At 66.4% G+C, this 110,624-nt stretch carries 111 protein-coding genes (2 of these 111 cut by a window edge); 57 read left to right on the top strand and 54 right to left on the bottom strand.

The annotated features are described in order from the left end of the window. A protein-coding gene (locus AC3A6B_RS17470) for a polysaccharide biosynthesis tyrosine autokinase (RefSeq protein ID WP_487837928.1) crosses the window boundary here: on the top strand, positions 1-2,176 show its 3' portion. Its footprint begins 92 nt before the window's first position; 2,176 of the gene's 2,268 nt are visible here — the last part of the coding sequence; its start codon lies off the left edge, out of view; it ends in the stop codon at positions 2,174-2,176. 39 nt (positions 2,177-2,215) lie between these two features. On the opposite strand, the gene AC3A6B_RS17465 is transcribed toward AC3A6B_RS17470, so the two are convergent. The 8 genes from AC3A6B_RS17465 to AC3A6B_RS17430 form a co-directional block, all read right to left on the bottom strand. Beyond that, complete coding sequence (locus tag AC3A6B_RS17465; RefSeq protein WP_487837927.1) at positions 2,216-3,460, bottom strand: WcaI family glycosyltransferase; 1,245 nt, start codon at positions 3,458-3,460, stop codon at positions 2,216-2,218. 3 nt (positions 3,461-3,463) lie between these two features. Then, positions 3,464-4,516, bottom strand: a complete 1,053-nt coding sequence (locus AC3A6B_RS17460; RefSeq protein ID WP_487837926.1) for a glycosyltransferase — start codon at positions 4,514-4,516, stop codon at positions 3,464-3,466. Between the two features lie 107 nt (positions 4,517-4,623). Beyond that, positions 4,624-5,970, bottom strand: coding sequence for a hypothetical protein (locus AC3A6B_RS17455; protein WP_487837925.1), 1,347 nt, complete (start codon positions 5,968-5,970; stop codon positions 4,624-4,626). Between the two features lie 37 nt (positions 5,971-6,007). Continuing rightward, the gene (locus tag AC3A6B_RS17450) at positions 6,008-6,982 is read right to left on the bottom strand and encodes a hypothetical protein (protein WP_487837924.1); all 975 of its coding nucleotides are present in this window, start codon (positions 6,980-6,982) and stop codon (positions 6,008-6,010) included. Positions 6,983-7,012: 30 nt separating this feature from the next. Continuing rightward, positions 7,013-7,981 carry a GDP-L-fucose synthase gene (fcl, locus tag AC3A6B_RS17445; protein ID WP_487837923.1) on the bottom strand — a complete coding sequence of 323 codons (969 nt, stop codon included), beginning with the start codon at positions 7,979-7,981 and terminating at the stop codon, positions 7,013-7,015. A 58-nt stretch (positions 7,982-8,039) separates the two neighbouring features. After that, positions 8,040-9,476: a mannose-1-phosphate guanylyltransferase/mannose-6-phosphate isomerase gene (locus tag AC3A6B_RS17440; protein ID WP_487837958.1), complete on the bottom strand. Its 1,437-nt coding sequence runs from the start codon at positions 9,474-9,476 to the stop codon at positions 8,040-8,042. After that, positions 9,473-10,195, bottom strand: a complete 723-nt coding sequence (locus tag AC3A6B_RS17435) for a sugar transferase (protein ID WP_487837567.1) — start codon at positions 10,193-10,195, stop codon at positions 9,473-9,475. The genes AC3A6B_RS17440 and AC3A6B_RS17435 overlap by 4 nt, the downstream gene beginning before the upstream one ends. Positions 10,196-10,758: 563 nt before the next feature. After that, the gene (locus AC3A6B_RS17430; protein ID WP_487837922.1) at positions 10,759-13,782 is read right to left on the bottom strand and encodes an Rne/Rng family ribonuclease; all 3,024 of its coding nucleotides are present in this window, start codon (positions 13,780-13,782) and stop codon (positions 10,759-10,761) included. A 541-nt stretch (positions 13,783-14,323) separates the two neighbouring features. On the opposite strand from AC3A6B_RS17430, the gene AC3A6B_RS17425 reads away from it, so the two are divergent. The 4 genes from AC3A6B_RS17425 to AC3A6B_RS17410 are packed head-to-tail and all read left to right on the top strand — an operon-like array spanning position 14,324 to position 17,441. Continuing rightward, positions 14,324-15,376 (top strand): RluA family pseudouridine synthase, encoded by a 1,053-nt coding sequence (locus tag AC3A6B_RS17425; protein WP_487837921.1) that lies wholly within the window; start codon positions 14,324-14,326, stop codon positions 15,374-15,376. Further along, positions 15,373-16,041, top strand: a complete 669-nt coding sequence (locus tag AC3A6B_RS17420; protein WP_487837920.1) for an HAD-IIIA family hydrolase — start codon at positions 15,373-15,375, stop codon at positions 16,039-16,041. The genes AC3A6B_RS17425 and AC3A6B_RS17420 overlap by 4 nt, the downstream gene beginning before the upstream one ends. Before the next feature lie 10 nt (positions 16,042-16,051). After that, positions 16,052-16,417, top strand: a complete 366-nt coding sequence (locus AC3A6B_RS17415) for a Rieske (2Fe-2S) protein (protein WP_487837919.1) — start codon at positions 16,052-16,054, stop codon at positions 16,415-16,417. A 1-nt stretch (position 16,418) separates the two neighbouring features. Then, the gene (locus AC3A6B_RS17410; RefSeq protein ID WP_487837918.1) at positions 16,419-17,441 is read left to right on the top strand and encodes a S49 family peptidase; all 1,023 of its coding nucleotides are present in this window, start codon (positions 16,419-16,421) and stop codon (positions 17,439-17,441) included. 1 nt (position 17,442) lies between these two features. Here the strand turns inward: AC3A6B_RS17410 and AC3A6B_RS17405 are convergent, their stop codons facing one another. The 3 genes from AC3A6B_RS17405 to AC3A6B_RS17395 are packed head-to-tail and all read right to left on the bottom strand — an operon-like array spanning position 17,443 to position 19,933. Continuing rightward, positions 17,443-18,582 (bottom strand): MFS transporter, encoded by a 1,140-nt coding sequence (locus AC3A6B_RS17405; RefSeq protein ID WP_487837917.1) that lies wholly within the window; start codon positions 18,580-18,582, stop codon positions 17,443-17,445. Positions 18,583-18,596: 14 nt separating this feature from the next. Continuing rightward, a complete protein-coding gene (locus tag AC3A6B_RS17400) occupies positions 18,597-19,355 on the bottom strand; it encodes an SAM-dependent methyltransferase (RefSeq protein ID WP_487837916.1) in 759 nt (252 codons plus the stop codon). After that, positions 19,352-19,933, bottom strand: a complete 582-nt coding sequence (locus AC3A6B_RS17395; protein WP_487837915.1) for a Maf family protein — start codon at positions 19,931-19,933, stop codon at positions 19,352-19,354. The genes AC3A6B_RS17400 and AC3A6B_RS17395 overlap by 4 nt, the downstream gene beginning before the upstream one ends. Positions 19,934-19,971: 38 nt before the next feature. Between AC3A6B_RS17395 and AC3A6B_RS17390 the strand changes: the two genes are divergently transcribed. From AC3A6B_RS17390 to nagZ, 22 genes are all read left to right on the top strand, one after another. Continuing rightward, positions 19,972-20,520, top strand: coding sequence for a YceD family protein (locus AC3A6B_RS17390; RefSeq protein WP_487837957.1), 549 nt, complete (start codon positions 19,972-19,974; stop codon positions 20,518-20,520). Positions 20,521-20,669: 149 nt separating this feature from the next. Beyond that, positions 20,670-20,852, top strand: coding sequence for a 50S ribosomal protein L32 (gene rpmF, locus AC3A6B_RS17385; protein WP_028248601.1), 183 nt, complete (start codon positions 20,670-20,672; stop codon positions 20,850-20,852). A 61-nt stretch (positions 20,853-20,913) separates the two neighbouring features. After that, complete coding sequence (plsX, locus tag AC3A6B_RS17380) at positions 20,914-22,002, top strand: phosphate acyltransferase PlsX (RefSeq protein ID WP_487837914.1); 1,089 nt, start codon at positions 20,914-20,916, stop codon at positions 22,000-22,002. Then, a complete protein-coding gene (locus AC3A6B_RS17375) occupies positions 22,002-22,979 on the top strand; it encodes a beta-ketoacyl-ACP synthase III (RefSeq protein ID WP_487837913.1) in 978 nt (325 codons plus the stop codon). The genes plsX and AC3A6B_RS17375 overlap by 1 nt, the downstream gene beginning before the upstream one ends. 37 nt (positions 22,980-23,016) lie before the next feature. Continuing rightward, positions 23,017-23,970: an ACP S-malonyltransferase gene (gene fabD / locus AC3A6B_RS17370; RefSeq protein WP_487837912.1), complete on the top strand. Its 954-nt coding sequence runs from the start codon at positions 23,017-23,019 to the stop codon at positions 23,968-23,970. 26 nt (positions 23,971-23,996) lie between these two features. Continuing rightward, on the top strand, positions 23,997-24,740 hold the full coding sequence (fabG, locus tag AC3A6B_RS17365) for a 3-oxoacyl-ACP reductase FabG (RefSeq protein WP_487837911.1): 744 nt from the start codon (positions 23,997-23,999) through the stop codon (positions 24,738-24,740). Positions 24,741-24,838: 98 nt separating this feature from the next. Continuing rightward, positions 24,839-25,078 carry an acyl carrier protein gene (acpP, locus tag AC3A6B_RS17360; RefSeq protein WP_007830471.1) on the top strand — a complete coding sequence of 80 codons (240 nt, stop codon included), beginning with the start codon at positions 24,839-24,841 and terminating at the stop codon, positions 25,076-25,078. Between the two features lie 93 nt (positions 25,079-25,171). Then, positions 25,172-26,416 carry a beta-ketoacyl-ACP synthase II gene (gene fabF / locus AC3A6B_RS17355; RefSeq protein WP_487837910.1) on the top strand — a complete coding sequence of 415 codons (1,245 nt, stop codon included), beginning with the start codon at positions 25,172-25,174 and terminating at the stop codon, positions 26,414-26,416. Between the two features lie 13 nt (positions 26,417-26,429). Beyond that, a complete protein-coding gene (locus AC3A6B_RS17350) occupies positions 26,430-26,915 on the top strand; it encodes a hypothetical protein (protein WP_487837909.1) in 486 nt (161 codons plus the stop codon). After that, positions 26,912-27,586 carry an RNA polymerase sigma factor RpoE gene (gene rpoE / locus AC3A6B_RS17345; protein ID WP_436312731.1) on the top strand — a complete coding sequence of 225 codons (675 nt, stop codon included), beginning with the start codon at positions 26,912-26,914 and terminating at the stop codon, positions 27,584-27,586. The genes AC3A6B_RS17350 and rpoE overlap by 4 nt, the downstream gene beginning before the upstream one ends. 13 nt (positions 27,587-27,599) lie before the next feature. Next, positions 27,600-28,235, top strand: coding sequence for a sigma-E factor negative regulatory protein (locus AC3A6B_RS17340; protein ID WP_487837908.1), 636 nt, complete (start codon positions 27,600-27,602; stop codon positions 28,233-28,235). Between the two features lie 22 nt (positions 28,236-28,257). After that, positions 28,258-29,325 carry a MucB/RseB C-terminal domain-containing protein gene (locus AC3A6B_RS17335; RefSeq protein ID WP_487837907.1) on the top strand — a complete coding sequence of 356 codons (1,068 nt, stop codon included), beginning with the start codon at positions 28,258-28,260 and terminating at the stop codon, positions 29,323-29,325. A 48-nt stretch (positions 29,326-29,373) separates the two neighbouring features. Next, positions 29,374-30,858: a DegQ family serine endoprotease gene (locus tag AC3A6B_RS17330; protein WP_487837906.1), complete on the top strand. Its 1,485-nt coding sequence runs from the start codon at positions 29,374-29,376 to the stop codon at positions 30,856-30,858. 522 nt (positions 30,859-31,380) lie between these two features. After that, positions 31,381-33,192: a translation elongation factor 4 gene (gene lepA / locus AC3A6B_RS17325; protein ID WP_487837905.1), complete on the top strand. Its 1,812-nt coding sequence runs from the start codon at positions 31,381-31,383 to the stop codon at positions 33,190-33,192. Between the two features lie 5 nt (positions 33,193-33,197). Further along, positions 33,198-34,169 (top strand): signal peptidase I, encoded by a 972-nt coding sequence (lepB, locus tag AC3A6B_RS17320; RefSeq protein WP_487837904.1) that lies wholly within the window; start codon positions 33,198-33,200, stop codon positions 34,167-34,169. Between the two features lie 29 nt (positions 34,170-34,198). Beyond that, a complete protein-coding gene (locus AC3A6B_RS17315) occupies positions 34,199-34,558 on the top strand; it encodes a DUF4845 domain-containing protein (RefSeq protein ID WP_093106579.1) in 360 nt (119 codons plus the stop codon). A 45-nt stretch (positions 34,559-34,603) separates the two neighbouring features. Further along, positions 34,604-35,305 carry a ribonuclease III gene (gene rnc, locus AC3A6B_RS17310; RefSeq protein ID WP_487837903.1) on the top strand — a complete coding sequence of 234 codons (702 nt, stop codon included), beginning with the start codon at positions 34,604-34,606 and terminating at the stop codon, positions 35,303-35,305. Beyond that, a complete protein-coding gene (gene era / locus AC3A6B_RS17305; RefSeq protein ID WP_487837902.1) occupies positions 35,302-36,270 on the top strand; it encodes a GTPase Era in 969 nt (322 codons plus the stop codon). The genes rnc and era overlap by 4 nt, the downstream gene beginning before the upstream one ends. 30 nt (positions 36,271-36,300) lie before the next feature. Continuing rightward, entirely contained in the window at positions 36,301-37,071 is a 771-nt protein-coding gene (recO, locus tag AC3A6B_RS17300) for a DNA repair protein RecO (RefSeq protein WP_487837901.1), read from the top strand. Continuing rightward, the gene (locus AC3A6B_RS17295; protein ID WP_487837900.1) at positions 37,068-37,811 is read left to right on the top strand and encodes a pyridoxine 5'-phosphate synthase; all 744 of its coding nucleotides are present in this window, start codon (positions 37,068-37,070) and stop codon (positions 37,809-37,811) included. The genes recO and AC3A6B_RS17295 overlap by 4 nt, the downstream gene beginning before the upstream one ends. After that, positions 37,808-38,203: a holo-ACP synthase gene (gene acpS, locus AC3A6B_RS17290; protein WP_487837899.1), complete on the top strand. Its 396-nt coding sequence runs from the start codon at positions 37,808-37,810 to the stop codon at positions 38,201-38,203. Before AC3A6B_RS17295 ends, acpS begins: the two co-directional genes overlap by 4 nt. Continuing rightward, complete coding sequence (gene nagZ, locus AC3A6B_RS17285; RefSeq protein WP_487837898.1) at positions 38,200-39,276, top strand: beta-N-acetylhexosaminidase; 1,077 nt, start codon at positions 38,200-38,202, stop codon at positions 39,274-39,276. The genes acpS and nagZ overlap by 4 nt, the downstream gene beginning before the upstream one ends. Here the strand turns inward: nagZ and AC3A6B_RS17280 are convergent. The 4 genes from AC3A6B_RS17280 to AC3A6B_RS17265 form a co-directional block, all read right to left on the bottom strand. After that, positions 39,273-39,782, bottom strand: a complete 510-nt coding sequence (locus AC3A6B_RS17280) for a M48 metallopeptidase family protein (RefSeq protein WP_487837897.1) — start codon at positions 39,780-39,782, stop codon at positions 39,273-39,275. The genes nagZ and AC3A6B_RS17280 overlap by 4 nt on opposite strands. Then, positions 39,779-41,035, bottom strand: coding sequence for an Hsp70 family protein (locus AC3A6B_RS17275; protein ID WP_487837956.1), 1,257 nt, complete (start codon positions 41,033-41,035; stop codon positions 39,779-39,781). The genes AC3A6B_RS17280 and AC3A6B_RS17275 overlap by 4 nt, the downstream gene beginning before the upstream one ends. Further along, the gene (gene lysS, locus AC3A6B_RS17270) at positions 41,029-42,567 is read right to left on the bottom strand and encodes a lysine--tRNA ligase (protein ID WP_487837896.1); all 1,539 of its coding nucleotides are present in this window, start codon (positions 42,565-42,567) and stop codon (positions 41,029-41,031) included. Before lysS ends, AC3A6B_RS17275 begins: the two co-directional genes overlap by 7 nt. A gap of 91 nt (positions 42,568-42,658) precedes the next feature. Further along, positions 42,659-43,306, bottom strand: coding sequence for an LON peptidase substrate-binding domain-containing protein (locus tag AC3A6B_RS17265; protein WP_487837895.1), 648 nt, complete (start codon positions 43,304-43,306; stop codon positions 42,659-42,661). Positions 43,307-43,355: 49 nt separating this feature from the next. On the opposite strand from AC3A6B_RS17265, the gene AC3A6B_RS17260 reads away from it, so the two are divergent. Beyond that, positions 43,356-43,916 carry a YggT family protein gene (locus tag AC3A6B_RS17260; RefSeq protein ID WP_487837955.1) on the top strand — a complete coding sequence of 187 codons (561 nt, stop codon included), beginning with the start codon at positions 43,356-43,358 and terminating at the stop codon, positions 43,914-43,916. A 12-nt stretch (positions 43,917-43,928) separates the two neighbouring features. Here AC3A6B_RS17260 and accD read toward each other — a convergent pair whose 3' ends face one another. From accD to AC3A6B_RS17165, 19 genes are all read right to left on the bottom strand, one after another. After that, entirely contained in the window at positions 43,929-44,801 is an 873-nt protein-coding gene (gene accD / locus AC3A6B_RS17255) for an acetyl-CoA carboxylase, carboxyltransferase subunit beta (RefSeq protein WP_487837894.1), read from the bottom strand. A 23-nt stretch (positions 44,802-44,824) separates the two neighbouring features. After that, positions 44,825-45,670, bottom strand: a complete 846-nt coding sequence (trpA, locus tag AC3A6B_RS17250) for a tryptophan synthase subunit alpha (protein WP_487837893.1) — start codon at positions 45,668-45,670, stop codon at positions 44,825-44,827. Then, complete coding sequence (gene trpB / locus AC3A6B_RS17245) at positions 45,667-46,944, bottom strand: tryptophan synthase subunit beta (RefSeq protein WP_093106540.1); 1,278 nt, start codon at positions 46,942-46,944, stop codon at positions 45,667-45,669. The genes trpA and trpB overlap by 4 nt, the downstream gene beginning before the upstream one ends. Before the next feature lie 51 nt (positions 46,945-46,995). Continuing rightward, positions 46,996-47,682, bottom strand: a complete 687-nt coding sequence (locus AC3A6B_RS17240) for a phosphoribosylanthranilate isomerase (RefSeq protein WP_487837892.1) — start codon at positions 47,680-47,682, stop codon at positions 46,996-46,998. Next, complete coding sequence (gene truA / locus AC3A6B_RS17235) at positions 47,679-48,491, bottom strand: tRNA pseudouridine(38-40) synthase TruA (RefSeq protein ID WP_487837891.1); 813 nt, start codon at positions 48,489-48,491, stop codon at positions 47,679-47,681. Before truA ends, AC3A6B_RS17240 begins: the two co-directional genes overlap by 4 nt. 26 nt (positions 48,492-48,517) lie before the next feature. Beyond that, positions 48,518-51,247, bottom strand: a complete 2,730-nt coding sequence (locus AC3A6B_RS17230) for a motility hub landmark protein FimV (protein ID WP_487837890.1) — start codon at positions 51,245-51,247, stop codon at positions 48,518-48,520. Positions 51,248-51,411: 164 nt separating this feature from the next. Further along, entirely contained in the window at positions 51,412-52,554 is a 1,143-nt protein-coding gene (gene asd / locus AC3A6B_RS17225) for an aspartate-semialdehyde dehydrogenase (RefSeq protein ID WP_487837889.1), read from the bottom strand. A gap of 90 nt (positions 52,555-52,644) precedes the next feature. After that, entirely contained in the window at positions 52,645-53,733 is a 1,089-nt protein-coding gene (leuB, locus tag AC3A6B_RS17220; RefSeq protein ID WP_487837888.1) for a 3-isopropylmalate dehydrogenase, read from the bottom strand. A 27-nt stretch (positions 53,734-53,760) separates the two neighbouring features. Next, complete coding sequence (gene leuD, locus AC3A6B_RS17215; protein ID WP_487837887.1) at positions 53,761-54,411, bottom strand: 3-isopropylmalate dehydratase small subunit; 651 nt, start codon at positions 54,409-54,411, stop codon at positions 53,761-53,763. A gap of 13 nt (positions 54,412-54,424) precedes the next feature. Beyond that, positions 54,425-55,846 carry a 3-isopropylmalate dehydratase large subunit gene (gene leuC, locus AC3A6B_RS17210; RefSeq protein WP_487837954.1) on the bottom strand — a complete coding sequence of 474 codons (1,422 nt, stop codon included), beginning with the start codon at positions 55,844-55,846 and terminating at the stop codon, positions 54,425-54,427. Positions 55,847-55,880: 34 nt separating this feature from the next. Beyond that, positions 55,881-56,825, bottom strand: a complete 945-nt coding sequence (locus AC3A6B_RS17205) for a LysR substrate-binding domain-containing protein (protein ID WP_487837886.1) — start codon at positions 56,823-56,825, stop codon at positions 55,881-55,883. A gap of 116 nt (positions 56,826-56,941) precedes the next feature. Beyond that, positions 56,942-57,082, bottom strand: coding sequence for an entericidin A/B family lipoprotein (locus tag AC3A6B_RS17200; protein ID WP_214697951.1), 141 nt, complete (start codon positions 57,080-57,082; stop codon positions 56,942-56,944). 122 nt (positions 57,083-57,204) lie between these two features. Beyond that, the gene (gene gltA, locus AC3A6B_RS17195; RefSeq protein ID WP_487837885.1) at positions 57,205-58,515 is read right to left on the bottom strand and encodes a citrate synthase; all 1,311 of its coding nucleotides are present in this window, start codon (positions 58,513-58,515) and stop codon (positions 57,205-57,207) included. Between the two features lie 23 nt (positions 58,516-58,538). Beyond that, complete coding sequence (locus tag AC3A6B_RS17190; protein ID WP_487837884.1) at positions 58,539-58,841, bottom strand: FAD assembly factor SdhE; 303 nt, start codon at positions 58,839-58,841, stop codon at positions 58,539-58,541. Between the two features lie 12 nt (positions 58,842-58,853). After that, positions 58,854-59,555 carry a succinate dehydrogenase iron-sulfur subunit gene (locus tag AC3A6B_RS17185; RefSeq protein WP_126838295.1) on the bottom strand — a complete coding sequence of 234 codons (702 nt, stop codon included), beginning with the start codon at positions 59,553-59,555 and terminating at the stop codon, positions 58,854-58,856. Between the two features lie 23 nt (positions 59,556-59,578). Continuing rightward, the gene (gene sdhA / locus AC3A6B_RS17180) at positions 59,579-61,387 is read right to left on the bottom strand and encodes a succinate dehydrogenase flavoprotein subunit (protein ID WP_487837883.1); all 1,809 of its coding nucleotides are present in this window, start codon (positions 61,385-61,387) and stop codon (positions 59,579-59,581) included. Between the two features lie 4 nt (positions 61,388-61,391). Beyond that, a complete protein-coding gene (sdhD, locus tag AC3A6B_RS17175; protein WP_487837882.1) occupies positions 61,392-61,757 on the bottom strand; it encodes a succinate dehydrogenase, hydrophobic membrane anchor protein in 366 nt (121 codons plus the stop codon). A 13-nt stretch (positions 61,758-61,770) separates the two neighbouring features. Next, positions 61,771-62,217, bottom strand: a complete 447-nt coding sequence (sdhC, locus tag AC3A6B_RS17170) for a succinate dehydrogenase, cytochrome b556 subunit (RefSeq protein WP_487837881.1) — start codon at positions 62,215-62,217, stop codon at positions 61,771-61,773. Between the two features lie 160 nt (positions 62,218-62,377). Further along, a complete protein-coding gene (locus tag AC3A6B_RS17165; RefSeq protein WP_487837880.1) occupies positions 62,378-63,136 on the bottom strand; it encodes a GntR family transcriptional regulator in 759 nt (252 codons plus the stop codon). A 161-nt stretch (positions 63,137-63,297) separates the two neighbouring features. On the opposite strand from AC3A6B_RS17165, the gene AC3A6B_RS17160 reads away from it, so the two are divergent. From AC3A6B_RS17160 to AC3A6B_RS17140, 5 genes are all read left to right on the top strand, one after another. Further along, positions 63,298-64,284, top strand: a complete 987-nt coding sequence (locus AC3A6B_RS17160; RefSeq protein WP_487837879.1) for a malate dehydrogenase — start codon at positions 63,298-63,300, stop codon at positions 64,282-64,284. Between the two features lie 15 nt (positions 64,285-64,299). Then, entirely contained in the window at positions 64,300-65,076 is a 777-nt protein-coding gene (tam, locus tag AC3A6B_RS17155; RefSeq protein WP_487837878.1) for a trans-aconitate 2-methyltransferase, read from the top strand. After that, positions 65,073-66,074, top strand: a complete 1,002-nt coding sequence (locus tag AC3A6B_RS17150) for an HpcH/HpaI aldolase/citrate lyase family protein (protein ID WP_487837877.1) — start codon at positions 65,073-65,075, stop codon at positions 66,072-66,074. Before tam ends, AC3A6B_RS17150 begins: the two co-directional genes overlap by 4 nt. Before the next feature lie 29 nt (positions 66,075-66,103). After that, positions 66,104-66,676 (top strand): hypothetical protein, encoded by a 573-nt coding sequence (locus AC3A6B_RS17145; protein WP_487837876.1) that lies wholly within the window; start codon positions 66,104-66,106, stop codon positions 66,674-66,676. 64 nt (positions 66,677-66,740) lie between these two features. Beyond that, on the top strand, positions 66,741-69,326 hold the full coding sequence (locus AC3A6B_RS17140) for a bifunctional aconitate hydratase 2/2-methylisocitrate dehydratase (RefSeq protein ID WP_487837875.1): 2,586 nt from the start codon (positions 66,741-66,743) through the stop codon (positions 69,324-69,326). Positions 69,327-69,381: 55 nt separating this feature from the next. On the opposite strand, the gene AC3A6B_RS17135 is transcribed toward AC3A6B_RS17140, so the two are convergent. Then, positions 69,382-70,206, bottom strand: coding sequence for a helix-turn-helix domain-containing protein (locus AC3A6B_RS17135; RefSeq protein WP_487837874.1), 825 nt, complete (start codon positions 70,204-70,206; stop codon positions 69,382-69,384). 130 nt (positions 70,207-70,336) lie between these two features. Between AC3A6B_RS17135 and AC3A6B_RS17130 the strand changes: the two genes are divergently transcribed. Both AC3A6B_RS17130 and AC3A6B_RS17125 read left to right on the top strand, forming a co-directional pair. Further along, positions 70,337-70,753 (top strand): hypothetical protein, encoded by a 417-nt coding sequence (locus AC3A6B_RS17130; protein ID WP_487837873.1) that lies wholly within the window; start codon positions 70,337-70,339, stop codon positions 70,751-70,753. A gap of 94 nt (positions 70,754-70,847) precedes the next feature. Beyond that, on the top strand, positions 70,848-73,721 hold the full coding sequence (locus tag AC3A6B_RS17125) for an aconitate hydratase (protein ID WP_487837872.1): 2,874 nt from the start codon (positions 70,848-70,850) through the stop codon (positions 73,719-73,721). Between the two features lie 6 nt (positions 73,722-73,727). On the opposite strand, the gene AC3A6B_RS17120 is transcribed toward AC3A6B_RS17125, so the two are convergent. Continuing rightward, positions 73,728-75,131: a C13 family peptidase gene (locus AC3A6B_RS17120; protein ID WP_487837871.1), complete on the bottom strand. Its 1,404-nt coding sequence runs from the start codon at positions 75,129-75,131 to the stop codon at positions 73,728-73,730. A 99-nt stretch (positions 75,132-75,230) separates the two neighbouring features. On the opposite strand from AC3A6B_RS17120, the gene AC3A6B_RS17115 reads away from it, so the two are divergent. The 4 genes from AC3A6B_RS17115 to AC3A6B_RS17100 are packed head-to-tail and all read left to right on the top strand — an operon-like array spanning position 75,231 to position 78,883. After that, on the top strand, positions 75,231-75,521 hold the full coding sequence (locus AC3A6B_RS17115) for a FeoA family protein (RefSeq protein ID WP_487837870.1): 291 nt from the start codon (positions 75,231-75,233) through the stop codon (positions 75,519-75,521). Continuing rightward, positions 75,514-77,412, top strand: a complete 1,899-nt coding sequence (feoB, locus tag AC3A6B_RS17110; protein WP_487837869.1) for a ferrous iron transporter B — start codon at positions 75,514-75,516, stop codon at positions 77,410-77,412. Before AC3A6B_RS17115 ends, feoB begins: the two co-directional genes overlap by 8 nt. 1 nt (position 77,413) lies before the next feature. Continuing rightward, the gene (locus AC3A6B_RS17105) at positions 77,414-77,695 is read left to right on the top strand and encodes a DUF6587 family protein (RefSeq protein ID WP_487837868.1); all 282 of its coding nucleotides are present in this window, start codon (positions 77,414-77,416) and stop codon (positions 77,693-77,695) included. Between the two features lie 6 nt (positions 77,696-77,701). Beyond that, complete coding sequence (locus AC3A6B_RS17100; RefSeq protein WP_487837867.1) at positions 77,702-78,883, top strand: FAD-dependent monooxygenase; 1,182 nt, start codon at positions 77,702-77,704, stop codon at positions 78,881-78,883. Between the two features lie 2 nt (positions 78,884-78,885). Here the strand turns inward: AC3A6B_RS17100 and AC3A6B_RS17095 are convergent, their stop codons facing one another. The 6 genes from AC3A6B_RS17095 to AC3A6B_RS17070 all read right to left on the bottom strand — a co-directional run bounded on the left by AC3A6B_RS17095 (position 78,886) and on the right by AC3A6B_RS17070 (position 85,151). Continuing rightward, entirely contained in the window at positions 78,886-80,133 is a 1,248-nt protein-coding gene (locus AC3A6B_RS17095) for an SMI1/KNR4 family protein (RefSeq protein ID WP_487837866.1), read from the bottom strand. Between the two features lie 35 nt (positions 80,134-80,168). Continuing rightward, positions 80,169-81,005 carry a tryptophan 2,3-dioxygenase gene (kynA, locus tag AC3A6B_RS17090; protein ID WP_487837865.1) on the bottom strand — a complete coding sequence of 279 codons (837 nt, stop codon included), beginning with the start codon at positions 81,003-81,005 and terminating at the stop codon, positions 80,169-80,171. A 12-nt stretch (positions 81,006-81,017) separates the two neighbouring features. Continuing rightward, complete coding sequence (gene kynU / locus AC3A6B_RS17085; RefSeq protein WP_487837864.1) at positions 81,018-82,298, bottom strand: kynureninase; 1,281 nt, start codon at positions 82,296-82,298, stop codon at positions 81,018-81,020. Beyond that, the gene (gene kynB / locus AC3A6B_RS17080) at positions 82,295-82,939 is read right to left on the bottom strand and encodes an arylformamidase (RefSeq protein WP_487837863.1); all 645 of its coding nucleotides are present in this window, start codon (positions 82,937-82,939) and stop codon (positions 82,295-82,297) included. Before kynB ends, kynU begins: the two co-directional genes overlap by 4 nt. A 74-nt stretch (positions 82,940-83,013) precedes the next feature. Then, entirely contained in the window at positions 83,014-83,949 is a 936-nt protein-coding gene (gene argF / locus AC3A6B_RS17075; protein ID WP_487837862.1) for an ornithine carbamoyltransferase, read from the bottom strand. Then, positions 83,946-85,151 (bottom strand): aspartate aminotransferase family protein, encoded by a 1,206-nt coding sequence (locus AC3A6B_RS17070; protein WP_126838316.1) that lies wholly within the window; start codon positions 85,149-85,151, stop codon positions 83,946-83,948. Before AC3A6B_RS17070 ends, argF begins: the two co-directional genes overlap by 4 nt. Before the next feature lie 159 nt (positions 85,152-85,310). On the opposite strand from AC3A6B_RS17070, the gene AC3A6B_RS17065 reads away from it, so the two are divergent. Beyond that, on the top strand, positions 85,311-85,634 hold the full coding sequence (locus tag AC3A6B_RS17065) for a DUF3579 domain-containing protein (protein WP_487837953.1): 324 nt from the start codon (positions 85,311-85,313) through the stop codon (positions 85,632-85,634). 97 nt (positions 85,635-85,731) lie between these two features. On the opposite strand, the gene rpsT is transcribed toward AC3A6B_RS17065, so the two are convergent. After that, positions 85,732-86,046, bottom strand: a complete 315-nt coding sequence (rpsT, locus tag AC3A6B_RS17060; RefSeq protein WP_093106455.1) for a 30S ribosomal protein S20 — start codon at positions 86,044-86,046, stop codon at positions 85,732-85,734. A gap of 117 nt (positions 86,047-86,163) precedes the next feature. Here rpsT and murJ point away from each other — a divergent pair, with 117 nt between their 5' ends. Genes murJ through AC3A6B_RS17045 form a run of 3 tightly spaced genes read left to right on the top strand, consistent with a single transcriptional unit; the run spans position 86,164 to position 89,055 of the window. After that, positions 86,164-87,729 carry a murein biosynthesis integral membrane protein MurJ gene (gene murJ / locus AC3A6B_RS17055; RefSeq protein ID WP_487837861.1) on the top strand — a complete coding sequence of 522 codons (1,566 nt, stop codon included), beginning with the start codon at positions 86,164-86,166 and terminating at the stop codon, positions 87,727-87,729. A gap of 55 nt (positions 87,730-87,784) precedes the next feature. Continuing rightward, the gene (locus AC3A6B_RS17050) at positions 87,785-88,636 is read left to right on the top strand and encodes a SirB1 family protein (protein WP_214697977.1); all 852 of its coding nucleotides are present in this window, start codon (positions 87,785-87,787) and stop codon (positions 88,634-88,636) included. Further along, entirely contained in the window at positions 88,636-89,055 is a 420-nt protein-coding gene (locus AC3A6B_RS17045; protein WP_487837860.1) for a bleomycin resistance protein, read from the top strand. Before AC3A6B_RS17050 ends, AC3A6B_RS17045 begins: the two co-directional genes overlap by 1 nt. Here the strand turns inward: AC3A6B_RS17045 and AC3A6B_RS17040 are convergent. From AC3A6B_RS17040 to purM, 4 genes are all read right to left on the bottom strand, one after another. Beyond that, positions 89,046-90,023 carry a GlxA family transcriptional regulator gene (locus tag AC3A6B_RS17040; RefSeq protein WP_487837859.1) on the bottom strand — a complete coding sequence of 326 codons (978 nt, stop codon included), beginning with the start codon at positions 90,021-90,023 and terminating at the stop codon, positions 89,046-89,048. The two genes, AC3A6B_RS17045 and AC3A6B_RS17040, sit on opposite strands and share 10 nt — an antisense overlap. 15 nt (positions 90,024-90,038) lie before the next feature. Beyond that, complete coding sequence (locus tag AC3A6B_RS17035; RefSeq protein ID WP_487837858.1) at positions 90,039-90,611, bottom strand: isochorismatase family protein; 573 nt, start codon at positions 90,609-90,611, stop codon at positions 90,039-90,041. Between the two features lie 109 nt (positions 90,612-90,720). Next, positions 90,721-91,719 (bottom strand): AI-2E family transporter, encoded by a 999-nt coding sequence (locus tag AC3A6B_RS17030; RefSeq protein ID WP_487837952.1) that lies wholly within the window; start codon positions 91,717-91,719, stop codon positions 90,721-90,723. 75 nt (positions 91,720-91,794) lie between these two features. Next, entirely contained in the window at positions 91,795-92,835 is a 1,041-nt protein-coding gene (gene purM / locus AC3A6B_RS17025) for a phosphoribosylformylglycinamidine cyclo-ligase (protein ID WP_487837857.1), read from the bottom strand. A gap of 174 nt (positions 92,836-93,009) precedes the next feature. Here purM and hda point away from each other — a divergent pair, with 174 nt between their 5' ends. The 5 genes from hda to AC3A6B_RS17000 all read left to right on the top strand — a co-directional run bounded on the left by hda (position 93,010) and on the right by AC3A6B_RS17000 (position 97,510). Beyond that, complete coding sequence (gene hda, locus AC3A6B_RS17020; RefSeq protein WP_487837856.1) at positions 93,010-93,696, top strand: DnaA regulatory inactivator Hda; 687 nt, start codon at positions 93,010-93,012, stop codon at positions 93,694-93,696. A 27-nt stretch (positions 93,697-93,723) separates the two neighbouring features. Next, positions 93,724-95,295 (top strand): polynucleotide adenylyltransferase PcnB, encoded by a 1,572-nt coding sequence (pcnB, locus tag AC3A6B_RS17015; RefSeq protein WP_487837855.1) that lies wholly within the window; start codon positions 93,724-93,726, stop codon positions 95,293-95,295. Further along, a complete protein-coding gene (folK, locus tag AC3A6B_RS17010) occupies positions 95,292-95,753 on the top strand; it encodes a 2-amino-4-hydroxy-6-hydroxymethyldihydropteridine diphosphokinase (RefSeq protein ID WP_487837854.1) in 462 nt (153 codons plus the stop codon). Before pcnB ends, folK begins: the two co-directional genes overlap by 4 nt. Before the next feature lie 88 nt (positions 95,754-95,841). Further along, a complete protein-coding gene (locus AC3A6B_RS17005) occupies positions 95,842-96,486 on the top strand; it encodes a DUF47 domain-containing protein (protein ID WP_487837951.1) in 645 nt (214 codons plus the stop codon). A gap of 13 nt (positions 96,487-96,499) precedes the next feature. Beyond that, entirely contained in the window at positions 96,500-97,510 is a 1,011-nt protein-coding gene (locus AC3A6B_RS17000; RefSeq protein ID WP_487837853.1) for an anion permease, read from the top strand. 10 nt (positions 97,511-97,520) lie between these two features. On the opposite strand, the gene AC3A6B_RS16995 is transcribed toward AC3A6B_RS17000, so the two are convergent. Together AC3A6B_RS16995 and AC3A6B_RS16990 are read right to left on the bottom strand one after the other, a co-directional pair. Then, complete coding sequence (locus AC3A6B_RS16995) at positions 97,521-97,967, bottom strand: TM2 domain-containing protein (RefSeq protein ID WP_487837852.1); 447 nt, start codon at positions 97,965-97,967, stop codon at positions 97,521-97,523. After that, complete coding sequence (locus AC3A6B_RS16990; RefSeq protein ID WP_487837851.1) at positions 97,964-98,485, bottom strand: N-acetyltransferase family protein; 522 nt, start codon at positions 98,483-98,485, stop codon at positions 97,964-97,966. The genes AC3A6B_RS16995 and AC3A6B_RS16990 overlap by 4 nt, the downstream gene beginning before the upstream one ends. A 165-nt stretch (positions 98,486-98,650) precedes the next feature. Between AC3A6B_RS16990 and rpsP the strand changes: the two genes are divergently transcribed. The 7 genes from rpsP to hisC all read left to right on the top strand — a co-directional run bounded on the left by rpsP (position 98,651) and on the right by hisC (position 103,771). Continuing rightward, on the top strand, positions 98,651-98,914 hold the full coding sequence (rpsP, locus tag AC3A6B_RS16985; protein WP_093106418.1) for a 30S ribosomal protein S16: 264 nt from the start codon (positions 98,651-98,653) through the stop codon (positions 98,912-98,914). Between the two features lie 15 nt (positions 98,915-98,929). Next, entirely contained in the window at positions 98,930-99,487 is a 558-nt protein-coding gene (rimM, locus tag AC3A6B_RS16980) for a ribosome maturation factor RimM (protein ID WP_487837850.1), read from the top strand. Between the two features lie 22 nt (positions 99,488-99,509). Beyond that, positions 99,510-100,256: a tRNA (guanosine(37)-N1)-methyltransferase TrmD gene (gene trmD / locus AC3A6B_RS16975; protein WP_487837849.1), complete on the top strand. Its 747-nt coding sequence runs from the start codon at positions 99,510-99,512 to the stop codon at positions 100,254-100,256. A gap of 99 nt (positions 100,257-100,355) precedes the next feature. Further along, positions 100,356-100,736, top strand: a complete 381-nt coding sequence (rplS, locus tag AC3A6B_RS16970) for a 50S ribosomal protein L19 (protein WP_093106411.1) — start codon at positions 100,356-100,358, stop codon at positions 100,734-100,736. Positions 100,737-100,904: 168 nt separating this feature from the next. Then, complete coding sequence (locus AC3A6B_RS16965) at positions 100,905-101,621, top strand: CoA pyrophosphatase (RefSeq protein WP_487837848.1); 717 nt, start codon at positions 100,905-100,907, stop codon at positions 101,619-101,621. Between the two features lie 52 nt (positions 101,622-101,673). Beyond that, positions 101,674-102,675, top strand: a complete 1,002-nt coding sequence (locus AC3A6B_RS16960) for a CobD/CbiB family protein (RefSeq protein ID WP_487837847.1) — start codon at positions 101,674-101,676, stop codon at positions 102,673-102,675. A gap of 16 nt (positions 102,676-102,691) precedes the next feature. Then, positions 102,692-103,771: a histidinol-phosphate transaminase gene (gene hisC, locus AC3A6B_RS16955; protein ID WP_487837846.1), complete on the top strand. Its 1,080-nt coding sequence runs from the start codon at positions 102,692-102,694 to the stop codon at positions 103,769-103,771. Between the two features lie 6 nt (positions 103,772-103,777). Here the strand turns inward: hisC and AC3A6B_RS16950 are convergent, their stop codons facing one another. From AC3A6B_RS16950 to AC3A6B_RS16935, 4 genes are read right to left on the bottom strand one after another with little or no spacing between them, the layout of a single operon-like run. Further along, complete coding sequence (locus AC3A6B_RS16950; RefSeq protein ID WP_487837845.1) at positions 103,778-104,899, bottom strand: glycosyltransferase family 4 protein; 1,122 nt, start codon at positions 104,897-104,899, stop codon at positions 103,778-103,780. After that, the gene (gene rsgA, locus AC3A6B_RS16945) at positions 104,896-105,837 is read right to left on the bottom strand and encodes a ribosome small subunit-dependent GTPase A (protein WP_487837844.1); all 942 of its coding nucleotides are present in this window, start codon (positions 105,835-105,837) and stop codon (positions 104,896-104,898) included. The genes AC3A6B_RS16950 and rsgA overlap by 4 nt, the downstream gene beginning before the upstream one ends. 18 nt (positions 105,838-105,855) lie before the next feature. Next, positions 105,856-106,197 (bottom strand): 4a-hydroxytetrahydrobiopterin dehydratase, encoded by a 342-nt coding sequence (locus AC3A6B_RS16940; RefSeq protein WP_487837843.1) that lies wholly within the window; start codon positions 106,195-106,197, stop codon positions 105,856-105,858. A 17-nt stretch (positions 106,198-106,214) separates the two neighbouring features. Beyond that, complete coding sequence (locus AC3A6B_RS16935) at positions 106,215-107,474, bottom strand: M48 family metallopeptidase (protein ID WP_487837842.1); 1,260 nt, start codon at positions 107,472-107,474, stop codon at positions 106,215-106,217. A 64-nt stretch (positions 107,475-107,538) separates the two neighbouring features. Between AC3A6B_RS16935 and orn the strand changes: the two genes are divergently transcribed. After that, positions 107,539-108,135 (top strand): oligoribonuclease, encoded by a 597-nt coding sequence (gene orn / locus AC3A6B_RS16930; protein ID WP_487837841.1) that lies wholly within the window; start codon positions 107,539-107,541, stop codon positions 108,133-108,135. A 211-nt stretch (positions 108,136-108,346) separates the two neighbouring features. Then, the gene (locus tag AC3A6B_RS16925; protein WP_487837840.1) at positions 108,347-110,188 is read left to right on the top strand and encodes a DEAD/DEAH box helicase; all 1,842 of its coding nucleotides are present in this window, start codon (positions 108,347-108,349) and stop codon (positions 110,186-110,188) included. 75 nt (positions 110,189-110,263) lie between these two features. Here AC3A6B_RS16925 and AC3A6B_RS16920 read toward each other — a convergent pair whose 3' ends face one another. After that, a protein-coding gene (locus tag AC3A6B_RS16920; RefSeq protein WP_487837839.1) for an Lrp/AsnC family transcriptional regulator crosses the window boundary here: on the bottom strand, positions 110,264-110,624 show its 3' portion. Its footprint extends 134 nt past the window's final position; 361 of the gene's 495 nt are visible here — the last part of the coding sequence; its start codon lies off the right edge, out of view; its stop codon occupies positions 110,264-110,266.

The raw sequence follows: 110,624 nt of genomic DNA, 5'->3' as shown, positions 1-110,624 counted from the left end.
TTACATCGACGTGCTGCTCTCGAACAAGTGGCTGATCGCGGCGATCACCCTCGTGGTGTTCCTGATCGGCGCCACTTACGCGTTCCTGGAGCGGCCGATCTACGAATCCAACCTGGTGGTCCAGGTCGAGGACACGGACGGCGGCGGCAAGGGCATTCTCAGCGAGGCCGGCGGCCTGATCGACGTGAAGACGCCGGCCAATGCCGAGATCGAGATCATCCGCTCGCGCATGATCGCCGGCCAGGCGGTGGAAGCGACCAAGCTCTACATTGCGGCGAACCCGCGCTACGTGCCCTACATCGGCGGCTGGCTGGCGCGGCGAGCCAACGGCCTTTCCGACCCCGGATTCCTGGGCCTCGACGGCTACGTGTCGGGAACGGAACGCATCCTGGTGTCGAAGTTCGACGTGCCGGCCCACATGGAAGGCGGGCTGTTCACGGTGACGGCAAAAGCCGGCAACCAGTACACGCTCGACTATCCGGGAATGCAGCAGCTCACCGGCACCGTCGGGACGCCGCTGAAGGCCGACACCGGCAACGGGGGGCCGATCGAGTTGACGGTGACCGAACTCGCCGGCAAGCCGGGTGCGCTGTTCAATCTCTACCGCTACGCGAAACTGCCGACCACCGTCGCGTTGCAGTCCAGCCTGGTCCTGACCGAGCGGGGCAAGACCTCCGGCATCATCAACGTATCGCTGCAGGACACGGACCCCTTCAAACTGACGCGCGTGCTCAATGCGGTGGGCGACCAGTACGTCAAGCAGAACATCGAGCGCAAGGCCGCTGAGGCGCAGAAGACGCTGGCCTTCCTCGATGTCCAACTGCCGCAGTTCAAGAAGCAGCTGGAAGCGTCCGAAGAGGTCTACAACCGCTATCGCAACCAGAAGGGCACGGTAGCCTTCAGCGAGGAAGCGGCGCTGGTCTTGAATCAGGCGGTCGATCGCCAGACCAAGTTGCTGGATGCCCAGCAGCGCCGGCGCGAACTCGAGTCCCGCTTCACGTCCGCGCATCCGGCGGTGCAGACGCTCGACAGCCAGATCGCGGCGCTGAGGACCGACATGGGCGAGATCCAGAGTCGCATCAAGGGTCTCCCGGCCATTCAGCAGGAAGCGGTGCGCATGGAGCGCGACGTCAAGGTCAACACCGAGCTGTATCAGCAGCTGCTCAACAACGCGCTGCAGCTGCGCCTGGTGAAGGAAGGCAAGATCGGCAACGTTCGCGTGCTCGACGAGGCGGTAGTGCCGCAGGTTCCGGTGAAGCCGAACCGCAAGGTCATCGTCGCGGCGGCGCTGGCTCTTGGACTGTTCCTCGGCATCGTCGCCGCGTTCGTGCGCAGCTCGTTCATCGAGCAGCGCCTGCGCGATCCGCACGAGGTGGAGGCCGACACCGGCCTGCCGGTCTTCTCGACCATTCCCCTCAGCAACACGCAAAGCGCGATCGCGAAGCGGCGCTTGAGCGGTGCCACCGGCGTCCGCTTGCTGGCGATCGAGAGTCCGGACGATCCGGCGGTGGAAAGCCTTCGCAGTCTGCGCACGGCCATGCAGTTCGCGATGCTGGAATCGCCGAACAACCGCGTGCTCATCAGCGGCCCCACCCCGGGCGTCGGCAAGAGCTTCGTGACGGCGAACTTCGCCGCCCTCATGGCCGCCGCCGGCAAGCGCACGCTGCTGATCGACGCCGACTTGCGGCGCGGGCACACGCACCAGTACTTCGGATTGCAGCGCCACGGCGGGCTCTCGGAGTTGATTGCGGGCAGCCTGACCGTGCAGCAGACCGTGCACCGCCAGGTGGTCCCCAACCTGGACTTCCTGGCCACGGGCCAACTGCCTCCGAACCCGTCGGAACTGCTGGTGTCGGACTCGTTCAAGACGGCGCTCGAGCGCCTGTCCGAACAGTACGACCTGGTCGTCATCGATACGCCGCCGGTGCTGGTTGCCGCCGACACGTCCACGGTCGCGGCGCACGCGGGCACGGTGTTGCTGGTGGCGCGCGCCGATCAATCGACCATGGGCGAGCTCAAGGAAAGCACGCGCCGTCTGGCGATGGGCGGCAAGGCTGCCACCGGCGTGCTGCTCAATGCAATGGATGTGGGCCGCCGGGCCTACGCGCCGTACAAGTACGGCCGCTACCGCTACACCAACTACAACTACGAGAGCATCCTGCCCGAAGAGCAGTGACGGAAGGCACCGGGCGGCTGCCCGGCGCGGCAGGGGACGTCAGGTGGCCGGGCGATGCGCCATGCGCGCCACGCAGGCCTGCAGATCGCGTTCGAACTGCGCCAGCACGGCATCGCGATCGAATCGCGTTTCGGCGTAGGTGCGGGCATGCCGCCCCAGTTCGCTTCGAAGCTCGGGCTGCGAGGCCAGCGAGACTACTGCTGCAGCAAAAGCCTTCGCGTCATCGGGCGGCACGGCGATGCCGCATTCGGACGCGACCTTGCCGAGCTCGGTCTCGGCACGAGCGCCGGCCACCACCGGCCTGCCGCTGCTCAGCATGCCGGTGAGCTTGGAGGGCATCACCAGGTCCGCCGCATCGGCGCGCTGGGGCAGCAAATGGATGTCCGCCAGCCCCAGCAGGTCGCCGAGGCGATCGACCGGCTGCAGATCGAGGAAGCGGACATTGGCGAGCTGCTCGCAGCGCTTCATCAGTTCGGCACGGCCGGCACCGTTGCCGCAGAACACGAACTGGAGGCCGGGCTGATCCTTCAGCATAAGGGCCATCTCGGCGAGTAGTTCCAGCCCCTGCTTGGCGCCCATGTTCCCCGAGTAGAGGGCGACCACCGCATCGGACGGAATGCCCAGCTCGGCGCGGTAGGGGCTGTCAGCCTGCAGCGGCTGGATGGCCGATACGTCGGCCCAGTTGGGCAGGGAAACCAGTCGCGCGTCCTCGATGCCCTTGCTGCTCGCGCGCTCGATCATGCGCTGTGAAATGGTGGAGATGCGGTCGAAGCGGCGCATCAGGCCGCGCTCGACCGCGGCGACGAATGCGCGCAGCCGTGCGCCCTTGAGCAGCCCGAGCTCGAAGGCGGCGTCGACTTCGTAGTCCTGGATGTGCAGCCAGGTCTTGGCCGAGCGCAGGCGCGCGAAGACCAGCGCCGCCGGGGTGCAAAAGAGCGGCGGCTCCGTCACCCACACCACGTCGGGCTTCCAGCGCCATTGCGCGAACAGGGTCGGCACGCTGGCCAGCGCGAAGCTCGCCAGGTGCAGAAGACGCTTCGCGCCGCTGACCTTGCGCGGCACCCACAGAGGCGTGCGCAGCACGGTGGCGCCGCCCCAGGTCTCCCGCGTGTAGCGCGAGGCGCTGTAGCCCGGCCAGACCGCCCAGTCGGGGTAGTAGGGCGGCGCGGTCACCACGCGCACCTCGTGACCCCGGGCGGCCAGCCATGCGACCATTTCTCCGGTGTACTTGCCGATGCCGGTCAGTTCCGGGGCGAAATTGATTCCGTAGACGAGCAGCTTCATGGATCAGGCGGGTTGCGGCGAGTGTTCGCGAATCGTGCGGACCAGCATTTCCGCCACCTGTTCCATCTGGAACCGGCTGTCGAAGCAGCGCAGCGCGGCGAGGCGCATCGCCGCGAGTTCGGCGGGGGTCGAGTCCAGCCAGCGCCGCAGCAGCGCGATCGTGCCTTCGAGCGTGTCGGACTCGACGAAGCCCGCCTGGTCTGCCGCGATCTCGCGCCAGATGTTGACCTTGTCGCTGATCAGCACCGGCCGGCTGCACGCCAGCGCCTCCGCTACCGCGATGCCGAAGTTCTCCTGATGCGAGGGCAGGCAGAACACCTCGCATGCATGGAACGCGCCCCATTTCAGGTCGCCCGACAGCATGCCGGTCCAGCTGATGCGCGAGGCGATGCCGAGGCTGGCCGCGCGGCTTTGCAATTGCCGGGTCAGGCCTTCGTCGCCGGGACCGGCCATGACGAGCTGGACGTCCGGTACGGAGGCCGCCGTGCGCGCAAAGGCTTCGATCAGCAGGTCGCAGCCTTTCTTCTCGTGGATGCGGCCCAGGAACAGCAGCAAGCGCTTCTGCCGCAGCTCGGGAAAAGACGAAAGAAAGGCTTCGGACAAGGCCTTGGCATCCTGCGGCGGCACCGTGGTGCCGTAGGAGCCGACCACCTCCCGGCAGCGATAGAGCCAGAACGATTGCCGAGCGAGCAGGCGCTCTTCTTCGCAGGTGAAGAGCACGGCCGACGCATCGCGCAGCACGCGGTATTCGCCCCAGGGCCAGTAGAGCCACTTCTTCAGGTGCTTGAGCGGGTAGCGATGCTTGAACCACGGATCGAGCATGCCGTGGCTGTAGACGAAATAGGGCGTGGACGAGCCGTGCAGGGCGCGCCAGGCGGCGAAGCCGACGTATTGCCAGAGCCCGTTGACGATGACGGCGTCATAGTCGCCGGCGTGCGCCTTGAGCCACGGCAGCAGGCGTTCGTTGTAGCCGTAGCTCGAGATCGAGGGGCCGGTCGCGATCACCCTGCCCGGATAGTCGGCGATGAAGCCGGCATCGGGGCTGTCCAGGCTCACGAGGTCGCCTTCGTGCCCCATGCCCGCCAGCGCATCATGAATCCGCCGGACTCCCTCGATGGGGCCTCCGCCCCGGGGATCGACGGATGGAATGAGGTGAAGCAGTCTCACGATCGCGAGGCGCGGCTTGGGAAGATTTCGAGCCTCGGATAGCGGAAAACCAGGAGGGCGTAGGCCAGCATGATGCCGAGCAGCGCATTGGCTGTGAGTTGGCCGAGCGCGGGCCAGCTGACTATGGCCAGCGTGGTGGTCAGCCACACCAGCACGGCATAGGGGGAATTCGTCCGGATCGAGACTCTGAGACTCCACAGCAGCCCGATGCCCAGCACCACGTACTTGACCGCGATGTAGGCGACTCCCAGCAGGCCGCCCTCCATCAGGATGCGGCCGCCCTCGGCTTCCGCGAGCGCGAAGACATCCGCCGCTCCGGTGCGAACGTAGGTCGCGAGGTTGGATCCATAACCCACGCCGTAGCCCAGCCAGCTCATGAGGTCGTAGACCCAAGGTTCGCCGAACAGAACGGTGAAAACCCGTTCGACGAAATTCTCGGCCTCCGACGCCTGTTCGAAGCGTGTCTGCGTGATGCCGATGGCATCGCGGAAAACATAGGCGAAGAGCGCAGTCAACGCCAGCACGACGACGACCGCCACCGCCGCGCCCACCTTGTTGCGCGCTTTCGAGAACAGCAGCCTGCCGACCAGGTAGGCCATGAGCATCATCCCCGAGGTGATCGCCGCCGTTCTGGAGCCGCTCACCAGCGCGCCCGTGACGAAGGCCACGAACACGGCGATCGCGAACAGGAACTGCCTGGTGTTGCGCTTCCTGGCGCCCAGGATGCCGAACACCAGCGGTGCCACCATCGTCAGGTAGGTGGCATAGCCGGAGGTGAAGCTGAAGGTGCCCGTAGTGCGGACCACGCCCACCACCGCGACGAAGACGCTTTCCTCGTCGCCGTCCAACTGGGTGTTGATCCGGGCGCCGGGAGGCGAGTAATGCTGCAGCACGGCCAGTGGTGCCAGCAGCACCATCACGACCGCGGCTGCAAGAATTGCGGTCCGGTAATCCTTTTCGTTCATGGCGGCGGCCGCCGCGACGGCGAACCACGTGTACAGGAGCCAGAAACGCAGGCCGATCACAAACACGACCGGTGAGCTTTCGCCGCCCACCAGTTGCAGCAGTCCCCAGCCGAGCACCAGGCAGGACCATGCGAGCATGGCGGCCGTGATCTTCTTGTGGCGTCTCAGGTGGCCATGCCGCCAAGCGTAGACGACCAGCGCGAAGGCCAGCAGATCGCGCAGAAGAATCAACGGGAGCGTGGACGCGGACGCCACCCACTTGCGCACCGCTCCCTCGAAAACGACGATTAGGAAGACGGCAAGAAAAAGCTGCCCGGCGCGGCTGAGCGACGCCGCCCGGCTCGTCGCGCGGGGGACGCTTGCGGCGATCGCGCTCATGGGCGCACCCCGCCGGATTGCATGCCGTTGTTGTCGCTCACCTTTGCACCTCGGTGGTCAATGTCCGGAGCGCATCGACGTGCGCATCGATGCGATGCGGTACGTACCACTTGTGCGCTTCGCGTCCGATGACGCGCGGATCGACGGCCGATCGGTCGACCGCGTCGAAACCGCGAGCATAGTGCACGTTGGGCGTCAGGCCATCGTGCACCCCATACTCTTCAGACAGTAGGACAGGGCAGACAGCGTGCGAGCTGTAGGCCGCGAAGATGCCGCTCTTGGATACATAGTCCGGCGGGTAGGCCAAGGCGCCGTAGTCCGCGCTGGACAATGCCAGGCTCACTTCTTTGGCCGGCAGCTTGCCGTGCGCGATCACGCCTTCCTGAGCCAGCCGCTGCGAGAGCGCGCCTTCCGGCATCGGCGGGCCGATGTCGTGGATTTCGAGGCCGTTGCGCTTCGCGCAGCGGAAGAGTTCGCCGCCCGACCACTCGTAGGCCTGGGCCCGGATGCCGGAACTGCCGAAAACCACCAGCCTGCGCTGCCGTTCGGTCTCGATCGAAGCGGGCTCGCCCACATTCGAGAACACCGGCAGCACGCGGTGCGGCGCGGCCGGCGAATGCTCCAGCAGCCAGCGTGCGGATTCCTCCCGGTTCGTCAGCCAGAAATCGGATCGGCGCAGCAGGTCGCGCGCGATCCGCTGCTGGCAGCCGCTGAGCCAGAACGCGGAGCCCCACGGCGGGCCGGTCGCGAAGAGCTCGTGGAAGACGATGCCGAAGGACTTGAACTGGCTGCGCAAGTCGTCGATCTTCTTGACCAGCCACAGTGGAACGCCGCGCTTCTGGAAACCGTAGCCGCTGAAATGCAGAAGCAGGAACTCTCCCGTCAGCGAGGCGGTGTCGGTGCTGCGCGTCAGCTCCATCAGCGGCGCGTGAAGCGGATTGCCGACCGCGGTCGCATAGTCCCGCACGCCGCCCGTTCCGGGCGGAATCAGGGAGACGGAAGAGACGGTCATGCTGGGCATCGAGGCACGGAAGGCAAGTCCTTAGGAAGGAACGAGTTCTTCGCTACAGAAATCTTCGTAGGCGCGCGCCACGCCGGCGCGCAGCGTCGTCCTGGGCGCCCAGCCGAGGTGGCGAATTCGCGAAATGTCGAGCAGCTTACGTGGCGCGCCATCGGGCTTGCTCGCATCGCAGCGGATGGCGCCGCGATAGCCCACCACCTCACTCACCAATTGTGCGAGTTCCGCGATCGACAGGTCTTCGCCGCTGCCGATATTGATGTGGCTGGTCGTGGGCTCTGTATGGGCTGCGTAGATTTCGCGCGGAAGATCCATCACATGGACGCAGGCACCTGCCATGTCGTCGACGTAGAGAAACTCCCGCTTCGGCGTGCCCGTGCCCCAAATCACCACCGATGGCGCATCGGCGAGCTTGGCTTCGTGAAAGCGTCGGATCATGGCGGGCAGGACGTGGCTGTTCTCGGGGTGGTAGTTGTCGCCCGGGCCATAGAGGTTGGTCGGCATCACGCTGCGGAAGTCGCAGCCGTACTGGCGGTTGTAGCTCTCGCAGAGCTTGATGCCGGCGATCTTGGCGACGGCGTAGGGCTCGTTGGTCGGCTCCAGCTTGCCGGTCAGAAGCGCATCCTCCGCCATGGGCTGCGTCGCGAGCCGCGGATAGATGCAGCTCGACCCGAGAAAAAGCAGCTTGCTCACGCCGGTGCGCCATGCCTCGTGGATCAGGTTGGCCTCGACCATCAGGTTCGAATAGATGAACTCCGCCGGATAGCTGTTGTTGGCGTGAATGCCGCCGACCTTGGCCGCCGCCACGTAGACCTCCTGCGGCCTTTCCTCGGCGAAGAAGGCGCGGACCTGGGCCTGGTCCGTCAGATCGAGTTCCGCACGACTTCGGGTGACGATGTTGGTATAGCCCTTTTCGACCAGGCAGCGCACGATCGCGCTGCCCACCATGCCGCGGTGTCCCGCCACGAAAATCCGCTTCTGAAACTCGTTCATTGAGATAGACCTTGGTAGGGGGTTGAAGATCGCGCCGGCGCTCTCCGGGCCTGAAGCCTCAGGCGAGTCGTCGCTGCGGATCGGCGGCGTCTGCGGGCAGATCGTCGAAACGCACGATGTCGTCGTCGCCGAGATAGCCGCCGGTCTGGACTTCGATCACCTCGAGGATGGTCTTGCCGGCGTTTTCCAGCATGTATCGGGCACCGACCGGAATGTAGATCGATTCATTTTCCTTGACCAGGAGCACCTTGTCGTCGCACACCACCCTGGCCGTCCCCTTGACCACCACCCAGTGTTCGGCGCGATGGTGGTGCATGCGCAGCGCAAGGTGCGCGCCGGGCTTGACCGTCAGGCGCTTGACGGCGAAACGCTCGCCGTCGTCGATGCTGTCATAGGCGCCCCAAGGCCGCGGGATGCGGCGATGCCGGGTGGCCTGGCTGTGGCCCTGCGTCGTGAGCAGGGCGACCACGTCCTTGACCTGCTCGGCGCAGTCGCTGTGCGCAACCAGCAGCGCGTCCGGCGTATCCACCACCAGCAAATCCTTGGTGCCCAAAGCCACGACAGGGCGGTTGGGCGCATAGATGAAGGTGTTGCGCGCACCCATGGCAAAACCCTGGCCGCTGATCCGGTTGCCTTCGCCGTCCACGTCGTGCAGCTCGGCAACCGCGTTCCAGCTGCCGACATCGCTCCAGCGACCCTGGAAGGGAATGACGGCGACGCGATCGCATTTTTCGAGCACCGCATAGTCGATGCTCTGGCTGCGACAGCGGCCGAACGCGGCGCTGTCCATGCGCAGGAAATCGCCGTCGGTTTCGATGGCTGAAGTGGCCTGCCTGCAGCTATCGAGAATGTCGGGCGCGTGCTGCTCGACGGCGGCGATCAGCACCTTGGCCTGGACCAGCAGGATGCCGGCGTTCCAGAGGTGGCCGCCTGCGAGCAGCAACTGCTCAGCGTGAGCCGCTACCGGCTTCTCGACGAATGCGGCCACGGCATGGCCCGCCTCTTCGCCCAATGCGCCGTCGAGTTTCTCGCCTTGGCGGATGTAGCCGTAGGCGGTGCTGGGAAAAGTCGGCTCCACGCCGAAGGTCACGAGATACCCGGCCAGTGCGGCGGGAATCCCTTTCTGAATCGTGGCGACAAAGCGGTCGGCGTCCGGGATATGGTGATCGGCTGGCGCGAACAGCAGCAGTTGTTCCGGGTCGGCCAGAAGGGCGATCGCCGACATCGCGGCCGCCGTGTTGCGTGCCACCGGCTCGAGCAGTTGCTTGCCGCAGACATCCGCTGCTTCGATGCTTTCCTGAACCAGAAAGCGGTGCTCTTCTGCCGCAACGCAAGTCACCTCGGTATTCAGCCGACGCAGGCGTTCCAGCGTGAGCACCAGGAGGTTCTTGTTGTCGATTAGCGGGACGAATTGCTTGGGCAGGGTCTTGCGCGACAGCGGCCACAGGCGAGTGCCGCTGCCGCCGCAGAGGACGATCGGCTGAATCGCGCTCACCTTGAACCCTCGCCGGTGATGACAGCACGCACGGTCTTCAACAGGATCTTGATATCGAGCCAGAGCGACCAGTTGCTGACGTACTCCATGTCGAGTTCGACGCGTCTTGCATAGGACAGGCGATTGCGGCCGCTGACCTGCCACAGGCCCGTGATACCCGGGCGCATGGCGCAATAGTGTTCCCAGCCCTTGCCGTAGAGGCTGCGTTGGCGCTCCATGCAGGGACGCGGACCGACCAGGCTCATGTCGCCCTTGAGCACGTTCCAGAACTGGGGCAGTTCGTCGAGGCTCAGCTTGCGGATGAACTGGCCGATGGGCGTGATGCGCGGATCCTTCTCGAGCTTCTGAAAGGTGTCCCACTCGGTGCGGGCCATGTCGTTGCGGCTCAGGAACTCGTCCAGCACCACTTCGGAGTTGTGCACCATCGAGCGGAACTTGTAGAAGCGAAATCTCTGGCCGCTTTCTCCAAGGCGGTTCTGCCAGAAGTGGACCGGACGGCCCATGCTGATGCGAACGCCGAGGGCGACGAGCAGATAGAGAGGCCCGAAGAGGATGAAGAAAGTCAGTGCGCCCACAATGTCGATCGTGCGCTTCGTCGCGCGTTCGAGTCGAGTGAGTTTGCGTGGGTGTACATACGCTGGAGGCGCGGACGATCCACCGCCATCAGGGGTGAAGCGTCGGACCACGTTGCCGTGTGCGGTCGAGTCGGAACGAAACATTTAAAAATCCCCCAGACGGGTGCTGCCCTCAACTTCGGAGCCAGAGCGCAGCAGTGTAACGCTTTACTACTATTCGCAAGAATTTGAACACAAGATTCCTTCGTTGTCTTGTGAACAAAAGACGTACACCCTTCGTCAAGCAGTGTAAGTTGCGTACTCGGTGAATATGCTCCCACATCGATTGGTGCAATGCAGCATAGTCGCCCAAAGTGTAGGCCTTTTGTATGACAACATGTTAACGCTTCTTGACGGTTGGGTGTTGTTTGCAAACGCCGTTCGTCGATTTCATGAGCTGGTTCTTGCCTCCGGGGTTGCTGCAGTGCAGCAAGCATATGGCGTGCCGGAGGAATTCAAAAGGTTTACAAAAAGCTACCGCAGCAGCGCACTGGGTTATTGGGGCCGAGCGGATGGCGCCGCGTGGCGCGCTCGATGAGCGGTACGGCAGGCGATAGCGAAGCGGGGCGGCGCTGGCGTTGGCGCAGGCCCCGTGAGATGGGTTCGACAGGAAGGAACTGCCGTGTCGAACGCGAGGGAGGCGCTACCGCCTCCCCCCGGCACCGGCGTTACTGGCGCATGCTTGCGTCGTGTGCTGCGCCTTCGAACGGGAGCACCATATTGCCAAGGTCGCGGCGGGTCTCCACCAGCACCAGCGGGCCATCGTCGACCACGATCGCGGGCGGGCGCTCGCGAGGTACATGACCGGGCTTGGGTTCCGCCGCGATCGCCGCACGAACTTGAGCCACGCGCTCGGCATCCGAATTGACCCAATGCAAGCCCGAGCCCTCCGCCACTTGGGCGAGCTCGTCCAGCGGCAGCTCGAAGGGTTGCACCTTCGGCAGCGCGCGCGAGCTTGGGGCCTTGGCTTCTTCGACCACGACGGGGGTCGACGGTGCGGCGGCGGGCCGTTCGGTGCGAAGCACTGGCGCTGGCGGCGCGGTTTCGATTTCGATGCCGTCGTAGGCGCCGCTGGGCGCGGGCGGGAGTGCAGACGCGGCCGGAGCCGCCTCGCCCTCTTCGCGTGGTCCGCGCTCGCGGCGATCGCGGCCGTAGCGATCGCGGGAGCGGCCTCGGCGCTCCTCGCCGTCACGCCGTGGTGCGGAATCCTCGCTCGCTGCATCACCGGCGCTGCCGATCTCGGTGGCCTCGGCAGCGAGCGGCTGGGCTTCTGCGGCGGAAGGTACATCGATGGCGCGCGGGGCGCCGTCATTGCGCCGCTCGCGGCGGCCTTCGTTGCGCTCGCCGCGAGGCGCGCGTTCCTCGCGGCCGCCGCGCGCACCGCGATCAGCCGAAGCGCCATCCTGTTGTTGCGAGCTGTCGGCATTCGCTGCGCGGGCGGCGTCGCCCGTGCGTTCACGCGCTGCGTCTGCGCCGCGCTCGCCGCGCTCCCGGCGTTCGCCGCGTCCGCGCGGTGCGCGTTCCGAGGGTGCACCTTCGTTGCCTGCCAACGCACTCGGTGCGATCGCCTGCGCGTCAAGCTGGACGTCGGTTGCTTCGGTCGGCATTTGGCGCAGGTCGCTGTCGCGACGCTCGCCGCGGCCACGGCGCTCGCCGTCGCGTGGCGCACGCGCTTCACGGGGCTCGCGGGGTTCGCGAACCTGGCTGTCATTGCGCGCCTCGCCGCGGACTTCGCGTCCTTCGCGACGCTCGCCTTCGCGGCGTTCGCCGGAACGGGCGCCGCGGCGCTCGCCGTCGCGGCCCCCGCGTCCTTCACCGCGGCCACCGCGGCGCTGCTCGCCGTCGCGTGCGGTGCGTGCTTCGCCGTCCCGGCTGCTGCGGCCTTCCCGGCGCGGCTTGGGCGCTTCCACCGGAATCGTGGCCGGGGCAGGTGCCGGTGCCGGCGCGGCGCCGAACAGGCTCTTGATCCAGCCGAAGAGTCCTGATTCGGCGGGCGCACGTGCAACGGGTGCGGCCGCAGCAGGTGCAGGCGCCGGCGCGACCACCGGCGGGCGTGCCGCTTCGGGCCGCTGCACCGCCACCGGTGCCGGCGCGTCGGGCAATACGCCCTTGATGACTGGCGTCTGCTTGTTGGTCGGCTCCTGCGAGCGCCGCGTGACCGAGGTCGGGTCCTCGATCTCGTCGGCCATCTTGTAGCTGGCCTCGATGTGGTCGAGCCGCGGGTCATCGTGCTTCAGCCGCTCCAGCTTGTAGTTGGGCGTTTCCAGCGTCTTGTTGGGGACCATCAGCACGGTCACGCGCTGCTTGAGTTCGATCTTGGCGATCTCGGGGCGTTTTTCGTTGAGCAGGAAGGATGCGACTTCGACCGGCACCTGCACATGCACGGCGGCCGTGTTGTCCTTCATGGACTCTTCCTGAATGATGCGCAGGATCTGCAGCGCGCTCGATTCGGTATCCCGGATGTGGCCCGAGCCGCCGCAACGGGGGCAGGGGATGGACGAGCCTTCGGAGAGCGCCGGCTTCAGGCGCTGGCGGCTCATTTCCATCAGGCCGAACTTGCTGATCGAACCGAACTGGACGCGCGCGCGGTCCTGGCGCAGCGCGTCGCGCAGGCGGCTTTCGACCTCGCGGCGGTTCTTCGACTCGTCCATGTCGATGAAGTCGATGACGATCAGCCCGCCCAGGTCGCGCAGGCGCATCTGGCGGGCCACTTCGTCGGCCGCTTCGAGGTTGGTGCGCGTGGCCGTCTCTTCGATGTCGCCGCCCTTGATGGCGCGCGCCGAGTTCACGTCGACCGAGACCAGCGCTTCGGTGTGATCGATGACGATCGCGCCGCCGCTGGGCAACTGCACCGTGCGCGCGTAGGCCGATTCAATTTGATGTTCGATCTGGAAGCGGCTGAACAATGCAGCGTCGTCGCGGTAGCGCTTCACGCGCGCAGCGTGCTCCGGCATCACGTGCGCCATGAACTGCTGCGCCTGGTCGTAGATGTCGTCGGTGTCGATCAGGATGTCGCCGATGTCGTGATTGAAGTAGTCGCGGATTGCGCGGATGACCAGCGAGGACTCCTGGTAGATCAGGAAGGCACCCTTGCCGCCCTTGGCAGCGCCGTCGATGGCGGCCCAGAGCTTGAGCAGGTAATTCAAGTCCCATTGCAGTTCGGGCGCGGAGCGGCCGATGCCGGCCGTGCGCGCGATGATGCTCATGCCCTTGGGGTACTCGAGCTGGTCCATCGCCTCCTTGAGCTCGGCGCGGTCGTCACCCTCGATGCGCCGGCTGACGCCGCCGCCGCGCGGGTTGTTCGGCATCAGCACGACGTAGCGACCGGCCAGCGAGATGAAGGTGGTCAGGGCCGCGCCCTTGTTGCCGCGCTCTTCCTTCTCGACCTGGACCACCAGTTCCTGGCCTTCGCGGATCGCATCCTGGATCCGGGCCTGGCTGGCCGAGACGCCTTCGGCGAAATACTGCTTGGAGATTTCCTTGAACGGCAGGAAGCCATGGCGGTCTTCGCCGTAGTCGACGAAGCAGGCCTCCAGCGACGGCTCGACGCGCGTCACGACCGCCTTGTAGATATTGCCCTTGCGCTGCTCGCGCCCTTCGATTTCGATTTCGTAGTCGAGGAGCTTTTGCCCGTCGACGATGGCCAGGCGGCGTTCTTCTGCCTGCGTGGCGTTGATCAGCATCCGCTTCATGATGCGTTTCCTTTGTCTGTTCTATCGTTCTAACCGGTCCATGACGGACCTAACGATGCACGGACGACGCGTCGCGAAACGAAGGAATTGCCGCTGTGCCCCGGCTGCTGCTGAGTTGCCGCGCGGACGCGAACAACCGTATCGAGCGTCAGCTCAATGACAGCCGGGGTGGGGGCGCGTGGATGGGGGCGAGCCCGATATGGTGTTGACGCGCTATATTTTCTATAGCAATTGGCGCAATGGTGGCGCGCTCTCCCGACGATTCAATGCCTGCAGCCGCTGGCATCAGCCAGCGCACGCAAAGTTGAATCAGCAGTATCAACACAAGGTACTCGCTTCGATCCGTCGGCAGCTTTTGGTCTGCCGGCTGGGTATTCCGTATCGGTGTTTCGTGGGCGTCGGCTTGACTTTGATGTAGCGCCCGCCGCCTTGCGCGTTGGCGCGTGGCTTGCGGGCTCAACGCCTAAGCGGCATCGACCTCACAGCGCCTCCGGCAGTGCTCTAAACTTCTGATTAATCAAGCACTTACAAGACCGCGCTGGTGAAAAACATTATAGGTGCGAAGCCAAGCCCCGTGGCAGCAGAAGTTCGCTTTCTGACCGTCGATGGGGAATCTGCGGGCCAGAGACTCGACAATTTCCTGTTCCGGCAGCTCAAGGGCGTACCCAAAACCCATGTCTACCGGATCATCCGGTCGGGCGAGGTGCGCATCAACAAGGGGCGCGCCCAGGCCGAGACCCGGCTGGCGCAAGGCGACGTATTGCGGGTGCCGCCGGTGCGGGTGTCGGCGCGATCGGAAGAGGGCGGCTCGCCGCCGGCGCCTGCGCGCGAATTCCCCTTGTTGTATGAGGACGATGCGCTGCTGGCGATCGACAAGCCGGCCGGCGTCGCGGTTCACGGCGGCAGCGGCGTGAGCTTCGGCGTGATCGAGCAATTGCGCACCGCGCGCCCCGCCGCGCGCTTTCTGGAGCTCGTGCATCGGCTGGATCGCGAGACCTCGGGCATCCTGCTGGTTGCCAAGAAGCGAAGCGCATTGACGGCGCTGCAAGACCAGTTTCGCGAGCGCGAGACCGGCAAGACCTACCTGGCGCTGGTCGAAGGCAACTGGCCGGCTAACAAGAAGGTGCTCGATGCGCCGCTCGCCAAGTATCTTCTGCCGGGTCAGGCAGGCTCGGCGGATCCGGGTGAGCGGCGCGTGCGCGTGGTGGCCAAGGACCATCCCGACGCGATGCGCGCCGTGACGCTGGTGAAAGTCCTGGCTCGCGTCGCCCTTCCGGCGGACGCTGCTTCCTTTTCGCTGCTCGCCGTTACGATCAAGACCGGTCGCACGCATCAGATTCGCGTTCACCTCGCCTCGGGCGGCCATGCGATCGCGGGCGACGACAAGTACGGGGACTTCGAGCGCAATCGCGCATTGCAGAAGCTCGGCCTCAAACGCATGTTCCTGCATGCCTGGCGCCTGCAGTTCACCCACCCCGCGAGCGGAGAGCGCATGGCGCTGCAGGCCGACCTCCCGCCGGATCTGCATGCGCTGATGCCGCAGGCTGCGCTCGATGCGCTCGCGGCCCACCCCTCGACAGCCTTTCACTCATGACCGACATTCGTCCCCGTCGTTTCGACCTGATCGCTTTCGATTGGGACGGCACGCTCTATGACTCGACGCGACTCATCGTGCGCTGCATCCAGGCCGCGGTGGTCGACGTCGGCGGCGCCAAGCCGAACGAGAACGACGCCGCATGGGTGATCGGCCTGGGCCTTGCTGAAGCGCTCGCTCGCGCGGCGCCCGACGTGCCGAAGGAGAAGTACGCCGAGCTCGGCGCGCGTTACCGCTATCACTACCTGCAGCATCAGGATGACCTGGTGCTCTTCGACGACGTCCTGCCGATGCTCGATGCGCTCCACGCGCGCGGCCACAAGCTGGCCGTGGCCACGGGCAAATCGCGCCGGGGGCTCAACGAGGCGCTCGCGACGGTTGCGCTGCGTGACCGCTTCGATGCCTCTCGAACGGCCGATGAAACCTTCGGCAAGCCGCATCCCCGCATGCTGCTCGAATTGATGGAAGAGCTGGACGTGCCGGCCGAGCGCACCTTGATGATCGGCGACACCACGCACGACCTCCAGCTCGCACTCAACGCCGGCTGCGCGAGCGTGGGTGTGAGCTACGGCGCGCACGAGCCGGACAGCTTCGACGAGCTGAAGCCGCTGCACGTGGCGCACTCGGTGCCCGGTCTGACGCAATGGCTTCTCGAGAACGCATGAAAATCCGCGCATGAGCGAATGCATTCCCCTGTGCAACACGGCCGACCTGGTCGAGGGCGGGCGTGCCGTCCCCTTCGACGTGGTGCATGGCGGCCAGACGTGCAGGGCCTTTGCCGTTCGCTACGAAGGGCAGCCGCATGCCTACCTCAACCGCTGCAGCCACGTCGCGATGGAACTGGACTTCCAGCCTGATCGCTTCTTCGATGACAGCGGCCAATGGCTGTTGTGCGCGACGCATGGCGCCGTCTACAAGCCGGACACCGGCGAGTGCGCCGGCGGTCCCTGTCGAGGCGGCCTGGTGAAGATCGCCTTGAGCGAACGTGACGGAGTGGTGCACTGGCATACTGCCTGGAACCTCCAACCTCTGGTTTTCTGAAATGACCGATTCCAACCGCACGGAACCCGAGGGTTTCGAGCCTTTCGAGCGCGCTACGCCCTCCCGAAACACCTCGAAGAACGATCCGACGCAGCAGCCGAACTGGGAGCGCGCAACACTCGAAAAGCTGGCCTTCGCCTCGCTGCGCGAGCAAAGAGCCACGCGACGTTGGAAGACGTTCGTTCGCCTGAGCTGGCTCGCCTTCTTCATTTTCCTGGTGTGGCTGGCCGTGTCCCGCGGCACGCCGACGACCGCCAAGACCACGGCCCACACGGCGGTGGTCGAAATCAAAGGCGAAATCGCCAATGGCGGCGATGCGAGTGCGGAGTTCGTGATCGCGGCGATGAAGTCCGCTTTCGAGGACGACGGCGCCAAAGGCGTGGTTCTGCTGATCAATTCGCCGGGCGGAAGCCCCGTGCAGGCCGGCATCATCAACGACGAGATCAAGCGCCTGCGGGCCAAGCACAACAAGCCGGTCTACGCGGTGGTCGAGGAGACCTGCGCGTCGGCGGCGTATTACATCGCGGCTGCGACCGACAAGGTCTTCGTCGACAAGGCGAGCATCGTCGGAAGCATCGGCGTGCTGATGGACGGTTTCGGATTCACTGGCCTCATGGACAAGGTGGGCGTAGAGCGCAGGCTCTTGACGGCCGGCGAGAACAAGGGCTTCCTGGATCCGTTCAGCCCGATGAGCGATGCGCAGCGGGTGCACGCGCAAAAGATGCTCGACCAGATCCACGCGCAGTTCATCGATGTGGTCAAGAAGGGCCGCGGCGACCGGTTGAAGGGCGATACGCCCGGCCTGTTCAGCGGCTTGTTCTGGAGCGGCCAGCAGGCCGTGGAACTGGGCCTGGCCGATCAGCTCGGCAACGTCGATTTCGTTGCGCGCGAAGTAATCAAGGCCGAGGAAGTGATCGACTACACGCGCCGGGAGAACGTGGCCGAGAAGCTCGCCAAGAAATTCGGCGCTGCCCTCGGCGATGCCTCGGTGCGGGCGCTGCGAACCGCGCCGGCGCTGCGTTGAATCAGGCCGGATTCGCGTAGCGCGCCGATGCCGCGAGCGCTGCGGCAAAGGCCACCACGATATACAGCGCAGCAGTCAACGAGCTGAGCTGAGCCAGAAAGCCGATCGCGGGCGGTCCTGCCATGAAGCCCAGGTAGGCTGCCGCCGATACCGCCGCGATGCCGCGTGCCGGCTCAACACCGGGGACGCGCGCCGACGCCGCGAAGAGAATCGGCACCACGTTGGCGAAGCCGACGCCCACGCCTGCAAATCCGATCAGGGCCAGCCAGGGTGCATCGGCCAGCAGCACCAGCGTCATGGAGGCTGCAGCCAGCCAGGCGCTGCCGCGCAGCAGCAGGGCCGGCGAGAAACGCGCCCGCATCGCGTCGCCGGCGAAGCGCGTAGCGGCCATCGCTGCCGAAAAGCTGGCGTAGGCCAGCGCGGCCTGCTGCTGAGGGCTGCCCAGCTCCTGCTTCAAATAGAGCACGCTCCAGTCGTAGATCGCTCCTTCGGCAATCAGCCCCAGCGCGGCGAGCACGCCGAGGACCGCCAGCGCGCCGTGCGGCAGGCGAAAGCCGTCGCCCGTGCTGGTGAATGCGGTCGCTTCTTTCGGCAACATCCATCTGGAAGAGAGGGCGATCGACAGCGCCATCGCTGCCGCGACCAGCGCCAAGTGCGATTGCGGCGCCATGCCAGCGGCGAGCGCTGCGCCGCCGGTCACGGCGCCTGCCATGCCGCCCAGGCTGAACATGCCATGCATGCCGCTCATCAGCGGATGGCCGTTGCGCAGCTCGAGCTGCGCGGCCTCGGTATTGATCGCCACATCGAAGACGCCGGTGAGAACACCGAATACGGCGAGCAATCCCAGCAGCGCGCCATAGCTCGGCATCGCCAGCAAGCCGGCCAGCAACAGCGCATAGATCGCGCCGCACAGGCCGGCTGTGCCGCGCGCGCCATGGCGGCCGATCCAGCGGCTTGCCTGCGTGAGGCCGAGCAAGGCGCCGACACCGGCGGCGAGCATCGCCAAGCCGAGCGCCGCCTCATCGACGCCATAGTGGATCTTCACGGTCGGGATATGAACGCCCCAGGTCGCGAAGATGAAGCCCGAGCCGAAGAATTGCGCGCGCGAAGCCCAGCGCATGCGGGCGGAAACGCTCGTCACGGTGCCGGACAAGATCAGCGCCCGATCGCGAACACGGCAGGCGACCGCTCGTCGGCCGGCAGCGGCTTGGCGCGCCAGCTCTTCACCGTCTCGCTGCGCACGTTCGCGGCCGCGAGCGTGAGTCCGCGCGCCACCGCGAGTCGCGTGTTGTGCTGCAAGGTCTGCACGAGCGCCTGCAGCAGGACGGCATTGCGGTAGGGCGTTTCGATGAAAAGCTGCGTCTGGCCGGTGCGCAGTGCGAGCGTCTCGAGCTCGCGGATGCGTTGCGCGCGTGCGTCGGCGTCCTGCGGCAGGTAGCCGACGAAAGCGAAGTTCTGGCCGTTGAGTCCGCTGGCCGCAAGTGCGAGCAGCAGCGACACCGGGCCGGTGAGCGGCACCACCGTGATACCCAGTTCGTGCGCGGCTCGTGCGACGGAGGATCCCGGGTCGGCGACGGCTGGCATGCCGGCCTCGCTGAGCAGGCCGATGTCCTTGCCTTCGAGCGCGGCGGCAAGGAGTGGTCGGGCATCGAACTGGCCAGCGTGGTCTCCCTTCTTGTGGACCTCGCGCGGCAGTTCCTGAATCTGCTGGGCCTGCAGCGGCGCAGAAAGCGGCGCCACCGCGTCGACGCGCTTGAGATACGCGCGGGCCGATTTCGCGTTCTCGCAGATCCAGTGCGTGATCCCAGCCGCGATCCGCAGTGTGCCGAGCGGAAGCACGTCCTGCAGCGGCACCTCAGCCTCACAGCCGAAATCCAGCGGTGCGGGCACCAGGTAGAGCTTGCCCTTGCTCACAGCAGGTCCACCCCTGCGGCCCGCAGCATGTTGGCGGTTCGGATCAGTGGCAGCCCTACCAGCGCCGTCGGATCGTCGCTGTCGATCGCTTCGAGCAAGGCAATGCCGAGGCCTTCACTCTTGGCGCTTCCCGCGCAGTCGTAGGGCTGTTCCGCGCGCAGGTAGCTATCGATCGCCGCATCGCTGAGCTCGCGAAACACGACGCGCACCGGCGCCAGGTCGCGCTGCACGAAGCTCGTCGCCTGGCACACCACGGCGACAGCTGTCTGGAATATCAGCGTCTGGCCGCGCATGCGCCGGAGTTGGGCGGTGGCGCGCGCGTGATCTCCCGGCTTGCCCAGGGATTCGCCGGCCAGGTCGGCCACCTGGTCGGAACCGATGACCACCGCTTCCGGGAACCGGCGGGCGACCGACATCGCCTTTTCGAGTGCGAGCCGCTCGGCCAATGCGCGAGGCCCCTCGCCGGCCTGCGGTGTTTCGTCGACCTCGGGCGCCTGAACATCGAAAGCCAGGTGCAGGCGCGCAAGAAGTTCGCGGCGATAGCGCGAGGTCGAGGCAAGAATCACGGTACGTTGCATGGGCCACGATTGTGCGCGAGCGGTTTAGACTGGTGCCGATGACCAGAGAATTTGTCCCAGGCCGGCTCGACGTGAACGGCTTTGCCGAGGCGGCCGCCACCGTTTCGGGAAACGAGCCCCTTCAAACCTACCAGCGCTTGGGCGCCGAAGTGGCCGCCCCCGCCACCGACGCGAGCGTGCGCTGGCAGGCCGAAGGCGCCCGCCGCGATGGCCCCGATGGCACGCCAGTCCCCTGGCTGCACCTGGAGGCGCAGACCACGGTGCCCCTGGTCTGCCAGCGGTGTCTCACCCCGGTCGAGGTCGAACTGAAAGTCGATCGCTGGTTCCGCTTCGCGGCGGACGAAGCCATTGCGGCGGCCGAAGACGAGGATTCCGAGGAGGATGTTCTGGTCGCGAGCCGCGATTTCGACCTCCATGCCTTGATCGAGGATGAGCTCCTCATGGAAATCCCGGTCACGCCGCGGCATGAACGTTGTCCCGAGCCGGTGCAGCTGTCGGCTGCGGATCCCGATTTCGAGGCGTCCGAGGCCGCGCGTCCGAATCCCTTCGCGGTGCTCGGTGCGTTGCGTTCGCGCAAGCCGCAATAGGCGCGGAAACGTCGAACTGGCGCGCCCCGTTCAGCTTGGGCTATAATCATGGGCTTCGCGCGCGCCGCCGTCGACGTTAGAGCGTTCTACAGGGCCTCACGGCCGCCCCGCGTGCTTACCCACTCACCCAAATACTTTCAGGAGCCAGCATGGCCGTCCAGCAAAACAAGAAGTCGCCGTCCAAGCGCGGCATGCACCGTTCCCACAATGCCTTGGGCGTGCCCGGCATTGCCGTCGAGCCGACCACCGGCGAAACGCATCTGCGCCACCACATCAGCCCGAACGGCTTCTATCGCGGTCGCAAGGTGCTCAAGACCAAGTCCGAAGCCTGATCCCAATTTCAAGGCCAAAGGCCCGAAGCTACTTTTGTTGTAGCGTCGGGCCTTTGTTTTGATGGTCACGCCTTCCGAATTCGCTCCTGCCCCCTCCGCAATCACGCTGGCCGTCGATTGCATGGGAGGCGACCACGGCCCGCGGGTCACGCTTGCGGCCTGCCGCGCATTTCTCGACCGCCACGCCGAAGCGTCGTTGCTGCTGATCGGTGCCCCGGTAGCCCTGGCCGGCTTCTCCCATCCGCGTGCCCGAGTCATTCCCGCCAGCGAGGTGGTCGGAATGGACGACCCGATCGAGATCGCGCTGCGCAAGAAAAAAGACTCGTCGATGCGCGTCGCGATCCAGCAAGTGAAGGACGGCGCGGCGCAGGCCGCGATTTCTGCCGGCAACACCGGCGCCTTGATGGCGATCGCTCGTTACTTGCTCAAGACGCTGGACGGCATCGACAGGCCTGCAATCGCTCCTCAGCTTCCCAATAGCAAAGGTGGGGCGACCACCGTCCTCGACCTCGGCGCCAACGTGGATTGCGATGCCGAAGATCTATTGCAGTTCGCCGTGCTGGGTTCCGCCCTTGTCTCAGCCCTGACCGGTAATGAATCGCCGTCCGTCGGACTTCTCAATGTCGGAGAAGAGGCGATCAAAGGCAGCGAAACGATCAAAAAAGCAAGCCAACTTCTTCGAAAAGCGGCCAATTCCCAGGATCTGAATTTCTACGGCAACGTTGAGGGCAATGACATCTTCAAGGGGACGACCGATATCGTCGTCTGTGACGGTTTCGTGGGCAACGTCACATTGAAGGCGACCGAAGGGGTGGCTTCGATGATTGTGGACTTCTTGCGCATCGAATATTCGAATGGCATTTTCAGTAAGTTTGCTGCCATCGTCTCATATCCGGTTCTAAAAGCGCTCAAACGCCGCTTGGATCATCGGCGGTACAACGGTGCGGCCTTGCTTGGCCTGAGGGGGCTCGTTTTCAAGAGCCATGGCTCGGCTGACGAAGTGGCCTTCGGTCATGCGCTCGATCGCGCTTATGATGCCGCTCGCAACAACCTGCTCGATCGCGTGCGGGCCCGCATCGCCCACGCCGCGCCACTCCTCGCGCGACAAGAACCGGCGGCGCCGGTCGACACGGCGGCGCTCCACGTTTGATGACTCCTTTTTCCCGCATCACCGGCACCGGCAGCTACCTGCCGCCACGCCGAGTGACCAACGACGACCTCGCCCGCGACTTGGCCACGCGTGGCATCGAGACCTCTGATCAATGGATCATCGAGCGCACCGGCATTCGCGCTCGGCACTTTGCCGGGCCGGAAGTCACGAGCAGCGAACTGGGGCTGGAAGCCGCGAGGAATGCGTTGGAAGCGGCAGGCCGCAGTCCCGGCGACGTCGACCTGATCATCGTCGCGACCTCGACGCCCGACATGGTGTTCCCGTCATCGGCAGCCATTCTTCAGAACAAACTGGGCATCGCCGGCTGTCCTGCGTTCGACGTACAGGCGGTGTGCAGCGGCTTCGTCTATGCGCTGACGGTGGCCGACGCCATGATCCGCACCGGAAGCGCCAAGTGCGCATTGGTCGTCGGCGCCGAGGTTTTTTCGCGCATCCTCGATTTCAACGATCGCACCACCTGCGTCCTGTTCGGCGACGGCGCCGGTGCCGTGGTGCTCGAGGCCAGCGATGAGCCCGGGATTCTTGCCAGCGACCTGCATGCCGATGGCAAGCACGTGGGCATCCTCTGCGTCCCGGGGCACGTCTCGGGCGGCAGCGTGCTTGGCACGCCGCTGCTTCACATGGATGGGCAGGCCGTTTTCAAGCTCGCCGTACGCGTGCTGGAAGAGGCCGCACGCGCGACCTTGCAGAAGGCGGGCAAGACCGAAGCCGACATCGACTGGCTGATTCCCCATCAGGCCAACATCCGCATCATGGAAGGCACCGCGCGGAAGCTGAAGCTGCCGCTCGAGAAGCTGATCGTGACGGTCAACGAGCATGGCAACACCTCCGCGGCCTCCATCCCCTTGGCATTGGACGAGGCGGTGCGCGCAGGCAAGGTCAAGAAGGGCGATACGGTGATGCTGGAAGGCGTGGGCGGCGGCTTTACCTGGGGCGCTGTACTGTTGACCATGTAATGCAGCGCCTTCAGTGCGCGATTGGAGACGCAAAACAATGAAATCCTTCGCTTTCGTATTTCCCGGCCAGGGCTCGCAGGCGGTCGGCATGCTCGACGCATGGGGCGACCATCCGGCCGTGGCCGAGACGTTGCAGGAAGCATCCGATGCCTTGGATGAAGACGTTTCGCGCTTGATTCACGAGGGCCCCAAGGAGGCGCTGGCGCTCACGACGAATACACAGCCCGTGATGCTGGTCGCCGGCATCGCGGCTTGGCGGGCCTGGGTGGCGGAAGGCGGCGCCAAGCCTTCAATCGTTGCCGGCCATTCGCTGGGCGAATATTCCGCCTTGGTCGCGTCCGGCGTCCTGACGCTCGCGCAGGCGGCACCACTGGTGCGTTTCCGCGCGCAGGCGATGCAGCAGGCCGTGCCCGTGGGGGCGGGCGCCATGGCGGCGGTCCTCGGCATGGCTGCCGGCAAGGTGATAGCAGGTTGTGCCGAAGTGACGGCCTCGTTCGGCGCCGGCAGCGCCGAAATCGTCGAAGCGGTGAACTTCAACGATCCGATGCAAACCGTGATCGCAGGCAGCAAGGCCGCGGTCGACAAGGCTTGTGAAGTGCTCAAGGCCCAGGGCGCCAAGCGGGCACTGCCGTTGCCGGTATCGGCGCCTTTCCATTCGAGCCTGATGAAGCCGGCCGCCGAAGCGCTGCGGGAACGGCTGGCATCCCTCAGCCTGGCTGCGCCGCAGATTCCCGTCCTCAACAATATCGACGTCGCGGTCGAAACCGACCCGGCACGGATCCGCGACGCGTTGGTGCGTCAGGCAGCAGGACCGGTGCGCTGGGTCGAGGGTGTGCACGCCCTGACGGCGCGTGGCGTGGAAGTCGTCGTCGAATGCGGTCCCGGCAGGGTGCTGGCCGGCATGACCAAACGCATTGCGCCCGAACTTGCCGCGGCCTCGGTGTATGACCCGGCGACGCTGGCGGAAACAAGACAACTGCTCGGCGGCTGAACGCCGGGCTCCGACATCATCCTCTTATGAGCATTCCAAAATTCGAAGGCCAGGTCGCGCTGGTCACCGGCGCTTCGCGCGGGATCGGTGCCGCAATCGCGCTCGAACTGGCGCAGCGCGGTCTCACGGTCGTCGGGACCGGCACCACCGAAGAAGGCGCGAACAGGATCACGGCCGCGCTCGCTGCCCATGGTGGACGAGGTTGCGCACTCGACGTCAACGACGGGCCGTCGGTCGAAGCGCTGGTCGACGAGATCGTCAAGACCTACGGCGCGATCCATGTGCTGGTCAACAACGCCGGCATCACCCGCGACATGCTCGCCATGCGCCTCAAGGACGAGGATTGGGATGCGGTGCTCGACACCAACCTCAAGGCCGTATTCCGTCTTTCCCGTGCGGTGATTCGCCCCATGATGAAGCAGCGCTACGGACGGATCGTCAGCATCACGAGCGTCGTCGGTGCCTCCGGCAACGCCGGCCAAGCCAACTATGCTGCCGCCAAGGCCGGCGTGGCGGGCATGACGCGCGCGCTGGCACGCGAACTCGGAAGCCGCAACATCACGGTCAACTGCGTGGCGCCGGGATTCATCGAAACCGACATGACCGCCAGCCTGCCCGAGGCCCAGCAGCAAGCGCTGCTGTCGCAAATCCCGCTCGGTCATCTTGGCAAGCCGGCCGACATCGCGCATGCCGTCGCCTACCTGGCCTCGCCCCAGGCCGCGTATGTGACGGGCCAGGAACTGCACGTCAACGGCGGCATGCATATGTAAGTGCAGGGCGCAATTCTTTTGTCGTACGGCGTTGGGGCGGATGCCACAATGCGGCCGGCTAAAATCCACTGATTACCTACAACCCCAGAGGGAACCAAATGAGCGATATCGAAGCACGTGTCAAGAAAATCATTGCCGAACAACTCGGCGTTGAAGAGTCCCAGGTCACCAATGAAAAGGCTTTCGTGGCAGACCTCGGCGCTGACTCGCTCGACACGGTCGAACTGGTGATGGCACTCGAAGACGAATTCGGCATCGAGATCCCGGACGAAGACGCCGAGAAGATCACGACTGTTCAGAACGCCGTCGACTACGCCACCAAGAATCAAAAGGCCTGATATCGGCCACACTGAGTTTCCGTTCCGGCCCGCGGCTTCCCAGCCTGCAAGCGCCGCACAACGGCCTCAGTGCTTCCAGAAAGGTTTGCCGGCATGACCAAACGCCGCGTCGTCGTCACTGGGCTCGGTTGCATTGCCCCTGTCGGAAACACCGTCGCCGAGTCCTGGGCCAATCTGCTGGCCGGGAAGTCGGGCGTCGACACCATCACCAAGTTCGATGTGAGCGCCTTTGCCTGCAAATTTGCAGGCGAGGTCAAAGGCTTCGACATCACGCAATACATCCCCGAGAAGGAAGCGCGCCACATGGATCGCTTCATTCACCTCGGGCTCGCTGCCGCGATCCAGGCGGTGCAGGACAGCGGCTTGCCGACCGGAGAGGCCCTCAGCTATGAAGAAGCCGTTCGTATAGGCTGCAACATCGGCTCAGGGATCGGGGGGCTCCCCATGATCGAGGCCACGCACGGTGAACTGACCAACCGCGGCCCGCGCCGCGTGTCTCCGTTCTTCGTGCCGGCATCGATCATCAACATGATCTCCGGCCATGTGTCCATCAAGTATGGCTTCAAGGGCCCGAACATCGCGATCGTCACTGCCTGCACGACCGGTTTGCATGCGATCGGTACGTCGGCTCGGATGATCGAGTACGGCGATGCCGATGTGATGATTGCGGGCGGCTCGGAATCGACGGTGTCGCCGCTCGGCATCGGAGGCTTCGCTGCGGCGCGCGCACTGTCCACCCGCAACGACGACCCGGCCACCGCTTCCCGCCCCTGGGATCGCGACCGCGACGGCTTTGTGCTCGGTGAGGGTGCGGGCGTACTGGTGCTCGAGGAATACGAGCACGCCAAGGCGCGCGGCGCCAAGATCTACGCCGAAGTGTCCGGCTTCGGCATGAGCGCCGACGCGTTTCACATGACCGCGCCCGATGTCGATGGGCCTCGCCGCTCGATGGATATGGCCTTGAAGAATGCCGGCGTCAACGCCGACCAGGTGCAATACCTCAACGCGCATGGTACGTCGACCCAGATCGGCGATATCAACGAGACCAATGCGATCAAGAACGCTTTTGGCGACCACGCCAAGAAACTGGTAGTGAATTCGACCAAGTCGATGACCGGCCACCTGCTCGGCGGTGCCGGCGGCATCGAATCGGTGTTCACCGTCCTGGCGGTGCACCACCAGAAAAGCCCGCCGACGATCAACATGTTCAATCAAGATCCGGAGTGCGATCTCGATTACTGCGCCAATGAGGCGCGTGATCTCAAGATCGATGTCGCGGTCAAAAACAACTTCGGTTTCGGCGGCACCAACGGCACGCTGGTGTTCAGGCGCGCTTGATTTTCCTTGACCCATGCACAGCGCCCCATCGGTGAGCTATCCGGTGGGGCGTTCGCGCAGCGCTGATCGGCTGCTCTCGATCATCTGGACCTGCGGCGCGTGCTGCGTGGCCGCAGCGTGCTATCGGTTCGACGGCGCAGATTGGCGAATCGGATTGCTGGCGCTCAGCGTTGTCGGGGTCGGCGCTGCGGCATGGCGGAGCGCGCTGCGATGCACCGCATCCGCGGAGCTGAGTTTCGACGGCCGGCATTGGTCGCTTGCGGGCCCTGCCGGGTTGCGAGCGGCGAGGGTGAAGGCCGCCCTGGATTTTCAATCTTCGCTGCTCGTTTGCCTCACTGATGCGCGTCGTGCGCGGCGCTGGGTCTGGCTGGACCGGAGCGCCCGGCCGGAGCGCTGGCAGGATCTGCGGCGTGCGGTATATTCGCGCGCCCCGCTGGCAAGCCCGGTTGCCGCCTCCCGGCTACCGTCGGCATCCGGCGCGCATCATCCTCTTTCATGACAGCCTCTCCACCGCCCGTGCCGCCCGACACCGGCTTGACCGATGCGCCCCCCGCAGAGGTGAGGCCCGGGGAGGTCGACTTTCAGCTGGTTCAGCGTACGGTCGCAGGCGACCAGAAGGCTTTCGAACTGCTCGTCATCAAGTACCAGCGCCGGATCGAGCGCCTCATCGGCCGCATGGTGCGCGACGTGAACCTGATCGAGGACATCGCGCAGGAGACCTTTATCCGCGCCTACCGCGCCTTGCACCAGTTCAGGGGCGAGGCTCAGTTTTACACCTGGCTCTACCGCATCGCCGTCAATACCGCCAAGAAGGCCCTGGTGGACATGAAACGCGATCCGACCGTTTCCGAGAGCGCATTGCGTTCGTCTTCTGAGGACGAGGATGAAACTTACCGGCCCGGAAACGAACCAATCAGCGACGAGACGCCCGAATCCGTCATGGCCGCCAACGAAATCGCGGCCGCCGTCGAAGCTGCAATGGAAGCGCTGCCGGCCGAGCTGCGGCAGGCGGTGACCCTGCGCGAGATCGAAGGCATGAGCTACGAAGAGATCGCCGAGGTGATGAATTGCCCGATCGGGACCGTACGCTCGCGGATTTTCCGGGCCCGCGAAGCTATTTCGGCAAGAGTCAAGCCGCTGCTGGACAACCAGTCCGGCAAGCGCTGGTAAGCAGGTGAATGAAATGAAGCACACAAGCACAGTCCACGAGCAGGTTTCCGCGTTGGCCGATGGCCATCTGCGGGACGACGAGTTCGCACAGGTGATCGAGAAGGTCTGCACGGACGACGATCTGCGTGCGACCTGGCATACCTATCATCTGGTCGGGGAAGTGCTGCGTTCGGGCGTGCACTCCGCCTGCAGCGATACCTCGGTGTTCCTGTCGCGGCTCCAGCAGCGGCTGGCGGCCGAACCGTCCGCGCCGACGCTGGCGCCCGAGGCGGCAAAGGCCGTTGTGCACCATGTCGAAGCCGCCAACGAACCGGTGTTCCGATGGAAGCTCGTGGCCGGCGCGGCGTCGCTGGCGGCTGCGGCGGCCATCGGCTGGAACTGGGTCGGGAGCACCGGTGCTCAGCCGGCCGCCGCACAGCTGGCGCAGCAGCAGAGCTCGAGTTCGGTGCTCGCTGCGTCGAATCCTTCACAGCAGACACCTTCCAACCTCGCGCCGATGCGGGTCATCGTCGGAAATGGCAATCCGCAGGTCATGCTGCGTGATCCGCGGCTGGATCAGTTGCTCGAAGCGCACCAGCAGGCGGGCGGCGCCTCGCAGATGCCTTCCGGCTTCCTGCGCAACGCCACCTTCGATGGGCCATCGCGTTGATCGCGCCTCCGCAGCCTTTGCAATGACCGTTCCGATGCCGATTTCCGCGCGTGGTGCCGTGGTTCTCGTTGCCGCGCTGTGCGTGGCGCAGGCCGTGCCGGCTCAGAACCGGACGCCCTCGCCGTCAGTGAAGAGTTCGATCAGCCCGGCCGGCGGCGAGACGCCGACACTGGGCGTGGTCGAGTGGTTGCAGCGTATGCATGCCGCTTCGCGGCAGCGTTCCTACGTCGGAACTTTCGTCGTATCGGCGCCTACGGGCAGTTTGTCGAGCGCCCGCATCTGGCATGTCTGCGAGGGCGACCTCCAGATGGAGCGCATCGAGGCCTTGTCCGGACCGCCACGCTCGACCTTCAGGCGCAACGACCATGTAATGACCTTTTTGCCCGAGACAAAGGTTGTGAAGAGCGAGAAACGCGAAAACCTCGAGCTGTTTCCGAACCTCCTCGGCACCCCCGACTCTTCCATCGGCGACTTCTACGGCGCGCGCGTACTGGGCAAAGACCGTGTCGCCGGCTTCGACGCCGACGTGGTGCAGTTGGAGCCGCGCGACGGCCTTCGTTTCGGCTACCGCGTCTGGAGCGAGCGCCGATCGGGCCTGGTGGTGAAGCTGCAGACCATCGACGGCGACAGCCGCGTGATCGAGCAATCCGCATTTTCCGAACTTCAGCTCGACGCGCCGGTCAAAGCGCAAGCCCTTGCACAGATGATGGGCAGCACAGCAGGTTATCGCGTCGAGAAATACGAGCTCGAGCGCACCACGGCCGCGAAAGAAGGTTGGTCGCTGCGCGCGCCCGTCGCCGGTTTCAAGCCGGTCAGTTGCTATCGGCGCCCCACGGGGGGGGCAGGCAGCGGTGCGCAGGGGCACACGATGCAGTGGACGTTTTCCGACGGCCTTGCGTCGGTCTCGCTGTTCGTCGAGCCGTACGACGCGCAACGCCAGCCGCGGGAAGTCCTGCTCGCACTCGGCGCTACCTATACGCTGACGCGACGCCTGCCGGGCAAGGATGGCGACTGGTGGCTGACTGCCGTCGGCGAAGTGCCGCCGCAAACGCTCGATGCGTTTGCGCAAAGTCTTGTTCGCGCGCGTTGAGTCGCCATATTGATCGTTGTTTACAGGTCTCTCAAACGAAGGAAACCGATGATGTTCAAGTTCGAGAAGAACAAAATCCGTTCATTCCTGATGGCCGGCGCGCTCGCGCTGGCCTCCGGCGCTGCGCTGCTGCCCGTCGCGCCCGCGCATGCGCAAGCCGCCCGTGTCCTCCCGGATTTCACCGATCTGGTCGATCAGGTCGGGCCTTCGGTGGTCAATATCCGGACCGTCGAAAAGGTGGCGCAGCGCAGCGGCAACGCCGAGATGGACGAGGAGATGCAGGAATTCTTCCGCCGCTTCTTCGGTCAGCCGATGCCGAACATCCCACGCCAGGGGCCGCGTCCGAACCGGCCTCAGCAGCCTCAGGACGAGGAGCGCCCGCGTGGCGTGGGTTCCGGTTTCATCCTCACGACCGACGGCTTCGTCATGACCAACGCGCATGTCGTCGATGGCGCATCCGAGGTGCTGGTGACGCTTGTCGACAAGCGCGAATTCAAGGCCAGGCTGATCGGCGCGGATAAGCGCACCGACGTCGCGGTCGTGAAGATCGAAGCGACCGGCCTGCCGGCGGTCAAGGTCGGCGACATCTCCAGGTTGCGCGTCGGCGAATGGGTGATGGCCATCGGTTCGCCCTTCGGCCTCGAGAACACCGTGACGGCGGGCATCGTGAGCGCCAAGCAGCGCGACACCGGCGACTATTTGCCTTTCATCCAGACGGACGTTGCCATCAACCCTGGCAACTCCGGTGGGCCGCTGATCAACATGCGCGGTGAAGTGGTCGGCATCAACAGCCAGATCTATTCGCGCTCGGGCGGCTTCATGGGCATCTCGTTCTCGATTCCGATCGACGAAGCGATCCGGGTGAGCGATCAACTGCGCGCGAACGGCCGCGTCTCGCGCGGACGCATCGGTGTGCAGATCGACCAGGTCACGAAGGACGTGGCGGAATCCATCGGCCTCGGGAAGGCGCAAGGCGCCTTGGTGCGCGGGGTCGAGGCCGGCTCGCCGGGCGAGAAGGCCGGCATCGAGCCGGGCGACATCATCACCAAGTTCGACGGCAAGACCATCGAGAAGCCCAGCGACCTGCCGCGCCTCGTCGGCAACACAAAGCCCGGCACCAAGAGTTCGCTCACCGTGTTCCGTCGCGGAAGCTCGCGCGATCTGGCCGTGACGATCGCCGAGATCGAGCCCGACAAGCCCGCCAAGCGGGCGGCCGAGAAAGAGGAGCCTGCAGCCAAGCCGCAGGCATCTGCCGCCGCCAAGTCCATGGGTCTCGCGGTCAGCGACCTCACCGAGGCGCAGAAGAAGGAACTCAAGCTCAAGGGCGGCGTGAAGATCGACTCTGCCACCGACGCGGCCACGCGTGCCGGCCTGCGCGAGGGAGATATCGTGCTGGCCATCAACAACACAGAGGTGGCCAACGCCAAGGAGTTCGAATCTGTACTGGTGAAGGCAGACAAGACCAAGCCGGTCAGCGTGCTTTTCCGACGGGGGGACTGGGCGCAATATGCGTTGATTCGACCCTCACGCTGATCTGGCGCCTCGCGTCAAGTGGCCCCACCCGGCAGTCGGGTTTGGGGCTTTTTTTCGACCGTTTTCGCATTCTGGCAACCGTCACAGCAAAAAATTTTTGGCGCCTTGAGGCATCAAAATTAGTTTGCACTTACTAACTTGGTGTGAGGCTAATGATGATTTTCAGTAGAATAGGACCCCATCGGCCAGAGGTCGGCGCATAAGCCGAAGAGGCTTCTTCACGATGCGAGATTCCTCCCGGCCGTCCACCGATGCTCCACAGATCGCCCACAAGTTGTTAAGTAATCGCTCCACCGATCCTGTTGATAAGTTGTTTATAACTTCCATGTTGCTGACCTGCAACGACCGTTCCCGGGCTCTGGCCCGACTGTACGCGCCCCCCTTTTTGCCTACAATGAAGTTCCAACTACTGCAGTTGCCATTGCTTGTTGGTTCAGGGCGCGTCTCTTGTGGACGCGCCCTTTTTTCTTGCCTGTCGCCTTCTGCGCACGAGCCAATTCAAGTACTTAAGCGTTCCCGTTGATGAATCACATCAGAAATTTTTCGATCATTGCGCACATCGATCATGGCAAGTCGACGCTCGCGGACCGCTTGATCCAGCGCTGCGGCGGGCTCGCTGAGCGCGAGATGGAGGCGCAAGTGCTCGACTCGATGGACATCGAGAAGGAGCGTGGGATAACCATCAAGGCGCAGACCGCCGCGCTGCACTACAAGGCACGCGACGGGCAGGTCTACAACCTCAATCTGATCGACACGCCGGGCCATGTCGACTTCTCTTATGAAGTGAGCCGATCGCTCTCGGCATGCGAAGGCGCACTGCTCGTCGTCGACGCGAGCCAAGGCGTCGAAGCGCAAACGGTCGCGAACTGCTACACCGCGCTCGATCTCGGTGTCGAGGTGGTACCGGTACTCAACAAGATGGATCTGCCGCAAGCCGATCCTGACAACGCGAAATCCGAAATCGAAGACGTGATCGGCATCGACGCAACCGATGCGATCCCGTGCTCGGCGAAGACCGGCATGGGCATCGACGAGATTCTCGAGGCCATCGTGGCCAAGGTGCCGGCGCCGCGAGGCAACCCCGACGCCGCATTGCGGGCGATGATCGTCGACAGCTGGTTCGACGCCTACGTGGGCGTGGTGATGCTGGTGCGCGTGGTCGACGGCCGCCTCGCGAAGGGCGAGCGCATCAAGATGATGGCGTCGGGCGCGACCTACAACGCCGACAACCTCGGCGTATTCACCCCGGCGACCGAAGTTCGCCAGTCGCTCGAAGCCGGCGAGGTGGGCTTCATCATCGCCGGCATCAAGGAACTGCAGGCCGCGAAGGTGGGCGACACGGTCACGCTGATCAAGTCCGGGACGGGCGGCGCGGCCGCCACGGCGACCGAGGCCTTGCCCGGCTTCAAGGAGATCCAGCCTCAGGTGTTCGCCGGCCTCTACCCGACCGAGGCGAGCGAGTACGACTCGCTGCGCGATGCGCTGGAGAAGCTCAAGCTCAACGATTCATCGCTGCATTACGAGCCGGAAGTGTCCCAGGCGCTCGGCTTCGGCTTCCGCTGCGGCTTTCTCGGCCTGCTGCACATGGAGATCGTGCAGGAGCGCCTGGAGCGCGAGTTCGACCAGGACCTGATCACGACCGCGCCCAGCGTGGTCTACCAGGTCATGAAGAACGACGGCGAAGTGATCATGGTCGAGAACCCGTCCAAGATGCCCGACGTCGGCAAGATGTCGGAAATCCGCGAGCCGATCGTCACGGTGCACCTCTACATGCCGCAGGAGTATGTCGGCGCCGTGATGACGCTGGCCAACCAGAAGCGCGGCGTGCAGATGAACATGGCCTACCACGGCCGGCAGGTCATGCTGACCTACGAGATGCCGCTCGGCGAGATCGTGCTGGACTTCTTCGACAAGCTGAAGTCGGTCAGCCGGGGCTATGCGTCGATGGACTACGAGTTCAAGGAATACCGCGCCTCGGATGTCGTGAAGGTCGACATCCTGCTCAACGGCGAGAAGGTCGATGCGCTGTCGATCATCGTGCACCGCAGCCAGAGCCAGTACCGCGGCCGGGCGGTCGTCGCCAAGATGCGCGAGATCATCAGCCGGCAGATGTTCGACGTCGCGATCCAGGCCGCCATCGGGGCCAACATCATCGCGCGTGAGACAATCAAGGCGCTGCGCAAGAACGTGCTTGCCAAGTGCTACGGCGGCGACATCACCCGCAAGAAGAAGCTGCTCGAGAAGCAGAAGGCGGGCAAAAAAAGAATGAAGCAGATCGGCTCGGTCGAGGTCCCGCAAGAGGCCTTCCTCGCCATCCTGCAAGTCGAAGACTAAGAAGAATGGCATTCCTCACTTCCCTGATTCTCGCTGCCTTCGTCGGCTATATCGGCGCCTGGTATTTCGGCGCGGTCGAAGGCAATTTCGCGCTGCTGCTGTTCTTGGCCACCGTCGTCACCGGTCTCTACTGGCTGGCGGAGCGCTTCTATTTCCTGCCGAAGCGCCGGCAGGCGGCCGATGCGCTGGATGCATCGCTGGCCCAGCGCGGCGAAGAGCTGGCTCGCCAGGGCATCACGCAGGTCGACACCGTGGACCCCAAGGCGCGCGAGCGTCTGGTCATGCAGCCGTGGTGGCTGGACTGGACCGCGGGGCTGTTCCCGGTGATCCTGGCCGTGTTCCTGCTGCGTTCCTTCCTGTTCGAACCCTTCAAGATTCCTTCGGGCTCGATGATGCCGACCCTGCTCACCGGCGACCTGATCCTGGTGAACAAGTTCACCTACGGCCTGCGGCTGCCGGTCATCAACACCAAGATGACCGACGGCACGCCGCCGGCGCGCGGCGACGTGATGGTGTTCCGCTACCCGCCCAAGCCGAGCATGGACTACATCAAGCGCGTGATCGGCGTGCCCGGCGACGAGGTGGCCTATCTCAACAAGAAGCTCACCATCAATGGCCAGCCGGTCGACAAGCAGCCGGTGCCCGACTATTTCGACGAGGAGGCGATGCGCTACCTCAAGCAGTATTCCGAGAAGCTGGGCGGCAAGGAGCACCGGCTGCTCAACGACGATACGCGCCGCGCGGGACTCTCGGAGGTCGAGATCATGGCGTTCCCGGATCAGGAAAATTGCCGCTACAGTGTCGAGGGCGTGGTGTGCAAGGTGCCCGCGGGCCAGTATTTCATGATGGGCGACAACCGCGACAATTCGCTCGACTCGCGCTATTGGGGTTTCGTTCCGGACAAGAACATCGTGGGCAAGGCCTTCTTCGTCTGGATGAATTTCGGCAATCTCAAGCGCATCGGCGGATTCCAATAATCGAGCTTTTCATTCGAGGGATAGAGGGCATGAGAGCAAGAAGTCAATCCAAACGGGGCCAGCGCGGCATCTCGTTCATCGGGCTGCTGTTCGTCGCGGGCGTGCTGGCCTGTCTGGGCGTGGTTGCGGCCCAGGTGATTCCGACCCTGATCGAATACCAGGCGATCGACAAGGCTGCCAACAAGGCCAAGGAAGGCACGACGGTGCCCGAAGTCCGCGCCATCTTCGATCGGGCGCAGGCCATCGACGACTTCAAATCGGTCACCGGCAAGGACCTCGACGTTCAGAAGGTCGGCGACAAGGTCGTGGTGTCTTATTCCTACGAGCGCGAGATTCATCTGTTTGGCCCGGCCTTCCTGCTGCTGAAATACAAGGGCCAGTCCCGCTAGGATGAAACGCCCCCACGCCCACGCCGGCCCGGCGTCGACCGCACTGTGAACGAAGGTGGTCTTGCCGCGCTGCAGGCGCGCCTCCAGCATTCGTTCTCGGACGCGCGGCTGCTCCAGCTTGCGCTGACGCATCGCAGTTTTTCGGCCGACCACAACGAGCGGCTCGAGTTCCTGGGCGATTCGGTGCTGAACCTCGCCGTCGCCCACCTTCTCTATGAGCGCCTGGCGGAATTGCCCGAAGGCGATCTCTCCCGCGTGCGGGCCAACCTGGTCAAGCAGGAGACGCTGCACCAACTGGCGCTCAAGCTCGCGCTGTCGCCCCTGCTGCGGCTCGGCGAGGGCGAGGCGCGCTCGGGCGGCCCGAACCGTCCCTCGATCCTGGCCGACGCACTCGAGGCCCTGATCGGCGCTGTCTACCTCGACGCCGGCTATGGCCCGGCGCAGGCGCTGGTGCGCCGGCTCTACGAATCGGTGGCGATCACGCCGCGCATGGAGGCGGTGGCCAAGGATCCGAAGACCGAATTGCAGGAATGGCTGCAGGGTCACAAAATGAAGCTGCCGGTCTATCGCGTGGTCGGCACGCTGGGCGCGGCGCACAAGCAGACTTTCGATGTCGAATGCGCAGTCCCCGATCTGGGTCTCAGCGAACGCGGCATCGGCGGCTCGCGCCGCGCCGGTGAGCAGGCCGCCGCGGCGGCCATATTGATCCGGCTCAAGGCGCGCAGCGCGGCAAAGGCACCCTCATGAACGACCCCATCGATTCCATCACCATCCCTCCCGCAGAGGGCGAGGACGCTGCGGGGCCGAATCCTTCGCAGCGCTGCGGCCTGGTGGCCATCGTCGGCAAGCCCAATGTCGGCAAGTCGACCCTGCTCAATGCCCTGGTCGGCCAGAAGATCAGCATCACCTCGCGCAAGGCGCAGACCACGCGCCACCGCATCACCGGCATGCGCACGCTGGGCGCGACGCAGTTCGTCTTCGTCGATACGCCGGGATTCCAGACGCTGCACGCGAACGCGCTCAACCGGTCCCTCAACAAGACCGTGGTGGGCGCCGTGTCGGACGTGGACCTGATCCTGTTCGTGGTCGAGGCCGGCAGTTTCACGCCGGCCGATGAGCGCGTGCTCAAGCTGCTCGGTGCCGGCATCCCGACGGTGCTGATCGCCAACAAGCTCGACAACGTCCACCGCCGGGGCGACATCGCGCCCTGGCTGCAGACGATGCAGCAGAAGCATGCCTTCGCCGAGTTCGTCCCGATGTCGGCCAAGAATCCGAAGGACATCGAGCGCCTGTTCGGCATTTGCGAAAAGTACTTGCCCGAGCAGGCCTGGTGGTACGCGGAAGACGAGCTCACTGATCGCAGCGAGCGCTTCCTCGCCAGCGAGCTGGTGCGCGAGAAGCTGTTTCGCCTCACCGGCGACGAGCTGCCCTATACCTCGACCGTCGTCATCGACAAGTTCGAGGAAGAGCCACCCGCGCGCAAGGGCCAGAAGCGCCTGCTGCGGATCGCCGCCACGATAGTCGTCGAACGCGACGGCCACAAGGCGATGGTGATCGGCGACAAGGGCGAACGCATCAAGCGCATCGGCACCGAAACGCGTCAGGAACTCGAGAAGCTGGCGGATGCCAAGGTGTTTCTCGAACTCTGGGTCAAGGTACGTTCGGGGTGGGCGGACGACGAGGCTCGCGTGCGCTCCTTCGGTTACGAGTGAGCCATCCGTTGGCCGGCGTGAGAGGCTGACATGGCCGCCGCGCACCGCATTTCGCACGAGCCGGCCTACGTGCTCCACCGCTACGACTGGAGCGAGTCCAGCCTGATCCTCGAGGTCTTCACCCGCCATCACGGCCGCATCGCGCTGGTGGCGAAAGGCGCCAAGAGGCCCAGTTCCAACTTTCGCCCGGTGCTGCTGCCGCTGCAGCCTCTGCAGCTTTCCTACGGCGGCGACGCCGAGATCCGCACGCTCAAGGCCGCCGAGTGGATGGGCGGCCACGTGATGCCGACCGGCGAGGCCCTGCTGTCGGGCTACTACCTCAACGAGCTCCTGCTGCGCCTGCTGGCGCGGGACGACGCGCACGAGGCGCTGTTCGACGCCTATGCCGGCGTGGTGCAGGTGCTGGCGGGCGAGCATGCGCACGCCCAGGCCGCCACGCAGGCGGCGGCGCTGCGCGCCTTCGAGCTGCTGCTGCTGCGGGAGGTCGGGCTGCTGCCGGCGCTCGATGCCCAGACCCTCACGCTGGCGCCGCTGGAGGCGGACGCGCGCTACACCTTGGTGCCCGAAGCGGGCCTGCGCCAGGCTGCCGACGATGAAGCCGGGCTGAGCGGCGCCGAATGGCAGGCTCTGGAGCGTTCGCTCGGGGACCGGGCGCCGTCCGCCACGCTGCGCCTGGTTGCCCTGATGAACGGCGGCACCAACAGCGCCTTGCGCAACCAGCTGCGCACGCTGCTCAACTACCATTGCGGCGTGAGCATGCTGCGCACGCGCCAGATGATGAGAGACTTGCAAGCCCTATGAGCACTTCCCTGTCGATCAATCTCAACAAGGTTGCGCTGGTGCGCAACACGCGGCCCCTCGGCATCCCGAGCGTGCTCTTCGCTGCAGCGCTGTGCCTGGACGCCGGCGCGCACGGCATCACGGTGCACCCCAGGCCCGACGAACGCCACATCCGCCCGCGGGATGTGCATGACCTGTCGGGGCTGCTGGCCAAGGACTGGCCGCAGGCCGAGTTCAACATCGAGGGCAACCCTTTCCACAACCTGATGGATTTCGTGCGCGAGCTGCGCCCGCACCAGGCCACCTTCGTGCCCGACAGCGAAACCCAGCCGACCAGCGACCACGGCTGGAATTTTCCTTACGATGCCGAGCGCCTGCGCCCACTGATCGCCGAAACCAAGGCACTGGGCGTTCGTGTGAGCCTGTTCATGGATCCGGATCCCGACATGATGGCCGCCGCCAAGGCAGCCGGCGCAGACCGCATCGAGCTCTACACCGAAGGCTATGCCTCCTCGCGCGGCACTTCCAGAGCGGATGCCGTACTGCAGCTCTACGTGCAGGCGGCGCGCGCCGCACAGGCGGCCGGCCTCGAAGTCAACGCCGGTCACGACCTGAGCCGGGACAACCTCACGGAATTCCTGCGGGCGGTGCCCAACGTGCGCGAGGTCTCGATTGGTCATGCCTTCGTCTCCGACGCCCTGGAGCTCGGCTACGCCGCCGCCGCCAAAGACTACTTACGCTGCATCCGAGAAGCCTTGTGATCTACGGCATCGGCACCGACATCTGCGACATCCGCCGCATCGAGGCGACCTTCGAGCGCCAGGGCGAGCGATTCGCGCAGCGCGTGCTGAGCGACGCCGAGCTCGAGGTCTGGCGCGCACGCAGCGCCCGCTGGCCCAAGCGCGGCCTGCGCTACCTGGCCACACGCTTCTCCGCCAAGGAAGCCTTCAGCAAGGCGATCGGCAAGGGCATGCGCATGCCGATGAGCTGGCGGCTGTGCGAGATCGCGAACCAGCGCAGCGGCAAGCCCGTGATCGTGCTCCACGGCGTGCTGAAGGAGTGGTTCGAGGCCGAGCATCTGACGGCGCACGTGACCGTGACCGACGAGACCGACTACGCGGCGAGCTTCGTCGTGGTCGAACGCAAGGAATGACAGACAAGAACACATCGCATGCCCCGTTGATCATCGACGTCGCGGGCACTGAATTGAACGCTGCCGATCGCCGTCGTCTGGCAGATCCGCTGGTTGGCGGCGTGATCCATTTCGCCCGCAACTGGCAGGACCGCGCGCAGATGAGCGCGCTCAATGCCGAGATCAAGGCACTCCGGCCCGACATCCTCATTTGCGTCGATCACGAGGGCGGCCGCGTGCAGCGTTTTCGCAGCGACGGCTTCACGCGGCTTCCGTCCATGCGCATGCTGGGCGAGCTGTGGATGAGCGAGCCCTTGCGCGCGGCGCAGGTTGCGGTCGCCTGCGGCCATGTGCTTGCGGCCGAGCTCCGCGCCTGCGGCGTCGACTTCAGCTTCACGCCCGTGCTCGATCTGGATTACGGCGAAAGCAGCGTGATCGGCGATCGCAGCTTCCATCGCGATCCGCGCGTCGTCGCATTGCTCGCGCAAAGCCTGGCGCATGGGCTTTTGCAAGCGGGCATGGCCAACTGCGGCAAGCATTTTCCCGGCCATGGTTTCGTCAAGGCCGACTCGCATGTCGCGATTCCCGTGGACCCGCGCAGCCTCAAGGCCATCCTCGCGGACGATGTTCGGCCCTACGACTGGCTCGGCGGCACGCTCTCGGCGGTGATGCCGGCGCACGTGATCTACCCCAAGGTCGATGCCCGGCCCGCAGGTTTTTCGTCGAAGTGGCTGCAGCAGATCCTGCGCGCCAAGCTGGGTTTCGACGGCGCCGTGTTCAGCGACGACCTCAGCATGGAGGCGGCACGTCGCATCGAGGGCGAACTGCTAAGCTACGCCGATGCGGCGCTCGCTGCGCTCGAGGCCGGCTGCGACCTCGCGCTGCTGTGCAACCAGAGCGTGGGCGCGGGCACAGTGCTCGACGAAGTGCTCGATGGCTTCGCCGCTGCCCGGCGCAGCGGCCGTTGGGCGCCGGATGCCGCCAGCGAGACGCGTCGGCGCAGCCTGCTGCCGCGTGCGCCGGCGCTCGATTGGGACGCGCTCATGCAGGCGCCAGCCTATCGGCGTGCCATGGCGATGCTTCCGCGTACCTAGACTTCGGGCGACCAGAGCCGCTGGCCACCGCTTTCGAGGTGCGTCAGATAGAGGCGCAGGTCGAACTCGAGCTGGTGATAGTCCGGCTCCATGTGAGCGCAGAGCTGATAGAAAGCCTTGTCGTGTTCGCGCTCCTTCAGGTGCGCCAACTCGTGCACGACGATCATGCGCAGCCATTCGATCGGCACCTCCTTGAACAGGCTCGCAACCCGGATCTCGCGCTTTGCCTTGAGCTTGCTGCCCTGCACGCGCGAGATGGTCGTGTGGGTGCCGAGCGCGTTGCGGATCACGTGCAGCTTGTTGTCGAAGGCCACCTTGGACAGCGGTTCGGCATTGCGCAGAAACTCGTTCTTGAGGCCGCTCACGTAGTCGTAGAGCGCGCGGTCGGTGCGGATATCGTGCACGCCGCCGTAGCGCTTCAGCAGCAGGTCGCCGAGCCTGCCCTGTGCCATGAGATGCTCGACCTGGGCGCGCAGGTCCGCGGGGTAGGCGGAAAGGTATTTCATGCAGCGGCGTAGGCCAGGCCGGCAGCCACGCCGCCGAACAGATCGCCTTCGATGATCTTCGTGCCCGGGAACGCGCGGCGCAGCGCACTCTGGAACGGGCTCAGCGCCGATGAGCCGCCCGTCAGATAGATGGCGTCGAGCATGCCCCCCGTTGTGCCGCTGAGCCGCAAGCATTCGCGCGCGCAGGAAACCACGCTGTCGAGCAGCGCGGCGAGGTGCCCGGCCATGTCGTTCGCCGTGAGGGCGGCGCGCAGGTCCGCCTCGGCGAAGGACAGATCGATGACGACATCCTCGTTGGTGGCGGACGTTCGAATCTTGGCTCCTTCCACCTCGCTGGCGACGCGATGCCCTTGCCGGTCCACGAGCACGCCCATGAGCCGGTCGTGCAGCCGCGTATCGAGGTAGTTGACGCGCAATTCTTGAACCTGCCGGACCGCCTTCGGCGCATAGAGCCAGTTGATCAGGTGCCAGGACGAGAGGTCGAAGAAGGTCCTGCTCGGCACTTCGCGGCCTTGCGGGCCGATGTGCCGGAAACCGAAATGCGGCATCACGCATTCGACGCTGAGCCGCTGGTCGAAATCGGTGCCGCCGATGTGCACGCCCGTGGTGGCGAGCACGTCGCGGGAACGGTCTGCCTTCGCCATGCGTTCGGGGCCGAGGCGAACGACCGTGAAGTCGGAGGTGCCGCCGCCGAGGTCCACGATCAGCACCAGCGATTCGCGGGTGACGCGCCGCTCGTAATCGAAAGCGGCCGCGATGGGTTCGTACTGAAAGCCGACTTCGCCCAGCCCGGCGCTCTGCGCAGCCCGGCGCAGCGTAGCCTCGGCCTCGCGGTCGCGCTCCGCATCGTCGTCGACGAAATGCACCGGCCGACCGATCACGACCCGTGCAGGCTCGACGCCGAGCTGCCGCTGGGCGCGCGCCGCGAGCTCTGACAGGAAGAGGGCGATGATGTCCTCGAAACTGACCCGCTGGTTGTCGATCTCGGTCTGGTCCTGCATCAGCGAGCTGCCGAGCAGGCTCTTGAGCGAACGCATCAGCCGGCCTTCGGTGCCCGCGAGGTAGTGCGAAATCGCTTCGCGCCCGAAATGCGTGCTGCGGTCTTCGGTGTTGAAGAAGACGGCCGTAGGGATCGTCGTCGCCGCTCCTTCCAGCGGCAGCATGCGGGCAAGCCCGCTTCCCGCCACGCAGGCGACCGCGGAATTGGAGGTGCCGAAGTCGATGCCGATGGCGGGCGCGGGCGTCTTCAAGATTCCCGGCGCAAGGCAGGAAACAGGATCACGTCGCGAATGCTCGGCGAATCGGTCAAGAGCATCATCAGGCGATCGATGCCGATGCCGCAGCCGCCGGTGGGCGGCATGCCGTATTCCAGCGCGCGGACGAAGTCGTGGTCGTAGAACATCGCCTCGTCATCGCCGCTGTCCTTGGCCGTGACCTGCGCATTGAAGCGCGCGGCCTGGTCTTCGGCGTCGTTGAGCTCGCTGAAGCCGTTGCCGAATTCGCGGCCCGTGATGTAGAGCTCGAAGCGCTCCGTCACCTCGGGGCGCTCGTCGTTGGCGCGCGCCAGCGGCGAGATCTCGGTCGGGTGCTCCATGATGAAGGTCGGCTGCCAGAGCTTCTCTTCCACGGTCTCCTCGAAGTACATCACCTGCAGGCTCGCCAGGCTGCGCTGCGAGAGCTTGTCCTTTTCTTCGGTGAGGCCGAACTTGCGCAGCGCGTTGACGAGCCAGGCGGCGTCGTCGGCGTTCGCGCCGGCATCGGTGTGCTTGTGGATCGCCTCGCGGATGGTGAGCCGCTCGAAGGGCTGGCTCAGGTCGACCGGCTTGCCCTGGTACTCGAGCTCGAGCTTGCCCATGGTCTTCTGCGCGATCGTGCGGATCAGCGTTTCGGTGAAGTCCATCAGGTCGCGGTAGTTCCAGTAGGCCGCGTAGAACTCCATCATCGTGAACTCGGGGTTGTGCCGCACCGAGATGCCCTCGTTGCGGTAGCTCCGGTTGATCTCGAACACGCGCTCGAAGCCGCCGACGATCAGCCGCTTCAGGTAGAGCTCGGGCGCGATGCGCAGGAACATCTCCTGGTCGAGCGCGTTGTGATGCGTCTTGAAAGGCTTGGCGTTGGCGCCGCCCGGGATCGGGTGCAGCATCGGCGTCTCGACCTCGAGGAAGTCGTTGGCCACCATGAATTCGCGCAGCGCGCTCACTGCGCGGCTGCGTGCCGCAAAGCGCTCGCGTGCCGACTCGTCGGTGATCAGGTCGACATAGCGCTGGCGGTACTTCTGCTCCTGGTCGGCCATGCCGTGGAACTTGTCCGGCAGCGGGCGCAGGCTTTTCGTCAAAAGGCGCAGCTTCGTGACCTTGACCGAGAGCTCGCCGGTGCGGGTCTTGAAGGCCGAGCCTTCGGCGCCGACGATGTCGCCCAGATCCCAGTGCTTGAATTCGGCGTAGGCCTCCTCGCCGACGGCGTCGCGCGTGATGTAGAGCTGGATGCGGCCGGTCGCGTCCTGCACGGTCGCGAAGCTGGCCTTGCCCATCACCCGCTTGAGCATCATCCGGCCCGCCACACTGACCGCGATCGGATTGGCTTCGAGCAGCTCGGCGTCCGTTTCGCCATGCGCCGCAACGAGCGCCGCTGCGCGATCGGCGGGCTTGAAGTCGTTCGGGAATGCGACCCCTTTACCTTCGGCCTGCGCGGCGCGCAGCGCCTTCAGCTTTTCGCGCCGTTCGGCGATGAGCTGGTTGTCGTCGGTGGCAGGGGTGGGAATGGGGGAGGTCGAAGCGTCGGACATGGGAGAGGAGGAGGGGCGCAGGCGGTCGCGCGCGCAACCCGCCATTTTAGCCGGCCGCCCCTCGCCCTCGCCCTAAGGAATGGAGCGCGGATTACTTGGTGATGCCGGTGCGTGCGAGCAGATCGCTGACCAGTTCGAGCCGCATGAGCGGGCTGTCGAGTTCCATCAGGCGCTGCTTGAGTTCCGACTGCACCGGCAGCAGCTCGCACCAGCGGTTGGCGACCCAGCCGCAATCGCCGAAGCGGTAAGGCGGCATGATCGGCAGCCGGACGTTCTCGTTGCCCTCCATGCGGCGCCGCTCTTCCAGCGTCTGGACCAGGCGGCGCAGCGCTTCGGCTGTCGGCTGCAGGTCCTCGGGGATGGCGAGCGCAACATCATCGGACACGGTCTCGACATCGGCCGTCCAAAGCCCGTGCTTATGGAGCTCGCTGGAACGCACGCGAAAGCGGTGCGTGCCCACGCATTCGATCTGCATCAGGCCGGGCTGGGGCGCGTCGAACTCGCGGATCACGGCGAGCGTGCCAAGCGCGGCGAAGCTTTCGGCTTGCCCGCCCGCCCTGCGGACCTCCGAGCCCTGCGTGAGGCTGACCACGCCGAAGGGGGCGGCTGCCTTGTGGCACTTGCCGATCATGTCGAGGTAGCGCACCTCGAAGATGCGCAACGGCAGAAGGCCGCCGGGAAACAGCACCGTGCCGAGCGGGAACAGGGGAAGGGAATGCAGAAGGGGTTGAGTCGTCATCGATGAACCTTGCATGGCTATCATCGCATTCCGTCCACGACCGCGCGCCATGCTCTACCAGATCCCCTCGTTCCTGCTCGACGTGATCGTCGGCCTCCTCGGCGGCGCCTGCCTGCTGCGTCTCTACATGCAGTACCACCGGGTGCCATTCGGCAATCCGCTGGGGCGTTTCGTGTTCGCCGTCACCGACTGGATCGTGCTGCCCCTGCGGCGCATCGTGCCGTCGGTCAAGCGCTGGGACCTGGCGAGCGCCATGTCCGCCTGGCTGCTGGTGATGGCCAAGTTCCTGCTGCTCTGGATGCTGATGGGCAGCCTGGGCCGCTGGGCGATCCTGCCTCTGGTGTCGCTCATCGGCCTGCTGCAGCTGGCGGTGTCTGGCCTCACCGCCTTGCTGATCGTCTATGCCGTGCTGTCCTGGGTGCCGAATGCTTCGTCGATGCTGCAGGATCTGATCGGTCGGCTGGCCGAACCGCTGGTGCGGCCCCTGCGGCGCTTCATTCCGCTGGTCGGCGGCGTCGACCTGTCGCCGCTCGCCGCCATCGTCCTGCTGCAGGTCGGCGCGATCGTGCTCGGCAGCCTGATGGCCACGGCCTTCGGCCTCGGCCGATAGGCCGCTCCTCCTTCAGATCACCGCATCGGCCGGTTGGCGCAGCAGCATCGCGAGCGTGTTCGCCACCGTCTTGCGCAGCTCGCGGCGGTCGCAAATGAAGTCGATCGCGCCCTTGGTCTGCAGGAACTCGGCGCGCTGGAAGCCTTCAGGCAAGGTCACCCGCACGGTCGACTCGATCACGCGCGGTCCGGCAAAGCCGATCAGCGCCTTGGGCTCGGCGATCACGACATCGCCCACGAAGGCGAAGCCAGCGCTCACGCCGCCCATCGTCGGATCGGTCAGCACGCTGATGTAAGGCAAGCCTTTCTTGGCCAGGCGCGTGAGCGCGGCGTTGGTCTTGGCCATCTGCATCAGCGAAAGCAGGCCTTCCTGCATGCGCGCACCGCCGGTGGCGGTGAAGCAGATGAAGGGCACCTTCTGCTCGATCGCGGTCTCGACGCCGCGCACGAAGCGCTCGCCGACCACGCTGCCCATGCTGCCGCCCATGAAGTCGAACTCGAAGCAGGCGACCACCACGTTGATGCTGTGCACCGAGCCGCCCATGACCACCAGCGCGTCGGTCTCGCCGGTGTTCTCCAGCGCTTCCTTGAGCCGCTCGGGGTACTTGCGGCTGTCCTTGAACTTGAGGGCGTCGACCGGCAGCACTTCCTGGCCCACTTCGTAGCGGCCTTCGGAGTCCAGAAAGGCATCGAGCCGCGCGCGCGCGCCGATGCGGTGATGGTGGCCGCAGCTCGGGCACACATTCTGGTTGTGCTCGAGGTCCGTCTTGTAGAGAACGGTCTCGCAGCTCGGGCACTTGATCCAGAGCCCTTCGGGCATCTGGCGGCGCTCGCTCGGGTCGGTGGGGGCGATCTTGGGGGGAAGCAGTTTTTCAAGCCAGCTCATGGGGGCTCCTTGTGGTGGCGGGATTATCGGCCAGCCGCGTTCTTGGGCGTGGCGGCCGGCAAGGCATCGAGTGCCTCGCGGATTTCGGCGAGGAATTCGCGCACCAGCGGCACCACCTGATCGCGCGGCTGGCCCTCGATCAGCTGGATGATGCGGGTGCCGATCACGATCGCGTCCGCGGTGGAACCGACCGCCTGCGCGCTGCGTGCATCGCGGATGCCGAAGCCCACGCCCACCGGTAGCTTCACATGCTCGCGGATACGCGGAACCATCCTTCCTACCGCCTCGGTGTCGAGGTGGCCGGCGCCGGTCACGCCCTTGAGCGAGACGTAGTAGACGTAGCCTGTGGCGATGCGGCCGACCTGTGCTATGCGCTCGCTGGTGCTGGTCGGGGCCAGCAGGAAGATGAGGTCGATGCCGTGCGCCCGGAGCTCGGCGGCGAAGTCCTCGCATTCCTCGGGCGGGTAGTCGACGACCAGCAGGCCGTCCACGCCGGCGGCCGCCGCGTCGCGGATGAAGCTGCCCTTGCCGTGCACGCCGTCGTAGCGCTCGACCGGGTTGGCGTAGCCCATCAGCACCACCGGCGTGACGTCGTCTTTCTGCCGGAAGTCGGCGACCATGGCCAGTACCTGCTTCATGCCGACGCCCAGCGCCAGCGCCGCTTCGCCGGCCGCCTGGATCACCGGCCCGTCGGCCATCGGGTCGGAGAAGGGCACGCCGAGCTCGATCACGTCGGCGCCTGCTTCGACCATGCCGTGCATGAGCGCGGGCGTGATGTCGGCGAAGGGGAAGCCGGCGGTAACGTAGGGAATCAGCGCCCTGCGGCCGTCTTTTTTCAGGGCTTCGAAGGTGGCAGGGATGCGGCTCATGCGCGGCCTCCCTTCACGCTCAAGCCGCGCATCGACGGCCGGTCGTAGAAATCGACGCCCGAGAGGTCGGCGACCGTGCCGATGTCCTTGTCGCCGCGGCCCGAGAGATTGACCAGGATCGACTGGTCGGGGCGCATCGTCTTCGCGAGCTTCATCGCGTAGGCGAACGCATGGCTCGATTCGAGCGCGGGAATGATGCCTTCTGTGCGGCACAGGTAATGAAAGGCTTCGAGCGCCTCGGCATCGGTGATGCCCACGTACTCGGCGCGGCCGATGTCGGCCAGGTAGGCGTGCTCGGGGCCGACGCCGGGGTAGTCGAGGCCCGCGCTGATGCTGTGGGTCTCGGTGACCTGCCCGTCTTCGTTCTGCAGCAGGTAGGTGCGGTTGCCGTGCAGCACGCCGGGGCTGCCGCGCAGGATCGAGGCCGCATGCTTGCCGCTGTCCAGGCCTTCTCCTGCCGCTTCCACCCCGATGAGGCGCGTGTCCGCGAAAGGAATGTAGGGATGGAAGATGCCGATGGCATTGCTGCCGCCGCCCACGCAGGCCACCACCACGTCGGGCTGCCGGCCTTCGGCCTCGCCGGTGATGCCCTGGGCCGCCAGCATGGCGGGCATCTGCTCAATGCACTCGGTGCCGATCACGCTCTGGAAGTCGCGCACCATGGTCGGGTAGGGGTGCGGGCCGGCGACGGTGCCGATGATGTAGAAGGTGTTCTCGACGTTGGTGACCCAGTCGCGCATCGCCTCGTTGAGCGCGTCCTTCAAGGTCTTGCTGCCCGATTCCACAGGCACCACGGTCGCGCCCAGCAGATTCATGCGGTAGACGTTGGGACTTTGGCGCTTGACGTCCTGGCTGCCCATGTAGACCACGCACTCCAGGCCGTAGCGCGCGCAGATGGTGGCGGTGGCCACGCCGTGCTGGCCGGCGCCGGTCTCGGCGATCACGCGCGGCTTGCCCATGCGCTTGGCGAGCATCGCCTGGCCGATGGTGTTGTTGACCTTGTGTGCGCCCGTGTGGTTCAGGTCTTCGCGCTTCAGATAGATCTGCGCGCCGCCCATCTCGCGGCTGGTGCGCGCGGCGTGGTAGATCGGCGAGGGCCGGCCCACGAAATGCGCGAGTTCGTGGTGGAACTCGGCCTGGAACTGCGGATCGTCCTTGTACTTCGCGTAGGCGTCGCGCAATTCGTTGATCGCGTGGGTCAGCGTTTCGCTGGCGAAGGTGCCGCCGTAGATGCCGAAATGGCCGCTGGCGTCGGGTTGCTGGTAGGTGTTCATGATCTCGATCGGTGGGGCCGGCTGCCTCCTTCGATCGAGGTCGGCAGCCAGCTAGCTGAGGGCATCGGCCGCACGCACGGCGGCCACGAATTCGCGGATCTTCACGGCGTCCTTGATGCCCTTGGAGGCTTCGACGCCGGAGCTCACGTCAACGGACAGCGACTTCGCTGCCGTTCGCAAACGGCGAATGCCATCGCCCACGTTTGCAGGTGTGAGCCCACCACTCAAGACGAGGTGAGCGTCGACGACGGGTGGAAGAAGTGACCAATCGAAAGCCTTGCCGCCACCGCCATAAGCTTCGACGTGGGCGTCGAGCAGGATGGCCTGGGCGCGGGAGTAATCGGACGCGTATTTTACGAGGTCGAAGCCCGCTCCGGCCGCGCCCAGCGGAATACGGGCTGCGCGCATGAAGCGGTGGGCGCCGCGGCCGCTGGCTTCCCAGCACTGGTCGGGCGTCTCGTCACCGTGGAACTGAGCCATGGAACCGGACACGGCGGCCAGCGAGGCTGCGGCTTGGGCCACGAGCTCGTTGACGAACAGCAGCACCGGCGTCACGAAGGGCGGCAGTCGCGCAGCCAGCTGGCCGGCGCGTTCCGCCGTCACCGCGCGGGGGCTGGCCGGATAGAGCACGAAGCCCACCGCATCGGCCCCGGCATCGACCGCGGCATCCACGTCCTGCTCGCGCGTCAGCCCGCAGATCTTGATTCGCGTGCGCGCGAGGGAAGGGGCGGAACTCATGGCGGACCATCATACGCAGCGCCGGTGGCCGGCATCGTGGCCTCGGACGGAAGCCCCCAGCCGGCGGCGTAGAGTGGTCCGAGGAAGTAGAGGCCGTTCGGCGAGAAGGTCGGGGCGGCCACCACGCGGCTGCGCGCCTCCAGCACTTCGCGCATCCATTCCGCAGGTGCGTCGCCGCGGCCGATGCGCACCAGGCTGCCCATGATGTTGCGGATCATGTGATGCAGGAAGGAATCGGCCTCGAACTCGAAGTGCCAGCGGCAGCGATCGGCGTCGCCATACCGCGTGATCTCGATGCGCCGCAAATCCTTGACCGGCGAACGTGCCTGGCAGGCCGAGGCGCGGAAGGAGCTGAAGTCGTGCCGGCCCAGCAGCACAGCGGCCGCGGCACGCATTGCGTCGCCGTCGAGTTCGTACATGGACCAGCCGACGCGGCCCGTATCCAGGCTCGGGCGCACCGGCGACTGCGACAGCACGTACAGGTAGCGCCGGGCGAGCGCGCTGGCACGGCAATGGAACTGGTCGGGCACCGGCTGCGCCCATTGGACCGCGATGTCGTCGGGAAGAAATCGGTTGGTGCCCCGCACCCAGGAAAAGGGTGCGCGCTCGACGGAGGTGTCGAAATGCACCACCTGCAGCAGGGCATGGACACCGGCGTCGGTGCGCCCCGCGCAGAGGGTGGAGATGGGCTGGGCGGCGAAGCGGCCGAGCGCGGCCTCCAGCTTGTCCTGGACGGTGCGGCCCGAAGGCTGGCTCTGCCAGCCGTCGTAGGCTTGACCGTTGTAGCGGATGCCGAGGGCCAGCCTCACAGCGGGATCGGCGGCCGCATGGCCGTTCAGCGCAACTGGCCGAGCAGTTGCTTGGCTTCGGCCTTGACCTCGCCCGAGCCCTCGGAAGCCACTTCCTCGACCAGCGAGCGCGCGCCTTCGACATCGCCCAGCGCCTTCAGTTCGCGCGCCAGCGAGAGCTTGATGGCGTGCGGGCTTTCGCCGCTGTCCTCCGCCGGCTCCAGGCGGCCACGTTCGGTATCGGCGGGGGTGCGCGACAGGCCGGCCATCGAGCTCATGTCGAATTCGATGAAGCCGGAGTCGCCGGGCAGACCGGCGCGCAGGGTCGCGGGCTGCGTGAACTCTTCCTCCGAGTTCAGCGGCGCGCGTGCCGTGTTCGGCTCCAGCGCGCCCGGCGCGGTGTCGAAGTCGTTGTTGAGATCGATCTTGGCGCTCGACGCGAGAGGTGCGCTGTACTTGATCAGCGATGGGGCTGCGGCATGCTCGGCACCGTTGCGCGCGGCCGGAAGGGTGGCGTTGACCGGCGCCGCTGCAACCGGCGCAGGTGCCGGCGGCTTGCTCAAGTCGAGGTCGAAATCGAGCGGTGCGACGGAGGGCACGAAGGCCGGCGGCGGTGCGGCAGCGACAACGGGTTTTGCCACCGGGCTCGGTGTCGGCGCAGCAGCGGCCGGGGCCGGTGTGGCGGCTGCCGCAGCCAGCGTGCCGGCAAAGGCGGCCGTTTCTGCTGCCGAGACGCCTCGGCCGCCCGATTCGTACAGCGGGTTGCCCGGATCCAGGTCCTTGCCGAGTTCGACCACCCGGTTCCAGTCGGCGCCGGTGCCGCCGGTCAGCTTGTGCACATCCGAGGCCAGCGCTTCGTAGGCGCGCAGGTCGCGCCGCTTGGCGTGGATTTCGAGCAGCTTCAGATGGATGGCGGTGCGCTCGGGGTTGACGCGCAGCGCTTCGCGCAGGATCTCCTCGGCCTGCAGATCGCGGCCATAGGCCAGGTAGACATCGGCTTCGGCCACCGGATCGACATCGCCTGCATCGAGCTGGCTCGGCGAGTACGACAACGAGGAGACGACCGAATTGCCACGGTTCTTGGTGTCCACCGATTCGCCGCCGCTGGCGCCGAAGAAGGAGTCCTTGGGAATGCGGCTCTCGAGGAACACGCTGTCGTTGGCGTCGCGGCGCTTACGGCCGAGCACGCGGTAGAGCAGGAAGCCGATCAGGAGCGCGATCAGCGCAGCTGCGCCGAGCATGATGGGGTTGTCGAGCAGTTCGTCGAAGAAGCTGCGTTCCACCGGTGCGGGTGCGGGCGGCGTGGGCTTGGCTGCTGCTGGGGCGGGCACCGGTGAAGGCGCTGCTGCTGCGGATGCGGCAGCCTCGGGCGGCGTGGTCGTGGCGGCCGGCGGCGTTGCCGGGGCTTCCGCCGGGGCCGTTGCGGCAGGCGCAACGACGGCCGGAAGAGCGGGGATGGCCGGGCTGGCTGCAGGCGCTGCGGCCGTGGGAGCCGGGGCCGAACCCGTCGCGGGCGGGGTCGCCGCCGGCGCTGCCGCCGACGGTGCCGGTGCAACCGGTGCAGGTGCCGCGGCCGGAGCGGCACCGCCTGCCGTTGCGGGCGATCCGCTCGCGGCCTGCAGCTTGTTCAGCTCGCTGATGTTCTTGGACAGCTCGGCAACGCGCGTGCTGCTTTCCTGGGCCTGGCGAGCCTTGGCCAGCTGTTCTTCGGTCTGCCGGCCGGCGACCGCGCCCCCTTGGGTGATCTTGAGCTTGTCGGCGGCCGCATTCGCAGCGTTGCGGTCCTCGACGTTGGCCTGGAGCTTGCCCGAGGCCTGGCGGTCGGCGTCGGCGACGCGCGAAGCGGGTGCGTTCTCGGCCAGGCGGCGGCGGTACTCGCCGAAATCGCGGCTTTGCGCGGTCACGGTGCGCCGGGCTTCAGGGGCCGGCACGGTGCCGGCTTGCGCTGCGCTCGGCACATCGAGCACGGCACCGGCCTTGATGCGGTTGACATTGCCGCCGATGAAGGCATCTGGATTGGCGCGCAGCAGCGCCACCAGCATCTGGTCGAGCGACACGTCGGCCGGTTTGTACGCGCCGGCGATCTTGCTGGCGGTATCGCCGGGCTGCACCGTCACCTGCTGGTCGCCGCTGCCGGTGCGCACCGTGCTGTCGGCTTGCGTCGGGGCTGCCGGAGCCGCCGCTGCTGCCGCGGGCGCGGGGCGTTCGCGGCGGGCCGGGGCTTGCACGACGGCGGGAGCGGTGCTCCGAGATGGCGCGGTGATCTGCGGCGCGATCGGGGCGATCGGGGCGGCGGCCGTGGCGGTCCGGCTCTTGGGCGGGTCGAGCAGCACCGTGTAGTCGCGCACGACGCGGCCGGAATTCCAGGTCGCTTCCAGCAGCAGGTCGATGAAGGGCTCGCTGAGCATGCGATTGCTGCTGAGCCTCACCACGTAGCGGCCATCGGCGCGGCGCTGCAGATTGGTTCGCACGTCTGCCAGGGCGGCGTTGTAGGGCACGCCGGCGGCGTTGAATGCGTCGGCCGAGGCGATCTTGACCTTCAGGCCATCGGCCTCGGCCGGCGTGATCTCGGTGACCTCGATTTCGGCCCGCAGCGGCTCGCCCAAGGCCGATTGCACATTGAGGCGTCCGAGCGCAAGCGCGGCCGCATCGGTGCTGATCGCGCCCAGGGCCAGAGCGACCGCGGCACTGAGAAGTGAGAGCTGACACCGACCTGAAATCGTCGGAGTCGGGCAAGTGGCCGGGAGGCGGGCCGCAGGCAACGGATGTCGTGTCATGCTGGTAGGGGGCAGCGCGGCCCAAAAGTGTAAGAGGACGTTAACATCAACACCCCGCACTGACAAGGCGACAGGCCTTATCTACCCAGTGCGCGCCAACTTCGGGGCGCTTTCTGCGTTGCGGCACCGCAACGTCGGGCGTCCAAAGGGCACCCGACATCGCTTCAGGCCTCGAGCAGGATGCGCAGCATGCGCCGCAGCGGCTCCGCCGCACCCCACAGCAGCTGGTCGCCGATGGTGAAGGCGCCGACGTACTCGGGGCCCATGGCGAGCTTGCGTACCCGGCCCACCGGAATGCTCATGGTGCCCGTCACCGCCACCGGTGTCAGGTCCTTGAGCGTGGCGTCGCGGTTGTTCGGCACCACCTTGACCCAGTCGTTGTCGGCCGCGATCAGTGCTTCGATATCGGCGACCGGCACATCCTTCTTGAGCTTGAATGTCAGCGCCTGGCTATGGCAGCGCATCGCGCCGATACGCACGCAGAAGCCGTCGACCGGCGTCGCGGCCGTTCCGAAGCCTGCGCCCTGGCCGAGGATCTTGTTGGTTTCGGCGCCGGCCTTCCACTCTTCCTTGCTGATGCCGTCGCCGAGATCCTTGTCGATCCACGGGATCAGGCTGCCGCCGAGCGGTGCGCCGAAATTGGCCGTTTCGGCCGCGCTCAGCGACTGCTGCTTGGCCAGCACCTTGCGGTCGATCTCGAGGATCGCCGACTTCGGATCGTCCAGGAGCGCACGCACTTCGCCGTTGATCGAGCCGAACTGCGTGAGCAGCTCGCGCATGTGCTGCGCGCCGCCGCCCGAGGCGGCCTGGTAGGTCATGCTGGTCATCCACTCGACCAGGCCGGCCTTGTAGAGGGCGCCGACGCCCATCAGCATGCAACTCACGGTGCAATTGCCACCGATCCAGTTCTTGCCCCCCTTGGCGAGCGCCTGCTGGATCACCGGCAGGTTGACCGGATCGAGCACGATGATCGCGTCATCGTTCATGCGCAGGGTGGAGGCGGCGTCGATCCAGTGGCCGTTCCAGCCCGCGGCGCGCAACTTGGGGAAGACCGCGCTGGTGTAGTCGCCGCCCTGGGCGGTGATGACGATGTCGCACTTCCGGAGTGCCTCGATGTCGTGCGCGTCCTTCAGCGTGGTTTCGTTCTTCGCCATCGCCGGGGCCTTGCCGCCGGTGTTGGAGGTGGAGAAGAAAAGCGGCTCGATCAGTCCGAAGTCGCCTTCGGCCTGCATGCGGTCCATGAGGACCGAGCCGACCATGCCGCGCCAGCCCACGAGGCCGACCAGAGGTTGAGTTGCGTTCGCCATTTCAATTTGCCCTTGTGAAAAAAGAAAGCTGTCTTTTCTTTGCGCCCGGCTCGTCAGAGCCGGGGGAGGGCGTGACGAAGCAGGCTGCGGTTAGCCGGTAATCGTCTTTTTGGTGATGACTGCCACCACGGCGTCGCCCATTTCGCGGGTGCCGACCTTGGTCGTGCCCGCGGACCAGATGTCTGCCGTACGCAAACCCTGGGCCAGCACGTGCTTGACTGCCGACTCGATACGGTCGGCAGCCTCGGGTTGGTTCAGGGAAAAGCGGAGCATCATGGCAGCGGACAGGATTGTAGCCAAAGGATTGGCAACCCCTTTGCCGGCAATGTCGGGCGCGCTGCCGTGGCTGGGCTCGTAGAGGCCCTGGTTGCCGGCGTTGAGCGAGGCGGAGGGCAGCATGCCGATCGAGCCCGTCAGCATGGCGGCCTCGTCCGACAGGATGTCGCCGAACATGTTGCCGGTGACGACCACGTCGAATTTCTTGGGCGCCTTGACCAACTGCATCGCGGCGTTGTCGACGTACATGTGGTCGAGCTCGACGTCGGGGTATTCCTTTCCGACCTCGGTCACGATGTCCTTCCAGAACTGGAAGGTTTCGAGCACGTTGGCCTTGTCGACGCTGGTCACGCGCTTGCTGCGCTTGCGTGCCGCCTGGAAGGCGACGTGGGCGATGCGCTCGACCTCGGGGCGCGAATAGCGCATGGTGTCGAAGGCTTCCTCGGCGCCGGGGAAGTGGCCGTCGACAGCGGTGCGGCGGCCGCGCGGCTGGCCGAAATAGATGTCGCCGGTCAGTTCGCGGATGATCAGGATGTCCAGGCCCGCGATCAGTTCGGGCTTCAGGCTCGAGGCGCTGACCAGCTGTTCGTAGCAGATCGCCGGGCGGAAGTTGGCGAACAGGCCGAGGTTCTTGCGCAGGCCCAGGATGGCCTGCTCGGGTCGCAGCGAACGCTCCAGCCTGTCGTACTTCCAGTCGCCCACCGCGCCGAACAGCACGGCGTCGGCCTCCTTGGCGAGCTTGAGTGTGGCTTCGGGCAGCGGATGGCCGTGGGCCTCGTAGGCTGCACCGCCGACCAGGGCCGATTCCATCTCGAAGGAGAGGTCGAGCGTGTCGAGCACGCGAATGGCTTCGGCAACGATTTCGGTGCCGATGCCGTCACCGGGAAGAACTGCGATTTTCATGAAGTTGTTCTGGAGAAGTGGAAGGGGTCAGGCGATCAACTGGTGGCTGAGCCAGGGCTTCTGCGCCAGGCGCTCGGCCTCGAAAGCCTCGATCTTGTCCTTGTGGCGCAGCGTCAGGCCGATGTCGTCCAGGCCGTTGATCAGGCAGTACTTGCGGAAGGCCTGGACCTCGAAAGGCAGCTCGCTGCCGTCGGGCTTGACGATCACCTGCCGCTCGAGGTCGATGGTGAGGCTGTAGCCCGGAAAGGCGAAGGTCTCGTCGAAGAGCTGGGCGACCTGCGACTCGCTCAGAACGATCGGCAGCAGGCCGTTCTTAAAGCTGTTGTTGAAGAAGATGTCGGCATAGCTGGGGGCGATGATGGCGCGGAAGCCGTACTGGTCGAGCGCCCAGGGCGCGTGCTCGCGGGAAGACCCGCAGCCGAAGTTCTGGCGCGCGAGCAGGATCGAGGCACCCGCGTAGCGCGGCTGGTTCAGCACGAAGTCGGGGTTCGGTTTGCGCGACTTCGGATCCTGGCCCGGCTCGCCCGGATCGAGGTAGCGCCAGGCGTCGAACAGGTTGGGGCCGAAGCCGGTCTTCCTGATCGACTTCAGGAACTGCTTCGGAATGATCGCGTCGGTGTCGACGTTCTCGCGGTCCATCGGCGCCACGAGGCCCTTGTGCACGGTGAATTTCTGCATGGTGTCTGGCTCCTCAGGCGAATTGGCGGACGTCGACGAAATGGCCGTGCACCGCAGCGGCCGCGGCCATGGCCGGGCTCACCAGGTGGGTGCGGCCGCCGGCGCCCTGCCGGCCTTCGAAATTGCGGTTGCTGGTGGAGGCGCAGCGCTCGCCCGGCTCCAGCCGGTCGGCGTTCATCGCCAGGCACATCGAACACCCCGGCTCGCGCCATTCGAAGCCCGCGGCCTTGAAGATCTGGTCCAGCCCCTCGCGTTCGGCCTGCTCCTTCACGAGGCCGGAGCCCGGAACGACCATCGCGAGCTTGACGTTCTTTGCGACCTTCTGGCCCAGCTTCTTGACCATGGCCGCGGCTTCGCGCATGTCCTCGATGCGGCTGTTGGTGCAGGAGCCGATGAACACCTTGTCGATGAGGATGTCGTTCATCGGCTTGTTCGGCTCCAGGCCCATGTAGGTCAGCGCGCGCTCGATGGCGCCGCGCTTGTTGGCGTCCTTTTCCTTGTCCGGATCGGGCACGCGGCCGTCCACCGGCACCACCATCTCGGGTGAAGTGCCCCAGGTGACTTGCGGCTTGATCTGCGCGGCGTCGAGTTCGACCACGGTGTCGAAATGCGCATTGGCATCCGAATGCAGCGTCTTCCAGTAGGCGACGGCCTGGTCCCATTCGACGCCCGTGGGCGCGAGCGGGCGGCCCTTGACGTAGGCGATGGTCTTCTCGTCCACCGCCACCAGTCCGGCGCGCGCACCGGCCTCGATCGCCATGTTGCACACGGTCATGCGGCCTTCCATGCTGAGGTCGCGGATCGCCGAGCCGGCGAATTCGATCGTGTAGCCGGTGCCGCCTGCGGTGCCGATCCTGCCGATGATCGCCAGCACGATGTCCTTGGCGGTACAGCCCGGCGCCAGCTTGCCCTCGACCTTGACGAGCAGGTTCTTTGCCTTCTTGGCGAGCAGCGTCTGGGTCGCCATCACGTGCTCGACCTCGCTGGTGCCGATGCCGTGCGCCAGTGCGCCGAAGGCGCCGTGCGTGGAGGTGTGCGAATCGCCGCACACCACCGTCATGCCCGGCAGCGTGGCGCCCGACTCGGGGCCGATCACATGCACGATGCCCTGGCGCTTGCTCAGGAAGGGGAAGAAGGCGGCGGCGCCGAATTCCTTGATGTTGCTGTCCAGCGTGGTGATCTGCTCGCGGCTGACGGGATCGGCGATGCCGTCGTAGCCGCGCTCCCAGTTCGTGGTCGGCGTGTTGTGGTCAGCCGTGGCCACCACCGAGCTGATGCGCCACAGCTTGCGGCCGGTTTCCCGCAGCCCCTCGAAGGCCTGCGGGCTGGTCACTTCGTGGACAAGGTGGCGGTCGATGTAGAGGATCGAGGTGCCGTCTTCCTCGGTGTGGACGACGTGTTCGTCCCAGAGCTTGTCGTAGAGCGTGCGTGCCATGGTCATGGTCTCTTTCGTGGGGAGGGTGATTGTCTTATGCGGCCAGCTGGTCGGGCGCCGACGCCGGCGCCTGCAGGTGCTTGACGAGCATGCGCGCCGCGACCGGCAGCGTCGAGAAATCGCGTGCCACCAGGCGGATCTCGCGCGCGGCCCAGGCGTCGTTCAGCGCCACGCTCGTCAGGCCGCGGCCGATGCCGCCTTGCATCAGTTCGAAGGCGCGCAGCGGCATCACGCCGATGCCGAGGCCGTTCTCGATCATTCGGCACATGGCGTCGAGGCCCGTCACGTGGATGCGCAGCTTGATCGTGCGATTGGCAGTCAGCGCGGCCTGGTGCATCGCGACGTAGATCGAGCTGTTGGTGTGCAGGCCGACGTGGTCGACATCGAGCGAGTCCGCGAAATCGATCGCGCGCTGCGCCGCCAGCGGATGGCCGGCAGGCACGATCAGCACCAGCGAATCGTGGCGGTACGGCAGGCTCTGCAATTCGCTCGTGCCTTCGGGAACGTGGCAGATGCCGAGGTCGGCGGCGCCCTCGTGCACGGCGCGCACCACCTCGCTGCTGAGGTGCTCTTCCAGGTCGATCTTGATCGCGTCGTGCTCGCGCGTGAAAGCGCCGAGGTCCTCGGGCAGGAACTGCACGATGGCGGAGATGTTCGCGTGCACCCGAACATGGCCGCGCACGCCGTCGGCGTATTCGCTCAGCTCGCCCTGCATCTTCTCCAGGCTGTAGAGCACCGAGCGTGCGTGGTGAAGAAGGCTCTCGCCGGCGGGCGTCAGGTCGACGCCGCGCGCATGGCGATAGAGCAGGGGAGTGCCGAGGGTGGCTTCGAGATCCGAGAGCCGCTTGCTGATGGCCGAAGCCGCGATGAATTCGCGCTCCGCCGCGCGTCCGATGCTGCCGAGCTCGCAGACGGCCACGAACAACTGCAGCGACGTGAGGTCGATGCGGCGGGCGAAGCTGCGTTCTGAGGAGGTCATACGGGGCTTGGCATCTCGTATGGAGATGGAGCCCCGTATTTTCCTTCGGTTTCTAAGGAGGAGTCATCGCGATGTGCGATGACATTAGTGTCGGCGTGCGATGGGCGAGCGCGTCTTTATTGCTTCTTCTTGCCCGAATCCTCCATCTTTTCCCCGGCCTTCTGCACGTCCTGGCCGGCGCCTCTCCAGGTGTTGCAGCCGGCCAGCGGCACGGACAGGGTGAAAGCGATGGCGACCAGTGCGGCAAGTTTCTTCATGGCGGAACTCCTTCTGTTTGGGTGCCTTGCAGCCTATGCCCCCCTGACCGGCACTGCGTGTCAGCCAAGACGCAAAAAAGCTGCCCGAGGGCAGCTTTCCGAGGTGAGCGCGAAGACGAGGTTCAGCGCTGGGCGATGGGTTGCACGTCGCGCTTGGGCGAGCCTTCGAAGAGCTGGCGCGGACGGCCGATCTTGTACTCCGGGTCGCCGATCATCTCGTTGAGCTGGGCGATCCAGCCGACGGTGCGCGCGAGCGCGAAGATCGCGGTGAAGAGCGGCACCGGAATGCCGATCGCGCGCTGCACGATGCCCGAATAGAAGTCGACGTTCGGGTAGAGCTTGCGCGAAACGAAATATTCGTCTTCGAGCGCGATCTTCTCGAGCGCCATCGCGAGCTTGAACAGCGGATCGTTTTCGAGGCCCAGCTCGCTCAGCACTTCCTTGCAGGTTTCCTGCATCAGCTTGGCGCGCGGATCGTAGTTCTTGTAGACGCGGTGTCCGAAGCCCATCAGCTTGACGTTCGAGCTCTTGTCCTTCACCTGCTTGATGAACTCGCCGATCTTGTCGACGCCGCCCGCCTTCTGGATGTCGTGGAGCATGTTGAGCGCCGCTTCGTTGGCGCCGCCGTGGGCCGGGCCCCAGAGGCAGGCCACGCCCGCCGCGATGGCTGCGAAGGGGTTGGTGCCCGAAGAGCCGCACAGGCGCACGGTCGAGGTCGAGGCGTTCTGCTCATGGTCCGCATGCAGGATGAAGATGCGGTCGAGGGCGCGCTCGAGCACCGGGCTCACCTTGTATTCCTCGCAGGGCGTCGCGAACATCATGTGCAGGAAGTTGCCTGCATAGCTGAGATCGTTCTTCGGGTACATGTAGGGCTGGCCGATCGTGTACTTGTAGGCCATGGCCACCAGCGTCGGCATCTTCGCGATCAGGCGGATCGCGGCGATCTCGCGGTGCTTCGGATTGTTGATGTCCGTGCTGTCGTGATAGAAGGCCGACAGCGCGCCGACCAGGCCGGTCATGATGGCCATCGGGTGCGCATCGCGGCGGAAGCCGCGCAGGAAGAACTGCATCTGCTCGTTGACCATCGTGTGGTTGGTCACGAGCTTGGTGAAGTCGGCCTTCTGCGTCGTATTGGGCAGTTCGCCGTACAGAAGCAGGTGGCAGGTCTCGAGAAAGTCGCAGTTGGTCGCGAGCTGCTCGATCGGATAGCCGCGGTAGAGCAGTTCGCCCTTGTCGCCGTCGATGTAGGTGATGGCCGACTCGCACGATGCCGTCGACATGAAGCCCGGGTCATAGGTAAACATGCCGGTCTGGGCATAGAGCTTGCGGATGTCGATCACGTCGGGGCCCATGGTGCCCTTGTAGATCGGCAGCTCGACGTTCTGTCCGCCATTGCTGAACGACAGGGTGGCCTTGGTCTCGGATGCTTTCATTGCGAGTGTCTTTCAAAGAATATTCAGGAAGATTGGGATTGCGCGCCGTCGGTGCGCATCAGCTGCAGGAGTTCGATCACGTCGGCCCCGGCCCATTCGGGCTCGGGTTCCTTTCTTCGAAGCAGCAGGTCGAGCAGATCGTTGTCCGACAGGTCCATCAATGTCTCCAGTGCCTGCGCCTGCCCGCAGGTCAGACCTTCTTCATGCCGCTCGAAGAAGCGCGCGATGAAGAGGTCGTTTTCGAGCAAGCCGCGCCGGCAGCGCCATCTCAGCTTGCTCAGCGCGCGCTCGCTGATCGGCTGCCGGAGGTCGGTGGCGGATTGCATGGTCTTGAAAGTTCAGATGGCGCGGCGCACCATCAGTTCCTTGATCTTGCCGATCGCCTTGGTCGGGTTCAGGTTCTTCGGGCACACGTCGACGCAATTCATGATCGTGTGGCAGCGGAACAGGCGGTATGGGTCTTCGAGGTTGTCCAGTCGCTCGGCGGTGGCCTCGTCGCGGCTATCGGCGATGAAGCGGTAGGCCTGCAGCAGGCCGGCCGGACCGACGAACTTGTCCGGGTTCCACCAGAAGCTCGGGCAGCTGGTCGAGCAGCTCGCGCACAGGATGCATTCGTAGAGCCCGTTGAGCTCGTCGCGCTCTTCGGGCGACTGCAGGCGCTCCTTTTCGGGCGGCACCGTGTCGTTCTGCAGGTACGGCTTGATCGAGTTGTACTGCTTGAAGAACTGCGTCATGTCCACGATGAGGTCGCGGATCACCGGCAGCCCGGGCAGCGGCTTCAGCACGATCGTGCCCTTGAGCGTGAGCATGTTGGTCAGGCAGGCGAGGCCGTTCTTGCCGTTGATGTTCATCGCGTCCGAGCCGCAGACGCCTTCGCGGCAGGAGCGGCGGAACGACAGCGTCGGATCCTGCGCCTTGAGCTTCATCAGGGCATCGAGCAGCATGCGTTCGTGCCCGTCGAGTTCGATCTCGACGGTCTGCATGTAGGGCTTAGCGTCCTTGTCCGGGTCGTAGCGGTAGATCTGGAATGTGCGCTTCATCGTGAAAACCTTGAGATATGTTCTTAGAAAGTACGGACCTTGGGAGGCACGGACTCGACCGTCAGCGGCTTGAGCTTGACGGGCTTGTAGGACAGGCGGTTGTCCTGGCTGTACCAAAGCGTGTGCTTCATCCAGTTGGCGTCGTCGCGGCCCAGCGGCGCAACGGGATCGTCGGAGGGACGCTCGTAGTCTTCGACCGTGTGGGCGCCGCGGCACTCCTTGCGCGCCGCCGCCGAGACCATGGTGGCCTGCGCCACCTCGATCAGGTTGTCGACTTCCAGTGCCTCGATGCGCGCGGTGTTGAAGACGCGCGACTTGTCCTTCAGCGTGACCTTGGCTACGCGCTCGCGCACGGCGGCAATCTTCTTGACGCCTTCGTCCATGGAAGCCTGCTTGCGGAACACGGCGGCGTGCTGCTGCATCACCGAGCGGATCTCGTTGGCCACGTCCTGCGCGTATTCGCCCGAGGTCGAGGCTTCGAGCTGGTTCAGGCGTTCCAGCGTGCGGTCGGCGGCATTGGCCGGCAGCGGCTTGTGTTCCTTCAGCTTGTCGTTGAACTCGACGATATGGTTGCCGGCCGCGCGGCCGAACACCAGCAGGTCGAGCAGCGAATTGGTGCCCAGGCGGTTGGCGCCGTGAACGCTCACGCAGGAGCACTCGCCCACGGCGTAGAGGCCGTTGATCACTGCGCTGTTGTCCTCGCCCTTCTGGATCACGACCTGGCCGTTGATGTTGGTCGGAATGCCGCCCATCTGGTAGTGGATGGTCGGCACCACGGGGATCGGCTCCTTCGTGATATCGACGTTGGCGAAGTTGACGCCGATCTCGTACACCGAGGGCAGGCGCTTGTGGATGGTCTCGGCACCGAGGTGGTCGAGCTTCAGCAGCACGTAGTCCTTGTTCGGGCCGCAGCCGCGGCCTTCCTTGATTTCCTGGTCCATCGAGCGCGAGACGAAATCGCGCGGCGCCAGGTCCTTCAAGGTCGGCGCGTAGCGCTCCATGAAGCGTTCGCCGTTGCTGTTGAGCAGGATCGCGCCTTCGCCGCGGCAGCCTTCGGTCAGCAGCACGCCCGCGCCGGCCACGCCGGTCGGGTGGAACTGCCAGAACTCCATGTCCTGCAGCGGAATGCCCGAGCGCGCCGCCATGCCGAGGCCGTCGCCGGTGTTGATGAAGGCGTTGGTCGAGGCGGCGAAGATGCGGCCCGCGCCGCCGGTGGCCAGCAGCACGGTCTTGGCCTGCAGGATGTGCAGGTCGCCGGTTTCCATCTCGAGAGCGGTCACGCCGACCACGTCGCCCTCGGCGTCGCGGATCAGGTCGAGCGCCATCCACTCGACGAAGAACTGGGTGCGCGCCTCGACGTTCTTCTGGTAGAGCGTGTGCAGCATCGCGTGGCCGGTGCGGTCGGCCGCCGCGCAGGCGCGCTGCACCGGCTTCTCGCCGTAGTTGGCGGTGTGGCCGCCGAAGGGGCGCTGGTAGATGGTGCCGTCCGGATTGCGGTCGAAGGGCATGCCGAAATGCTCGAGCTCGTACACCACCTTCGGCGCTTCGCGGCACATGAACTCGATCGCGTCCTGGTCGCCGAGCCAGTCGGATCCCTTGATCGTGTCGTAGAAGTGGTAGTGCCAGTTGTCCTCGCTCATGTTGCCGAGCGAGGCACCGACGCCGCCTTGCGCCGCGACGGTGTGCGAACGGGTCGGGAACACCTTGGACAGCACGGCCACGTTGAGGCCGGCGCGCGCCAGTTGCAGCGAGGCGCGCATGCCGGAGCCGCCGGCGCCGACGATGACGACGTCGAACTTGCGCTTGGTGATTTGTTCTTTGGTATAGGACATGGGGTCAGACTCTCCAGAGCACTTGAATGGCCCAACCCGCGCACGCTACAAGCCAGACGATCGTGAAAACCTGCAAAACGAGACGGATGCCGACCGGCTGGACGTAGTCCATCCAGACGTCGCGCATGCCGACCCATACGTGATAGAGCAACGAAGCGATCACGGTGAAGGTGAGCACCTTCATCCACTGCGAAGCGAAGATGCCGGCCCATGTGTCGTAGCCGATCGGCCCGCGCGTGAAGAGCACCTGCACGAGCAGGATGATGGTGAAGAGCGCCATCAGGGCACCCGTGATGCGTTGGCTGAGCCAGTCGCGCAGACCGTAATGCGCACCGACGACGACGCGCTTGGAGCCGTAGTTCACAGACATCTCGTGCTCCTTTTCAGTAGAGGCCGAACAGCTTGGCGCCGAGGACCAGGGTCAGCAGGATGCTGATGGCCAGCGTCGCGATCGCCGAGCTCTGCCCGAACTCCTTGTTCACGGCGGCATGACTCACGTCCATCCACAGATGGCGCAGGCCGGCGACGAAGTGGTGCAGGTAGGCCCAGATCAGCGCCAGCACCACCAGCTTCAAGAACCAGCCCGGAACGAAACCAAGGCCGCTGTTGAAGGCGGCCTTGAAGCGGGCGTAGGAATACTCGGAAGACACGGAGGTGTCGAACATCCAGATGACGAAGGGAAGCAGCAGGAACATCAGCACACCGCTCACGCGATGAAGAATCGACACGATGCCGGCCGGCGGAAGCCGGTAGGTGGTCAGGTCGGTGAAGGCGTTGATGTTGCGGAACTCGCGCCGCGGCGGTCGGGGTGGTGTGGCCAGCTCTGTCATGGGGGCTTTCGGTATATTTTTCGAGGGGCGGCTTGTTCTTTGGCGGAAATGCAAACAACGCAAAATTCTATTGCAACGCACCATCGCGCTGGCTGCGCTGCGAAGTCATCGCACTGCTTCGCTCGGATGCTATTGATTCGATAGCGGCGGTGCGGAACGGTCAGCCGAGTTCATTGCGATAGTGGTGCGTGTCGGTGCGATAGAGGCCGCGGCGCAGTTCCATCGGCGTGTCGTGATAGGTATGGGCCACGCGCTCCACGCTCAGAAGCGGCGTGGCCGTGGACACGGCGAGCAGCGCAGCCTGCGCCGCATCCGGCAGCACAGCGCGGATCTTTTCTTCGGCGCGCACCATGCGCACGCCGAACTCGGTCTCGAACATCGCGTACATGGGACCGCGCCAGGCGTTCAGTCGCTCCGCCGTCAGGCCCTTGAAGGGCGCACCCGGCAGCCAGAGATCTTCGAGGATGGTCGGCGTGCCGCGGTACGCCAGCACGCGCCGGACCTGCAGCACGGCATCGCCGGTGCGAAGCGCCAGCAGGCGCGCGATGTCGGCGGTGGCGCGCAGCCGCTTGCAGTCGACGATCTCGCGCTCGGCCGGGCCCTCGCTGTCGACGTCGCCGCTGTCGGGCACGAGTTTCAGAAAGCGGTACTGGACGTGCTGCTCGGCATGCGTGGCGACGAAGGTGCCCTTGCCCTGGCGGCGCACGACCAGGTTCTCGGCCGCGAGCTCGTCGATGGCCTTGCGAACCGTGCCCTGGCTCACGCGAAAGCGCGCGGCGAGCTCGATTTCGCTCGGGATCGGCTCGCCGGGCTTCCACTCCCCGGTGTGCAGGCTCTGCAGGATCAAGGACTTGATCTGCTGGTAGAGCGGGCTGAACGAAGGCGTCAGCTCGGCAAGCGCGGTGGGGGAGGTGCTCATGTGGGCCGACATCTTATATAAGACACAAGACTGGCGCCATCGAAAGCGCAAATCGGCATAAAATCTTCGCCGGCCTTTGCGCCCGGGCGGATCGCCCGGCCCGACCTCCGCGGCCGCATCCGCGACCGCGCACCGTTTACATCACATCCTGGAGTTTTCCCATGAGCAAGAAGCCTGTTCGCGTTGCCGTCACTGGTGCCGCCGGCCAAATCGGTTATGCCCTGCTGTTCCGCATCGCCTCCGGCGAAATGCTCGGCAAGGACCAGCCGGTCATCCTGCAACTGCTCGAGATCCCGGACGAGAAAGCCCAGAAGGCGCTCAAGGGCGTGATCATGGAGCTCGAAGACTGCGCCTTCCCGCTGCTCGCCGGCGTGATCCCCACCGGCGATCCGCTGGTCGCCTTCAAGGATGCCGACTACGCGCTGCTGGTCGGCGCCCGCCCGCGCGGCCCCGGCATGGAGCGCGCCGACCTGCTGGCCGCCAACGCCCAGATCTTCACGGCCCAGGGCAAGGCCCTCGACCAGGTCGCGAGCCGCAACGTCAAGGTGCTGGTGGTCGGCAACCCCGCCAACACCAATGCCTACATCGCGATGAAGAGCGCTCCCAGCCTGCCGCGCAAGAACTTCACCGCCATGCTGCGCTTGGACCACAACCGCGCCGCCAGCCAGATCGCCGCCAAGACCGGCACCGCCGTCGGCGACATCGAGAAGCTCACCGTCTGGGGCAACCACTCGCCCACGATGTACGCGGACTACCGTTTCGCCACGGTCGGCGGCAAGAGCGTCAAGGACCTCATCAACGACCAGGTCTGGAACGCCGATGTGTTCCTGCCCACCGTGGGCAAGCGCGGCGCCGCGATCATCGAAGCGCGCGGCCTGTCCTCGGCCGCTTCAGCTGCCAACGCCGCCATCGACCACATGCGCGACTGGGCCCTGGGCTCCAAGGGCAAGTGGGTCACCATGGGCATCGCGTCGGACGGCCAGTACGGCATTCCGAAGGACGTGATCTTCGGTTTCCCGGTCACCACCGAGAACGGCGAGTACAAGCTGGTCGAGGGTCTCGAGATCGACGCCTTCAGCCAGGAGCGCATCGACAAGACGCTGAAGGAACTGCAGGACGAGCAAGCCGGCGTGGCCCACCTCCTCTAAGCCGTCTTCACCCGAATGCTCGACTGGAACCCTGCGCTCTACCGTCGCTACGAGGACGAGCGCACGCGCCCCGCACAGGAGCTGCTGGCGCGCGTTCCGTTGACCGGGGCGGCCCGCGTGGTCGACCTCGGCTGCGGGCCGGGCAATTCCACCGAGCTGCTGGTGCAGCGTTTCAGCGGTGCCGCCGTCGTCGGCACCGACAATTCCGAAGCCATGCTGGTCAGCGCGCGCGAGCGCCTGCCCCAGGCCCGCTTCGAACTCAGCGACATCGCGCGCTGGCAGCCTGAGCTGCCGCCCGATCTCATCTATGCCAATGCCTCTTTGCAATGGGTACCCGACCACGAGACGCTGATTCCGCGCTTGTTCGCTGCATTGGCGCCAGGTGGCGTGCTGGCCATCCAGATGCCCGACAACCGCGAGGAGTCCACGCACCGGCTGATGCGTGAAGTCGCGGCCGAGGCGCCGTGGGCTCAAGCGATCGGCGATGCGGACAAGCTGCGCACGATGCTGCTGCCGATCGACGGCTACTACGACCTGCTGGCGGCCGATGCGGCACAGGTCGACGTCTGGCGCACCGCCTACCAGCATCCGATGGCTTCTGCCGCGGCGATCGTCGAGTGGGTGCGGGGCACCGGCCTCAAGCCCTTCGTCGATCGGCTGCCGGCCGAGCTGCAAGCCAGCTACCTGGCCGCCTACGAGCGGCGAGTCGATGCGGCCTATCCGCCGCGCGCCGACGGCAAGCGCCTGCTGGCCTTCCCGCGCATGTTCATCGTGGCGCGGCGTAAGCCATGAACACCTCTTCGGCGCATCCGCGGGACGTGCTGCTCGGCGCACAGGCCGGTGCCGTCGTGCTGCCCGTGTGCGACCACTACAGCGGCGTCGAGTCGCGCATGCGCAAGAGCCTGGCGCTGCAGGCCGAGATGGCGCAGGAGTTCGGCGCCTGCGTGTTCGACGTCACGCTCGACTGCGAAGACGGCGCGCCGGTGGGCGGCGAAGCCGAGCATGCCGCGCTGGTCACCGAACTCGCGCTGGCCGCGACGTCCGGCATGCGCGTGGGCGTGCGGGTGCACCCGGTGGACCACCCGGCCTTCGCCGGCGACGTGGTCACCATCGCAGGGCGCGCCGGCCATCGGCTGAGCCACCTGATGGTGCCCAAGGTCGAATCGGCCGACGACGTGCGCGAAGCGGCCGAGGCCCTCAACGCCGCCGGTGCCGAAGCGGTGCCGCTGCACGTGCTGATCGAATCGCCGCTGGCGGTGCACCATGCCTTCGACATCGCCGCCCATCCGCGCGTCCAGTCGCTGAGCTTCGGCCTGATGGATTTCGTCTCGGCGCACGGCGGCGCGATCCCGGCCGAGGGCATGGGCGCGGCGGGGCAGTTCACGCATCCGCTGGTGGTGCGCGCCAAGCTGGCCATCGCCTCGGCCGCGCACGCGCACGGCAAGGTGCCGTCGCATTGCGTCGTAACCGAATTCAACGACATCGACGCGATGCGTGCCGCCGCGAAGAAGGCGGCCGGCGAGTTCGGCTACACGCGCATGTGGAGCATCCATCCGAACCAGATCCGTCCCATCCTCGAGGCCTTCGCGCCCGACGAGCGGCAGATTCAAATGGCTACAAAAATCATAGCGGCTGCGGCTGCTGCGGATTGGGCGCCGGTCAGTTTTGATGGCACATTGCACGACCGCGCAAGCTACCGTCATTTCTGGCAGGTACTTTCGCGTGCACACGCCACCGGCCGTGTGCTGCCGCCCGACGCGCAAGCATGGTTTGCGCCGGCGTCCTCCTGAAAACCGAACCCCTCCAAAGGAAAGACCTCATGAAGAAACTCGCTCTCGCCGCTGCCGTCGCATTGGCACTGCCGTTCGCCGCGGTCGCCCAAAGCTCGGGCAGCGCCCCTGCGAAGCCGGCCGCAAAACCGGCCGGCACGACAGCCGAGAAGGCGCCGCCGAAGAAGCGCCAAGTCACGCGCAAGGCGGCCAAGGCCGTCGAGGAAGTGACGCCGATCAGCGAGGACGCCAATGTCACGCTGACCGATGCCGACCTCGAAGTGGCGAAGCGCGTGCACACGGGCAAGATCCAGTGCGAACTGGGCGCCGACGTCACTGTGACCGCCGACGACAAGAAGCCCGGCTTCTTCACCGTCTCGACCAAGGGCGCGCGCTATCGCATGCATCCGGTCGAAAGCCGCACCGGTGCGATCCGCCTCGAAGACCCCAAGGCCGGCGCGATGTGGTTGCAGATCGCCAACAAGTCGATGCTGATGAACCAGAAGCAGGGCCTGCGCCTCGCCGACGATTGCCAGGCGCCCGAGCAGCTGGCAGCTTCCGAGGAGCTCAAGAAGAACCCGCCGAAGAGTCTGTTCGAAGGCTCGGACGCCCCCAAGAAGTAAACCCAAGGCGCCGGCGGCCCGCCTTTTGCTTAGGCCGCCACTGGTTACAGATCCGGAGAAAAAGATGTTGCAAGCCTACGTTGACCATGTCGCCGAGCGCGCCGCGCTCGGCATCCCGCCGCTGCCGCTGTCGGCCCAGCAGACCAGCGAGCTCATCGAGCTGCTGAAGAACGCCACCGCCAAGGACGGCGAATTCCTGCTGAACCTGCTCACGCACCGCGTGCCTGCCGGCGTGGACGACGCGGCCAAGGTCAAGGCGAGCTACCTGGCGGCGGTGGCCCACGGCAGCGAGAAGAGCACGCTCATCTCGCGCGCCCATGCCACCGAACTGCTGGGCACCATGCTGGGCGGCTACAACATCAGCCCGCTGATCGACCTGCTCGACGACGCCGAGGTTGGCCCCGTGGCGGCCGAGGGCCTGAAGAAGACCTTGCTGATGTTCGACCAGTTCCACGACGTCAAGGAGAAGGCCGACAAGGGCAACGCGAATGCCAAGGCCGTGCTGCAGAGCTGGGCCGATGCCGAGTGGTTCACCAGCCGGCCCGAAGTGCCGCAGAGCCTCACCATCACCGTGTTCAAGGTGACCGGCGAGACCAACACCGACGACCTGTCGCCCGCACCGGACGCCACCACGCGTCCCGACATTCCGATGCATGCGCTGGCCATGCTCAAGAACGCGCGTCCCGGCATCACGCCGGAAGAAGACGGCAAGCGCGGCCCGGTCAAGTTCATCGAGTCGCTGAAGGACAAGGGCCACCTGATCGCCTACGTGGGCGATGTGGTCGGCACCGGATCGTCGCGCAAGAGCGCCACCAACTCGGTGCTCTGGTTCACCGGCCAGGACATCCCCTTCATCCCCAATAAGCGCTTCGGCGGCGTGTGCCTGGGCAACAAGATCGCGCCGATCTTCTACAACACGATGGAAGACGCGGGTGCGCTGCCGATCGAGCTCGATGTGAGCCAGATGGAGATGGGCGACGTGGTCGAGCTGCGTCCCTACGAAGGCAAGGCACTGAAGGACGGCAAGGTCATCGCCGAGTTCAAGCTCAAGAGCGACGTGCTGTTCGACGAAGTGCGCGCCGGCGGCCGCATTCCGCTGATCATCGGCCGCGGCCTCACGGCCAAGGCACGCGAAGCGCTGGGCCTGCCGGTCTCGACGCTGTTCCGCCTGCCGGTCAGCCCGGCCGATTCGAAGAAGGGCTATTCGCTGGCCCAGAAGATGGTCGGCCGCGCCTGCGGCCTGCCGGAAGGCATGGGCGTGCGCCCCGGCACCTACTGCGAGCCGAAGATGACCAGCGTCGGTTCGCAGGACACCACCGGCCCGATGACGCGCGACGAGCTGAAGGACCTGGCCTGCCTGGGCTTCAGCGCCGACCTCGTGATGCAGTCCTTCTGCCACACGGCGGCCTACCCGAAGAAGGTCGACGTCAAGATGCACCACGAGCTGCCCGACTTCATGAGCAACCGCGGCGGCGTCTCGCTGCGTCCGGGCGACGGCGTGATCCATTCGTGGCTCAACCGCCTGCTGACGCCCGACACCGTCGGCACCGGCGGCGACAGCCACACGCGCTTCCCGATCGGCATCAGCTTCCCGGCCGGTTCGGGCCTGGTGGCCTTCGCGGCCGCGACCGGCGTGATGCCGCTGGACATGCCCGAGTCGGTGCTGGTGCGCTTCAAGGGCACGATGCAGCCGGGCGTCACGCTGCGCGACCTGGTCAATGCGATTCCACTCTATGCGATCAAGTCCGGGCTGCTCACGGTCGAGAAGAAGGGCAAGAAGAACATCTTCTCGGGCCGCATCCTCGAGATCGAAGGCCTGCCGGATCTCAAGGTCGAACAGGCCTTCGAACTGAGCGACGCCTCGGCCGAGCGTTCGGCCGCCGGCTGCACGGTGCACCTGAACAAGGAGCCGATCATCGAGTACATCAACAGCAACATCACGCTGATGCGCTGGATGATCGCCGAGGGCTATGCCGACGGCCGCACGCTGGCGCGCCGCATCGCCGCGCAGGAAGCCTGGCTCAAAGACCCGCAGTTGCTCAAGGGCGACGCCGACGCCGAGTACGCCGCCGTGATCGAGATCGACCTGGCCGACATCCACGAGCCTATCGTGGCCTGCCCGAACGACCCCGACGACGTGAAGACGCTGTCAGACGTGGCAGGCGCAAAGATCGACGAAGTGTTCATCGGCTCGTGCATGACCAACATCGGTCACTTCCGCGCCGCCTCCAAGCTGCTCGAAGGCAAGCGCGACATCCCGGTCAAGCTGTGGATCGCGCCGCCGACCAAGATGGATGCGCAGCAGCTCACCGAGGAAGGCCACTACGGCGTGTTCGGCAACGCGGGCGCGCGCACCGAGATGCCGGGCTGCTCGCTGTGCATGGGCAACCAGGCGCAGGTGCGCGAAGGCGCGACCGTGATGTCGACCAGCACGCGCAACTTCCCCAACCGCCTGGGCAAGAACACCAACGTGTACCTCGGCAGCGCCGAGCTGGCCGCGATCTGCTCGCGCCTGGGCCGCATCCCGACCAAGGAGGAGTACATGGCCAGCGCAGGCGTGCTCGATGCGTCGAGCGCGCAGATCTACCAGTACCTGAACTTCGACAAGATCGAGGACTACCAGGAAGTCGCCAAGACCGTGGCTGCCTGATCGAAGGCGCCGCCATGAAGAAGCCCGCTTCGGCGGGCTTTTTCTTTTCCGGGCGTCATGCGGCCCGCGCCGCCAGCGCTGTCAACGCCGCGGTCGTTTGGGCATCGGCCGGGAAGAAGGACTCCACCGCCAGCTCCTGCAGCGTGACGTCTACCGGCGTGCCGAAGATCGTGGTAGTGCTGATGAAGCTCAGCACGCCCTGCGGCGTCACGAACTGGAAGGGCACCACCACGCCGTTGAGCTCGCCGCCCGCGGCAGGCGTGTCGTGGCTGACGTTCGGTGCCGGGTAGGCCGCCAGTTCGTCGTGCAGTGCAGAGAGCGCCGCGTCGCCCGTGGCCGCGATCTGTTGCTGCAGCCGTTCGAGCAGGTGCGCGCGCCATTGGGCCAGGTTCGCGATGCGCGAGGCCACGCCATCGGGGTGCAGGCTGAGCCGCAGCACGTTGACCGGCGGTTTCAGCAGCTCTGGCGCCGCGCCTGCCATCAGCAGCGGCACGAGCGCGTTGTACGCCACCAGGTTCCAGTGCCGGTCGACCGCCAGTGCCGGAAAAGGCTCGTGCCCCTTGAGCACCAGGTCCACCGCCCGGCGCGCCGAAGCGAGGGCAGGATCGTCCAGCGACCGCTGCCGGTACATCGGCGCATAGCCGGCCGCCACCAGCAGCGCATTGCGCTCGCGCAGCGGCACCTCGAGCCGCTCGGCAAGCCGCAGCACCATCTCGCGGCTGGGCTCCGCGCGGCCGGTTTCGACGTAGCTCAGGTGGCGCGTCGAGACCTGGGCCTCGTGCGCCAGGTCGAGCTGGCTCAGTCGGCGGTGCTGGCGCCAGTGGCGCAGATGGGTGCCGAAAGAATCGGCCGCGGTCGGAGGTGTGCTGTGGGAGCTCATGGCCGCCATCCTAGTGAAGCGGGGCGCCGCGGCCATGACCTCCCAGGTCATCGACCGTCCGCGGTGCCGGCGGAATGATGAACCCCACGCGGCAGGAAGGGCCTGCAGCGTTCCACACAAGGAGCCCGTCATGTCCGTCTTCGCCTCTTCCCGTTTTCTGCCCCGTGTGATGTGGGCCGATGCTGCCTCGTGCGCCGCGACCGGGGTATTGCAGCTCGCTTTCACCGGCGCGCTGGCCCGGCTGACGGGCCTGCCGGGCCCCTTGCTGCTGGGCACCGGCGTCTTCCTGCTGGCCTATGCCGCCGCCGCGGCCTGGATGGCCAGCCGCGCCGCGCCGCCGCGCCGCCTGATCGGGCTGGTGGTCGTCGGCAACTTCGGCTGGGCCGCGGCCTGCGTTGCCCTGCTGGCGATCGGTGGGGCCGCGATCGCGCCGCTGGGCTGGGCCTGGGTGATCGCGCAGGCCGTGACCGTGGTCGTGCTGGCCGAGCTGCAATGGATGGGACTGCGCCATAGCCGGCCGGTGGCCCGCGGCGCGATCGCTACATGAACCCACGCAGCGCCCGGGTGCGCTCCTCGACTACAGCCCTTGTCATCGATCCCTGCTATCTTTGAGGCGCTTCCACGAATCACAGGAGTTCCTCATGGCCAAAGAACCGGCGCACGCTTTTGCCCCCATGCTCAAGACCTTCAAGACCGCATCGGGCAAAGCCGGTAAATACTGGTCACTCAAGGAACTTGCGAAGCAATATCCCAACGTCGACAAGCTGCCGGTGTCGATCCGCATCGTGCTCGAATCGGTGCTGCGCAACTGCGACGGCAAGAAGGTCACGGCCGAGCACGTCGAGCAGCTCGCCAACTGGGCGCCCAATGCGGAGCGCACCGACGAGATCCCCTTCGTCGTGACCCGCGTGGTGCTGCAGGACTTCACGGGCGTGCCGCTGCTCGCGGACCTTGCCGCCATGCGCAGCGTCGCGAAGTCGCTGGGCAAGTCGCCCAAGACCATCGAACCGCTGGTGCCGGTGGACCTGGTGGTCGACCACTCGGTGATGGTGGACCACTACGGCACGCCCAAGGCGCTCGACCTCAACATGAAGCTCGAGTTCCAGCGCAACAACGAGCGCTACCAGTTCATGAAGTGGGGCATGCAGGCCTTCGACACCTTCGGCGTGGTGCCGCCCGGCTTCGGCATCGTGCACCAAGTCAATCTCGAGTACTTCGCGCGCGGCGTCTACAAGAGCCCGAACGACGACGGCGACCCGCCGGTGTACTACCCCGACTCGCTGGTCGGCACCGACAGCCACACCACCATGATCAACGGCATCGGCGTGGTCGGCTGGGGCGTGGGCGGCATCGAGGCCGAGGCCGCGATGCTGGGCCAGCCGGTCTACATGCTCACGCCCGACGTGGTGGGCTTCGAGCTCAGCGGCAAGTTGCGCGAGGGCGTCACCGCCACCGACCTGGTGCTCTACGTCACGGCCATCCTGCGCGGCGAAAAGGTGGTGGGCAAGTTCGTCGAGTTCTTCGGCCCCGGCGCAGCCTCGATCGCGGTGCCCGACCGCGCGACCATCGGCAACATGGCGCCCGAGTACGGCGCGACCATGGGCTTTTTTCCTGTCGACGAGATGACGGTGGCCTACTTCAAGGGCACCGGCCGCACCGACAAGGAGATCGAGCGCTTCGAGGCCTACTACAAGGCGCAGGGGCTGTTCGGCATGCCCGCGCCTGGAGAGATCAACTACACCAAGGTCGTCAAGCTCGACCTCGGCACCGTCACGCCGAGCCTCGCGGGCCCCAAGCGCCCGCAGGACCGCATCGATCTCGGCCATCTCGCGACCAAATTCTCCGAGCTCTACAGCAAGCCCAACGAGGCCAACGGCTTCAACCAGCCGGCCGACAAGCTCAAGCTGCGCTATCCGCTGCCGCACAACCGCAACGGCGAGACGGCGGAGCAGGAGCCGCCCGATCCGAAGCCGGGCGCGCCGCGCCTGGTGGTCGAAATGGCCGACAACAAGCCGACCTCGGAATCGGCGCACGTCGGCGACACGGCGGCCCATGTGAAAGCCAGCGGCGAGACCATCGGCAACGGCGACGTGCTGATTGCCGCCATCACGTCCTGCACCAACACATCGAATCCCAGCGTGCTGCTGGCTGCCGGCCTCTTGGCCAAGAAGGCGGTGGAGGCGGGGCTCACGGTCAAGCCGCACGTCAAGACCTCGCTGGCGCCGGGCTCGCGCATCGTGACCGAGTACCTCGAGAGGGCGGGCCTCCTGCAGTACCTCGAGAAACTCGGCTTCTATCTCGCGGGCTACGGCTGCACCACCTGCATCGGCAATGCCGGCGACCTGGCGCCGGAGATCAACGAGGCGATCACCAAGAACAACCTCGTGGGCGCGGCCGTGCTTTCGGGCAACCGCAACTTCGAAGCGCGCATCCATCCGAACATCAAGGCCAACTTCCTGGCCTCGCCGCCGCTGGTGGTGGCCTACGCCATCGCGGGCAACGTGATGGTCGATCTCATGACCCAGCCGGTGGGCAAGGGCAAGAAGGGCAAGGACGTCTACCTCGGCGACATCTGGCCCAGCATGAAGGAGATCGACGAGAACCTGCGCTATGCGATGGATGCGAAGGCCTTCCGCAAGAACTACGAGCAGATCGCGGACAACCCCGGCAAGCTGTGGAGCAGCATCAAGGGAACGAGCGGGCAGGTGTACGACTGGCCCACGTCCACCTACATCGCCGAGCCGCCCTTCTTCGAGGGCTTCAAGATGGAGCCGCACGCATCGGACGCCGGCTTCACCGGGGCGCGCATCATGGCGCTGTTCGGCGACTCGATCACCACCGACCACATCTCGCCGGCCGGCTCGATCAAGGAAAGCTCGCCGGCGGGCATCTGGCTCAAGGCGCATGGCGTGCAGAGGGCAGACTTCAACAGCTACGGCTCGCGCCGCGGCAACCATGACGTGATGATGCGCGGCACCTTCGCCAACGTGCGCATCAAGAACCTCATGATTCCGCCTGGCCCGGACGGCTCGCGCGAGGAGGGCGGCGTGACGCTGTTCCAGCCAGGCAACGAGAAGATGTTCATCTACGACGCGGCGATGAAGTACATCGAGCAGGGCGTGCCCACCGTCATCTTCGGCGGCGAGGAGTACGGCACCGGGTCCTCGCGCGACTGGGCGGCCAAGGGCACGCAGTTGCTGGGCATCAAGGCGGTGGTCGCGCGCAGCTTCGAGCGCATCCACCGCGCGAACCTGGTCGGCATGGGCGTGCTGCCGCTGCAGTTCCGTGGCGCCGATTCATGGGAGAGCCTGGAGCTCACCGGCGACGAGAAGATCGACGTCGTGATCGGCGGCGAACTCAAGCCGCAGATGGACGTCAAGATCGTGGTGCACCGCCCCGACGGCAGCCACCAGGAAGTGACGGTGCGCCTGCGCATCGACACGCCGATCGAGGTCGACTACTACAAGCACGGCGGGATCTTGCCTTTTGTACTCAGGCAGCTGCTCGCCGCCTGAGCGGCTTCAGTTGCTGTCGAGCCGCTTCGCCAGGCGCTCGAGCACCGGGCGGATGCCCTCGCCCACCTTGATCTGCGGGTTCGAGAAGCCGTCGTCCTTGCCGGCTTCGATCTCGCGCTGGCGAATCAAGGGTACGGCCGCCGCGAAGGCGGCTTCGAAGGAATGGCTCTTGCGCAGTTCCTCGTTGAACACCGCGCGGCCGAAGAAGGTGAGTTCGGACAGCCTGCCGCAGCCGTAGGAGGTGTGCTCGGCATCGGCGGCGGTCATGACCAGGCTGTCCTCGGTGGCAAGAGGCTCGATCCAGCCGCCCGAATAGCAGGCGGAGATCGCGATCACGCGGTGCCGGATGCCGGCTGCGTCGAGCGCTTCGCGCACTTCCTGGGGCGTCAGCCACGGCACGGTCAGCGGCCAGTGCGTGGCGGCGAGCTTGAAGTCCCGCGCGCCGTGCGAGGTCATGTAGAGCACCAGCACGTCGCGCTCGCGATCCATGCGCGCGGCCAGCGCTTCGACGGCGCGCCGCAGGTTCAGCGGCGTCGCCCAGGGGAGTTCCTGCGTGGTCGTCGCGTGGTTGACCAGGCGCAGTACGCGCCCCTTGGCGTCGAAACGCTCTTCGAGCAGGGCAGCCACCATGGCGCTTTCGCGCAGGAAGACATCTTCCGAGGCATAGGGGGCGAACACCAGTCCATAGACGTGGGATTCGCCCTCCGGCCGCGGCGCCAGCCCAGCAACGGCGCGCTGCCACACGGCCTGCTGTTCCTCGAAGCTCTCCTGCGTCAGTTGCAGCCGGGGCCGCTCCGGCTGCGCCGAGGCGCTGTAGTCCGGCTGCCAGACCCGCTCGCGGTCCTGCATGCTCTGCCAGATGCCGATGGCAGTGATGGCCACCATGCCGGGCACGAAGAGGGCCAGGCGCATCCGCGAAGGCGCGCAGCGCGCCATCAGGCGCACCGAGCTCAGGAGCCAGCACGCGATCAGGCCGCCGTAGACCGCCCAGAAGCCCGAGGTCGTGGCGAACGGCTTTGGCAACCAACCCCGGAAGTAGGCGAGGGCGAAGCCCGCCATCAGCAGGTTCCAGGGCACGGCGGCCCAGGTGAAGAGCGCGAACCAGCGGCTCACGCTGGCAGCCGGTGGCAGCGCCGCCCAGCCGACCCACAGCGTGAGAGCGATGGCCCACCAGGCGTTCAGCTCCGCGGCCGGGTGGAAGGTGGCCGGGCCGTCGATCTGGAACCGTTCGATGCCCAGCACCAGTAGGAGCGGGATCAGCACGATCAGCATCAACTGCCAGGGGCTGGGCGAGGCCGCGATGCGAGGGGCCAGGAGCACTGAGGCGCGCAGGCCTTCGACGATCCAATGCCAGAAGCTGGGGCGGTGTTGCACGTCGTGTGCGGGCAGGTCGGGATGCTCGTCTGTCATGCCCGGATGATGCCCTGCACGCAGGGATTCTTCTCCCTCGGTTCGCCAAACGCTGGCGTTTTCGAGAATAATTCTCATTTTGACAATTGGATTCCGCGGGTGACCACCACGAACGGCGCGGCCTTGGCCGCCATCAGCCTCGACCAGCTTCCCAACAACCAGTGGGCGACCGTGCTCGATGTGCTCCGTCCCGAAGAGTCGGAAGGCCGCGAACTGGTGCTGCGGCTGACCGAGATCGGCTTCGTGCCCGGCGAGGCGGTGCGCATCGTCGCCAACGGCGTGCCGGGCCGCGAGCCGCTCGCCGTGCGCCTGGGCCACACCACCTTCGCGCTGCGCCGCCACGAGGCCTCGTTCATCCGCGTGATGCCGGGAGCCGCGCAGCATGGTTGAAGCGACGCTGAAGTTCCAGCCCGGCGCCGCCGTCTCGTCGGCGCCGCCGGGTCGCATTGCGCTCCTGGGCAATCCCAACTGCGGCAAGACGGCGCTGTTCAACCTGCTCACCGGCAGCCGCCAGAAGGTGGCGAACTACGCAGGCGTGACGGTCGAGCGCAAGGAAGGCCTGCTGCGCACCGCCGCCGGCCGGCGCGTGTTCGTGCTCGACCTGCCGGGCGCCTACAGCCTCAATGCGCTCTCGGCCGACGAAGCGGTGACGCGCGACGTGGTCACCGGCAAGAGCGAGGAAGCGCTGCCCGATCTGCTGGTGTGCGTGACCGACGCCACCAACCTGCGGCTCAACCTGCGGCTGGTGCTCGAGGCCAGGCGCCTGGGCCTGCCGATGGTGGTGGCGCTCAACATGACCGACATGGCGAAGAAGCAGGGCATCGCGGTCGACGTCGTGCTCCTTTCGCGCGAACTCGGCGTGCCGGTGATCGAGACCGTCGGCGTGCATGCCGGCGGCGCCAAGGGCCTGCTCGAGGCGCTCGATGCGCCGGTGGCCGTGGCGGCGCCCCAGCCCTGGCAGGCGCCGGGGCTCGACGATGTGCTCGCCACGCAGCGCGAGGTGCGCCGCATTCTCGGCGTGGCGGTGCGCGAGCCGCTCGGCAGCCTGGCCGCCAGCGACCGCATCGACCGCGTGGTGATGCATCCGGTGTGGGGCATGCTGGTGCTGGCCGTCACGCTGTTTCTGATGTTCCAGGCCGTGTTCAGCTGGGCCAACGTGCCGATGGACGCGATCAAGGATGCAACCGCCGCCTTCGGCGAGCTCGTCAAGCGCTTCGTGCCCGAGGGCATGCTGCAGAGCCTGCTGGTCGACGGCATCATCGCCGGCGTGGGCGGCGTGATCGTGTTCCTGCCGCAGATCCTGATCCTGTTCCTTTTCATCCTCGCGCTGGAAGACTCCGGCTACCTGCCGCGCGCGGCCTTCCTGCTCGACCGCGTGATGGGCACGGTGGGCTTGTCGGGCCGCTCCTTCATTCCGCTGCTGTCGAGCTTCGCCTGCGCCATCCCTGGCGTGATGGCCACGCGCACCATCAGCAACTGGCGCGACCGGCTCACCACGATCATGATCGCGCCGCTCATGACCTGCTCGGCGCGCCTGCCGGTCTATGCGCTCCTGATCGCGGCCTTCATCCCGGCGCGCACCGTGGCCGGCGTGTTCAACCTGCAAGGCGTAGTGCTGTTCGCGCTCTACGTGTTCGGCATCGTGTCGGCGATGGCGGTGGCATGGGTCATGAAGCGCTTCCGCGACAGCCGGCAGCATTCGCCGCTGATGATGGAGCTGCCGGCCTACCGCTGGCCCAGCCTGCGCAACCTGGCTCTGGGCCTTTATGAACGGGCGTGGATCTTTATCCAGCGCGTGGGCACGATCATCCTCACGCTCACGATCCTGCTGTGGTTCCTGTCGACCTTCCCGTCGCCGCCCGAGGGTGCGCCCGGGCCGGCGATCCAGTACAGCCTGGCCGGCATGATCGGCCGCGGGCTGGAGCACATCTTCGCGCCCATCGGCTTCAACTGGCAGATCTCGATCGCGCTGGTGCCGGGCATGGCGGCGCGCGAGGTGGCGGTGGGTGCGCTCGGCACCGTGTATGCGCTGTCGGCCACCGGCGACGACGTCGCGGGCCAGCTGGAGCCACTGATCGCCGGCAGCTGGTCGCTCGCCACGGCGCTGTCGCTCCTGGTCTGGTACGTGTTCGCGCCGCAGTGCATCTCGACGCTGGCTGCCGTCAAGCGCGAGACCGGCTCGTGGCGCTACGTGTGGATCATGGCCGGCTATTTGTTCGCGCTCGCCTACATTGCGTGCTGGATAACCTACAGGGTTGCGCTGGCACTCATAGGAGGATGAGATGACACAACAGATCATCGTCGGGCTGATCGTCGCGCTGGCCGCGATCTATGCGGTCTGGCGCTGGATGCCCGCCGGCTGGCGCCGCGCCGCGGCGGCGAGGCTCGCGTCGGGCACGCAGCGCGCGGGCCTGGTCGATGCGGAGCGCGCGCAGCAGTTGGCCGACTCGCTCGCCAAGAGCTCCGGCTGCGGCTCATGCGACAGCTGCGGCAGTTGCGGCGCCACCAAGAGCAGTGCTTCGGCAGCGCCGGATCGCGCAAACCCAGCGACGCGCGCGCACTGAGCGGGCATGCCGGCCGCTCACATCCTGATCGCAGGCGGGGGCATTGCGGGTTTGGCGAGCGCGCTCGCCCTGGCCCGGCGCCGCCATCGCATCGATTTGTTCGAACAGGCCGTGGCCTTCGGCGAGGTCGGTGCCGGCATCCAGCTCGGCCCCAACGTCACGCGCCGGCTGCAGTCGCTGGGCGTGTGGGCGCCGCTGCTGCGCATCGCCGCGCGGCCCGAGGCGCTGGTGGTGCGCAGCGCGACCGGCGGCCAGGACATCGCCCGCCTGCCGCTCGGCAACGCCATGTTGCGAAGCTACGGCTCCCCTTATCTTTGCGTGCACCGCGCCGACTTGCATGCGCTGCTGCTGGCGGCCGTGCGCGGGAGCGGCGCCGTCACGCTCAACACCGGCACGCGCGTCGATCAGGCGGTGGCGCGTGCCGGCGCGGTGTGCGTGTCTAGCACGGACTCGAGAGCCTGGGAGGGCGATGCGCTGATCGGCGCCGACGGCCTCTGGAGTGCGGTGCGTTCGCGCGTGGTGGAGGATTCGCCGCCGCCGCGCGCGACCGGCCACACGGCCTGGCGCGCGTTGATCGAGCAGTCGGCGCTGCCGGCGGCGCTGCGCAGCACGCAGATCGGCGTCTGGCTCGGGCCGCGGCTGCATGCGGTGGCCTATCCGGTTCGGCGCGGCGATGCACTCAACGTCGTGGTGCTGGCCGAGGCCGCGCCGGCCGGCGATGCACGCGACTGGGACCAGGCGAGCAGCCTGGCTGCGCTGCAGACGGCCACCGGCCGAACCTGCGCAGGCCTGCAGGCGCTGCTCGAGGCCATGCCCTCATGGGGCGCGTGGACGCTCAGCGACCGTGCGCCGCTCACCGGGCCCCAGCAGATGGCCAGCGAGCGCGTGGCCCTGGCCGGCGATGCGGCACATCCGATGCTGCCTTATCTGGCCCAGGGCGCCGGCATGGCGATCGAGGACGCGGTGGCGCTCGCCGAGGCGCTGGACGGCGGCGATTCGGAGGCCGTGCCGGCTGCGCTGGCGCGTTACGCGGAAGCGCGCTGGGAGCGCAACGCCCAGGTGCAGGCGCGGGCGCGGCGCAACGGCGAGATCTTTCATGCGACGGGTCTGGTGCGCATGGGACGCGATGCGGCCCTGAGACTGCTCGGCCCCCGGCTGCTCGACCAGCCCTGGCTCTACGGCGCCTGAGTTCAGAGGGTGAAGCTTTGGAGGTGGTCGACGCGTTCGGCCAGGCCGTTCGCGCCGAGGTAGTGGCTGACCTTGCCGGTGCGCACTTCGGCCAGCGAGGCCTCCAGTTCGGCGAGCATGCTGTTCCTGACTGTTTCGAAGGCAGCCGGCAGGTCGTCGCGCCTGCGCCCATAGGCGTCGGCGATCAGGCGCGCGGCAGCGGGCGCACCGCAGGCCACGCATTCGGCGACGGCGGTCGCGCTGGGCTCGGCGCCGTGCTCGAGCAGCAGCTCGACGAGTTCGGGCGAGACCGCGCTGTCGATGTAGTCGAGCGCGTCCGGCGCCACCGGCGCACCGGCACGCACCAGCGCGGCCGCTGCGGCATGGGCACCATGGCTCAGCGCCAGGTCGGTCGCGATCGCGCTGCCTTGCAGCGGGCCGTCGAGGGCCACGCCGGCAGCCGCAAGGCGCTCGACCAGCGCGGCATCGTCGGTCGCGACCGCATGGCGCAATGCGATGCGCGAGAGCGGGCCGTCCTGGCCCAGCGTGCCATCGCCCAGCGGCGTTTTCCAGTCGACCGTGGCGCGGCGGTAGAACGCGACCAGCTTGTCCATCAGCTCCAGGGACAGGCCGTGCGTCTCGTGACGTTCGTCGAGGTATTCGAGCAGCGCCTGCCCGGTGAAGTAGTCGCCGGCCGGCTCGAGCGGGTCTTCGTCCAGGTGCAGCACCGCGAAGGCCGCGGGGAGGTCGTGCGCGACCGTCGTCAACCCATCCTCGTGCAGCGCGTGTGCCCAGGCCTCGGGGAGGCCCCGCTTCCACGCCAGGATGTGGCCGTAGTCCGCGCCGGGCTCGACCACGGCATAGATGCGGTCGCTGTATTCGAAGCCGCCGAAGGGCAGGGCGGTGAGCTTGCCGTCCCAGGCTTCGCCGCCCGCCTTGGCGGCTTCCTGCGCCACCTGCCGTTCGTGATCGATCCAGCCCTGCAGGTCGTGGTAGCCGTCGCTGCCGTTCCAGAACAGCTCGTTCCAGCTGACGGCTTCTTCGTTGCCGTTCATGCGCAGGTGGAGGTCGTAGTCGATGCGCCCGCCCGCCGTCTGCTGCCAGAGCGCGACGAGTTCGGGCGGGATCGGCCCGGCGCACAGCGCCTGGACCGCGGCGATCTGATCGAAGGGCATCGGCGGCCGGGCATCGAAGATCACGCGCTCGCCAAAGAGCACGATGCCGTGCTTGCGCAGAAGGGCCAGTTCGTCGTCGGCAAAGTCGTCGCTCATCGTCGTCTCCCGGTTTGTTATCGAGATGGGCGGCTCTAGAGATCCGTGCGCAGCTTCCAGATCTCCGGGAACAGCACCACATCGAGCATCTTGCGCAGGTAGCTTACCCCGCCGGTGCCGCCCGTGCCACGTTTGAAGCCGATCACGCGCTCGACCGTGGTCACGTGGCGGAAGCGCCAGAGGCGGAAGGCGTCCTCCAGGTCGGTCAGCTCCTCGCCGAGCTGGTAGATGTCCCAATGCGCCTTCGGGTTGCGGTAGGCCACGAGCCAGGCCTGCTCGACGCCGTCGCTGAGTTCATAAGGCTGAGTCCAGTCGCGCTCGAGGCGGTCTGCCGGAATGTCAAGCCCGCGGCGCGCCAGCAGACGCAGCGCCTCGTCGTAGAGCGAGGGTGCGCGCCACGCCGCCTCGACCTCGGCCAGCAGCTCGGGGCGGTGCGCATGGGGCTTGAGCATGGCGGCGTTCTTGTTGCCGAGCGCGAACTCGATGCAGCGGTATTGCCAGCTCTGGAAGCCGCTGGAGCTGCCGAGGTAGGGCCGCATCGCGCTGTACTCGGGCGGCGTCATGGTGGCCAGCACGTCCCAGGCGTGCACCAACTGCTCCATGATGCGCGAGACGCGCGCCAGCATCTTGAAGCCGCTGGACAGGTCGTCTTCCGCAATGCAGCGGATCGCGGCGCGCAGTTCGTGCAGCATGAGCTTCATCCACAGCTCGCTGGTCTGGTGCTGCACGATGAAAAGCAGCTCGTCATGCGCCGGCGAGCGCGGATGCTGGGCGTTGAGGATGGTGTCGAGGCTCAGGTAGTCGCTGTAGCTCATCGAGGCGCTGAAGTCGAGCTGCGCCTTTTCTTCGTGGACGATCTTTTCGGTGCTCATGGCCGTCCCTCCTTAGGTCACCGCGAGTTTCTGGTTGAACTCGGCCCGCTTCCATTCCTCGCCTTCGAGCACCTGCACGAGGTGTTCGACCGCGTGCCAGACGTCCTCGAAGCCGAGGTAGAGCGGCGTGAAGCCGAAGCGCAGGATGTCCGGCATCTGCGTATCGCCGGCGCGAAAGTCGCCGATCACGCCGCGCGCGATCAGCGCCTGCACGATCGCGTAGGCACCGGGGCCGTTGTCGCTGAGCGCGAGGCAGACCTGCGAACCGCGCTGCGCGTGTTCGCGCGGCGTGATCAGCGTGAAGCGGCCCGGGCAGCGTTCTTCCACCAGGGCGATGAAGGCGTCGGTCAACGCCAGCGACTTGTCGCGCAGCGCCGCCATGCTGCCCCGATCGCCGTCGAACGGCGCGGCGGCCAGTACCGTGTCGAGCCCGCATTCGAGCGCGGACAGTGCAAGGATGGGCTGGGTGCCGCACAGGTAGCGCATGACACCGGGCGCCGGCCGGTAGTGCGGCGTGAATTCGAAGGGCGCTGCATGGCCGAACCAGCCCGAGAGCGGCTGCTCGAAGCGGCTCGCGTGCCGCCCGTGCACCCAGACGAAGGCCGGTGCCCCCGGACCGCCGTTCAGGTACTTGTAGCCGCAGCCGATCGCGAAGTCGGCCTCGCTGTCGTTGAGCGCCACCGGCACCGCGCCCGCGCTGTGGGCCAGGTCCCACACCGTGAGCGCGCCGGCCGCGTGGGCCGCGGCCGTGAGCGCCTGCATGTCGTGCATCGCGCCGGTGCGGTAGTTCACGTGCGTGAGCATCAGCACCGCGACCTCGTCGGTGAGCGCGGCGGGCAGCTCGCCGGCCTCGATCAGCTTCAAAGTGAAGCCGCGCTCGCGGCACAGCGACTCGGCGATGTAGAGATCGGTCGGGAAATTGCTGCGTTCGCTGATCACGACTTTGCGGCCGCCGGCCTTCATCTGCGACAGCGCGGCGAACAGCACCTTGTAGAGATTGACCGAGGTGCCATCGGTGCACACCACCTCGCCGGACGCCGCGCCGATCAGGCGCGCCACCTTGTCGCCCAGGCGCTGCGGCAGGTCGATCCAGCTGGCGCTGTTCCAGGAGCGGATCAGGCCTTCGCCCCATTCCTCGGCGACGACCTGGGCGACGCGCGCCGGTGCGGCCTTGGGCAGCACGCCCAGCGAGTTGCCGTCGAGGTAGATCACGCCTTCGGGCAGGATGAACAGGTCGCGCAGGGCGGCGAGGGGATCTTGCGCGTCGAGGCGCTTGCAATCGTCGAGGGTCATGGTCGGATGGGTGTGAGTTCGCGCAGCACGGCGCGGACGGGGGAGGCATCGGCCGTCACGAGCTTGAGCGGCAGCGCGATGAGTTCGTAGTCGCCTTCCGGCACTTCGTCGAGCACGAGGTTCTCGAGCACGCGCAGGCCGAGGCGGCGGATGACCTGGTGGCTGGCCAGCGTCTTGCTCTCGGCCGGGTCGATGCTGGCGGTGTCGATGCCGATGAGCTTCACGCCCAGCGCGGCGAGGCGCTCGATGGTGGCGGGCGCGTAGGCGGCGAGCGCGCCGTCCCAGCGGTCGACGGGCGCGCGCCGGTAGGTGCGCACCAGCACGCGCGGCGGCAGCTTGTCGATGGCGTGAACGAGATGCTCCCACTCGACCAGGGGCCCGCGCGCGATTGCATGGATCACGCGGCAGGGGCCGAGGTAGGGGGAGAGATCGACGTCGCCGATGGTCGCGCCCGCCGGGTCGTAATGCAGCGGCGCATCGGCATGCGCGCCGACATGCGGCGACAGCGTGATCTCGCTGACATTGACCGGGCAGCCCGGCGCGATGGTGGCCGCCCATCGCTGCCGATAGGGCGTGTCGCCGGGAAACACCGGCGCGCCTTCATGCACCGGCGGCGAGATATCCCAGATACGTTGGTTCATGGCGCAAAGTTAGCGCCGCGAACGAGGTCGTGGTGTCGGTTATTTCCAACAGAATGGAAACACCGGCGCGGGAGTCAGTTCGTCTGCCGTCCCAGCAGCAGGAACTCCATCAGCGCCTTTTGCGCATGCAGCCGGTTCTCGGCTTCGTCCCAGACGACGGACTGCGGGCCGTCGATCACTTCCGCCTGCACTTCCTCGCCGCGATGCGCGGGCAGGCAGTGCATGAAGAGGGCGTCGGGATGGGCCACGCGCATCATCTCTTCGTCGACGCACCATTCGGCAAAGGCGGCGCGGCGCGCCTCGTTCTCGGCCTCGTAACCCATGCTGGTCCAGACGTCGGTGGTCACCAGGTCGGCGCCGCGGCAGGCTTCCATCGGGTCCTTGAACACCTTGTAGCTGTCGGCCGAGCGGATGCCGGCGATCGACTGGTCGACCTCGTAGCCGCTGGGCGTGCTCACATGCACCTTGAAGCCGAGGATCTCGCTGGCCTGCAGCCAGGTGTTGGCCATGTTGTTGCCGTCGCCGACCCAGGCCACCGTCTTGCCGGCAATCGAGCCACGGTGCTCGATGAAGGTGAAGATGTCGGCCAGGATCTGGCAGGGGTGGAATTCATTGGTGAGACCGTTGATCACCGGCACGCGCGAATGCGCCGCGAAGGCCTCGATCTTGGTCTGCTCATAGGTGCGGATCATCACCAGGTCGACCATGCGGCTGATGACCTTGGCGCTGTCCTCGATCGGTTCGGCACGGCCGAGCTGGCTGTCGCCGGTGGTCAGGTGCACCACGCTGCCGCCGAGCTGGTACATGCCGGTCTCGAAGCTCACACGGGTGCGGGTCGAGGCTTTCTCGAAGATCATGGCCAGCGTGCGGTCGACCAGCGGCTGGTGCTTTTCGTAGGCCTTGAACTTCTTCTTGATCAGCGCGGCGCGCGCAAAGACGTGCGCGTATTCGTCGGCCGTGAAATCCGAAAACTGCAGGTAGTGCCGGATGGCGGGTGTCTTGTCGCTCATGGCCGAGGCTCCGCAAGGAAGGCTTTCACGATCGGCGCCAGGATTGCGACGATCTCGTCCGCTTCGGCGATGCTGAGGATCAGCGGCGGCACCAGGCGGATCACGCTGTCGGCCGTCACGCTTAGCAGCAGGCCGGCGTCGCACGCGCGGTTGAGGATCACGCCACACGGCCGGTCGAGTTCGATGCCGAGCATCAGGCCCTGGCCGCGGATCTCCGTCACGCCCGCCAGCCCGCCGAGCTCGCGCTCCAGCGCGGCCTTGAGATGCGCGCCGACATCGGCTGCGTTCTCGAGCAGCTTGTGCTCTTCCATGATCCGGATGGTCTCGATGCCGGCGCGCATCGCGAGCGGATTGCCGCCGAAGGTCGTGCCGTGGTTGCCCGGGCCGAAGAGGTTGGCGGCGCGCGGGCCGGCCACGACCGCGCCGATCGGCACGCCCGAGCCGAGGCCTTTGGCCAGCGGCATCACGTCCGGCAAGATGTCCGCCCACTGGTGCGCGAACCACTTGCCGGTGCGGCCCATGCCGCACTGCACCTCGTCGATCATCATCAGCCAGTCGCGCTCGTCGCAGAGCGCGCGCACCTGGCGCAGGTATTCCCAGCGCATCGGATGGATGCCGCCTTCGCCCTGGATGGTTTCGAAGAACACGGCCACCACGTTCGGGTTGCCCTCGGTCGCCTTCTTGAGCGCTTCGATGTCGTTGAGCGGCACGCGGATGAAACCTTCGACCAGCGGGCCGAAGCCCTTCTGCACCTTCGGATTGCCGGTGGCCGACAGGGTGGCGATGCTGCGGCCGTGGAAGGCGGCCTCGTAGACCACGATCTCGGGGCGCTCGATGCCCTTGTCATGGCCGAACTTGCGCGCCAGCTTGAGCGCCGCCTCGTTGGCCTCCAGCCCGGTGCAGCAGAAGAAGGCATTGGTGAGCCCCGAGAGCTCGGTCAGCTTGGTTGCCAGCTGTTCCTGACCGGGCACGTGGTAGTAGTTGGAGCTGTGGATCAGCTTGGCGATCTGGTCCTGCAGTGCCGGCACCAGCTCGGGGTGGTTGTGCCCCAGCGTGTTGACCGCGATACCGCCCAGACCGTCGAGGTAGGCGCGGCCTTCGGTGTCCCAGACTCGGCAGCCCTGGCCGTGCGACAACGCGATCGGCAGGCGGCCATAGGTGTTCATGACATGGGGCGACGAGGGGGCGGCAGTGGCGCTCATACGATCTCCGGAAAAGGGAACGCGGATTCTAGGCGTGCGCCTTGACAGCGTCGTTGAGGATTGCGCATCACAGCAATGCCCGCCCAGGTGTCGCTCGCGGGACCGCCGGATAGAATCGTTGTGCGGCGCAGCACGAGCGCGTTTCCCTTCTCCCCACCGATGGTTTCCCCCAGCGCCAAACAAGTCTTCATCCAGGGCATCACCGAAGATGGCCGGACATTTCGCCCGAGCGACTGGGCGGAGCGGCTGGCCGGCGTGATGTGTTCGTTCCGCCCGGGCGGGCCCAAGCCGGGCAGCCACCTGAACTATTCGCCATGGTGCGTGCCGACGGTCATCAACGGCATCAAGTGCGTGGTGGTCAGCAGCGAACTGCGCGAGGCCGAAGTGATGGCGTGGGACTTCGTGATGAATTTCGCCAAGGACAACGGCTTGCAGGTGGCGGAGGCATGCCTGGTACACGAGGCCAAGATCGATCGCCCATGAAAAAACCGCCCGAAGGCGGTTTTTTCACTTTGCTGCAGCGCACCCGGTCAAACGGCGGACTGGCTGAAAACCCGTCCGGGCTGTTTGCCTGAAAACGTCAGGCGGCGGCCTTTTCAGGGGCGAGGGCCAGGGTCTTGACCTTGGCCGCGAGGCGGCTCTTGTCGCGAGCGGCCTTGTTCTTGTGGAAGATGCCCTTGTCGGCGACGGTGTCGACGATGCTCTGGGCCTTCGCGAAGAGTTCTGCCGCCTTGGTCTTGTCGCCGGCGAGCACCGCCTTCTCGACGTTCTTCACGGCGGTACGGTATTTGGAGCGCAGCGAGGTGTTCGCGGCGTTGAGCTTGACGTCCTGGCGGACGCGTTTACGGCCCGACGCGAGGCGCGGGTTCTTTTTCTTTGGCTTGGCGGATGCCATGGATATGTTCCTTAAGATGTCTGGGGATGATGCAGCAAAGCCCTCCATTATAGGCGAGGAGCCCGCGGCCGTCCTGCGGGCGGGGAAGAGCACGCGCGGCCACATACACTTCCGCCCGTGTCACTGTTCAAATCCGCCTCCACCGTTTCCCTGCTGACGCTCGCCTCCCGGGTCACGGGACTGGTCCGCGACGTGCTCATGACCTCGGTGTTCGGCGTCAGCGCGATGACCGACGCCTTCTACGTCGCCTTTCGCATCCCCAACCTGTTCCGGCGCGTATTCGGGGAGGGCGCCTTCAGCCAGGCCTTCGTGCCGGTGCTGGCGGCCAGCAAGACGGAGCACGGCGACGAGGGCGCCAAGCAGCTGGTCGACCACGTGGCGACGCTCCTGACCTGGACGCTGGTCATCGTCTGCGCGGCGGGGGTGATCGCGGCGCCGCTGATGGTCTGGGCCATGGCCAGCGGCCTCAAGCAGAACCCGCAGGGCTTCGATGCCGCGGTCGTCATGACGCGCTGGATGTTTCCTTACATCGGTTTCATGTCGCTGGTCGCGCTGGCCGGCGGCATCCTCAACACCTGGCGCAAGTTCGTGGTACCGGCGGCGTCGCCGGTGCTGCTGAACGTGGCGCTGATCCTGTCGATCGTGCTCGGCGCGCCGTGGTTCCGGCGGCTCGGCATCGAGCCGATCTATGCCCAGTGCGTGGGCGTGATGGCGGGCGGGGTGCTGCAGCTGGCGCTGCAGATGCCGGCCCTGCGCGGGCTCGGCATGATGCCGCGCATCGGTGCCAGCATCGCGGCGATCCGCGCCGCCTGGGCCGATCCGACGACGCGCAAGATCACGAGGCTCATGCTGCCGGCGCTGGTCGGCGTCAGCGTGGCGCAGATTTCGCTGCTCATCAACACGCAGATCGCATCTCATCTGGCGACCGGCAGCGTCAGCTGGATCACCAACGCCGACCGGCTGATGGAGTTCCCGACCGCCATGCTCGGCGTGGCGCTGGGCGTGGTGCTGATGCCGCAGCTCGCCGGCGCGCGTGCCGCCAAGGACGATGCGCGCTATTCCTCGATGCTCGACTGGGGTCTGCGCCTCGTGGTGCTGCTCTCGGTGCCCTGCGCCCTGGCCCTGCTGGTTTTCTCCAAGCCCCTCGTCGCGGTGCTGTTCCACAACGGCGCCTTCAATGAGTTTCACGTCCAGCGCACCAGTCTGGCGCTCATGGGCTACGGCGTCGGCCTGGTCGGCCTGGTCGCGATCAAGGTGCTGGCGCCGGGCTACTACGCCAAACACGACACGCGCACGCCGATGCTGATCGCCGTGGCCGTGCTGGTGCTCACGCAGCTGCTCAACATCGTCCTGGTGCCGGTGCTGCAACATGCCGCGCTGACCTTGACGATCGGCATCGGGGCGCTGATCAACGCGATCTGGCTGCTGGTCGGCTTGATCCGGCGCGGCAGCTACAAGCCCGAGCCGGGGTGGGGCAAGTTCGTGCTGCAGGTGATGGCCGGCGCCCTGCTGTTGGCCGCGCTGCTGGTGTGGGGCGCTCAGCACTTCGACTGGATCGGCTTGCAGGCAGAACGCCTGCGCCGCATCGGCCTGCTGGCGGCGCTGATCGCGGGTGCCGCGCTGCTCTATTTCGCGGTGCTCGCGATTGCGGGCGTCAAGTTGCGCAGTTTTGTGCGCCGCTGAAAAGCGCAACGCGCAGCCGCCTTGACGCTCTCCACGCGCTCCTCTACAAAGACACATGACGTTCAGCTTCTCGGCGCCCACTGCTCTGGAGTACTTCGACTCGCTTGTCAAGAGCGACGATCACTTTCCGCTGCTCGAAGCGGCCGCCAGCCTGGCGCAGGACGAATATCCCGAACTCGATGTGCAGCAGGTGCTGGGCGACGTCGACCAGCTGCTCGCGCGGCTCAGGCGCCGCCTGCCCGCCGATGCGGCGCCGCTGCAGCGCCTGCGGGCGCTCAACCAGTTCTTCTTTCACGACCTGAGCTTCGGCGGCAACGTCAACGACTACTACGACCCCGACAACAGTTATCTCAACGCGGTGCTGCGCACGCGCCGCGGCATCCCGATCTCGCTGGCCGTGCTGTGGATGGAGCTTGCGCAGGGCCTGGGCCTGCAGGCGCGAGGCGTGGGTTTCCCGGGCCACTTCATGCTCAAGGTCACGCTGCCGAAGGGACAGGTGGTGATCGACCCTTTCACCGGCAAGTCGCTCTCGCGCGAGGAGCTCAGCGAGCGGCTCGAGCCTTACAAGCGCAGCAACGGCCTGGTGGGCGACTTCGACGTGCCGCTGGGCCTGTACCTGCAGCCCGCCTCGCCGCGCGAGATCATCGGCCGGATGCTGCGCAACCTGAAGGAAATCCATCGCGCGCAGGAAGACTGGCAGCGTGCGATCGCGGTGCAGGATCGGCTGGTGGCGCTGTTTCCCGAAGCCTGGGGCGAGCACCGCGACCGCGGCCTGGCGCATGCCGAGCAAGGCAACAGCGCGCTGGCAGTGCGCGACCTCGAAACCTATCTGATGCATGCCGAAGACGCGCTCGACATCGATGCGATCGCCGAACGCGTCGCTGCGCTGCGCCGGGCGGAATACTGATGGACCAGGCCAAGGCTTCCGCGGTCGACCTGGGCACGCGGCACGAGTTCCACGGCATCCAGCCGGTGCTGCCGGTGGCGGATGCGATGCGCGCTGCGCGCTACTTCTGCGATGTGCTGGGCTTCGAGCTCGACTTCATCGCCGGCGAGCCGCCGAGCTATGCGCGGGTGAAAAAAGGCGATCGCAGCTATGGCGACCCGGTCTACATCCGCCTCTGGCAATGCGGCCGGCGCGAGACCGATCCCTGGCGCGGCGAGATCGTGATCCATGTCGGCCAGGACGTCGACGGACTGCATGCCGCCTATCTGAAGCGTGGCGTCAACGTGATCGAACCGGTGGCCTCGCAGCCCTGGGGCCTGCGCGAGTTCGCGATCCGCGAGCCCGACGGGCACGTGCTGCGCTTCTGCGGCTACCTCTGAGCGTCCGAGGGCGAACCCGCCAGCCCGAACTGATGCCATGCGCGGCGCAGCTGCGTGTCCGAACCGAAGCCCGAGATCTCGGCGGCGCGCGTAACGTTGGCGCCCGACTGTAGCGCCAGCTGCGCGGTCGCGAGCCGCAAGCGCCGCAGATACGCGAGCGGCGCCACGCCCGCATGCTCGACGAACAGGCGCGTCAGGTGCCGGGCCGAGGTGTGGGCGACTTCCGCCATGCGGGGCACTGTCCATTCGGCCTGCGGCTCTTCGCTCACCGCATCCTGCACGCGATGCAGCGCGGGATGCAGATGATTGCGATAGGCCAGGAAGGGCGAGAGCTCGGGGTCGTGCGGGCCGCGCCGAAGCGCCACCATCATGGTCTGCGCGACCTGCGCCGCGAGGGCTTCGCCGCAGCATTCGGCGATCCGGTGCAGCATCAGGTCGATGCCGGTCGTCACGCCGGCGCTGCTGTAGAGCGGCGGGTCGATCACGAACACGCGGTTGGCGATCACCTCGCAGCGCGGCTCCACCTGCCGCAGCTCGTCCAGGTGATGATGGTGGGTGGTGGCGCGCCGGCCCGCGAGCGCACCCGCGTGGGCAGCGAGCAGGGCGCCCGCGCAGATCGTGACGAGTTCGAGCCGGTGGCGCTCGAAACGCAGGCCGCGCAGCCACCGCAGCAGGGCCTGCGCCTGGGGGCCCGCCGTCGAGATCGTGTCGCCCGGCAGTCCGACCAGCACGATCCAGGCGGGGCCGTCCCATCGGGTGGGCAGCGGCGACAGGCCGGCGAGCGTCACGCCGACCGATCCGACCGCCGCAGGGTCCGGAGAGACAAACTCGATCCTGAAGCGCTCGGGCTGGCCGGCGGCGCGCAATTGCTGGTTGGCAATGCGCAAAGCCTCGGCCGGACCGGCCCAGTCCAGCACGAGGCTGTGGGGCAGCAGCACGAAGACAACCCGGATCGAGGGCAAGCTCATCGTGCGCAAGGTCCTTCAGCCAACGGCCAGTGCGCCCGCGCGCTCCAACGCCTGTTCGACACTGCAGATCCTGGCGAAGCGCCCTTCGAGCACGGTCGCCGTGCGTGCCTTGATCTCGGCCGCGGACAGTGGCTGGCCGTCGGCTTGCGTCATGTCGAAGGTCAGCGTGGCGTCGAGCACGTAGTCGACCGACCAGCCGAGGTCGGATGCGTGGCGCGTCGTGGTCTCGCAGCATTGTTCGGTGCGGATGCCGCTCACGATCAGCCGGCCGATGCCGTTCTCGGTGAGCCAGACATCCAGCCCGCTGTTGACGAGCGCGCTGTGGCGGTGCTTGGTGAAGGTGGCGGCGGCATCGAAGGCGGCCAGCTCCTCGAGCGGCCGCACATGTCCCGATTCGACCGCGAAGGGGTTGCTTGCACTGGCCGGGCCGTCGACGTGGAAGATCCGAACGACCGGAATGCCGGCCGCGATGCAGCCTTCGATCAACGTGTTCTGCGCCGCGACATAGGGGTCATAGTCGCGTTGCGCGAAGTAGGGGCGATGGCGAAACGATTCCTGAGCATCGATCACTATCAGACAGGTTTTCATGGCAGCGCGCTCCGGGGGGTCGAGTGGACGATGCGCCTTATTTTTCTACTCTGCCGGCGTGCCGTCCGCGCTGCACCGGACAAGAATCGATCAAATCAGGACATTCGTCTCAGACGAGCCGCGCGGCCTGCAGCTCTTTCTTGAGGTAGGCGTAGAACAGTGGCGCCGCCACCAGTCCGGCCGGGCCGAACACCGCCTCGGCCGCGAACATCACGGCCAGCAGTTCCCACACGCCCATCTGCGTGCGGGCTCCCACCACCTTGGCATTGATGAAGTACTCGGCCTTGTGGATCAGGATCAGGAAGCCCAGGCACGCCAGCGCCGTGATCGGCGACACGGAAAGGCCGACCAGGGTGATGACGATGTTGCACAACAGGTTGCCGACGATCGGCACCAGCCCCGCGATGAACGTCAAGGTGATCAGCGCCGGCGTGTAGGGCAGCCGCAGATCCCACATCGGCAGCAGGAACAGCAGGAAGAGGGCGGTCAGAAAAGTGTTGAAGGCCGCGATCCAGAACTGGGCGGCCACGATCTGGCCGAAGGCTTCGCCGAAGAGGGTGATGCGCTGCTTCAATTGCTCGGCCAGCGGGCGGCGCGCCGGCGGATGGGGGGCAATGGCGGCCAGCGCGCCGACGATCATGCCGACGTACGCGAACAGCACGCCTCCCAGCCATGCTCGCCCGGTCAGCGCGAGCATGCCGGCTTGGGCGCGCAGGTAGCCGGCGACGACGCGCTGCACTTCCGCGGAGCCTTCGGGCAGATAGGCGGCGATGTCGGGCGGCAGCTTGAGGCGCAGTTCCAGCACCGTGCGGGCGATGTAGTCAAGGAGCTCCTGGTACTGCTCCGGCGCGTTGAGGACGAAGTCGCGCGCCTCGGAGAAAGCCACGCTGAGGAGGCCGATCGGCGCCAGCATCATCAGCGTGGCTGCGATGACGCGCGACCAGGAGGGAACGGCGGAGGCCAGGCCCTGCGGCCGCACGGGCAGCATGCGTCGAAAGCCTGTGTCCAGCACGCGAGCCAACCAGCGCGTACCCAGAAATCCGATGCACACGCACAACAGGCCGGGCAGCAGGCCCTGCCACATGATCAGCAGCAATGCACCTGCCATCAGCAGGTAGCTCGCCGTCAGCAGCGCGCGCGATGACGGCGTGGAGGGGATATCGCTCACGCGGTGCAAGGCCGCTCAGGCCACGACGACGGCTGCGCCGGCGCCGCGCTCGGCAATGACGCCGATCTCGTGCACTGTCTCGCCCGCGGCGCGCAGCGTCGCCGCACAGGCGGCGGCTTCGGCGGCGTCGATCACGACCACCATGCCGATACCGTTGTTGAAGGTGCGGTTCATCTCGATGTCGTCGATGCCGGCCACCTTCTGCAGCCAGGCGAACAGCTCGGTCTGCGGCCAGCTGCCTTTCTGGAGATGGGCCGCCGTGCCATCGGGCAGCACGCGCGGAATGTTCTCGAGCAGGCCGCCGCCGGTGATATGGGCGAGCGCCTTGATGGGGTGCTTGGCCACCGCCGCCAGCACCGGCTTCACGTACAGCCGCGTCGGCGCCATCACGGCGTCGCGGAAGGGCTGGCCGTCGAGCGTGGCGGGCAGGTCGGTGCCTGCGCGTTCGATCACCTTGCGCACCAGGCTGAAGCCGTTGGAGTGCACGCCTGCCGACGCCAGGCCCAGCACCGTGTCGCCCGGCTTGACGTTCTGGCCGGTGAGGATCAGCGACTTTTCGACCGCCCCGACCGCGAAGCCCGCGAGGTCATATTCGCCGGCCGGGTACATGCCGGGCATTTCGGCGGTCTCGCCGCCGATCAGCGCGCAGCCGCTGAGTTCGCAGCCCCGGGCGATGCCGCCGACCACGGCTGCCGCAGTGTCGACGTCGAGCTTGCCGCAGGCAAAGTAGTCGAGGAAGAACAGCGGCTCGGCGCCCTGGACCAGCACGTCGTTGACGCTCATTGCCACCAGGTCGATGCCGACGGTGTCGTGCATGTTCCATTCGAAGGCGAGCTTGAGCTTGGTGCCCACGCCGTCGGTGCCGCTTACCAGCACCGGCTCCTTGTAGCGCTTGGGTACTTCGAACAGCGCGCCGAAGCCGCCGATTCCGGCCAGCACGCCCTCGCGCATCGTCTTTTTGGCCAGCGGCTTGATGCGGTCGACCAGCGCGTCGCCGGCATCGATGTCGACGCCGGCATCCTTGTAACTGAGCGGGGTGGGCGGGGTGGAGTTCATGGGCTGGCCGGACGGAGGAGGGGAAGGGGCGAAAGGAAGGAGGACAATGACGCCGGCAACCGAGGCAGCCGGGCCGATAGAATTCGCCACGATTTTAAGGGCCGCCATGCCCTGTCCCATGAACCCCTTCTTTGCGTCATCCGCGCCACCCCAGCCGCTTCCGGCGGCCATGGCATGAAGCAGCTCGCGCTCGATATCGGCATTGCGACCGGTCCTACGCTCGCGGGCTTCTTCGCCGGGCCGAACGAGCCGGCGCTGCGGCACCTGGCGCTGTGGGTCGGCGACGCGCGTTCGACCACGCTGCATTCCCCGGTGCCGACCTACCTGTGGGGCGAGAGCGGCTGCGGCAAGACGCACCTGCTCGAAGCCGTGCGCGGCGCCTTGCGCGAGCAGGGGGCGAGCGTGGGCTGGCTGCATGCGGGGCTGCTGGACCCGCCCGAGTTCGACGAACGCTGGGGCGCCGTGCTGTTCGACGACGTGCATCTCTACACCGCGGTCCAGCAGCACGCCGCGTTCAACTGGTTCGTCAATGCGCAGAGCCTGCAGCGGGGCGTGGTGGCGGCGGGCACCGTGCCGCCGGCCGATCTGCCGCTGCGCGAGGACCTGCGCACGCGCCTGGGCTGGGGCCATGTGTTCCACTTGCAGGTGCTCGGCGAATCGGAGCGGCGCGCCGTGCTGCGCCAGGCCGCGGACAGCCGCGGCGTGATGCTGTCGGACGAAGTGCTCGACTACATGCTGCATCGTTTCAGCCGCGATCTCGGCAGCCTGATGGAACTGCTCGCGCAGCTCGACGGCTATGCCCTGCAGACCCAGCGCGCGATCACGATCCCGCTGATCCGGTCGATGCTCGAAAATGAATGAGGGCGCCAGAGGCGCCGAAGCTTTCCAATGATCAAGAAATTCATCGACAAACTCCTCGGCAAATCCGGCGCTGCCACACAGGGCAGCAAGGCCCGTTTCGGCAAGCGCCAGGAAGTGCCCGCCTCGGTGCATGGCATCGACCCGGCGCTGGTCGACGAGCGCGCCAAGAACGTCGTCACCACGCTGCAGGATGCCGGCTATGAGGCCTACGTCGTCGGCGGCGCGGTGCGCGACCTGCTGCTCGGCCTGCGCCCCAAGGACTTCGACGTCGCGACCAACGCCACGCCCGAGCAGGTGAAAAGCCTGTTTCGCCGCGCCTTCATCATCGGCCGGCGCTTTCGCATCGTGCACGTGGTGTACGGCCGCGGTCGCGAGCACGAGGTGATCGAGGTCTCGACCTTCCGTGCCTACATGGACAGCAACGGCGCCGAGCAGGTGGCCGGCAACGAACGCACCAGCAAGGGCGAGCTCGCGGGCATGAAGCACGCGGTGGACGCCAGCGGCCGCGTGCTGCGCGACAACGTCTGGGGTCCCCAGGAAGAAGACGCCGCGCGGCGCGACTTCACCGTCAATGCGATGTACTACGACCCGGCGAGCGAGATCGTGGTCGACTATCACAACGGCATCAAGGACTCGAAGAAGCTCATGCTGCGCATGATCGGCGACCCGATCACGCGCTACCGCGAAGACCCGGTGCGCATCATTCGCGCGATCCGCTTCTCGGCCAAGCTGGCAGCGCTCGGCTTCAAGCTCGAGCCCAAGACCGCGGCGCCGCTGGTCGAATCGAGCAAGCTGCTGGCCGACGTGCCGCAAAGCCGGCTGTTCGACGAGATGCTCAAACTGCTGCAGACCGGCCACGCTGTCGCCACCGTCGCGCAGCTGCGCAAGCTCGAGCTGACGACCGGCATCTACCCCTTGCTCGACGTCGTGGTCGAGCGCGCCGATCTGCCCTTCGTGAAGGCTGCCCTGCAGGACACCGACCGCCGCGTCGGCGAAGGCAAGCCGGTGGCGCCGAGCTTCCTGCTGGCCTGCGTGCTGTGGGCCGACGTGCGCGACGGCTGGGCCCAACGCGTCGAGGGCCGTCACGGCCAGCGCGGGCAAGCTGCGTTCCCGGCGCTGCAGGATGCGATCGACGACGTGTTCAATGCGCGCATCGGCGACGTCTCGGGCCGCGGCAAGCTGGCCGCCGACATGCGCGAGATCTGGATGATGCAGCCGCGCTTCGACAAGCGCACGGGCGCCACGCCCTACAGCCTGGTCGAGCAGGCGCGCTTTCGAGCGGCGTTCGACTTCATGCGCTTGCGCGCCGACGTCGGCGAGGTCAATGAAGCGATCGCCGAGTGGTGGCAGGAGTTCAGCACGGCCGACGAGGTGCGTCGGCAAGACCTGCTGGATCAGGTGCGCGACGAGCAGCACAAGAAAACGCGCCAACGCGCGCCCGCCGCGCGTGCGCCGGCGGCATCCGCCGCACCGGACGGCGCCGGCGAGGCTGAGCTTCCGCCCGACGGCGAAGTCGCTGCGGCCGCGCCGCGCAAGCGGCGCCGCCGGCGCAAGCCGCGCAGCGGCGGCGAAGCCGGCAGCAGCGTCGCGGCCGAATGACGGCGAGCCGCGCCTACGTCGCGATCGGCGCCAACCTCGGCGACGCGCGTGCGACGGCGAGGCAGGCGATGGACGAGCTGGCTGCGCTGCCCGGCACGCGCGTCAGCGCGCGCTCTTCGCTCTATTGCAGCGCCCCTGTCGATGCGCAGGGGCCCGATTTCATCAATGCGGTGGTCGAACTCGAAACCGAACTCGACCCGACGGCACTGCTGGCCGAGCTCCAGCGCCTCGAGAGCGGCGCGGGCCGCCAGCGCCCTTACCGCAACGCGCCGCGCACCCTCGATCTCGATCTGCTGCGCCATGGCGACGTGGTGATGGTCACGGCGGCGCTGACGCTGCCGCATCCCCGCATGGCCGAGCGCGCCTTCGTGCTCGTGCCGCTGGCGGAGATCGCGCCGGAGCTGGTCACGCCGGCCCAACTCGCGCAAGTGGCCGACCAGCGCATCGAACGTCTCTGACGCTCGTCTGCGGGCCCGACCATTACACTTGCGCGGTTTTTCACGATGGCGTCACATGAGTGTGGTGGCCGAAATCCAGGAGACCGCCATGTTCGGCAAGCTGCTGCCCCGCGAGGGGAATTTTTTCGAGATGTTCAATCAGCACGCCGACCGCATCGTCGAAGCCGCGCGCGCCTTCGAGCAACTCGTCGCCAATTACAACGACCTGCATCTGCGCGAGCAGTACAACCGCGATGTCGACAATGCCGAGCGCGCTGCCGACCGCGTGACGCATGACGTCAACCGGCTGATCCACAAGACCTTCATCACGCCGATCGACCGCGAGCAGATCCACAAGCTCATCAACACGATGGACGACGTGGCCGACCTGATCCAGGACTCCGCCGAGACCATGGCGCTCTACGACGTGCGCCACATGACGGAGGAGATCACGCGCCTGACCACGCTCAGCGTGAAGTGCTGCGAGCGGGTGAAGGATGCGGTCAAGTTCCTCAGCAAGATCACCGACCCGGCCATCGCGGAGGCCACGCTCAAGACCTGCGAGGAGATCGACCGGCTCGAGTCCGACGCCGACCGCGTGATGCGCAGCGCGATGAGCAAGCTGTTCCGCGAAGAGCCGGACGTGCGCGAAGTCATCAAGCTCAAGGCCATCTACGAGCTGCTGGAGACGATCACCGACAAGTGCGAAGACGTCGCCAACGTGATCGAGGGCATCGTCCTCGAGAACTCCTGAGCGCGGGCGCCGAATGACAACGGTGCAGGTCGCCCTGTGGGTGGTGGTGGTGCTGGTTGCGCTGGCCATCGCATTCGACTTCATGAACGGCTTTCACGACGCGGCGAATTCGATCGCCACGGTCGTATCGACCGGCGTGCTCAAGCCCGGCCACGCCGTGGTGTTCGCGGCATTCTTCAATCTCATCGCGATCTTCGTCTTCCACCTGAGCGTGGCGGCGACCGTCGGCAAGGGCATCGTGCAGCCGGGCATCGTCGATGTGCACGTGGTGTTCGGCGCCCTCGTCGGCGCCATCAGCTGGAACTTTCTCACCTGGTACTACGGCATCCCCAGCAGTTCGTCGCACGCGTTGATCGGCGGCATCGTGGGCGCGGTGATCGCCAAGGCCGGATCGAGCGCCTTGATCGCCGCCGGGATCTGGAAGACCGTAGCCTTCATCTTCGTTTCGCCGCTCCTGGGTTTTCTGCTCGGCTCGTTGATGATGATCGTGGTCGCCTGGGGATTCCGGCGTTCGACGCCGTCGCGCGTGGACCGGTGGTTCCGCACGCTCCAGCTGGTTTCGGCCGGCGCCTACAGCCTGGGCCACGGCGGCAACGATGCGCAGAAGACCATCGGCATCATCTGGATGCTGCTGATCGCGACCGGCTATTCGGCTGCCAACGCGGAGGCGCCACCGGCCTGGACCGTCGGCACTTGCTATGCGGCGATCGCGCTCGGCACCATGTTCGGCGGCTGGCGCATCGTCAAGACCATGGGCCAGAAGATCACCAAGCTCAAGCCGGTCGGCGGCTTCTGTGCCGAGACGGGCGGGGCGCTGACCCTGTTCCTCGCCACGGCGCTGGGCATTCCGGTCTCGACCACGCACACCATCACCGGCGCGATCGTCGGCGTCGGCTCGGCCCAGCGCGCGAGTGCGGTGCGCTGGGGAGTGGCCGGCAACATCGTGTGGGCCTGGATCTTTACGATCCCGGCCTCGGCCTTCGTAGCCGCGATCGCCTACTGGATCGGCCTTCAGGTCTTCTGACGGTCGAAGGCTACTGCGAGATCTTGCGGCCTTCTTCGATCTGGTGCTCGAAGAAGCGCTGGAAGCTGAAGGCGATGCTGGCCATGAGGATCGTGCTGCCGAAGAACAGGGCCAGTACGACTGCGCCGATGGTGAGCCAGTTGGTGCGTCCGGCGGGGGCGTCGACGGGAGCGCCGGCGTTGTAGCGTGCGTTCCATTTTTCGGGCGTCATCAGCCCGTAGACGATGGCGGTGAGCGCGCAGCCCGCGATCGTGAAGCCGAGCAACGGGATCAAGATCCAGCTCCAGCCGTCGTCCACGCCGTAGAGGCGCAGGCGTTCGATGCCGTAGAGCCCGAGCGCCGTCGGGATCGGGAGCAGCCAGCCCAAGGTACTGCCGAAGCCGCGCAGGTAGAAGCAGTGCAGGCCCAGAGGCCCGCCCAGAAAGGCGAGCCAGGAGGCCACGGTCTTGCTCTTCATTCCGGGCTTGTCGAGCTGCCTTCGCCCAGCACCTTTTCCATCAGCACCACGTCGCGCCATTGGCCGAACTTCCAGCCGCAGTCCTTGAGCACGCCCACATGGGCGAAGCCCTGCCCGCGGTGGACGCCGATCGATCCCGCGTTGGCCGAGTCGCCGATCACCGCGATCAGCTTGCGCACGCCGACGGATTCGGCGGCCTGCGTCAGTGCGGCCAGCAGCCGTGCGCCCAAACCCTGGCCGCGTGCGGCTTCGGCCAGGTAGATCGAATCCTCGGCCGAAAAGCGGTAGGCGGGACGGGGCTTGAACCAGTTGCAGTAGGCGAAGCCGAGCAGCTCGCCGTCTTGTTCGGCCACCAGGAAGGGCAGGTTCTTCGACAGCACGTCGGCCCGGCGGGCGGCCATGTCGGCGGCGGTGGGCGGCTCGGTCTCGAAGGTGCCCGTGCCGTGCAGCACATGATGGGCGTAAATGGCGGTGATGGCTGCGACATCTTCGTTGCGGCTGGGGCGGATGGTGGTCATTCTGAGACGCCTGGCGATGCCAAGGTGGTGAAAAAAGTGGCTCGGGCTATAATCGTGGGCTTTTCAGCGTGTCGCTGGCCGGGTGGCCATGTCGCGTGTCTCGACGCTGGAAGAACACTGTGGGCGAACCTTTTCGGGTTTGCTGCACCACCCGAAGGATAAATCATGGTCGTCATTCGACTCTCCCGCGGCGGCGCCAAAGGCCGTCCGTTTTTCAACATCGTCGTGTCGGACAAGCGTGTTCGCCGCGATGGCCGCTTCATCGAGCGCCTGGGTTTCTACAACCCGACCGCCAAGGAAAACGAAGAAAGCATCCGCATCGCGCAGGATCGCCTGGCCTACTGGAAGAGCGTCGGCGCGCAAGCCTCGCCCACGGTCCATCGCCTGATCAAGCAAGCCGCCGCAGCGGCTCCCAAGGCGGCGGCCTAAGCCGCCGGCAAGGCGATGCTGCCCACGCTCGAAGCCGCCGAATTGCCGGCGGATGCGATCGAAGTGGCGCGCATCGCCGACGCCTGGGGCATCAAGGGCTGGTTCAAGGTCCTGCCCCACAGCGCCCAGCCCGAGGCGCTTTTTTCATCCAAGCGCTGGTTTCTGCAGCCGCCCGGCGCACAGAGCGCCGCCGCTTTCCGGCTCGCGATCCGCGAGGCCAAGGAACATTCCGACTGCATCGTTGCGTCGTCCGAGGACGTGCCTGACCGCAACGCGGCCGAAGCGCTGCGCGGGGCGCGCGTGTTCGTGCCGCGTTCGAGCTTTCCGACCGCCGGCGACGACGAGTACTACTGGGTCGATCTGATCGGCCTTGCCGTCGTGAACCGCGAAGGCGTCGCACTCGGCACGGTGCGCGAACTGCTCGCCACCGGACCGCAGACCACGCTGGTGCTGGACGCCCAGGAGGAGGGCGGCAAGCCGGTCGAGCGCATGGTTCCGTTCGTCTCGGCCTTCGTCGACAAGGTGGATCTGCCGGGCCGGCTGATCACCGTCGACTGGCAGCCAGACTACTGAGCCGCCGGGCTCCGGCGCCGCCATGCGCTTCGACGTCATCACACTCTTTCCCGAGCTGTTCGCGCCCTTTCTCGCGAGCGGCGTGACGCGCCGTGCCTACGAGTCGAAACAGGTCGAGGTCGTGCTGTGGAACCCGCGCGATTTCGCCGACGGCAACTATCGGCGCATCGACGACCGGCCCTTCGGCGGCGGCCCCGGCATGGTCATGATGGCCGAGCCGCTGTCGGCCTGCCTCGATGCGGCGCTGGCGGCGCGGGGTACCGCGGCACCGGTGCTTCTTTTCTCGCCGATCGGCGAAACCCTTCGGCACGAGGCGGTGGAGCGCTGGTCCGCCGGCGAAGGCGCGGTGCTGGTGTGCGGACGCTATGAAGGCATCGACCAGCGCTTCATCGATGCGCGTGTGACGCACCAGTTGAGCATCGGTGACTTCGTGTTGTCGGGCGGCGAGATTCCCGCCATGGCCTTGCTCGACGCCGTCGCGCGGCTCCAGCCGGGCGTGCTGGGCGACGCGGACAGCCACGTGCAGGACAGCTTCAACCCGGCGCTCGACGGCCTGCTCGACTGCCCCCACTACACCCGGCCGGAGCAATGGATGGGCGAGGGCGTGCCTCCCGTCCTGCTCTCGGGGCATCACTTGCAGATCGAGCGTTGGCGACGCGACCAGCGGCTCGCGATCACCCAGCAGAAACGCCCCGACTTGATCGAGGCGGCTCGCGCAGCCGGGCGGCTCAGCCCGGCGGACGAGAAAGCGCTCCAAAAAAAGCTATAATCTTTGGCTCCCCGATCCTCTGCCGGCCGCGTCGCCTTGGCCTCCCAGGCTTCATGACGCCTTTTGTGTAGCGCGAGCACGATCGAATCCAGGAAACCAATGAACCTCATCCAGACCCTCGAGCAGGAAGAAATCGCCCGGCTCGGCAAGAAGATTCCCGATTTCATGCCCGGTGACACGGTCATCGTCAGCGTGAACGTTGTCGAAGGCAACCGCAAGCGCGTGCAGGCCTACGAGGGCGTCGTGATCGCCAAGCGCAATCGCGGCCTCAACAGCGGCTTCACGGTGCGCAAGATCTCCAGCGGCGAAGGCGTGGAACGTACGTTCCAGACCTACAGCCCGCTGATCGCCGGCATCGAAGTCAAGCGTCGCGGCGATGTACGTCGTGCCAAGCTCTACTATCTGCGCGAGCGCAGCGGCCGTTCGGCACGCATCAAGGAAAAGCTGCCGGGCAAGTCGTCGGCAGCGGCTGCTCAGTAAAGAGCACCTCCCGTCGTGCAAAAAGCCGCCGATCGAGGCGGCTTTTTGCATTTGTGCTTCGATGCATCCTGCGTTCGTGATTTTTGTTGTTGCGCCGCGTGTCACGCTGGCGCGGTTTTTGCGCTTTACTCAGCTATTCCTTCTTTGACTACACCACTACCGTCCATCATGCGCGCTGCCTCCGTTGAGTCCGTCAACGCCGTCCTGCCGTCGGCGCTGCGGTCCTTCGACCCGCGCGAGGTGCCGGTGGTCGGCATCGACGCCGCGCTCCCCGCGGTGGCGCCTTCCCGCTTCGATGCGCGCGCCTTGCGTGCACGCTTTGCCACGCCGCCGGCCTGGGTGCCCGAACTGCGGCGCGAGCCGCGGTTGACGGACCGCATACCCGCGCAGGCAGCGGTGCTGGTGCCGATCGTGATGAGGGACGAACCCACCGTGCTGCTGACCGAACGGACGGCGCATCTGTCTACGCATTCGGGCCAGGTGGCCTTCCCGGGCGGGCGGGTCGATCCCGAGGACGCCAATATCGCGGCGGCGGCCCTGCGCGAGGCGTGGGAAGAGGTCGGCTTGTCGGCGGAGTACATCGAGGTGCTGGGCTGCCTGCCGACCTATACGACCGTCACGTCCTTCATCGTGACGCCGGTGGTGGCGCTCGTGCGCCCGGACTTCGAGCTGAACATCAATCCCTATGAGGTGGCGGCGGCTTTCGAAGTGCCGCTCGCCCACCTGATGAATCCGGCGAACCACCGGCGCCACGCGCTCGTCGGCGAAGACCTCAAGTCGCGCGAGTGGTTTTCGATGCCCTACCAGGACGGTCCTCACGAGCGTTACGTGTGGGGCGCGACGGCGGGCATGCTGCGCAACCTCTACCGCTTCCTCTCGGCCTGAACCACGCCACGTCCGGTCCGGTGCCACGGAGGCACTCGCTATCATCGGACGGATGAGCTTCTTTGCGATCCTGTGCGCGTTGCTGATCGAACAGGTACGGCCGCTGGCGTATCACAACCCGGTGTACGGCAGCGTGCTCGCATGGACGCGCTGGACCAGCCGCAATTTCGACGCCGGCAAGCCGCACCATGGCTGGGTGGCCTGGGGGCTCGCAGTGCTCGTGCCGACGGTGCTCGCATTGGGCGTGCACTGGTTGCTGGTGCTGACGCTGGGGTTGCCCTTCGCGGTGTTGTGGAGCGTCGCGGTGCTCTACGTCACGCTGGGCTTTCGGCAGTTCAGCCACCATTTCACCAGCATCCGCGATGCCCTCGACGAGGGCGACGAAGCGCTCGCCCGCTCGCTGCTCGCGCACTGGCAGCGCGTCGATGCAGCCGACCTTCCGCGCAGCGAGATCGTGCGTCACGTGATCGAGCACTCGGTGATCGCGGCGCATCGGCACGTGTTCGGCGTGCTTGCGTGGTTCTCTATCCTCGCCGCCGCCGGGCTGGGGCCTGCCGGCGCGGTGTTCTACCGCATGAGCGAGTTCGTTTCGCGCTATTGGGCGCACAAGAACGGCGCCTCGATCCAGCCGTCCAGCACGTGGGTTCAGCACGCGGCCGATCGGGCCTGGGGCGTGATCGACTGGCTGCCGGCGCGCATCACGGCGCTCGGTTTCGCGGTGGTCGGCAGTTTCGAAGAGGCGATCGACTGCTGGCGCAACGACGCCCGGCGCTTTCCCAATGAGAACGACGGCGTGATCCTGGCCGCGACCTCGGGTGCCGTCAACGTGCGGCTCGGCGGCGGCACCCTGAGTCCGGTCCCTTTGACCGATCCGCTGTCGAGGGCGCAGGCGGGCGATCCGCTTGCCGCAGGCCGTGGACCGGACAGCGGCAGCACGCCGGGGCGGGAGCCCGAACCGGCGCACCTGCGCAGCGTCGTCGGCCTGGTCTGGCGTTCGGTCGTGATGTGGATGGTGCTGCTCGCGCTGCTTACGCTGGCGCGCCTGCTGGGCTGAGCGGGGCGTGTCGGCCTTGAGCACCGTTCCAAGCTTCTGGAGTCCGCGCATTGCGGCGCTGGAGCCCTATGTGCCGGGCGAGCAGCCGCGCATCGCGAATCTGGTCAAGCTCAATACCAACGAGAACCCCTATCCACCCTCGCCGCGAGTGCTCGAAGCCATTCAGGAGGCGGCCGAGAAGGGACTCGAGCGCTACCCTGATCCCGAATCGATCGCGCTGCGCGAAGCGGTCGCTGTGCGCCACGGGCTGCACGGCTCGCAAGTGTTCGCAGGCAATGGCTCCGACGAAGTGCTGGCCCACGCCTTCTTCGCCTTCTTCCAGCAAGCCGAGCCCTTGCTGATTCCGGACGTCACCTACAGCTTCTACCGGGTCTACGCGCAGCTCTATGCCATCGCGTGCGAGCTGCAGCCGGTGGACGAAGGACTTCGCATCGATGCCGACGCGCTGGCCGCGCGTGCCGCGGCCGGTTGCGGCGGCATCGTGATCGCGAATCCCAATGCGCCGACCGGCATCGGGATGCCGCTCGCATGCATCGAGCGCCTGCTCCAGGCGTGCCCGCAGCGCGTGGTGCTGGTGGACGAGGCCTATGTGGACTTCGGCGGCGAAAGCGCGCTGCCCCTGATCGCGCGCTATCCGAACCTGCTGGTCGTGCAGACGCTGTCGAAATCGCATTCGCTCGCCGGGTTGCGGGTGGGCTTTGCCTGCGGGCAGGCGCAGCTGATCGATGCGCTGCAGCGGGTCAAGAACAGCTTCAACTCCTATCCTCTCGACCGTTTGGCGACGGCGGGCGCCATTGCCGCACTCGCCGACGAGGCCTGGTTCTCGAAGACGCGCGACGCCGTCATCGACACCCGCGAGGGGCTGACGCTGCAGCTGGAGGATCTGGGCTTCGAGGTATTGCCCTCGCAAGCCAACTTCGTGTTCGTGCGCCATTCCGTGCACGATGCCGCCGCACTGGCGGCGGCGCTGCGCTCGCGTGCGGTGCTGGTGCGGCACTTCGGACAGCCGCGCATCGCGCAGTACCTGCGCATCAGCATCGGCACGCGGGAGCAGTGCAGCCTGATGGTCGATGCGCTGGCGCGGATTCTCGATTGAATCGTCTCAGGCTCGGCCGGTCACTTCCTTGAGCAGGCCGATGTACTGATCGACGAAGCGCGCGGGCATGAAGGCCTTCGCACGCTCGCGGGCCTTTGCCGTCTGCGCGGCCCGGAGAACCGGGTCGCCCAGCACTCGCTGCATCTGCACAGCCAGCGCTTCATCGTCGCCGTTCGGGAAGACGAGACCGGCATCGCCGACGCACTCCGAGAGTCCGCCCTTGGCCGAGACGATGAGGCTCTTGCCCGCCGCCAGGAGCTCGACCGCGACACCGCCCATCGGCTCGTACCACGCCGACGGGATCACGCCGATCATGCCCTTCGAGACCCATTCGACGAGCGCAGGGCCCGATTGCGAGCCGGCGAAGACGACGGAAGCAGAGAGGCCCGATTCGGCCACCAGCCGTTCGATCTCCGGCCGCGCGCTCCCGTCCCCGATGAGCAGCAGCCGCGGCGCTTCCCTGCTGCGTTGGACGACCTTCGCGAAGGCGCGGATCAAGGTGTCGACGCCCTTCTCCTGCACGATCCTTCCCATGTAGAAGAACTCGTACTCGGGCTGGCCGCGGTCGGCTGCATGGAAGCGCTCGATCGGAAAGGGGTTGTAGATCTGCACCTGCCGCGGCAGCGGCAGCGTCTTGCTCATCCACTGGGTGATGGCGACATTCCGCGTGACGGCGAACTTGGCGATGCTGCGTCGCAGCAGCAGTTTCAGGCCATCCTTCAAGCCGCGCACGTAGCCGCTTCGGCGTGCATGAAAGAGAAAGGACGCCACGGGCTCCAGCGGAGCCGGGGCGTTGTCGACCCAGCCGGCGCCGTCGATGCACGACGCCTGGTAGCCGACGTGCACCCAGACGAAGGGCTTGCGATAGGCCAGAACCCAGGGCTGAAGCGCCAGGCTCGCGCCGTTGAACAGGACCACGTCCGCCCAGCGCAGAAGTTCGCGCACGCGCGCGCTGGCCGGTTGGCGGATCACCTCGAAGGGGAGCTGCGCGCCGTCCCCGTCGGGCGTCTGCGTCACCACCTTGCAGTCGATGCCTTTCGCGACAAAGCCCTCGACGAGTGCGCGCGATACGGTCTCTACGCCGCCCACCGACGGATGGAACACATGCGAATACAGCAGCACCTTCATTTGTAGCGGGATTGGCTCAGCTCGGCGAACAGCTCGCCGTAGATCCGGTAGCGCGAGGGATTGATCGCACCCGGATGGCCGGGCGACTCCACTTGCGCGATCACGCCGCAGCCCGGCTCGTGCAGATGCGTGCAGTTGTAGAACTTGCATGCCGTGGCGTGTTCGGCGATGTCGGGCATCAGGTGCGCGAGCTGCATCGCTTCGATGTGCTGCAGCCCGAATTCCTGGAAACCCGGCGAATCGATCAGCGCCGTGGTCCGCGGTTCGTCCACCCAGTACCAGGTGGTGCTGGTCGTCGTGTGCTTGCCCGAGTTGAGCGCCTGCGAGATCTCGGCCGTCGAGGCCAGCGCGCCGGGCACCAGCAGGTTGGTCAGCGTGCTCTTGCCGGCGCCCGACGGGCCGAGCACCAACGTGGTCTTGCCCGCCAGCAATTTCATCAAGGTCGCGCGATCGGCCTCCGGCGAGGCTTTGAGCGACAGCGGCAGCACGCCATGGTGCATGCGGCGATAGGGCGCCAGCCTGGCCCAGGCCCGTTCGAAGGGGGCGACGACATCGCTCTTGTTGAGCGCGATGATCGGCGCGATGCGTTCGGCCGCGGCCGCGATCAGCGCACGCGCCAACTGAGTTTCGGAGAATTCGGGCTCGGCCGCGATCAGGATGAGCACCTGGTCGAGATTGGCCGCGAAGGATTTGGTGCGAATCTCGTCCTGCCGGTAGAACAGGTTCTTCCTCTGCTGAACCTGCTCGATGGTGCCCTCGTCCTCGCTGGCCTGCCAGCGCACCCGGTCGCCCACCACGGCCTGGCTTTTCTTGCCGCGCGGGTGGCAGATCAGTCGTTCGCGTTCGGGCGTTTCGACGAGGCAGTGGCGGCCATGGCTGGCAATGACGAGTCCGTCGCGCAATGCGGCGCCCGCGGCGTCGCTGCGTTGCTTAGCCAAGGGCACGTTCCATCGGGCTCAGGCCGTTGCCAGCAGGGCGTCTGCCTGCGCTGCGCAGTCGAAGTCCGTGGCCGAGATGCCACCGACGTCGTGCGTGTTGAAGCGCACGACGCAGCGGTTGTAGTGCACCGAAAGGTCGGGGTGGTGGTCTTGCGTGTGCGCAATGAAGGCCAGTGCGTTCACGAAGGCGATGGTCTCGAAGTAGTTTGCAAAGCCGAAGGTCTTCTCGATCGCGACATCGGCGCCGTCGCCGGTCAGCTTCCAGCCTTCGAGCCGCGCCAGGGCAGCCACGATCTCGGTGGCGCTCAGCGCGCGGCGCGCGTGCTTCTTCCAGTCCTTGGGTTTGAACATGCTGCTCATGGTCGGCTTTCTCAGGTTCAACCCGCCGCCATGCGCGCGAGGCGCTCGGAGGCGGGCGGGTGCGAGTAGTAGAACTTGACGAACACCGGGTCGGGTGTCAGCGTCGAGGCATTGTCCTGGTAGAGCTTGAGCAGCGCCGCCGAGAGGTCGGCGCCGCTGGTCTGCGCGATGGCATAGGCATCGGCCTCGAACTCGTGCTTGCGCGAGATGAGCACCGGCAGCGGTGCGACGAAGAAGCCGAAAACCGGCACCGCCAGCATGAAGAGCAGGATGGCGAGCGCGTCGTTGGGCGCCGCCATGTTGGGCTGCACGCCCAGGCCGACGTAGAACCACGAATGGAGCGACAGCCAGCCCAGCAGCGCGAAGCCGGCCAGGCTCAGCGCGAACATCGCGGCCATGCGCTTCACGACGTGCCGGCGCTTGAAATGGCCCAGTTCGTGCGCGAGCACCGCCTCCACCTCGCCGGCGTTGAGCTGGCGCAGGAGCGTGTCGTAGAAGACCACGCGCTTGCTGGCGCCGAAGCCGGTGAAGTAGGCATTGGCATGCGCGCTGCGCTTGCTGCCGTCCATCACGAACAGACCTTTGGCCGCGAAGCCGCAGCGCTGCATCAGCGCGTTGACGCGCGCCTTGAGCGCGGCGTCGTCCAGCGGTTTGAACTTGTTGAAGAGGGGCGCAATGAAGGTCGGATAGACCAGCATCAGCAGCAGATTGAGCGCCATCCATGCGCCCCAGGCCCATAACCACCACAGGCTGCCGGCTGCGCCCATGAGCCAGAGGATCAAGGCAGCGATGGGCAGGCCGATCAGCGCACCCAGCAGCAGCGACTTGACGCCGTCGAGGAGCCAAAGCCGCCAGGTCATCTTGTTGAAGCCGAAGCGCTCCTCGAGCCTGAAGGTCTGCCAGAGCGTGAACGGGAGGTCGAGCAGGCCGCTGATCAACGCGAAGGCGCAGAGCAGAGCGAGCTGCTGCAGCATGCCCGCGCCCATCCATTCCATCAGCAGCTTGTTGAGGAGGTCGAGGCCGCCCAGCAGGGTCCAGCCCAAGAGCACTGCCGTGCCCCATGCCATTTCGAGCAGGCCGAAACGGGTCTTGGCCACCGTGTAGTTGGCGGCCTTCTGGTGTGCTGCGAGCGTGATGGCCTGCGCGAAGGCCGCAGGCACCGCATCGCGATGGCGCGCCACGTGACGCACCTGCCGCGTGGCGAGCCAGAGCTTGATGACGAGGCCTGCAGCCAGCGCGAGGGCGAACGCAAAAGTGAAGAGGAGGGCGGCGGACATGGCGAGGCGAGTTTAGCCCGCACGCCGGCCGGTCGCGCACAGGGTCATCGACGACAATCCCCCGATGTCAGAATCCACCGCCCCGACCGCGCCCGTGCCCGTCACCACCCTCAAGAAGAGCGACCAGAACCTGGTCTGGCTGGACTGCGAAATGAGCGGCCTCGACCCCGAAAAGGAGCGCCTGCTCGAGATCGCCGTCGTCGTGACCGGCCCCGATCTGGTGCCGCGCATCGATGGGCCCGTGCTCGTCATCCACCAGAGCGACGAGGTGCTCGACGGCATGGATTCCTGGAACAAGGGAACGCACGGCCGCAGCGGTCTGATCGACAAGGTCAAGGCCTCCACGCTCGACGAGGCCGCGGCCGAGCAGCAGTTGCTCGAGTTCGTCGCGCGCTACATCCCGAAGAACGGCTCGCCGATGTGCGGCAACACCATCGGCCAGGACCGGCGCTTCCTGGTCAAGTACATGCCCAAGCTGGAAGCCTACTTCCACTACCGGAACCTCGACGTCAGCACCCTCAAGGAACTGGCCAAGCGCTGGAAGCCGGCTGCCTACAACGCCTTCAAGAAACAGCAGGCGCATACCGCGCTGGCCGACGTCCACGAGTCGATCGAAGAGCTCGCGCACTACCGCGACACCTTCCTGCGCATCACGGATTAGGTAAAAACCCGGAGCCATGCGATAATCGTAGGCTTCGCTGCCGGGAAGCATTCAGGCAGCGTTTCTTGCATCTCCCTATCTTGCACACCGCGCCCCTTTGAATGGGCCGCAGCAAAGACGAAAGTCCTTGCTGAATGTCGTTGGATGGTTGATGTTTTTCACCACCCGACGGAGCGCCGCCTGCGGCAGCGCTCGCGTATGAGATTTCTCAATGAACGACGCTTTTGCAGCGCAGGGCGACTTTGCGCCTGTGCAATCCGATGAATTCGCCATCGCCATCACCGGCGAATCGCTTGCCTCCACCGAAACGACGACTGCTTTCGAGGCGCTCGACGCCGTAGCAGTCGCCGAGCCGAAGCTGCCCAACGGCTTCGTCAAGCTCGGTCTCGCGCCCGAACTGATCGCCGCGGTCGAAGACCTCGGTTTCACCCAGCCGACCACTGTGCAGGAGCACGTGATTCCGCGCGCCATGACCGCCAGCGGCCAGGCCGACGGCGCCACGCGTTTCGTCGACCTGATGGTCTCGAGCCAGACCGGCAGCGGCAAGACCGCAGCCTTCCTGCTGCCCGTGCTGCACACCCTGCTGCAGCGCCAGGCCGAAGCCGAGGCTGCGGCCAAGGCCGAATTCCAGCGCCTGGCGGCCGAAGCCGCCGCACGCGGCGAAGCGCCGCCCAAGAAGCCCAAGCGCAAGGACCCGACCAACGCGCGCCATTTCAAGGCCGCCACGCCCGGCGCGCTGATCCTGTGCCCCACGCGCGAACTCGCCCAGCAGGTGGCGCATGACGCCATCGACCTGGTCAGGCATTGCCGCGGTCTGCGCATCGCCAACGTGGTGGGCGGCATGCCCTACCAGTTGCAGATCGCCAAGCTGCAGAACGCCGACCTCGTGGTCGCCACGCCCGGCCGGCTGCTCGACCTGCAGCGCTCGATGCAGATCAAGCTCGACCAGGTCAAGTTCCTCGTCGTCGACGAGGCCGACCGCATGCTCGACCTCGGCTTCTCGGACGACCTCGCCGAAGTCAACCAGCTCACCATCGAGCGCCAGCAGACCATGATGTTCAGCGCCACCTTCGCGCCGCGCATCCAGCAGCTGGCACAGCGCGTAATGCGCGAGCCGCAGCGCGTGACCATCGACAGCCCGCAGGAGAAACACGCCAACATCAAGCAGGTGCTGTTCTGGGCCGACAACAGCCAGCACAAGCGCAAGCTGCTCGACCACTGGCTGCGCGACACCACCATCAACCAGGCGATCGTGTTCGCGAGCACGCAGGTCGAATGCGACGGTCTTGCCAACGACCTGCAGCAGGACGGCTTCAGCGCCGTGGCGCTGCACGGTGCGCTGAGCCAGGGCCTGCGCAATCGCCGGCTGATGGCGCTGCGCCAGGGCCAGGTGCAGATCCTCGTGGCCACCGACGTGGCCGCGCGCGGCATCGACGTGCCGACCATCACGCACGTCTTCAACTTCGGTCTGCCGATGAAGGCCGAGGACTACACCCACCGCATCGGCCGCACGGGCCGGGCAGGGCGCGACGGCCTGGCCGTGACCTTTGCCGAATTCCGCGATCGCCGCAAGATCTTCGACATCGAGTCGTACAGCCGCCAGCAGTTCAAGGCCGAGGTGGTACCCGGCCTCGAGCCGCAGCAGCGCTCGCCGCAGTCGCGCCCGGGAGGCGACTTCGGCGGCCGCGGCCGCGACAGCCGTGACAACCACTCGCGCGATCGCAAGTTCGGCGGCGGCGGTGGTCATCGTGGCGGCCCTGCAGGCGGCTACGCGGGCGCCAGCGGTTTCAACGATCGTGGTCCCGCACGCGGCCCCGGCGCACCAGCACCCCGCGGCTTCCAGAACCAGGGCAATACAGGTTTCGGCGGCGGTCGCGACGACGGCGGCTACGGCCGCAAGCCGGGCTGGGGCGACAACGCTCCGCGTGGCGGCGCTGGCGCGGGCCGTGGTGACGGTTTCGCACCTCGCGGCAACGGCGCCGGACATGGCGGCGGCAAGGTGTTCGTGCCGCGCGACGCGCAACGGCGCGGCGCCTTCAAGCCGAGCCGCTGAGGGGGTCCGCAGCCTGACGGCTGCCCCACGCGCCAAAGCCCGCCCTCACGAAGGCGGGCTTTTTTCTTGTGCGCTTCAGGCCAGCGGCACGCTCGCTTCCTTGAGCACCCGTAGCACGAAGTGCGACTGGCTGTGGCGGATGCCCGGGATCTTGTAGAGCTTCTCGCGCAGCAACCGCTCGTAGTCGCGCGTGTCGCGCACCGCGATTCGGATGTAGTAGTCGTAGTCGCCGGAAACCAGGTAGGCCTCCTGAATCTCGGGGATGGTGGCGAGCACGCGGCCGAACTCGTAGAGCGTCTCGTCGCTGTGGCTTTCCAGCGTGAGCTGCACGATCACCGAGTCGTGGTAGCCGAGCTTCGATGCATCGAGGTCGACCGTGTAGCGCTTGATCACTTCCTGCGCTTCAAGCTTCTTGATGCGGGTCCAGCAGCTCGTC

The sequence above is a fragment of the Variovorax sp. Soil_C_33 genome, from assembly GCF_057656935.1.
The sequence above is the reverse complement of the archived record's forward strand: the minus strand, read 5'-3'. Positions and strand labels throughout refer to the sequence as shown.

What these genes read in the sequence shown, in the direction of transcription:
- AC3A6B_RS17465 (WP_487837927.1), bottom strand. Translation starts at nt 3,460, where the DNA reads ATGAAGCTGCTCGTCTACGGAATCAATTTCGCCCCGGAACTGACCGGC.
- AC3A6B_RS17455 (WP_487837925.1), bottom strand. Translation starts at nt 5,970, where the DNA reads ATGAGCGCGATCGCCGCAAGCGTCCCCCGCGCGACGAGCCGGGCGGCG.
- AC3A6B_RS17450 (WP_487837924.1), bottom strand. Translation starts at nt 6,982, where the DNA reads ATGACCGTCTCTTCCGTCTCCCTGATTCCGCCCGGAACGGGCGGCGTG.
- fcl (WP_487837923.1), bottom strand. Translation starts at nt 7,981, where the DNA reads ATGAACGAGTTTCAGAAGCGGATTTTCGTGGCGGGACACCGCGGCATG.
- AC3A6B_RS17435 (WP_487837567.1), bottom strand. Translation starts at nt 10,195, where the DNA reads ATGTTTCGTTCCGACTCGACCGCACACGGCAACGTGGTCCGACGCTTC.
- AC3A6B_RS17430 (WP_487837922.1), bottom strand. Translation starts at nt 13,782, where the DNA reads ATGAAGCGGATGCTGATCAACGCCACGCAGGCAGAAGAACGCCGCCTG.
- AC3A6B_RS17420 (WP_487837920.1), top strand. Translation starts at nt 15,373, where the DNA reads ATGACCGACATTCGTCCCCGTCGTTTCGACCTGATCGCTTTCGATTGG.
- AC3A6B_RS17415 (WP_487837919.1), top strand. Translation starts at nt 16,052, where the DNA reads ATGAGCGAATGCATTCCCCTGTGCAACACGGCCGACCTGGTCGAGGGC.
- AC3A6B_RS17410 (WP_487837918.1), top strand. Translation starts at nt 16,419, where the DNA reads ATGACCGATTCCAACCGCACGGAACCCGAGGGTTTCGAGCCTTTCGAG.
- AC3A6B_RS17395 (WP_487837915.1), bottom strand. Translation starts at nt 19,933, where the DNA reads ATGCAACGTACCGTGATTCTTGCCTCGACCTCGCGCTATCGCCGCGAA.
- AC3A6B_RS17390 (WP_487837957.1), top strand. Translation starts at nt 19,972, where the DNA reads ATGACCAGAGAATTTGTCCCAGGCCGGCTCGACGTGAACGGCTTTGCC.
- rpmF (WP_028248601.1), top strand. Translation starts at nt 20,670, where the DNA reads ATGGCCGTCCAGCAAAACAAGAAGTCGCCGTCCAAGCGCGGCATGCAC.
- plsX (WP_487837914.1), top strand. Translation starts at nt 20,914, where the DNA reads ATGGTCACGCCTTCCGAATTCGCTCCTGCCCCCTCCGCAATCACGCTG.
- AC3A6B_RS17375 (WP_487837913.1), top strand. Translation starts at nt 22,002, where the DNA reads ATGACTCCTTTTTCCCGCATCACCGGCACCGGCAGCTACCTGCCGCCA.
- fabD (WP_487837912.1), top strand. Translation starts at nt 23,017, where the DNA reads ATGAAATCCTTCGCTTTCGTATTTCCCGGCCAGGGCTCGCAGGCGGTC.
- fabG (WP_487837911.1), top strand. Translation starts at nt 23,997, where the DNA reads ATGAGCATTCCAAAATTCGAAGGCCAGGTCGCGCTGGTCACCGGCGCT.
- acpP (WP_007830471.1), top strand. Translation starts at nt 24,839, where the DNA reads ATGAGCGATATCGAAGCACGTGTCAAGAAAATCATTGCCGAACAACTC.
- fabF (WP_487837910.1), top strand. Translation starts at nt 25,172, where the DNA reads ATGACCAAACGCCGCGTCGTCGTCACTGGGCTCGGTTGCATTGCCCCT.
- AC3A6B_RS17350 (WP_487837909.1), top strand. Translation starts at nt 26,430, where the DNA reads ATGCACAGCGCCCCATCGGTGAGCTATCCGGTGGGGCGTTCGCGCAGC.
- rpoE (WP_436312731.1), top strand. Translation starts at nt 26,912, where the DNA reads ATGACAGCCTCTCCACCGCCCGTGCCGCCCGACACCGGCTTGACCGAT.
- AC3A6B_RS17340 (WP_487837908.1), top strand. Translation starts at nt 27,600, where the DNA reads ATGAAGCACACAAGCACAGTCCACGAGCAGGTTTCCGCGTTGGCCGAT.
- AC3A6B_RS17335 (WP_487837907.1), top strand. Translation starts at nt 28,258, where the DNA reads ATGACCGTTCCGATGCCGATTTCCGCGCGTGGTGCCGTGGTTCTCGTT.
- AC3A6B_RS17330 (WP_487837906.1), top strand. Translation starts at nt 29,374, where the DNA reads ATGATGTTCAAGTTCGAGAAGAACAAAATCCGTTCATTCCTGATGGCC.
- lepA (WP_487837905.1), top strand. Translation starts at nt 31,381, where the DNA reads ATGAATCACATCAGAAATTTTTCGATCATTGCGCACATCGATCATGGC.
- lepB (WP_487837904.1), top strand. Translation starts at nt 33,198, where the DNA reads ATGGCATTCCTCACTTCCCTGATTCTCGCTGCCTTCGTCGGCTATATC.
- AC3A6B_RS17315 (WP_093106579.1), top strand. Translation starts at nt 34,199, where the DNA reads ATGAGAGCAAGAAGTCAATCCAAACGGGGCCAGCGCGGCATCTCGTTC.
- era (WP_487837902.1), top strand. Translation starts at nt 35,302, where the DNA reads ATGAACGACCCCATCGATTCCATCACCATCCCTCCCGCAGAGGGCGAG.
- recO (WP_487837901.1), top strand. Translation starts at nt 36,301, where the DNA reads ATGGCCGCCGCGCACCGCATTTCGCACGAGCCGGCCTACGTGCTCCAC.
- AC3A6B_RS17295 (WP_487837900.1), top strand. Translation starts at nt 37,068, where the DNA reads ATGAGCACTTCCCTGTCGATCAATCTCAACAAGGTTGCGCTGGTGCGC.
- nagZ (WP_487837898.1), top strand. Translation starts at nt 38,200, where the DNA reads ATGACAGACAAGAACACATCGCATGCCCCGTTGATCATCGACGTCGCG.
- AC3A6B_RS17280 (WP_487837897.1), bottom strand. Translation starts at nt 39,782, where the DNA reads ATGAAATACCTTTCCGCCTACCCCGCGGACCTGCGCGCCCAGGTCGAG.
- lysS (WP_487837896.1), bottom strand. Translation starts at nt 42,567, where the DNA reads ATGTCCGACGCTTCGACCTCCCCCATTCCCACCCCTGCCACCGACGAC.
- AC3A6B_RS17265 (WP_487837895.1), bottom strand. Translation starts at nt 43,306, where the DNA reads ATGACGACTCAACCCCTTCTGCATTCCCTTCCCCTGTTCCCGCTCGGC.
- AC3A6B_RS17260 (WP_487837955.1), top strand. Translation starts at nt 43,356, where the DNA reads ATGCTCTACCAGATCCCCTCGTTCCTGCTCGACGTGATCGTCGGCCTC.
- accD (WP_487837894.1), bottom strand. Translation starts at nt 44,801, where the DNA reads ATGAGCTGGCTTGAAAAACTGCTTCCCCCCAAGATCGCCCCCACCGAC.
- trpA (WP_487837893.1), bottom strand. Translation starts at nt 45,670, where the DNA reads ATGAGCCGCATCCCTGCCACCTTCGAAGCCCTGAAAAAAGACGGCCGC.
- trpB (WP_093106540.1), bottom strand. Translation starts at nt 46,944, where the DNA reads ATGAACACCTACCAGCAACCCGACGCCAGCGGCCATTTCGGCATCTAC.
- AC3A6B_RS17240 (WP_487837892.1), bottom strand. Translation starts at nt 47,682, where the DNA reads ATGAGTTCCGCCCCTTCCCTCGCGCGCACGCGAATCAAGATCTGCGGG.
- AC3A6B_RS17230 (WP_487837890.1), bottom strand. Translation starts at nt 51,247, where the DNA reads ATGACACGACATCCGTTGCCTGCGGCCCGCCTCCCGGCCACTTGCCCG.
- asd (WP_487837889.1), bottom strand. Translation starts at nt 52,554, where the DNA reads ATGGCGAACGCAACTCAACCTCTGGTCGGCCTCGTGGGCTGGCGCGGC.
- leuB (WP_487837888.1), bottom strand. Translation starts at nt 53,733, where the DNA reads ATGAAAATCGCAGTTCTTCCCGGTGACGGCATCGGCACCGAAATCGTT.
- leuD (WP_487837887.1), bottom strand. Translation starts at nt 54,411, where the DNA reads ATGCAGAAATTCACCGTGCACAAGGGCCTCGTGGCGCCGATGGACCGC.
- leuC (WP_487837954.1), bottom strand. Translation starts at nt 55,846, where the DNA reads ATGGCACGCACGCTCTACGACAAGCTCTGGGACGAACACGTCGTCCAC.
- AC3A6B_RS17205 (WP_487837886.1), bottom strand. Translation starts at nt 56,825, where the DNA reads ATGACCTCCTCAGAACGCAGCTTCGCCCGCCGCATCGACCTCACGTCG.
- AC3A6B_RS17200 (WP_214697951.1), bottom strand. Translation starts at nt 57,082, where the DNA reads ATGAAGAAACTTGCCGCACTGGTCGCCATCGCTTTCACCCTGTCCGTG.
- gltA (WP_487837885.1), bottom strand. Translation starts at nt 58,515, where the DNA reads ATGAAAGCATCCGAGACCAAGGCCACCCTGTCGTTCAGCAATGGCGGA.
- AC3A6B_RS17190 (WP_487837884.1), bottom strand. Translation starts at nt 58,841, where the DNA reads ATGCAATCCGCCACCGACCTCCGGCAGCCGATCAGCGAGCGCGCGCTG.
- AC3A6B_RS17185 (WP_126838295.1), bottom strand. Translation starts at nt 59,555, where the DNA reads ATGAAGCGCACATTCCAGATCTACCGCTACGACCCGGACAAGGACGCT.
- sdhA (WP_487837883.1), bottom strand. Translation starts at nt 61,387, where the DNA reads ATGTCCTATACCAAAGAACAAATCACCAAGCGCAAGTTCGACGTCGTC.
- sdhD (WP_487837882.1), bottom strand. Translation starts at nt 61,757, where the DNA reads ATGTCTGTGAACTACGGCTCCAAGCGCGTCGTCGTCGGTGCGCATTAC.
- sdhC (WP_487837881.1), bottom strand. Translation starts at nt 62,217, where the DNA reads ATGACAGAGCTGGCCACACCACCCCGACCGCCGCGGCGCGAGTTCCGC.
- AC3A6B_RS17165 (WP_487837880.1), bottom strand. Translation starts at nt 63,136, where the DNA reads ATGAGCACCTCCCCCACCGCGCTTGCCGAGCTGACGCCTTCGTTCAGC.
- AC3A6B_RS17160 (WP_487837879.1), top strand. Translation starts at nt 63,298, where the DNA reads ATGAGCAAGAAGCCTGTTCGCGTTGCCGTCACTGGTGCCGCCGGCCAA.
- tam (WP_487837878.1), top strand. Translation starts at nt 64,300, where the DNA reads ATGCTCGACTGGAACCCTGCGCTCTACCGTCGCTACGAGGACGAGCGC.
- AC3A6B_RS17150 (WP_487837877.1), top strand. Translation starts at nt 65,073, where the DNA reads ATGAACACCTCTTCGGCGCATCCGCGGGACGTGCTGCTCGGCGCACAG.
- AC3A6B_RS17145 (WP_487837876.1), top strand. Translation starts at nt 66,104, where the DNA reads ATGAAGAAACTCGCTCTCGCCGCTGCCGTCGCATTGGCACTGCCGTTC.
- AC3A6B_RS17140 (WP_487837875.1), top strand. Translation starts at nt 66,741, where the DNA reads ATGTTGCAAGCCTACGTTGACCATGTCGCCGAGCGCGCCGCGCTCGGC.
- AC3A6B_RS17135 (WP_487837874.1), bottom strand. Translation starts at nt 70,206, where the DNA reads ATGAGCTCCCACAGCACACCTCCGACCGCGGCCGATTCTTTCGGCACC.
- AC3A6B_RS17130 (WP_487837873.1), top strand. Translation starts at nt 70,337, where the DNA reads ATGTCCGTCTTCGCCTCTTCCCGTTTTCTGCCCCGTGTGATGTGGGCC.
- AC3A6B_RS17125 (WP_487837872.1), top strand. Translation starts at nt 70,848, where the DNA reads ATGGCCAAAGAACCGGCGCACGCTTTTGCCCCCATGCTCAAGACCTTC.
- AC3A6B_RS17120 (WP_487837871.1), bottom strand. Translation starts at nt 75,131, where the DNA reads ATGACAGACGAGCATCCCGACCTGCCCGCACACGACGTGCAACACCGC.
- feoB (WP_487837869.1), top strand. Translation starts at nt 75,514, where the DNA reads ATGGTTGAAGCGACGCTGAAGTTCCAGCCCGGCGCCGCCGTCTCGTCG.
- AC3A6B_RS17105 (WP_487837868.1), top strand. Translation starts at nt 77,414, where the DNA reads ATGACACAACAGATCATCGTCGGGCTGATCGTCGCGCTGGCCGCGATC.
- AC3A6B_RS17100 (WP_487837867.1), top strand. Translation starts at nt 77,702, where the DNA reads ATGCCGGCCGCTCACATCCTGATCGCAGGCGGGGGCATTGCGGGTTTG.
- AC3A6B_RS17095 (WP_487837866.1), bottom strand. Translation starts at nt 80,133, where the DNA reads ATGAGCGACGACTTTGCCGACGACGAACTGGCCCTTCTGCGCAAGCAC.
- kynA (WP_487837865.1), bottom strand. Translation starts at nt 81,005, where the DNA reads ATGAGCACCGAAAAGATCGTCCACGAAGAAAAGGCGCAGCTCGACTTC.
- kynU (WP_487837864.1), bottom strand. Translation starts at nt 82,298, where the DNA reads ATGACCCTCGACGATTGCAAGCGCCTCGACGCGCAAGATCCCCTCGCC.
- kynB (WP_487837863.1), bottom strand. Translation starts at nt 82,939, where the DNA reads ATGAACCAACGTATCTGGGATATCTCGCCGCCGGTGCATGAAGGCGCG.
- argF (WP_487837862.1), bottom strand. Translation starts at nt 83,949, where the DNA reads ATGAGCGACAAGACACCCGCCATCCGGCACTACCTGCAGTTTTCGGAT.
- AC3A6B_RS17070 (WP_126838316.1), bottom strand. Translation starts at nt 85,151, where the DNA reads ATGAGCGCCACTGCCGCCCCCTCGTCGCCCCATGTCATGAACACCTAT.
- AC3A6B_RS17065 (WP_487837953.1), top strand. Translation starts at nt 85,311, where the DNA reads ATGGTTTCCCCCAGCGCCAAACAAGTCTTCATCCAGGGCATCACCGAA.
- rpsT (WP_093106455.1), bottom strand. Translation starts at nt 86,046, where the DNA reads ATGGCATCCGCCAAGCCAAAGAAAAAGAACCCGCGCCTCGCGTCGGGC.
- AC3A6B_RS17050 (WP_214697977.1), top strand. Translation starts at nt 87,785, where the DNA reads ATGACGTTCAGCTTCTCGGCGCCCACTGCTCTGGAGTACTTCGACTCG.
- AC3A6B_RS17045 (WP_487837860.1), top strand. Translation starts at nt 88,636, where the DNA reads ATGGACCAGGCCAAGGCTTCCGCGGTCGACCTGGGCACGCGGCACGAG.
- AC3A6B_RS17040 (WP_487837859.1), bottom strand. Translation starts at nt 90,023, where the DNA reads ATGAGCTTGCCCTCGATCCGGGTTGTCTTCGTGCTGCTGCCCCACAGC.
- AC3A6B_RS17035 (WP_487837858.1), bottom strand. Translation starts at nt 90,611, where the DNA reads ATGAAAACCTGTCTGATAGTGATCGATGCTCAGGAATCGTTTCGCCAT.
- AC3A6B_RS17030 (WP_487837952.1), bottom strand. Translation starts at nt 91,719, where the DNA reads ATGGCAGGTGCATTGCTGCTGATCATGTGGCAGGGCCTGCTGCCCGGC.
- purM (WP_487837857.1), bottom strand. Translation starts at nt 92,835, where the DNA reads ATGAACTCCACCCCGCCCACCCCGCTCAGTTACAAGGATGCCGGCGTC.
- hda (WP_487837856.1), top strand. Translation starts at nt 93,010, where the DNA reads ATGAAGCAGCTCGCGCTCGATATCGGCATTGCGACCGGTCCTACGCTC.
- pcnB (WP_487837855.1), top strand. Translation starts at nt 93,724, where the DNA reads ATGATCAAGAAATTCATCGACAAACTCCTCGGCAAATCCGGCGCTGCC.
- folK (WP_487837854.1), top strand. Translation starts at nt 95,292, where the DNA reads ATGACGGCGAGCCGCGCCTACGTCGCGATCGGCGCCAACCTCGGCGAC.
- AC3A6B_RS17005 (WP_487837951.1), top strand. Translation starts at nt 95,842, where the DNA reads ATGTTCGGCAAGCTGCTGCCCCGCGAGGGGAATTTTTTCGAGATGTTC.
- AC3A6B_RS17000 (WP_487837853.1), top strand. Translation starts at nt 96,500, where the DNA reads ATGACAACGGTGCAGGTCGCCCTGTGGGTGGTGGTGGTGCTGGTTGCG.
- AC3A6B_RS16995 (WP_487837852.1), bottom strand. Translation starts at nt 97,967, where the DNA reads ATGAAGAGCAAGACCGTGGCCTCCTGGCTCGCCTTTCTGGGCGGGCCT.
- AC3A6B_RS16990 (WP_487837851.1), bottom strand. Translation starts at nt 98,485, where the DNA reads ATGACCACCATCCGCCCCAGCCGCAACGAAGATGTCGCAGCCATCACC.
- rpsP (WP_093106418.1), top strand. Translation starts at nt 98,651, where the DNA reads ATGGTCGTCATTCGACTCTCCCGCGGCGGCGCCAAAGGCCGTCCGTTT.
- rimM (WP_487837850.1), top strand. Translation starts at nt 98,930, where the DNA reads ATGCTGCCCACGCTCGAAGCCGCCGAATTGCCGGCGGATGCGATCGAA.
- trmD (WP_487837849.1), top strand. Translation starts at nt 99,510, where the DNA reads ATGCGCTTCGACGTCATCACACTCTTTCCCGAGCTGTTCGCGCCCTTT.
- rplS (WP_093106411.1), top strand. Translation starts at nt 100,356, where the DNA reads ATGAACCTCATCCAGACCCTCGAGCAGGAAGAAATCGCCCGGCTCGGC.
- AC3A6B_RS16965 (WP_487837848.1), top strand. Translation starts at nt 100,905, where the DNA reads ATGCGCGCTGCCTCCGTTGAGTCCGTCAACGCCGTCCTGCCGTCGGCG.
- AC3A6B_RS16960 (WP_487837847.1), top strand. Translation starts at nt 101,674, where the DNA reads ATGAGCTTCTTTGCGATCCTGTGCGCGTTGCTGATCGAACAGGTACGG.
- AC3A6B_RS16950 (WP_487837845.1), bottom strand. Translation starts at nt 104,899, where the DNA reads ATGAAGGTGCTGCTGTATTCGCATGTGTTCCATCCGTCGGTGGGCGGC.
- AC3A6B_RS16940 (WP_487837843.1), bottom strand. Translation starts at nt 106,197, where the DNA reads ATGAGCAGCATGTTCAAACCCAAGGACTGGAAGAAGCACGCGCGCCGC.
- AC3A6B_RS16935 (WP_487837842.1), bottom strand. Translation starts at nt 107,474, where the DNA reads ATGTCCGCCGCCCTCCTCTTCACTTTTGCGTTCGCCCTCGCGCTGGCT.
- orn (WP_487837841.1), top strand. Translation starts at nt 107,539, where the DNA reads ATGTCAGAATCCACCGCCCCGACCGCGCCCGTGCCCGTCACCACCCTC.
- AC3A6B_RS16925 (WP_487837840.1), top strand. Translation starts at nt 108,347, where the DNA reads ATGAACGACGCTTTTGCAGCGCAGGGCGACTTTGCGCCTGTGCAATCC.